This window comes from Mesorhizobium sp. W050, assembly GCF_054719535.1.
Genome location: NZ_JBTTIH010000001.1, coordinates 5,952,396 through 6,037,500 on the forward strand (window position 1 = coordinate 5,952,396; position 85,105 = coordinate 6,037,500).

Below are 85,105 nucleotides of genomic sequence, written 5' to 3' on the forward strand. Positions count from 1 at the left end.
CGACGCTGGTGCTGACCACGGCGCTGGCGGCGTGGCCTTGAGCCGGCCCGCAGAAGAGATCAAGCTTTGGTCTTTTTTGTTTTGGCGCGATTCAGGACGGAAAAAACCGCTCACACTTTTCCTGGAATTGCTTTGGCGGCCGCGGCGAGTTCGGCCAGCCGCTTGACCGCCGTCGGCGGCATTTGCGGCGGGTTAGGAGCCTGCGATGCCTCGATCAGCAGCTGGTCGCAGGCGGCTTCCGTATCGCCGATCAGCCGGTCCATGAATTCGTCCTTGCCGAGCCCGGGCGGGATCGGCGGCAGGAAGCGGGCCTTGATGGTGCCGGGAAAGCGCAAAAATTTGCGGCGAGGCCAATAGAGGCCGGCGACATGGGCGACCGGTACCACCGGGACGCCAAGCTGCGTATAGAGCTCGACAATGCCGTATTTGTAAGCCGGCTCGTCGCCTGGCGCTCGGCGCGTGCCTTCGGGGTAGATAATCAGCTGGCGCGGATTGCGCCCCATCTCCTGCTTTGTCGATGCAACGACCTGCTTCAACGCCTTGGAGCGGCTGCCGCGGTGAACCGGGATCATCCGCATCTTCAGGATGTACCAGCCGAAGAAGGGGATCCAGGTCAGCTCGCGCTTCAGGATATAAAGCGGATCGTGGAGGAAGGGAAAGAAAGCGATCGCGTCCCAAAACGACTGGTGTTTCGGCGCCAGGATGAAAGAGCCCTCCGGCAGGTTCTCGACGCCGGTGATGTCGCTCCTGGTGCCGGCGATCTTGTCGTAGAGCCACAGGCTGGTGCGCGACCAGAATTTCGGCACGAACCAGGCGCGATGGCGTGGCGAGAGGAAGTAGTAAGGGGTCCAGAGGACCATCTGGACGATCAGATTGACATAGAAGACGAAGTTGAACGCCAGCGAGCGGATATAGAGCATGCGGGGAAGGGCCCGTTGAGGAGGTGTGCGTTGGTTACACCAAGCGCGGGCAAAAAGGAAACGCCGCAATGGCCTGACATAGGCCGGCTCGCCACTGACTCAAGCCAGTCTCAACTCACCACGTCGCCTGCAATAGCCGCTGCTTCAGCCGCGGAGCGGCGAAATCGAGGAACGCCCTGAGTTTCACCGCCAGCAGGCCTTGGCCGGCATGGACGAGGCTCACCGGCCATGGCTGCGGCTCGAAGGGCCGCAAGACCGGGACGAGCACGCCGGAACGTACTGCGTCCGCGATCTGGTAGGAGAGCACCCGCGTCATCCCGGCGCCTGCAATCGCGGCATCGATTGCAGCTTCCGCCGTGTTGACGCGCAGCCGTGAGCGGATCGGCACGATCAGTTCGCCCTTGTTGCCGGCAAAGCTCCAACTGGCGAGAGCGGAAGCCCCCTCGAAACTGATGCATTCATGCGCGGCCAGATCGTCCGGCGTCCGCGGCATGCCATGCGCGGCGATATAGGCGGGGCTGGCGCACACGACGCGACGGATCGCGCCCACGCGGATGGCGGCCAGGCTCGAAGGCGCAAGCTCGCTGATGCGGATGGCGAGATCGAGATGTTCCTCCGCCAGTTGGGTTATCCGGTCGGCCAGCGTCAGGCGGATCTTGACTTGAGGATAGGCCGCTAGGAACTCGGTGACGACAGGCAGCACGTGCAGGCGACCAAAGACGACTGGCGCGGTGATGAACAGATCGCCGGTCGGCGTGCTGTATTCGCCGGCGGCGGTGCGTTCGGCTTCGCCGACCTCGCCGAGGATGCGGCGGCAGGCGGCGAGATAAGCCTGGCCGGCATCGGTCAACGTGAGCTGCCGGGTCGAACGGTTCAGCAGGCGCGCCTGAAGGTGCTTCTCGAGGTCGGAAACCTTGCGGCTGACTGTTGCTAGTGGAATGCCGAAATGGCGGCCGGCAGCGGAAAGGCTGCCCGCTTCTACCGCGACGACGAACAGCGACATGGCTTCGAGCCGATCCATAGCTTCTTCCGGAAATTGGAAGGATAGCTTACAATTATGCCATCTACATCCAAAACATGAAAGGACTTACATCTCCGCGTACAATGGCCGTGTTTCGGCCTCGCGGAGGCTTCCATGAATGCTCATACTTTCACCAGCGATGTCGCCTTCACGCCGACGGTCAAGGCGATCCAGACCCGCAAAGGTTCACGCAAGGGCTATGCCAGCGCCGAGGAGCGCGGCGGATGGCGCGCCCATATGACGCCCGACCTCGCCGACCTCATCGCGGCGCAGACCAGCGTCTTCCTGTCGACGGCAAATGGCGAGGGTCAGCCCTATATCCAGCATCGCGGCGGGCCAGCCGGCTTCCTCAAGGTGCTGGACGAGAAGACCATCGGCTTTGCCGATTTCTCCGGGAACAGGCAGTTCATCACGCAGGGGAATCTCGCCGACAACAACCAGGCATTCCTGTTCCTGATCGACTATGCGCATCGCCAGCGCGTCAAGATCTGGGGCACGGCGCGCGTCGTCGAGGACGATGCCGAGCTTCTGGCAAGGCTGATGCCGCAGGACCACAAGGCGCGCCCCGAGCAGGTCATCTTGTTCACCGTCTCGGCCTGGGATGCCAATTGCCCGCAACACATTCCGCAGCGATTCGAGGCCGCCGATGTCGCGGCCGCACTCGCCGAACGCGACAAGCGGATTGAAAGCCTCGAACAGGAGATTGCGCGGCTGCGTGGCGCGGAAGACGGCACGGCCAAGGGGTAATCGAGCGCCGTCAGAGTCGTCTGTCTGGACGCAATTCCCAAGGGAAAGCGTACGTGCTTTTCCCGGGAAAACCGCTACACACTTTTCCTGGAATTGCTTTAGTCCTTGGCGGTCGAAACCTCGGCCAGTGCGACGCTGTCGGCAGTCTGGCGGACCGGGACGACGCCGCGCGCAAGCGCCAGCAGGTATTTGCTGTATTCGGTCAGAAGCACGCGTAGTGCTTCCGGCTTGGTCAGCCAGTCGCCATTGTCCAGATTGGTGTTGACCACCGGATAGGGTTCAAGCCTGGCGCCATGCAGCAGGCGGCCCATCTCGAGCAGGCTGCGCGGCATGTGGTAATTGTTGGTGACGAGGATGACGCTGCCATAGGCGTGGCTCTCCACCCATTTAGCGCTTTCCTCGGCATTGCCGATCGTGTCGAGCGCGGCGCGGTCGATGTCGACACAGCAGGAAAACAGCGCCTTGTCGCCGCCGGTAGCAGCCTGCAATTGGCGGCGGCTGGCAGAGGGATGCACGCCTGAGATCAGCAGCCGCTCGCCCTTGCCGGAGGCAAGCAGATCGAGTGCTGCGTCGAGGCGGGCCTGACCGCCGGTCAAGACGATGATCGCATCGGCCTTGGCCGGGTTGGTCGGGGTCGTCATGTGGCTGACCTTGCTGGCGAACCAGCCGAAGCCACCGGCAAACAGGGCCACAAGCAGCAGTAGACAGAGGGAGGCGAGACGCAGGGCGGTGCGCAAACGGCCCAGCCCGGTGCGCACACGCGAACGCACCACTGGCATCTGTCCAGCCGTTCCGGTCGACTCCCGCGCGTTCATCATCCTATGGTTAATCCTGAAATGCCTTTTTGGTAAGGAAAAAAGCGCACATTGCGTTACGTCGGTTTTCGATCCGTGATCCCTTCCATTCCTGTCCTTGCCCCCGAACTGTTTTCGCTTCTGCCCTCACGGGTCACCCCGCATCCGGCTGGCGGACATCGATGTCGCTGAGATAGGCGACGACGGTGGCGTGCGAGGTCGCCGCCGTCAGTCCGCCGATCACCAGCACCATCAGGCCGACGCCGAGATAGCCTGCCGATCCGATGGCGAAATTGCCGAACAAAGCGGTGGCCTGGTCGGCCTGCGGCGTTGCCATGTTGCGCGATGACCACCAAGAAAAGACGATGAAAACCAGGATCGCGGCTGCGCCGCCGGCGGCCGCGCCCTTCATGCCGGTGACCAGGAAATGCCAGCGGAATTCGCGCGCGATGAAGCGCGCCTCGGCGCCGACGAAATGCAGCACTTCGATGATATGGCCGTTACCGGCCATGGCGCCGCGCGTCGCAAACACTACGGTCAGCACCGTCGCCGACAGCATCAGGACCAGCACGGCGATGCCGATGGTGACCGTGGTGCGGGCCATGGCGACCAGCCGGTCGACCCATGTACGGTGATCGTCGAGCGAAGCACTCGGCAGCTTGGGCGTGAGCGCCGCACGGATGGCGCTAAAGTCGGGCGGACTGGTCTCGTCGATGGTGACGATGATCAGGCGCGGCACCGGCAATTCGTCGATATTCAGGCCCGAGCCCAGCCATGGCTCCAACAGACGCGCGGTGGCGTCGCGATCGATGATCCGGGTTTCCTTCACGCCGGGGAATTCGCCGACGATCTGCGAGGCCTGGGCAAGGGCTGCCTCCATGTCGAGGCCGTCGACCGGTTTGATCTGAATCGTCGCCTCGCGCGAGATCTGGTTTTCCCAGACCGAGGCAGTGTCGCGCACCAGCGTGACGGCGCCGAAAGTCAGGCAGGACAGGAAGGTCATGATGGCGATCACCAGCACCAAGGCGCGGCCGGCAATATTCTGCGCCGGCACGATCGGCGCCATGCGGCGCTGGACACGCTGCGTCGTCGTCGCCGGTTCGGCGGCGTCTTCATGCAGCTGTTCGGCCGATACTTCAGTCATAAATATCCAGCCTTCCGCCGGCCAGGATCATGCGGCGCGCGTCGACCTGTTCCATCAGGCCGAGATCGTGAGTGGCGATCACCACCGCGGTGCCGAGCCGGTTGAGCTCGATGAACAGCCTGAGCAGCCGGCGTGCCAGTGGCGGGTCGACATTGCCGGTCGGCTCGTCGGCAAGCAGGATTTCGGGCTGTTCGATCAAGGCCCGGGCGATTGCCGCGCGCTGCTTTTCGCCACCCGAAAGGACCGGCGGCAGCACATGCATGCGCTCGCCCAGGCCAACCCATTTCAAAAGTTCGGTGACGTCGGTGCGGTAGCTCGCTTCCTCGCGGCCGCGCACGCGCAGCGGCAGAGCGACATTCTCATAGGTGGTCATGTGGTCGAGCAGGCGGAAATCCTGGAACACCACGCCGATGCGGCGCCTGAGATGCGGCAGTTCAGCGCGCGAGATGCGCGAGCGGTCCTTGCCGAAGATGGTGATCAGCCCGCGTGTCGGCTTCAGCGACATGAACAGAAGGCGCAGCAGCGTCGTCTTGCCGGCGCCGGAGGGCCCGCTCAGGAACTGGAAGGAGCTCTCCGGAATGTGCAGGGAGATGTCGCGGAGGATTTCCGGACCCATGCCATAGCGGAGGCCGACATTTTCGAAGCGGATCACGTGCGACGACCTGAGGGCGGCGGCGTGCCAGCCCTTTCTGTCCGACGACCATCGGCCGCCATGGTTAACCGTCGGTTAATTTTCGCTGTTCTTGAGTGCGTCACAAGGGTTCCGGTGGGAAGCGTTAACCATTTCCATTTACGCAAAAGAAACGAACAGGCAACAGCGGGGCCATGATGGCTGAGCAACGAACCGCGCGCCCGGTTTCCGGCGAAATCATGACCGGGACAAGTGTCGCACCGGAATCGCGTCCTGTGGCGACCGACATTGTCGATGCGGATTATGAGGTGCTGCCGCAGCCGATCCCAAGGGTAGAAGCCATGCCGACGCCGGCGCGCGACATCGCGACGCCGTCGATGGAAGGCATGGAGATGCTGCGCAAATCAGATGCGTCAGCCGGGCGGCCGGCATCGCGTGGCGGGCCGATCTTCTGGATTGCCGGCATCGGTGCGGCGCTTGCCGCCTTCTGGGTCTCGGGTGGCCACGCGCTGGTGCGCCAGACGCCGTTCTGGTCAGTCGAACAGCCGGAGGGCGCCGTACTCAGCATTGCCGGCGTCACGTCGCGTGTCGACGCCTCGGGACCCACCCCGGTGCTGTTCGTGGACGGCGAGGCCGTCAATGACGGTTTGAAGGCGGGACAATTGCCTTCGCTGGAGATACGTGTCACCGGCAATGACAGCCGCATCACCCGCTATACTCTGGGGACATCCAACCGTTCTCTGGCGCCCGGCGAAAGATTCGGCTTTTCCAGCCGCCTCGATGTGCCTAGAAACGGCGTCAAGGCCGTGGCGGTCACCTTCGCCGGCTAGTCGGTTTCTCTGGAAAGGTCGTTGATGCCAGTTGTGCGCGGCAAGGACATCGAGGTCCTGTTTTCGGCGTCCGCGATCGCGCGGCGCAATCTCGAACTCGCCAAGGAGATCGCCGAGCACGACTATCACGACCTGCTGGTGATTTCGGTGCTGAAGGGCTCGTTCATCTTCGCCGCCGATTTGATCCGCGCCATGCACGATGTCGGGCTGTCGCCGGAGGTCGAGTTCATCTTCATTTCCAGCTATGGCGCCGGCACCACTAGCGGCGAGGTGAGGGTGCTGCGCGACATCGACAATGAGGTCGCCGGCCGCGACGTGCTGCTGATCGACGATATCCTGGAGTCGGGCAAGACGCTGTCCTTCACCCGCAACCTGATGCTGTCGCGCGGCGCCAAAAGCTGCGCCATCGCGGTGCTGTTGGACAAGCGCATGCGCCGCCAGACCGAGCTGAACGCCGACTATGTCGGCTTCGACTGTCCCGATTACTTCGTCGTCGGCTACGGCATGGACGTCGCTCACGCTTTTCGCGAACTGCCGTTTGTCGGTGTCGTCAAAGGCGATGCCTGAGAAAAGGCCCCCGACGCTTCAAATTTTCAGAAAAAGTCAACTTTTGCCCGCCAAATTCCGGCCCATGGCAAAGCTTCTGATCGTCGAGGACGATGAGTCCGTCCGCACCCTCGCCGCCCGCGCGCTCGAACGCGCCGGGCACTCGATCGATATCGCCGCCGACGGCGCGCAGGGGCTGGCGATGGTCAGTGCTGCAGGCGGCGGTTACGACCTCGTCGTCTCCGATATCCGCATGCCGGAAATGGACGGCATCGAGATGGCGATCGCCGCAGCCAGGCTTTTCCCTGACATGAAGATCCTGCTGATGACCGGCTATGCCGACCAGCGCGAGCGCGCCGAGGAATTGAACGGCGTCATTATCGACGTCGTGCAAAAGCCTTTCACACTGGCCGAAATCCGCTCGCGGGTCGACCAGGCGCTCGCCTGCTTCGCCTGACACGCTTCAGGCGACATCCTGAGACGCGGCGAGGACAGGCGCAGCGCTCCGGCGCCGTTCGGTGTTGAGCGCCAGCAGACCGGCGCCGATGATCAGCGCCGCACCGATGGCAGTGGTCGAGCGCGGCACCTCGTCGAAGAACAGGAAGCCCCACAGCGGCGACCAGATGATGCCGGTGTATTCGAAGGTGGCGACGCGGTTGGCGGGCGCCAGCCTGTAGGCCTGCGACAGCAGAATCATGCCGGCCGAAGCGACGAAGCCGCAGGCCGCCATCTTGAGGAAATCCGGGGTCGTCGGCCAGACCCACGGCCGCACCAGGAATTCGAGGCTGGGGTGGACAGCATGGGTTATGCCGGCAAGCCAGAATGTGCCGGCAACCGCAGCGGCGCCGACCAGATAGGCGCCGTTCTGGTAGAAGGCCATGACGGTGGAGGATTCGGTGTCGCCGATCTTGCGCGCCATCAGCTGTGAAAAGCCGTAGAGCAAAGCCGAGCCCAACGAAAGCAGCGCCGCCCAGTCGAACAGGCCGGCGCCCGGGCGCAGCATCACGACCACGCCCAGCATGCCGATCAGCACGGTGGCGAGAGCCTGCCAGGATACCCGCTCGCCGAGATAGGGCCCGGCCATCGCCATGATGAACAGGGGCGCCATGAAATAGAGCGCCACCGCGTCGGCGAGCGGCAAGGCAGCGATGGCCAGATAGTAGACCGTATAGGAGGAGAACTGGATGAAGGCGCGTATCGTCAGCAGGCCGAACCGCTTCGAGGCGATGGCCCGCAGGCCGACGTCGGCGCGAACGAGAAAGATCAGGATCGGCAAAGCGACGATCGAGCGGATCCACATCACCTCGGTCACGGGATAGCCGGCCGACACCGCCTTGACCAGCGGGTCCTGGAGCGAGAACACCAGCACGCCAAGGCACAGGCTGATGATGCCGAGAACGATCCGGTTGCGCATGTTGTTCTGCCGGCCCTTGCCTTAACTGCCCGCAGCCGCCCGGCCATGGGGTAAAAAGAACCCGCCACCGTTTCGGGCAGCGGGTATGAGTGAGGACTCTTTGATTGGTCCGCAGCCGATTTCGCGGCGGCATATCCAATGGGCGAGCGGACTATGCTGCGGCGTTTGACATGTTGCAAACGAATTGGAATGATACCAGCGATCAAATTTGCTTATGACGGATTCGATGCGGCCAACCCTCGACAGCGATCTCCTGCGCACCTTCGTCGCCATTGCCGAAGCGGGCAATTTCACCCGGGCGGCGGAGCAGGCCGGGCGCACCCAGTCGGCGGTGTCGATGCAGATGAAGAAGCTCGAGGAGCTGGTCGGCGACAGGCTGTTCGAACGCGGCTCGCGCGGCGTGGCACTGACGCGCCGTGGCGGCGAGCTGATCGTCAATGCCCGCCGCATCGTCTCGCTGCTCGACGAGACGGCGGCGTCGATGGCGGCGGCACCGCTTGGCGGGCCGGTGCGCATCGGCATTCCCGAGGAATATGGTCACGCCATCCTGTCGCGCGCGCTCGGCGCCTTCTCGAAGCGTCACACCAAGGTCGAGGTCACCGTGCGCTATGCACATTCCGGCGCCCAGCTGGCGGCGCTAGCCGCCGGTGAACTCGACCTCGCCGTGGTGTTCGAATGGCAGGATCCTTCCGGCGGCGAGGTGCTGATGCACGATCCGACAGTGTGGGTGACATCGAGCCTGCATCACATGCATGAGGAGCGGCCGGTGCCGATCGCGCTCTACAACAGAGCCGGCTGGTGCAAGGACTTCGCCATCAAATCGCTGGAGCAGCGTGGGCTGGCCTACCGTGTCGCCTATACCAGCGACACCACCGGCGGCCTGAAGCTCGCCGTCACCTCCGGCCTGGCGATCGCGCCGATCTCGCACAGCAATATTCCGGATGGCTGTCGTGAACTCACCGCCGCTGACGGGTTCGGCCATATCGATTCCTCGAATGTGGTGATGCACCGCAGCCCAAATGCCTCAGGCGAGGCTATCGACGGCATGCAGGAGGCGATCCGCGAGGCGTTCGTCAACCGGCCGGCTTAGTCTGTTGCATCCTCGTAGAAATGCAGCCGATTGCCGAAGGGGTCGCCGACCGACACTTCACGGGTCTGCCACGACGTGGTTTCGAGGCCCGGCCGGGCGTAGCGGTATCTCTTGCCGATCAGTTCGCGGTGCAATGCCGCGATGTCCTCGACCTTGATGCGCATGGCTATACCCGGCGCGCCGTCGCCATGATGTTCGCTCAGATGCAGGACACAGCCGTCGCGGATTACACCCATGTAGAGCGGCGCATTGTCGTCGAAGCGGTGCTCGAACTCGACCTTGAAGCCGAGAAAGTCGACATAGAATTCGCGTGCCTTGGCGATGTCGAAGATGCGCAGGATGGGCGTGACGGCACCGAGTTTCGGCATGGCGCTGATACCATTCAGTTCGACGGATGTTGCCTTGGAGGCTACTTCAGCTCCAGCAGCCGCTCGAGGTAGCTGCGCTCGATGTCGGGGCTGAGCGCGTTGCCGAGCCGCTTGCGAATCGCTTCGAGAATCTGGCGGGCGCGCTGCACGTCGATCTCGTCGGGCACCTTCACCGAATCGCCGAAATCGGGTCCGCGGCTGGCGCGCGGCCGGCCCAGCGGATCGCGGCCGGCGTCCTGTTGGCGGCCACCTTCCTGGCTGCCGCCCTGGTCGCCCTGCATCGCCTGCAGCTGCTTCATCATCTCCTTGGCGCCCTTGCGCAGCGCTTCCAGCGCGCGACCCTGGTGGCCGACTGCCTGGTCGCCTTCGCCTTCGCCAAGCGACTTTTCGGCGTTGCCCATGGATTTGCCAGCGTCGCCAAACCCCTCATTGGGCTGCATGCCCATGCCTTCCAGGCCCTTCTTCAGCTTGTCGAGTTCGCTCTGCAACTGGCCCTGGCCTTCCTGCAGCTGCTTCATCGCATCGGCGAATTCCTGCGGTGTCATCGACTTCGGCCGGGCGAGAGGATCGCGATCCTTGCCGACGCCCGGCTGGTCCGGATCGTCGCCATTGCCTTCGCCGGGCTGCTGATTATCTCCGCGCTGCATCTGGTCCATGCGATAAGTGTCGTTCATCATCTCCTGCTGGCGGCGCATGATCTCGCCCAGCTTGTCCATCTGCTGGCGCATCTCGCTGTCCTGCTCGCCGCCCTGCTGCTGACGGCCGGCCTGCAGGTTGTTCATCATGTTTTCCAGCTGCGACAGCAGCTCCTGCGCCTTGTCGCGGTCGCCCGACTTCGCCAGGTTCTCGATCTGGTCCATCATGCGGTCGATATCGCTCTGGCGCAGCTCGCGTCCGTTCTGCTGCATCTGCGGCGCGTTCGGGTTCTGCTTGGCGCGCTCGGCGAATTCCTGCAGGAATTCGTTCATCGCCTCGCGCAGTTCCTTCATCGCCTTTTCGATCTCGTCGTCGCTGGCGCCGCGCTTGATGGCGTCCTGCAGCGCCTGCTGGGCCTGGCGGAGCCGCTTTTCGGCGGACGAGAGATTGCCTTCCTCGATGCCGAGCGCGATTTCCCAGAGATAGGCAATCTCGTTGCGCAACTGATCGTCGCTGTCCGACATCTTCAGCCGGCTGCGGGCGCTCATGATGGCGAGGTAATGCGACATGTTGTCGAACGTGTCCTCGGGCCGCAGGGTGATGGCGTCCATCAGGTCGAGCACGCGCGGCTTGGCATTGGCGTCGAGCGCCAGCAGGCGGCGCTGCTCGACCACCGCCCGCGCCAGCGGGTTGGCGAAGGGCCGCTCCGGCATCACAATAGTCTTGGTTTCGCTGGTCGCGGTGTGTCCGGCATCGTCGGTGGCGACAAGCGACAGCTTGATGCTGGCGCCGGCCCAGACGTGCTCGGTGAGGTCCTTGGTGGTCTTGGCGGCGTTCGCCTTGCCGCCGCGGCGCGGCAGCGCCAGCGGCAGGTCAGGCGGACCGTAGAGCGGATGCGCATCGGGCGCCGCCGGGTCGGCCAGCGCGAAAACCGCCTTTGCGGTGGCCGCGCCATAGTCGTCGTCGATCTGGTAGTTGAGCTCGAAGGCGCCGTTGACGGCGCGCTTGGGCTCGCCGACGAAGCGGATCGTCGGCGGCTTGTCGGGGATCACCGCGAAGGCCCAGCGACCGAGATCGGCTTCGCCCGACTTCAGCGTCAGCGTGCCGTCGGCGGTCAGCTTGCCGGTGAACTGGCGCAGCTTGGGGGTCGCCGGGTTGACCGCCGCTGCCTTGACGGCCGCCACCTGTGGTCCCGACGGGTCGATGGCGCGAGCATTGCCGCCCTTGTCGGCAAAGCTTAGCGTTTCCTCGCCGGAGCCGCCGGTCACGCGCAGCGAGACGTCGCTGCCTTGCGGCACGGTGAAGGTGGCAACCGCCTGCTTGGCGTTGCCATCGATGACTGGCGCGGTCAAGAAGATGGGCGGCTTGCCGGTATAGGCCGGCGGGGTCACCCAGGCATCGATGCGGGGCGGTACGATGTCGCGCGCCGCATGGGCACTGAAACCATCGGACAGCCTGCCGCCGGACGGCCCGAAGGAGAAGGCAAAAGCGGTGACCAACAGCAGCGCCGCCACGGCACGCAATGCCCACGGATCGCGCTCCGGCACGCGCGTGCGCGGCAGGTCGGCGCCAAGGCTGCCGAGCTTGTCGGCCATGCGCTTTTGGTGTTCGCGCCACAACGCCTGGGAAAAGATGCTTTCCTTGCCGCTGGGACGGTCGGTCTGCACCAGCACCGGGCTGTGCTGCAACTGGTTGGCGGCCTCGATACGGCGGTCGATTTCAGCGGCGGATGGAAGCTTGAAGAAACGCAGCGGATAGAGCGCCGCCAGCGTGGCAATACCGAACGCCGTGACCAGGATAATACGCGCAATGTCCGGCAGCCGGGGGAAAAGGCCGAGCCAGGAGAGGCTGAGAAACAGGCTGGCGACAATGAGCAGCGGCAGAAGCAGCGGCCAGCCGCGCTCGACGGTCATCGAGACCCGTGTCGCCAGCCGGCTCAGGGCAAGCCGCCCAGCCAGGCTGCGATCGCCACTGGAAATGGGGCGTTCCGTCATCGGCCCTTCCTGCCCGGGCGGGATAGCCCGGACTCAACAAGCAGAAGTTTACCAGCAAACACGGCAAAGGCGAGGCGGTTCCGGAAAACTTGAAAAGCTTTGGCGGGTTTGCGTCCCACTTCAGTCGAAGCAAGGTTTAGAATTTCGCCGGATCGGTATTCGAGCCGCAGACAAGGACGGCGATCCGCTCGCCCGGCGCCGGCGTGTAGCGGCCGGACAGCAGCGCTGCGAAGGCCGCTGCGCCGCCCGGCTCGGGGATGATCCGCACCCGCTCCCACAGCGCCTTTTGCGCGGCGATGATGGCGTCGTCGGTGACCAGGATGGAGCGTTCGACGAAGGCCTCGGCGATCGGGAACATCATCTCGCCGACGCGTTTGGGCGCCAGCGAATCGGCGGCGACGCCTTCGGCCGGCGCATCGACGGGGTGGCCGGCTTCGAAGGCGCGATGCAGCGTCGGCGCGCCTTCGGGCTCTATGGCGATGATCCTGATGCGGCCGGCAAACCAGGCGGCGATGCCGCCGATCAGGCCGCCGCCGCCGACAGCGACCAGCAGCGTGTCGATGTCTGGCAGATCGGTTTCGATTTCGAGGCCGAGCGTGCCCTGGCCGACCAATGTTTCCTCCTGGTTGAAGGCATGGATCTGCAGCGCGCCGGTCTTTTCGGCAAAAGCCTCGCTGGCGGCCAGCGCCTCGGCATAGCGGGCGCCGCCGACCATCAGTTCGGCGCCGTAGCCGCGGATGCGCTGCAGCTTGGCCGGTGGGCTGACTTCGGGAACGAAGATCGTCGCCTTGTGGCCAAGCCGCATGGCGGCATAGGCGACCGCGGCGCCATGATTGCCGCCCGAAGCCGCAACCACGCCGGCCGCAGGCACCGGCCGTTCGAGCAGATTGGTGAAGGCGCCGCGCGCCTTGAACGAACCGGAATGCTGCAGGCATTCGAGCTTGAGGTCGACCGCCAGCGGCGGCCGGTCGAAATCGGCCATGTCGACGCGGAGCACCGGCGTGTGCCTGATATAGCGGCGGATGCGTGGTTCCATCGCGGCAATGCGTTCGCGCGTGACGGTGTTGCCGTTCGTCATGACCATCTCCTTGGGATTGACAGCAATTAGTAACTTGGCAAAATGGCTAAATGCAAGAGGTTGATGTCTTCAAGGCGATCGCCAATGAACGCAGGCTGCAGATCCTCGACTGGCTGAAGGATCCGCAGGCGCATTTCCCGGCCCAGGCAGACGGCGATCTGGTCGAGGACGGCGTTTGCGCGCTGCTGATCGCGGAGAAGCTCGGCATTACGCAGGCGACGCTCTCCGAACATATGCGCGTGCTTACCCAGGCCGGCCTGCTGCGGCCCAAGCGCATCAAGCAATGGACGTTCTACCGCCGCGACGAGGACAGGATCGCCGACACAAGGATGCTCATCCAAAACCGGCTGTAGCGCAGCCGCCGTGGCGGCTCCTATGCAAGCCAGTCGGGCACCGAATCCAGGCCGATAAGCTCGTCATAGGTCTGGCGCCGGCGTACGACATGGAAACGGTCGCCGTCGACCAGAACCTCAGGCACAAGTAGGCGGGTGTTGTAGGTGCCGGATTGCACCGCGCCATAGGCGCCGGCGGTGGTGACGGCAATGAGGTCGCCAGACTTGAGCCGGGGCAGGTCACGGTCGAGGCCGAGATAGTCGCCGGTCTCGCAGACCGGGCCGACGACGTCGACCCCCATGCGCGGCGTGTCGGCCGGCGGCTGCACCACCGGCTTGATGTCGTGGAAGGCATCGTAGAGCGTCGGCCGGATCAGATCGTTCATGGCGGCGTCGACGACGAGGAAGTTCTTGGCGTCGCCTTCCTTCACGAAGATCACTTCCGAGACCAGGATGCCGGCATTGCCAACGATCAGCCGGCCCGGCTCGAACATCACCTTCACTCCAAGCTTTGTCAGATGCTTCCTGACGATCTCGGCATAGGCATCGGGCAGAGGCGGCGGGCTGTTGTCGGTGCGGTAGGGGATGCCGAGGCCGCCGCCGAGATCGACATGCTCGACGGCGTGGCCATCGGCGCGTAGCGCGCCGACCAGTTCCGCCAGAAGCGCGAAAGCATCGTCAAAGGGCTGCAACTCGATGATCTGGCTGCCGATATGGGTATCGATGCCGATGGGCTTGGTGCCCGGCAGCCCGGCCGCGCGGGCATAGACCTGGCGCGCCCGTTGCCAGGGAATGCCGAACTTGTTCTCGGCCTTGCCGGTGGAGATCTTCCTGTGCGTCCTGGCGTCGACATCCGGGTTGATGCGCAGCGAGACCGGCGCCACCTTGCCGAGCGCGGTGGCGCGGGCCGACAGCAACTCCAGCTCCGGCTCGGATTCGACATTGAAGCAGAGAATGCCGGCCTCGAGCGCAAAATCCATTTCGCGCGCGGTCTTGCCGACGCCCGAGAATACGATCTTGCTGGCCGGGATGCCGGCGGCGAGCGCGCGGCGCATTTCGCCTTCCGAGACGGTATCGGCGCCGGCGCCGAGCTTTGCCAGCGTCCGCAGCACCGCCTGGTTGGAATTCGCCTTCAAGGCGTAACAGACCAGCGTGTCGAGACCGGCAAAGGCCCCGGCGAACACCCGGTAGTGTCTGGTCAAGGTTGCCGTCGAATAACAATAGAACGGCGTGCCGACGCTTGCGGCGATGTCTGGTATCGCCACGTCCTCGGCATGGAGCACGCCGTCGCGGTAGTCGAAATGGTTCACGAGAGTGTTTCCGGAAGTTGGAGCACGAGACCTGGTTAGCACGAGACCTGGTCAGAAAGACCAAGCCGGTCTCATCGGCCCTAGATCAGCGGGTCGAGGATGAATTTCTTGTCCACGACCGGTTTTTCCGGCTCCGGCGGCACCGGCTGTTTGGCGCGCTCGGCGTCCTTGCGGGCCTGGACGGCCGCTTCATAGGGCGTGTCGAGACCAGCCTTACGGCCGCAAGCGGTCACGGCAGCCATCGCCGTCAGCAGCGTCAGCGTCACCAAAATCCTGCTTGCGGTCATCGATCCATCCGTCCGAAACTTTATGTGCTGCGCTTTTAACCGAGTTTTAGGCGCATTGCACCCCGGCATCATGCCTTGGCGATGCGCTTTTTCCAGCTGCGGATCTGCTTCCTGACCTCCGATGGCGCGGTGCCGCCGAAACTGGTGCGGCTCTTCACCGAATTCTGCACCGCCAGAACCGAGAAGATGTCTGCCGTGATGCCGGGGTTGATCGACTGCAGATCCTCCAGCGACAGCTTTTCAAGGCTCACCTTCTTCTCTTCGGCCAACGCCACCGCGCCGCCGGTGACATGGTGTGCCTCACGGAAGGGCAGGCCCAGCGTGCGCACCAGCCAGTCGGCGAGGTCGGTCGCGGTCGCGTGGCCCGAGCCGGCGGCTTTTTTCATGGCGGCGGCATTGACCGTCATGTCGCGCACCATGCCGGTCATCGCAGCCAGCATCAAATCGAGTGTTTCGGCGGCGTCGAAGACGGATTCCTTGTCTTCCTGCATGTCCTTGCCGTAGGTCAGCGGCATGCCCTTCATCACCGTCAGCAGCCCGACGAGATGACCGGTGACGCGGCCGGTCTTCCCGCGCACCAGTTCGGCGGCGTCCGGGTTCTTCTTCTGCGGCATGATTGAGGAGCCGGTGGAGAAACTGTCCGACAGCCTTACGAAGCCGAATTGCGGCGTCGACCAGATGATGATTTCTTCGGCGAGCCGCGATAGATGCGTGGCGCAGATCGCCGCCAGGCTCAAAAACTCCAGCGCGAAATCGCGGTCGGAGACGCTGTCCAGGGAATTGCGCATCGGCTCGCGGAAGCCGAGCGCCTTGGCGGTCTTGTGGCGATCTATCGGAAAACTGGTGCCGGCAAGCGCTGCCGCGCCGAGCGGGCTTTCATCCATCCGCTCGATGGCGTCGCGGACGCGCGACAGGTCGCGCGAAAACATCTCGACATAGGCCATGCAATGGTGGCCGAAGGTCACCGGCTGCGCCGCCTGCATGTGGGTGAAGCCGGGCATCACGGTCGCCGCATGCTCCTCGGCGCGGTCGAGCAAGGCTGAGATCAGCCCCTTCAGCGCCTCGGCGACGCGAAAGCACTCGTCCTTGACCCAGAGCCGGAGATCCACCGCCACCTGGTCGTTGCGTGACCGCGCCGTGTGCAGGCGGCCGGCGGCCGGGCCGATCAGATCGGCGAGGCGGGCCTCGATGTTCATGTGAATGTCTTCCAGCCGGGTCGAGAACTCGAACGTGCCGGCCTCGATCTCTTTCAGGATCGTGTTCAGCCCGTGAGCGATCTTTTCTTGATCGGCCGCCGAAATAATGCCCGTTTCAGCCAACATCTCGCTGTGGGCGACCGAACCTCTTATGTCTTGCGCATAAAGTTTGCGGTCGAACGAGATCGACGCGTTGATCGCTTCCATGATCGAGGCCGGACCCGAGGCAAAACGTCCGCCCCACATCTGGTTGCTGGCCTTCTTGTCGCTCATCGCTATAACCCGTGCTCCGGAGCAGTCTTAGAAAATGGCAGACGGTAACAGATACTTCCCGGCCCCGCGCCTGATCCTCGCCGCTTTGGTGGCGGGCGTGCTGGCCGGCGCGGTCGCGGTATATGTCAGCGAGAGCGGGTCTGGCAACAACGCAGCCACCGGCAGCGCACCTGCGGCCGGCGCGGGCAACAGCAAGGACGATGTCGCCTGCGCCGCCAAGAGCGACCGCGCCAAAAAGGTTGCCGCCGCAGCCACCGGCCAGGTGGCGGCATTGCTGCCCGCCGATCCGCCGCAATCGCTGAAAAGCCTCGCCTTCAACGGCCCAGACGGCAAGCCGATGACGATCGCCGATCATGTCGGCAAGACCGTGCTGCTCAACTTGTGGGCGACGTGGTGCGCGCCCTGCCGCGCCGAAATGCCGGCGCTCGATACGCTGCAGAAGGAAAAGGGCAGCGATGCCTTCGAAGTGGTCGCGGTCAATGTCGATGCCGGCGACGATGTGAAGCCGAAGAAGTTCCTCGCCGATATCGGCATCGGGTCGCTCGGCTACTACCGCGATTCGACGCTGGCGCTGTTCAACGACGTCAAGACGCGCGGCTTGGCGCTAGGCCTCCCCGTCACCATGCTGATCGATGGCGAAGGCTGCCTGGTCGCGCATATGAACGGACCGGCGGAATGGTCGGGACCGGATGCCAAGCGCCTGGTCGAGGCCGCACTCGCCCCTTAGGATGAGCGCAGGGCCGCCGCCGGCGGCAGCATCAAGATGCTGCCGCCGCGTTGTTTGACGCTGGCGTCCTCTTGTGCCGCCGGCGCCGCGACGCCGGTCAGTTCGCTGAACGCCTCGATCGGGCTCGGCCGGCCTAGATAGTAGCCCTGGCCGATCTCGCAGGCCTCGGCGTCGAGGAATTTCAGCTCGCCCAGCGTCTCGACGCCCTCGGCCAAAACCGGCAGGCCGAGACCGCGGCCAAGCCCCAGAACGGCGCGCACGATGGCTGCCACCTGGCCGTTGCTGTCGACTGATTTGATGAATGAGCCGTCGATCTTGATCTTGTCGAAGGGGAAGGCGCGGAGATTGGACAGCGAGGAGTAGCCGGTTCCGAAATCGTCCATCGCCACACGCACGCCAAGCGCCTTCACCTGGCGCAAGGTCGCCAGCGCGCGCGGCATGTCCTTGACCAGCGCCGTTTCGGTGATCTCGAGTTCGAGCCTGCCGGGCGTCAGGCCGGAGCCGAGCAGGACTTCATGCACCTTGCGGCTGAAATTCGGATTGTGGAGCTGCACCGCCGAGACATTGACCGCGACGGTGAGAGGGTTCTTCCAGCGCGCAGCCTCGGCGCAGGCCGTCGCCAGCACCCATTCGCCGATCTGGATGATGACGCCGCTGTCTTCGGCCACCGGGATGAAGGTCGCCGGCGACACGTCGCCGCGCTGCGGATGGCGCCAGCGGATCAGCGCTTCGAACCCGACCATCCGCCCGCTGCTGATCTCCTTTTGTGGCTGGTAGACGAGGCGAAACTCATCGCGCGCCATGGCCTGGCGCAGTTCGTGCTCCATCACGCGCCGGTCTCGCGCCTCGGCGCCCATCGAGGCCTCGAAGTAACGGTAGGTGTCCTTGCCCTCGGCCTTGGCGCGGTAGAGCGCGGTGTCGGCGTGGCTGACCAGGAGTGTCGGCTCATCGGCGTCGAGCGGATAAAGTGCAATGCCGATGCTGGCCGACACCAGCCCGCCACCGACCGACAGCCGGTTTTCCTCGCGCATGGCCGCCAGCACCGCCTCGGCGATGCGGCCGGCCGCCTGCGGATCGGGAAGGTTCGGAGCGATGATGGCGAACTCGTCGCCGCCGAGACGCGCCAGCATCTGTCCGTGGCGGAGCACGGCGGAGGCGCATAGCGCCACCTTCTGCAGCATGGCATCGCCGGCGCCGTGCCCGAACAGGTCGTTCACTTCCTTGAAGCGGTCGAGGTCTAGCAGCAGCAGCGCAAGATGCCCGCCCTTGCCGCCGCGGTCCATTGCGGCAATTTCGGCCTCGAGCCGGCCGGAGAAACTGCGGCGGTTGGGGAGCCCGGTCAGCGGGTCGAAATGGGCGAGGCGCAGTATCTCCTGCTCGGCCTTCCGGCGTTCGCGGATGTCGCGCACGGCGACCACGCTGTGCCGCTTGCCGCAATAGTCGATGCTCCTGGCGATAAGTTCGACGGGGATGGTGGCGCCGTCATGGGCTCTGAGCTCCGCTTCCTGTGCCTGTCCGCTGCAGTCGGACATGCCGGCCGCGGTGCGTTCGCCGAAGAGATCGCCAAGCAGCATCGCGTTCAGCACTTCCGGCGCCATGCCGGTTAGCGCGGCGATGCTGTCATTGGCGCTGACGATGCGGGCGCCGTCGCAGACGATCAGCCCCTCGACGGCGGCGTTGGCGAGGCCGTGCATGCGCTCTGCCTCGAGCTTGTGACGCCGGAAACGCAGGTCGATCCACAATGCTGCGGCTGAAAGCACCAGGATAGCCATGCTGACTGCAGCGGCGGCGAAGGCCTGCGACACCGGTTCAACCGTGAACTGCGATATCTGGATGGAGGAGTCCGGGAAGATCGACACCGCGCCCATGGCGATGAAGTGCAGGCTGCAGATCGCCAGCGTCAACAGGATGGCGGCGGCGATTGTGGCCTGCATGGACGGCCGTCGCAACACGACCAGCAGCGCCAGCGCGGCGAGGGTGACGCCTGTCAGCACCGAGACGCCGACCAGCAGCGGGTTCCAGACGATGCGCCCTTCGACCTCGAAGGCGGCCATGCCGATATAGTGCATGGCGGCGATACCAGCGCCGAGGACCGCGCCGCCGACCAGAGGGTAGTCGATGCCCCGGCGCAAGGTGGCGATCCACATGCCCGCGGCGGTCAGGGCGACGGAACCGGCGAGCGAAAGCGCCGACATTTCCGCATTGTAGGCGTTGGGGATTCCGGGAGAAAAGGCAAGCATTGCGATGAAATGCGTCGCCCAGATGCCGAAGCCGGTGGAAGTGGCTGCTATCATCAGCCAGGTATAGCGGTTGCGCTCGCTCGAGCGGTCGACATGGCGAAGCAGGTTGACCGCCGAGAAGGAAGAAATACCGCAAATGAGCGCTGCCAGTGCGACCAGTCTCAGATCGTGCTCATGCACGATACAATTATAGACCGTCAGCATCTCGCCCCACCTGCTCTCCCACAGCAATCAAGCCGTCCACTTGATTAGTATGTCGCGCTTGACGAAGAATCGGTTATGCGAACTACAACTACAGCGGGTTTTTCGGGTTGTACCTTGCGGCGATCCTGTCTCATTCCAGACAGGGTCACAGCAGCGCTTGGCGCGATGCCGCTCTACCGATCTCGATCTGGCCGAGCGCCGGTATGGCGGCCGCATGGTACAGGTGCGTGGCGCTGTCACGGGGGCCCTTCATGCATCGCCGGCGGTCGGCGATCGTCGCAGGCCCACCGCGCCCATGTATCGCTGAGCCGGCTTGGCATTTCTCTCTGTCCTCGTTGCAGAGCGAGGGGGCGCGAAGTTAGCCGGGTATGAAATTCACGAAACAGCAACAAATCCGTTGTCCGATTGTCATCAGCGACACATATTGCGTTCGCGGGAGCGCCCCTTTCGCCAATGACAAACGGGAGATGAAACATGAAGTTGTTCGGCTTTGCGGCCGGTGTTGCCGCCACCTTGACCCTGCTTTCCACCACCTCCGCCTTCACCGCCACCCAGATCAGTTGGTGGCATGCAATGACCGGCGCCAATGCCGAGGTGGTCGACAAGATCGCCAAGGATTTCAATGCCAGCCAGAGCGACTATGAAATTCTCCCTGTTTTCAAGGGCACCTATCCCGAAACGCTGAATGCCGGCATCGCTGCCTTTCGTGCGGGGCAAGCGCCCGACATCATCCAGGTGTTCGACGTGGGTACCGGCGTCATGATGGCCGCCGAAGGTGCGATCAAGCCGGTGGCCGATGTGCTGACCAGCGCCGGCGTGACCTTCGACAAGAGCCAGTATTTGCCCGGCATCGTCGGCTACTATTCGAAGCCGGACGGGACCATGCTGTCCTTCCCCTATAATTCCTCGTCGCCCATCCTCTACTACAACAAGGATATCTTCCAGAAGGCCGGGCTTGATGTGAACAATCCGCCAAAGACCTGGAACGAGGTGTGGGAAGCCGCCAAGAAGATCAAGGCGAGCGGCGCCGCTTCCTGCGGCTATACCTCGACCTGGTTGACCTGGATCCACCTTGAGGCCTTCGCTGCCTGGAATGACGTTTCCTATGGCACCAACCAGAACGGACTTGCCGGAACCGACGTCGAGCTCAAGATCAATGCGCCGATCTTCGTCAATCATTTCCAGGCGCTCGCCGACCTGGCCAAGGACGGCACCTTCAAATATGGCGGCCGTACATCCGAAGCCAAGCAGATCTTTCTTGCCGGAGAATGCGGCATCTTCACCGAATCGTCGGGGGGTCTCGGTGACATCGTCAAGTCGGGCATGAACTACGGCATCGGCCAGCTTCCCTATGATAGTGACGCCAAGGGCGCGCCCCAGAACACCACGCCGGGCGGCGCCAGCCTGTGGGTGTTCGGCAACAAATCGGACGAGGAATACAAGGGCGTCGCGGCGTTCTTCTCCTACCTGTCCAAGACCGAAGTGCAGGAGTATCTGCATCAGAAGTCGGGTTATCTGCCGGTGACGCTCGCTGCCTATGAGGCGACCAAGAAGTCCGGCTTCTATGACAAGAACCCGGGCCGTGAGACGCCGATCCTGCAGATGCTGGGCAAGGCGCCGACCGAGAACTCGAAGGGCGTGCGCCTCGTCAACCTGCCGCAGGTGCGCGACATCGAGAATGAGGAGTTCGAGAAGATGCTGGCCGGCCAGCAGACTGCGCAGCAGGCGCTCGACAACGCGGTCGCACGCGGCAACAAGGCGATTCAGGAAGCGATCGGAAACTGAAGCGATTGTCAGTTGAACCTCGTCCACGCGGACCCGCGTGGACGATTTCCTGAATAGTGAGGGAATCACCCTGTCTCCACGCGTCGTCTTTCCCAACAAGACCCTGCCTTACCTGCTGGTGGCGCCGCAACTCGCCATTACGCTGATCTTTTTCTACTGGCCGACCGGGCAGGCGCTCTACCAGTCGATGCTTAGGGAAGACCCGTTCGGGCTGAAGAGCAAGTTCGTCGGGCTCGCCAATTTTCGCAAGGTGCTGGCCGACCCGGCCTACCTCAACTCGATCAAAGTTACGCTGGTGTTCTCTCTGGCGACCGCGATGGTCGCCATGGGTGTGGCCCTGTTGCTTGCCGTCATGGCCGAGAAGGTGGTGCGCGGCAAAGGCCTTTATCGCACGCTGCTGATCTGGCCGTATGCGGTGGCGCCGGCGATTGCCGGCATGTTGTGGCTGTTTCTGTTCAACCCCTCGATCGGTTCGCTGGCCTACGCCTTGAGAGGTCTCGGCATCGCCTGGGATCCCTTGCTTAACGGAAACCAAGCCATGATCCTGCTGGTATCTGCGGCTGCCTGGAAGCAGATCAGCTACAATTTCCTGTTCTTCGTCGCCGGGCTGCAGGCGGTGCCGAAGACGTTGATAGAGGCGGCGGCCATGGACGGCGCCGGGGAGACGAAGCGCTTCTGGACCATCGTCTTCCCGCTGCTCGCACCGACGACCTTCTTCCTGCTGGTCGTCAACACTGTCTATGCGCTGTTCGACACTTTCGGTATCGTTCATGCCGTCACCGGCGGCGGGCCAGGCAAGGCCACCGAGACGCTGGTCTACAAGGTCTACAATGACGGTTTCGTCAATTTGATCCTCGGCGATTCGGCCGCGCAGTCGGTCATCCTGATGGTCATCGTCATCTCACTCACGGCCATCCAGTTCCGCTATGTGGAACGCAAAGTCCACTACGGTTGAGCGCGAGCGATGATTGGTCAGTCCCCGCTTCGCGCCCTCATCGCCCACGCCGTGCTCATCCTGGGCATCCTGATCGTCGCTTTCCCGATCTACTACACCTTCGTTGCCTCCACGCAGACGCTGCAGACCATCCTCAAGCCGCCATTGCCTCTTTTGCCCGGCGACCAGGTCTGGAACAATTACAGCGAGGCGCTGTTCGGCGGTGTCGGCCGCATCGGCGGCGTCAGTGTCGGCCGATTGCTGCTCAACACCACGATCATGGCGCTCGGCATCGCGGTGGGGAAGATTTTCATCTCGATCCTTTCGGCCTATGCGATCGTGTTCTTCCGTTTTCCGCTTCGGATGGTCTTCTTCTGGCTGATCTTCATCACGCTGATGCTTCCCGTCGAGGTGCGCATCCTGCCGACCTACAAGGTGATGGTCGATCTCGGCATGATCGACACCTATGCCGGCCTGATCATTCCGCTGATCGCCTCGGCCACCGCCACGCTTCTGTTTCGCCAGTTCTTCATGACCATCCCAGGTGAGTTGGTGGAAGCGGCGCGTGTCGACGGCGCCGGACCATGGCGCTTCTTTTTCGACATCCTGCTGCCGCTGTCGCGCACCAACATCGCGGCGCTGTTCGTCATCCTCTTCATTTATGGCTGGACGCAGTACCTGTGGCCGCTGCTCGTCACCAACAGCAATGACATGAACACCATCGTCATCGCACTCAGAAAGATGGTCTCCTTCGCCGATGCCGATACCCAATGGCATCTGGTCATGGTCACCGCGATGATGGCCATACTGCCGCCGATCCTGATCGTGGTGCTGATGCAACGCTGGTTCGTGCGCGGACTGGTCGATACCGAAAAGTGAGAAGCTGATGGCGACCATCGATCTGAAGGATGTGAAGAAAGTCTATCCCGGCGGCGTCGAGGCGGTGAGGGGTGTCTCGATCGCCATACCCGACAAGGAGCTTTGCGTGCTGGTTGGGCCGTCCGGCTGCGGCAAGTCCACGCTGCTGCGGATGATCGCCGGGCTTGAGACCATTTCTTCCGGCACCGTCGCCATCGACGGCAAGATCGTCAACACGATCGGTCCGACCGAGCGCGACATCGCCATGGTGTTCCAGAACTATGCGCTCTATCCACATATGAAGGTCTACGACAACATGGCCTACGGGTTGCGCAACCGGGGTACTCCCAAGGACGAGATCGACAGCAGGGTTCGCTCGACCGCCAAGGTGCTGGAGCTCACGGCGCTGCTCGACCGGCGCCCGCGCGAGCTTTCCGGCGGCCAGCGCCAGCGCGTGGCCATGGGTCGCGCAATCGTGCGCAATCCAAAAGTCTTCCTGTTCGACGAACCGCTTTCCAACCTCGACGCCAAACTGCGCGGCCAGATGCGGGTCGAAATCAAGAATTTGCAGCGCTCGCTCGGTGTCACCTCGGTCTACGTCACCCACGACCAGCTTGAGGCGATGACGCTGGCCGATATTCTCGTCGTCATGAATGGCGGGTTGGTCGAGCAGACGGGCGCGCCGCTCGACATCTACGAGAAGCCGGCATCGACCTTCGTCGCCTCCTTCATCGGAGCGCCGCCGATGAACCTTCTGCCTCTTTCGCAAGGACCGGCTGGTCCGGCGCTGACCGACGGCAAGACGGTTGACTTCGCGCCTACGAACGCCGCCACGCTTGGCTTCCGCCCTGAGGATGCCGACGTCACCTTCAGTGCCGAGGCATCATCCGGCGCGCTTATTCTGCCTGCGGCGGTCGAGGCGGTCGAACCTGTGGGAGCCGAAAGCTTTCTTCACTGTGCCGCCGGCGGCAACCGCATCGTCGTGCGTGTGGCCGGCCGCGCCACGGCCAAACCCGGCGATCAACTGCGCGTCGTGGCCAGGGCCGAGAAGCTGCATTGGTTCGACAATGCTGGGAAACGAGTCGATTGACGCAGCCGCTCGCGCCAATCCGACGCATCGGCAGTTCAGGCGAAGACATGCGCCTTGCCGGAAACTGTCAGACGCACGATCTCGCCGACGGCAGGTGCGTCGATTCCCGGCTTGCGTAAGGTCAGCGGTGTGCTGCCGATCGCCGCGGCGTCCGGCGGATCGGGGTTGTTCAACAGCCGCACGGCAATGGTGCACATCGAGCCTGCGAATTCCGAGTCCGTCACCTCGGCGAATATCGTGCCCGCAGGACCCGACATGCCTTCGCGCGACGTGCGCTTTACCTGCACCTGCTCCGGTCGCAGCATGATGCGGGCGATGTCGCGCCGCTCCTTCGAGTCGACGGCTATGCGACCAAGCGAGGAGGTGGCGAAGCCGCCTGAAATCTTTGCCGGCAAGATGATGGCGTCGCCAAGAAACTCGGCAACCATGCGGTCTTTCGGCTGCAGATAGAGTTCTCGCGGTGTGCCGATCTGAGAGAACTTTCCGTCGCGCATGACCGCCACCTGGCTGGCGAAGGACAGCGCCTCGGCCTGGTCGTGGGTGACCAGGATGGTGGTGATGCCGGCGGCTTCGAGTAGTTCGGCGACGGCCTTGCGCATCGAGGCGCGCAGACCGGTGTCGAGCGCCGAGAACGGTTCGTCGAGCAACATCAGCCTGGGCTTCATCGCCATGGCGCGGGCCAGCGCCACGCGCTGCTGCTGGCCGCCGGAGAGCTGGTGCGGGCGGCGCTTGAGGATCGCCTTGTCCAGCCCGACGGTATAGGCGAGCTCGGCGATGCGCTCGGCGCGCTGGTCCTCGCCGCGGGCCATGCCAAAGCCGATATTGTCGCCGATGCTGAGATGCGGGAACAGGGCGCCGTCCTGCGCCACCAGGCCGATGCCGCGGCGGTGCGCCGGCACCGCATGGCCGCCATTGGCCAGCACCTCGCCGTCGAGCACGACGCGGCCCTGGTCGGGCGCCTCGAAGCCGGCGATCAGCCGCAGCAACGTCGTCTTGCCGCAGCCGGACGGGCCGACGATCGCGGTGCGACTGCCGCTTGCGGCGCTGAGCTCGATGCCGGCAAGGGCTGCGACCGGGCCGTAGTGCTTGGTGAGGCCACTGATTTCGAGAAAGCTCATCGCCCGGCCATCCGTTTCGACTGGACATAGAGCAGCCAAGTCAGCGGCAGCGACATCGCCACCATGATGAAGGCGTAAGGGGCGGCGGAGGCATAGTCGATCTCGCCGCTATAGGACCAGAACGCCATGGCCAGCGTGCGCGTGCCGTTGGGCGCCAGCATCTGGGTGGCGGTCAGCTCGTTCATGATGCCGAGCGCGACCAGCGCCATGCCGGCCGCAGCCCCCGGCGCCGACAGGCGAATCGTTGTCGACCAAAGCGCCTTCAGCGGCGGCCGGCCAAGGCTGGCGGCGGCGCGTTCGAGCTCGACCGGCGCCTGTGCGATCGAGGCTCTGAGGCTGATCAAGGCGCGCGGCAGGAACATCAGGGCATAGGCGACCAGGATTGTGAACAGCGTCTGGTAGAGCGGCATGGCGATGCGCACGGTAATGGTGACCAAGGCCAGCGCGATGACCACGCCGGGCAGCGAACCGACAATGTAGTTGCAGCCTTCGAGCAGCCGCTGCAGCGGTCCCGGCGCGCGGATCGAGATCCAGGCCATCGGCATGGCGGCGATGGTCGCAAGCAAGGCGCCGGCCAGCGCCAGGAACAGTGTCTGGCCAAGCGCCAGGCCGATCTCGTCCAAACGCCAGACATCGGCGCCGCCGGCGACCAGCCAGCGGCCGATGGTGACGAAGGGCACGCCGATGGCGAGAAGCGTGGCGATGGCAGGCAGAGCCAGGCAGGGCAGGGTGGCGCGACCGAGCCTGGTGCGCTGCTGGCGGCGCGCGGCACCCGAGCCTACGCGGGCATAGCGTTCCTCGCCGCGCACCAGCACCTCCAGCGCGAGCAGCACGAAGCAGCAAGTCACCAGGACGCCGGCCAGCATGTTGGCGGCGGGACCGTTGAAGGTCGACTGGAACTGGTCGACGATCGCCGTGGTGAAAGTGTCGAAGCGGATGAAGACGTAGAGGCCGTATTCGGCCAGCAGATGCAGGCCGACCAGCAGCGCGCCGCCGCAAATGGCCAGTCTCAGCTGCGGCAGCACGACACGCCAAAACACCCGCCATGGTCCAAGGCCGAGTGCTGCGGCTGCGTCCTCCAAAGCAGGATCGAGCCGGCGCAGAGCCGCCGCCAGCGGCAGATAGAGGAACGGGAAATAGGCGAGAACCGAGACCAGCACGCCGGCCCACAGGCCGTGCAAGGTCGGCACCATGGTGATCCAGGCGTAGGAATGCACGAAGGCGGGGATGGCGAGCGGCGCCACCGACAGCCAAGCCCACAGGCGGGCGCCGGGCAGGTCGCTGCGCTCGGTCAGCCATGCCAGCGTCACCGACAGCACGGTGGCGATCGGCACGGTGAGCGCCACCAGAAGCACGGTGTTGACCAGAAGTTCGCCGACGCGCGGCCGGAAGACCAGGGCCGAAGCAGTGTCCCAGCCGATCTGCACACCGATCCAGATGATGAACGCCAGCGGCAGCAGCGACAGCAGCGAGACAATTATGGCGGCAAGCGCGATCCAGGACATGGGCTTCCGGCGGGACCGCCCGACTGTCTGGCCTGAACGTGCGAGATCGACGGCAGTTTGCATCAGCTCGACCGCGCCACTGCCGCCGGGGCGGGGGCGCCGCAGGCGCGGCCGGAAACGCAATATGTCGTCATGGACGAAGCCATCCCGAAAACAGAGCGCTCCTGCGGAAAGCCTCGCAGGAGCGCAAACGTTGCCCTTTTAGGACGAACGCGGACTAAAGCAAGCCGGCTGCCGTCATCAGGTCGGTCACCTTTTTGGAGTTCAGTGTCGCCGGATCGACCTTCGGCGCCTGCAGGTCGGCCAGCGGCACCAGCTTGGGATTGGACTGCGCGTCCTTGCCGATAGCGTATTCGAAGGACGTGCCGGTCTTCAGCACGTCCTGGCCGCCTTTGCCGGTCACCCATTTGAGGAACGCCTGGGCTTCCTTCGGGTGGTTGCTCGAGGCGAGCACGCCGCCGCCGGAGATCGAGACGAAAGCGCCGGGATCCTGGTTCTTGAAATAATGCAGTTCGACGTTCTTGCTGTTTTCGCCGGTCTTTGCCTGATCGCCGAAATAGTAATAGTGGTAGATGATTCCGCCTTCGATCTCGCCGGCATTGACCGCCTTCATCACCGTGCCGTTGCCCTTGTAGGCGGTGAAATTCTCCTTCATGGCCTTCAGCCAGTCGGCGGTTGCGGCTTCGCCCTTGAGCTCGAGCAGCGCGCTGACGATGGCCTGAAAATCGGCGCCGGAAGGCGAGGCTGCCCAGCGGCCTTTCCAGGCGGGATCGGCGAGATCGAGCATCGATTTGGGCAGCTTTTCGGCCGTGAGCTTGGTCTTGTTGTAGGCAAAGACGGTGCTGCGCGCCGCGACACCCACCCATTTGCCGGTGCTCGGCTGGAATTCGGCCGGGACTTGCGCCAGCGTGTCGGCGTCGACCGGCGCGAAAAGGCCCGCCGCTTCGACCAGAGTCATGGCCGGCGAGTTCTCGGTCAGGAACACGTCGGCCGGCGAAGAAGCGCCCTCGGCGACGATCTGGTTGGAGAAATCGCTGTCGCCGCCATTGCGCAGCGTGACCTTGATGCCGGTTTCCTTGGTGAAACCTTCGACCCATTCCTTGGCCAGGCTCTCATGCTGGGCGTTGTAGACGATGATCCCGGCATCCGCGGCCATCGCCGGCCCGGCGATCATGCTCACGGCCAGCGCTGTGGCCCCCGCTAGGGTGGAGAGCGTGTATCTCATGGCGTCATCCTCAATCTCGGTGGTTCTGGTTTCGCAGGCTGCACCTATCGATACCTGACAGCAGTAGTCAACATTGCTCGGCTGCTTCAATCGGTCGCCGCTCCCGCAAACTTTCGTGATTTTGCGGCACTTTGGCTTGGACATCATTTCGCCGGACACGTAACAAATCGGTGCCGAGGCGCGAAGATCGGGGAGTGAACTCTTGTGAGCGGCAAGGATGAGGCCGAGCTTTCCCGGCTGATGCGGGCCGCGATCGCGGGAGATGAAAGGGCCTACGCCGACTTTTTGCACCGGATCGCCGCGCTGGTTCGCGGCTTTGCGAGGCGCAAGATCGTACAGGGCGGGGTCGATCCCGAGGATGTCGTGCAGGAAACCTTGCTGGCCATTCATGTGAAACGGCATACCTGGCGCCAGGACGCGCCGGTGTTGCCATGGATCTATGCGATAGCCCGCTTCAAGCTGATCGATGCTTTCCGGCGGCGCGGACGGCGCATCGAAATCGAGATCGACGAGATCGCCGAGACCTTTGCCGAGCCGGAAACCGAGACCGTCAGCGAACGCGACATCAACCGGGCGCTGGACGGACTGCCGGCTGCGCAGCGTTCCGTCGTTTCTTCGATCTCGGTCGACGGCCGCTCCATCGGCGAGACGGCGGCCAGGCTCGGCGTCAGCGAGACGGCGGTGCGGGTGTCGCTGCATCGCGGGCTTGCCGCGATCGCCAAGCGATTTGGGCAGGGGCGCTTCGGGCGGCAGTGACATGAGGACGGAGGATCTCATCAAGGCACTCGACGCCGACACAAGCAGCAAGGCGATGCCGCTGCGCTCGGCCTGGTTGATGGCGGCGGCAGCCGCGGCGGTGATCGCGGCTCTGGTCTTCTTTCTCACCATCGGCCCGCGTCCCGACATCATGACCGCCATGCACACGATGCGGTTCCTGGCGAAGTTCGTGTTCACCATCGTGCTCGCCGTCACCGCCTTTGGCCTGGTCCGGGCGTTGTCGACGCCGGGCGCTTCGACGGCAAGAGCCGCGGCCTGGATGCTGGCGGCGCCGCTGCTGGTGGCCGTGGCGGTGGCTCTCGAACTGTTCATGGTGCCGGAGCCGATGTGGAGCACGCGCATGGTCGGCTCCAACATGATGATCTGCATGGGCTTCATCCCGCTGATCGGAATCGGCCCGCTTGCCGTCTTCCTGTGGATGCTGCGCTATGGCGCGCCGACGCGGCCGGTGTTGGCCGGGGCGGTCGCGGGACTGCTCGCCGGCGGCCTGGCGGCAACCTTCTACGCCGCGCACTGCTTCGACGATTCGCCGCTTTTCGTCGCCACCTGGTACACGCTCGCCATCGCCGTCCTCGCCGGTCTGGGCGCGCTCGGGGGACGGTTCTTCGTGCGCTGGTGACCGGGCGGTTCAAGATCGCCCAATAATCACCGATCCTTAATCATGCCGGCAATTGTTTGCGGGTTCACCGTGTTGCCGGTGGCTCCGGCGCAACCTTTCCTTAAAATCGATCATCCAGTGTTTTTTGCAGAAATGTGTTGCGCATGGGGTGGCATGCACAGTGATGCGACGAGAGCGAAAAAGCCTGCGGGCTGACAGTCACGTGGCTTTGGTGCTTGCGGCCGGAGGGCTTTGCGCTGCCGTGGTCGCGCTCCTGCTGTCGCGGCTCGATGTCAGCGCCGAAGTGCTGAAACTCTGCCTGCAGATATCGGTGCCGGTCGCCGCCGTTGCGCTGATTCTCGCCGCCCTGTTCATTTACCGGATACTGGACGACCGCCGGCAGATCGCCGAAAGCGAGCAGCGTTTCCGCCGCGCCATGGAGGATTCGGCGATCGGCATCGCCATTGTCGGCCTCGACGGCCGCATCCATGAAACCAACCCGGCCTTCGCCGCCATGCTCGGCTATAGCAAGCAGGAGATCGAGGCGCTGACCTTCTTCCAGATCACCCATCCCGACGATGTGCAGATCGGCCGTGAGACGATGGAAGGCATGCGGGCGGGCACCGTCAACGCCTTCCACTTCGAAAAGCGCTACCTCAGGAAGGACGGCACGCCGGTATGGGCCCATCTTGCCGGTTCCGTCATTCGCGACGAGAAGAGCGGGAGCCCGCTCTACCTGGTCTCCCAGATCGAGGATATCGATGCGCGCAAGCAATCCGAGGCGCGCATAGCCGAAGCCGAAACGCGCTGGAATTTTGCCTTGGCCAGCGCCGGACAAGGCGTCTGGGATCTTGATATGCGGAAGGGCGGCACCACCTACTCCGCCACCTGGGTGAAGATGCTGGGCTATGCCGATGGCGAACTGGACGGCGACCCCGACCGCTGGCTGGCGATGATCCACCCCGACGATCGCGAAAACGTCGCCGAAGCCGATCGTGCCCATCTGGAGGGCAGGACACCGTTCTTCGAAGCCGAGTTCCGGATGCGCCACAAGGATGGCCACTGGGTCTGGATCCTCGACCGCGGCAAGACGCTCGAACGCGACAAGGACGGACGGCTGGTCAGGGCCATCGGCAGCCTGACCGACATCACCCAGCGCAAGCAAACCGAGGAAAGCCTCATCGTATCGGCGGCAATGCTGGCCGACGAGAAGGAGCGGCTGAGGGTGACGCTGCAGTCGATCGGCGACGCCGTCATCTGCACCGATGCCGCCAACCGCATCACCTTCATGAACCCGGTCGCCGAAAAGCTCACCGGCGTTGTTGGCGCGGAGGCGCTCGGCAAGACGCTTGGCCATGTCTACTGGGCGGTGGACGAAGAAACCGGGCAAAGGATCGGCATGACGCGGCCGGCGCTCGGCAGCGCCAGCCCTGCCGACCAGAACAGTCGCGCCGTCCTCATCCGTCGCGACGACACGCGCTGCAGCATCCGCCAGGTGGTGTCGCCGATCATGAACGACCGCCAGGAGTTCTGCGGCCTGGTCATCGTCTTCCAGGACTTCACAGATGCGCGCGCCTTGCAGCGCCAACTCGCCTATGCCGCCGCGCATGATGCGCTGACCGGCCTTGCCAACCGTTCGAGCTTTATCCGCACCATGGAGGAACTGGTCGACCGGAGCCGCAAGGCCGGCACGGCCAGGCCGGCGGGCGAGCATCATTTCATGTTCATCGATCTAGACCATTTCAAGCTGGTCAACGACACTGGCGGGCACGCCGCCGGCGACGCCTTGCTGAAGCGGGTTGCCGAGGCCATTCGCGGTGCGCTTGGGCCGGAGGATATCGTGGCCCGCCTCGGCGGTGACGAATTCGCGGTCATCCTGAAAGCCGGGTCGAGCGCCGGCGCCAGGATTGCCGCACGCTCGGTCATCGACGCCATCCGCGGCCTGCAGTTCAGCTGGGACGGCCAGCCGCATGCGATCGATGCCAGCATCGGGCTGGCGCCGATCCACAGCAACAGCGGTGAAGTCGACGAGATCATCGCCCGGGCCGATGCTGCCTGCTATGCGGCCAAGGCCGCCGGCCGCGGCTGTGTTTCCGTGGCGCCTGACGATACCGGGTCAAGAGGCCAAGCAGAGCCGCCGCTTGCAGCGGCGTCCTGAGGTAGCACGGAACTTTCGGTCTGGTGGTTAGCGCGTCGGAACCGGATGCTCGCCGCGATAATCGTAGAAGCCGCGCCCGGTCTTGCGGCCGAGCCAGCCGGCCTCGACATATTTCACCAGCAGCGGGCAGGGGCGATATTTCGAATCCGACAGGCCGTCATGCAGCACCTGCATGATCGACAGGCAGGTGTCGAGGCCGATGAAATCGGCGAGCTGCAGCGGTCCCATCGGATGGTTGGCGCCGAGCCGCATGGCGGTGTCGATGGCATCGACCGAGCCGACCCCCTCATAGAGCGTGTAGATCGCCTCGTTGATCATCGGCAATAGAATGCGGTTGACGATGAAGGCCGGAAAATCTTCAGAGACGGTGATCGTCTTGTCGAGCTGTTTCACATAGGCCTTGGCCGCCTCGAAGGTCTGATCCTCGGTAGCGATGCCGCGCACCAGTTCGACCAGCTTCATCAGCGGCACGGGGTTCATGAAATGTATGCCGATGAAACGCTCGGGACGGTCGGTCTGCGCCGCAAGCCGGGTGATCGAAATCGACGAGGTGTTGGTCGCCAGAATGGCTTCCGGGTTGAGCTGGGGACAGAGCTGCGCGTAAATCTTGCGCTTGACCGTCTCGTCCTCGGTCGCCGCCTCGATAACCAGATCGGCACCGGCGAGATCAGCCATGGTGGGGGCTGCGGAAATGCGCGCCATCGCTTCGTTACGCAGCTTTTCCTCAAGCTTGCCGGAGCCGACCTGACGGGCCATGTTGCCGCTGACCGTGGCAATGCCCTTCTCGATACGGTCGGGCGAGACGTCGTAGATCAGCACCTTGAAACCCGAAAGTGCTGATACATGCGCGATGCCGCCGCCCATCTGGCCGGCGCCGATGATGCCGATCGTCTCGATCTTGGCCATTTGCAGCGATCCCGTCGAAAAGGCCTTTGCGGCCTGCTTTTTGTGCAGTGCAAACTAAAAGGGTGGGGTAGCTTCGTCTACCCCACCCTTTCACAATTTAATACGCTTTGGCAGAGAGCGTCAAAGCGCCTTTTGCAGTTCCGGCAGGATGACGAACAGGTCGCCGACGAGGCCATAATCGGCAACCTGGAAGATCGGCGCCTCCTCGTCCTTGTTGATGGCGACGATGACCTTCGAATCCTTCATGCCGGCAAGGTGCTGGATGGCGCCGGAAATGCCGACGGCAATATAGAGGTCCGGCGCCACGACCTTGCCGGTTTGGCCGACCTGCCAGTCATTCGGGGCGTAGCCGGCGTCGACGGCAGCGCGCGAGGCGCCGACGGCTGCACCGAGCTTGTCGGCGACCGGCAGAATGACTTCCTGGAACTTTTCCGAGGAGCCGAGCGCGCGGCCGCCCGAAATGATGATCTTGGCCGAGGTCAGTTCCGGACGGTCGGTTTCCGACAGCCTGTTCTCGACGAAGGTGGACAGGCCCGGATTGGACGCGGCCTTGACCGTCTCGACAGCTGCCGAGCCGCCCTCGGGGGCAGCCTGGAAGGAGGCGGTGCGCACGGTGATGACCTTCTTGGCGTCGCTCGACTGCACCGTCTGGATGGCGTTGCCGGCATAGATCGGCCGTTTGAACGTGTCTGGTGAAACCACTTCGATGATCTCGGAGACTTGCGCGACATCGAGCAGGGCCGCCACGCGCGGCGCGACATTCTTGCCCGACGAGGTCGCCGGCGCGATTATGGTGTCGTAGGCGCCGGCCAGCGAGACAACGAGTGCGGCGAGCGGTTCGGCGAGGCGCTCGGCCAGTTCGTCGGCCTCGGCCAGCAGCACCTTGCTCACGCCCTCGAGCTTGGCGGCGGCGTCGGCCGCGCCCTTGGCGCCTTTGCCGGCGACCAGCACATGCACGTCCGAACCGATCTGCAGCGCCGCCGAGAGCGCCTTGGCGGTCTGGTCGGAAAGAGTTGCGTTGTCGTGTTCTGCGATGAGGAGAATGGTCATTTTATCTGTTCCTTCCAGTCTCAGAGCACGCCGGCTTCGTTCTTCAGCTTGTCGACCAGTTCGGCGACGCTCTTGACCTTCACGCCCGCCTTGCGGCCGCTGGGCTCCTCGGTCTTGAGCACCTTCAGGCGCGGCTTGACGTCGGCGCCGTAATCGGCCGGGCTCTTTTCGTCGAGCGGCTTCTTCTTGGCCTTCATGATGTTGGGCAGCGAGGCATAGCGCGGCTGGTTGAGACGAAGGTCGGCGGTGATGATCGCCGGCATTTTCAGCTCTACCGTCTGCAGGCCGCCGTCGACTTCGCGCGTCACCTTGGCCTTGTCGCCGTCGATCACGACCTTGGAGGCGAAAGTGCCCTGTGCCCAGCCGAGCAGGGCGGCCAGCATCTGGCCGGTCTGGTTCGAGTCATCATCGATCGCCTGCTTGCCCAGGATCACGAGACCGGGCTGCTCGGCGTCGACGACGCCCTTCAGCACCTTGGCGACGCCGAGCGGCTCGGTCTGTTCGTCTGTCTTGACCAGGATGGCGCGGTCGGCGCCCATGGCGAGCGCGGTGCGGAGCGTTTCCTGCGCCTGCTGCGGGCCGATCGACACGACGATGATCTCTTCGGCCTTGCCGGCTTCCTTCAGCCGGAGCGCCTCTTCCACCGCGATCTCGTCGAACGGGTTCATCGCCATCTTGACGTTGGCGAGTTCAACCGCCGAACCATCAGCCTTGACGCGAACCTTGACGTTCGCATCCACAACCCGCTTCACGGGCACAAGGATCTTCATTTGCCTGTCACCTCTCCTGAGATATCCGGGCGCGCTATAGCAGCGTGCGCCTCCGCAGAGTTGTCGAAAGCCGACATTCCTGACTGAATTGCGGCCAAACGGAATTCTGGCCGGACGGAATTCTTGTCTTCTGCCGCCTAGCGGTGGCGCTCTCCGTAGTTGTGGAGACGCAACACGTCAATATGCCACGGCAGCGGCCAAACCGCTCAAATCGGTTCAGTTGTGACCGGAAGCGCCACCCCGGCCCCAACGCGTCTCAGGTTGCACGGGAGCGGGACCGGCTGGCGCCGGCCCAGTAGAAGCGGCTGGCTGATCGGCGGGTTCCGGCTCGCCGTCGTCACCGGCGAGCAGCGGCACGCCGCGGCTGCGCATGATGAGCACCAGCACGCCACCGGCAATGATGCCGCCAATATGGCAGGCCCAGGATATCTGGTTTTCGCCGCCGGCGGCAAACATCACCACTTGGAAGCCGATCCACAGGATCAGCGGGATGAAGGCCGGGATACGCAGCGGAATGCGGGCAAAGACCAGCACCCACACTTTCACCCGGGGGTAGAGGACCAGATAGGCGGCGACGACGCCGGCAATGGCGCCGGAGGCGCCGATCAGCGGCACCTCCGAACTCCAGGCGACGAGCCCTTGGAAGAAGGCGCCGGCGATGGCGCAAAGCAGGTAGAAGATAAGGTAGCGGATGTGGCCGAGTGCGTCCTCGACATTATCGCCGAACACCCACAGGAACAGCATGTTGCCGCCGAGATGAAAGATATCGGCATGCAGGAAGGCATAGGTGAGGTAACTCAGGCTCTCCGGAATGACGACGAATTGGGGCGAGAGTTCTGCCGTGTCGTGGACAACCGAAGGGATGAAGCCGAGGCCGAGCACGGCGGCGTTGTTGAAATTTTCGCCGCCGATCGTGGTGATGAGAAAGACCAACACGTTGGCCGCGATCAGGCCGATCGTCACATATTGCAGCCGGATGTGGCGCAACCTGTTGGAGTCGTAAAGCGGGATGAACATGCCCCAAGCCCTTTCCCGCCTTCGAAAATTCAGCGGTTCTTGCCGGGCACCCATAACACGTCGGCATTTCCGTTGTCATTGACCGCACGAGCGGCGACGAACAGAAAGTCCGAGACGCGGTTTATGTATTTCAGCCCCTCGCGATTGACATGTTCGGCCGGGTCCTGCGCCAGTGCCACCATGATCCGCTCGGCCCGTCGCGCCACGGTGCGGGCAAGATGAAGTGCTGCCGCCGCCGGCGTGCCGCCATTGAGCACGAAGGATTTGAGCGGCTGCAGATCCTTGTTGAGAAGGTCGATATCCTTTTCGACGCGGTCGGTCTGCGAGGCGATGATGCGCAGCGGTTCGTAGCCAAGCGGCTTGCCGTCGTCGGGCACGGCGAGATCGGCGCCGAGGTCGAACAAATCGTTCTGGATGCGGGACAGCATGGCGTCGATGGCGGGATAACTTGCCGCTGTGTGCAGGCGGGCGATGCCGATGCAGGCATTGGCTTCATCGACGGTGCCGTAGGCATCGACGCGCAGGTCGGATTTCAGCCTGCGTTCACCGGTGCCGAGGCCAGTGGTGCCGTCATCGCCGGTGCGGGTGTAGATCTTGTTGAGCTTGACCACGTCGCCTCCCGAACGGCCGTCACTTGCGGGTGAAGTACACCACCAGCAGGATCAGTGCCAACGCCAGCGCCTGCAACAGCACGCGCGCCTGCATCAGCTTGTTCGAGCTCACACCGGAGCCGCCGCGCATCATGTTGATGAGGCCGCGGACAAGCACGATCACCACGGCGACCATGACGAGGACGAGGAGGACTTTGATGACGGTTGCCATGATCTGTTCCCAGTTCTGTTGCGGTCAGGCGCGTCTGGCCAGAACGCGGTAGAGCATCGATGCCGGCAGGATGCGCTTGAGCATCACGCCGATCCTGGCCGGCACTGTTACCACATAGTGCGGGCGCGGGCGCCGCGACAGAAGTGCATGGCGCAAGGCCGCATAGACCACCTCCGGCCCTTTTTTCAGCCGTGATGAGCTGCCGCCGGCCCGAAGCCGCGCCAGCTGCGTGGCATAGGCGAGGTGGTGGACGGAATTCTCGTGGTCGATGTTTTTCAGGAACCAGAACAGCCCGTTGCTGGCGATTTTCGAGGTCACCGGCCCCGGTTCGATCAGCGAGACATGGATGCCGCTGCCCCTGAGTTCCTGCTGCATGCACAGCATCAGGCCTTCGAGCGCGTGCTTGGAGGCTGAGTAGGCGCCGCGAAAAGGCACCGGCGCTAGCCCAAGGATCGAGGAACAATGAACGAGGCGGCCATGTCCCTGGCGACGCATTACCGGTACGATGCGTCGGGTGAGGTCGTGCCAGCCGAAGAAATTGGCCTCGAACTGCTCGCGCAATGCCGCAACCGGCAGGTCTTCCACGGCGCCGGGCTGTGCATGGGCGCCGTTGTTGAACAGGGCGTCGAGGCGTCCGCCTGTCCGCTCCAGCACCGAGCCCACAAGGGCTTCGATAGAGTCCGGCTCACGGTAATCGAGGTAAAACGCCTCGATGCCGTCTGCTTCGAGTGAGGCTATGTCTTCAGGCTTGCGCGCCGTTGCAAGCACCCGCCAGCCATCCGCCTTCAGCGCACGGGCGCAGTGGGCGCCTATCCCGGACGAGGCGCCGGTGACGATGATGGTGCGCAACTCTTTGGCAGGCGGCGTCGTGGTTTGAGCAAGGGTTGCCATTTGCCACAATCCCTTCCCATATTCGCGGCGTCGAGACAATCGAAGGGAACGCGGCTCTTGATGCGGAATATCGTCGTGCTGCGCCGCGTGCTCTATGACGCGCTTGGCCATTTCAACACCGATGACGGCTGGGCCATGGCCAGCCATCTGGCGATCACTTCGCTGATGGCGCTGTTCCCGTTCCTGATCTTCGCCACCACGCTGGCGAGCTTCCTCGGCGCGCAGGCGTTCGCCGATACTGCCGTGCACCTGGTCTTCGACACCTGGCCCGAACAGATCGCGAAGCCTATCGCGCGCGAAGTGCTCAACGTGCTGACCGTGCGGCGCACCGATCTTTTGACATACGGCGTGCTGCTGGCGGCCTATTTCGCCTCCAACGGCATCGAGGCGCTGCGCACCTCGCTCAACCGCGCCTACCGCGTCGCCGAAACGCGCGGCATCATCTACCGCCGGGTGCAGAGCATTTTCTTCGTGCTGATCGCGACGGCCGGTTTCCTGGCGATCAGCGTGCTCCTGGTCTTTGCGCCCTTGCTGGCGCGGCTGGCGGAAGCTCATTTCGAGTGGATCAAACCCTATACGGGCACGATCACGCTGTGGCGTTACGTCATCGCCTCAACCGTCATCATTGGTGGCTTGTTTGCCGTCCACTATTGGCTGCCGGCGGGCAAGCGCCGCTTTGTCTCGCTGGTGCCTGGCATCATCTTCACTCTGGCTGCGTGGCTTGTCGGCTCGACGATGTTCGCGACCTACCTCGACCATTTCTCGTCCTATGTGACGACCTATGCCGGCCTCGCCTCGATCATGATCGCCGTGGTTTTCCTCTATATGCTGTCGGCGATCTTCATCCTCGGCGGCGAACTCAATGCAGCGATCAGCCGCTTTCTCGAAGCGCGCGCGCGTGTCGGCAGCTAGGTTTTGGCTGGCCGAGCCGTGGCCAGCCCGACGCCGAGCGTCGCGATTGCCATGCCGACGATCTGCACGAGGCTGAGCCGTTCGCCGAACAGCGCCCAGGCGATGACAGCGGTGACGGCCGGCACCAGGTAGAACAGCGACGCGACCTTCGACATCTCGCCGTCGCGGATCATCACCATCAGCAAGAAGATGGCGCCGATCGACAGCACCAGGACCAGCCAGGCCATGGCGAAGATCAGTTCGCCGTTGATGATCACCGTGTGGGTCTCAAGGGCCAGCGAAGCCAGGATCATCAGCGAGCCGCCGCCGATATATTGCCACATCGTCGCCGCCACCAGGTCGCCACCCGAGGCATAGCGCTTCTGCCAGATGGTCCCGGCGCTCATGCCCAGCACCGAGACCAGCGACGCCGCCAGCGTTTCGGGCGTAACGCCGCCGCCGAGAGCGCCGAGCTTTGGCCACAGCACGATGATCACCCCCACAAGGCCGACGGCAAGGCCGGCCCAGTGGCGCGGCAGGATGGCCTCGCCGAGGAACCGGCCGGCAAGCACGGCCGTGATCAGTGGCTGCAGGCCGACGATCAGCGCCGAAAGCCCGGCGGGCATGCCCCTGTGGATCGCCCAGAACACCGCGCCGAGATAGATGCCATGCATGAGGATGCCGGAGACCGTGGCGTGAAGCGCTTCTGCCCTTGTGGCTCGCTTCGAGCCAAGCACGAGCATCAGGCCGGCGAGCAGCAAGGCGGCGATGACAAAGCGGGCCGCCAGAAAGGTGAAGGGCTCGGCCCAGGGCATGGCGTAGCGCGCGCCGATGAAACCTGTCGCCCACAGGACGACAAACGAGGCGGGGATGAACCGCTTGAGACTGTGCATTTTCGGGGAAGCCGTTTCCGGTGGAGAGGTCCGATTCGGTGAAGAGACAAATACGGCAATTGCTCTAATGCGGTTCAATCCGGCAAGCAAAGCGAAACAATTGGTACATAAGCTCATCCTGATGTAGGAGGTGGCCGAATTCAAAGGGCGGCGTCAGGGCAATCGACTTCTGTCGATGGACCCGGCTACATGGCGTTTTGGCTTCGACAGGGAGCGCGCATGCTGTTGCATCTCGACACAAGCTGGCTTTTGATGACGGTGGCCAGTGTGGCCGTGTTCGGCTTCTTCTTCGGTTCAGCGCTCGACGCCATCATGCAGGAGGACGGTTTTGGGTCGACCGGCAACACATTGCTGTTCACGCTCGGCTTTTTCGCCGCGGTCATGGCCGCGAACGAACATGGCATCGTCCTGAGAGATCTGAAGCTCGCGGTTGCCTGGGGACTGGGCGGCGCCTTCGCGTTTATAGGCGCGTTGGCGCTGCTCAAGGCGGGGCTGGCCCGGCTTTAGTCAGAGCCCGACCAGCCGCCTGACATCGTCCGGCGACATGCCTGCCGGCCTCAGCGCGGCAAGGCCGGTATCAGCAAAACTCTTCGACAGTTTGCGCCCATCCGGTCCGAGTATGAGACGGTGGTGGAAATACTGCGGCTGGCCGAGGCCGAGCAGTTCCTGCAGCAGGCGCTGGATGCCGGTCGCGGAATAAAGGTCGCGGCCACGCACGACATGGCTGACGCCTTGCAGAGCGTCGTCGACGACGACGGCCAGGTGATAGCTGGTCGGGATGTCGCGGCGCGCCAGAATGACGTCGCCCCAGTCCTGCGGACGCGCCTCGACTCGCTGCGTCGCCGAAAGCGTCTCGTTGGTGAATTCGCGCCAGGACAAATCCGTGCCGACGCGCGCCAGCGCTGCATCGATGTCGAGGCGCCAGGCGAAGGGCGCATTTTCGGCGATGCGGCGGTTGCGTTCGCTGACCGGCAGCGCCTTGTCGGCGGCGGGATAAAGCGGCACGCCGTCCGGGTCGCGCGGCCAGCCGCGGCCGCGCTTTTCGCTGTCGGCGATGAAGGCCCTGATCTCGCCACGGCTCATGAAGGCAGGGTAGACGAGTTCTTCGCGGACCAGCCGGTCGAGCACGGCCTGATAGTCGGAGAAATGCTCGGCCTGGCGCCGCACCGGCTGTTCCCATTCGAGACCTAACCATTCGAGGTCGCGAAAGATGCCGGCCTCGAATTCAGGCGTGCAGCGGATCGTGTCGATGTCCTCGATGCGCAGCAGCAGGCGGCCGCCGGCCGCACGCGCCAGTTGCTGGTTGAGCAGTGCCGAATAGGCATGGCCGAGATGCAGTTCGCCATTCGGGCTCGGCGCGAAGCGGAATGTCAGGAGCGTCATCTCACAAGCGGCAATCGGGTTGTGCAGCGGTTTTGCCAATTGCTACCGTGCGGTCGGTTCAGGAACAAGAAAACATGCAACGCATCGCGACACTGGACGATATTGCGCGCGGGTTGGATGCGCTTTGCGCAATCGATCCGCGCCTGGAAAAGGTTTGCGGCATGGCTGGCGAGGTGCCGCTGCGGCTGTCGGAACCCGGTTTTCGAAGCCTGGCCTCCATTATCGTTTCGCAACAAGTATCCCGTGCGAGCGCCGATGCGATTTTCGGCCGGCTGATGAAACTGGTCGATCCGCTAACGCCGCAGGCGATCCTTGCCGCCGGCGAGGACATGTTTCGCGAGGCCGGGCTGTCGCGGCCGAAGCAGCGCGGTCTGATCGCGGTTGCGCAGGCCGTGGTTGAGGGGCTCGACCTGCATCACCTCTGTTTGCTCGACGCCGAAGAGGCGATCGCGGCTATGATCGCGGTGCCGGGCATCGGCCCGTGGACGGCGGAAGTCTATCTCCTGTTTGCCGCCGGCCACCCCGATATTTTCCCCGCGCGCGACGTCGCGCTGCAGAGCGCGGTCGGCCACGCGCTCGGTATCGAGCCGCGTCCGCCGGAGAAAACGCTGATCGCCCTGGCCGAATCATGGAGCCCGTGGCGAGGTGTCGCATCGCGGCTTTTCTGGTCCTATTATCGCGAAACCAGGGGCCGGGACGCGGCACCTCCGGCCTGAAACCGCAAAAAAGCATGAAAACCCTGCATTTTTGCCGCGTTTGGCTGATGACAATCCGCTTCACATCCCTGTCATGTCGGGCTTACAGTATCCACGCCGATCGGTTTTAAAACGAGGAGGTCAACAAGGTGACGGTTGCCGTATCTCCGGATGGGCTTCCTGCGCTGGTGCTGAATGCGGATTACCGTCCGCTCAGCTATTACCCCTTGTCGCTCTGGTCCTGGCAGGATGCCATCAAGGCGGTGTTCCTCGACCGGGTCAACATCGTCGCCGAATACGAGCATGCGGTGTCTTCGCCGACCTTTTCGATGAAGCTGCCCAGCGTCGTCAGCCTGAAGGCCTATGTGAAGCCGTCGAGGCACCCGGCATTCACCCGCTTCAACGTGTTCCTGCGCGACCGCTTCCAGTGCCAGTATTGCGGCACGCCCGAGGATCTGACCTTTGACCACGTCATCCCGCGCCATCGCGGCGGGGCGACGACGTGGGAGAATGTCGTGGCCGCCTGTTCACCCTGCAATCTGAGGAAGGGCGGCATGATGCCGGCGCACGCCAAGATGTGGCCGTTGCAGAAGCCCTACCAGCCGACCGTGCACGACCTGCACAACAATGGCCGGCTGTTCCCGCCCAACCATCTGCATGAAAGCTGGATGGATTATCTCTACTGGGATGTGGAACTCGAACCGTAGGGATCGTTCGAGAATTCGCAAGGCTGGCCGCCTGAAGCGATTTTGCGCTTCCGATGCTCACACGCCTGCCAGACCATATCGGAACAGCTCGGCTGCGCTCACTTATCGGCGGCATCGCCTTTAAGGACCGGCTTCCCCCACTCCGTCGCTGCTTCGCAGCGCCACCTCTCCCCCCTCCGGAGGGAGAGGAAGGGAGCCCCGCTGGAGGAGCGCTGGCTGTAGAGTAGCGCCGGCTGTAATAGGCTCGCGCCTTTCCTCTACCCCGTCGATCGGGGGAGAGGTGGTTCGGCGAAGCCGAGACGGAGTGGGGGTCGACCTGGCTCGGACGTCGAAAGCCGCGCCACGCGAACCAGTCTGCAGAATTTTTGCTCGAACTCTGCGTCGTGGCGCTCGATCGAATTAGCTCAATCGCGCGCCATTGCCCCGCGAAAGGCGACGGCGGCGAGGATGAAGCTGGCGATGGCGTTCCACCCGGCCAGCGACAGGCCGAGGATACGAAGGGCTGCCTTATCGCAGGATGGCGGCACGAATTTGTCGAGCGCGTCGAGCACGCCCTTGCCGCCGGTGTCGACCGGGCCGGCGCCGGCCGTGCAATCGGCCGGGCCCTGCCACCAGGCCCATTCGACGCCCGAATGATAGACGCCGAGATAGAGGCCATAGAGCATCAGCAGGCCGCCGACGGCAAGCAGGCCGCGCGTCAGCCATGCGGGCGCGCTAAGCATCGAGGCAATCACCGCCAGCAGCATCAGCGGGGCGCCGATATAATAGGGCGTGCGCTGCTCCAGGCACAGATGGCAGGGGATGTAGCCGCCTATGTGCTGGAAGGCGAGCGCGGAGCCGACCGTGGCGGCCATGGCGACGGCGAGAAACAAAGCGGTGCGCGTCCGCTGGCGTCCGGTATCGGCTGTCATCGTGGCTGTCATGTTTCGTCCGTTGAATTCGCCGTCCGCCGGCATAGTCCTGACCCACCGCCCGCCTTGGACGGTCAGAAGGCGTATTTGACGACGATATAGAGCAAAATCAGGGCAGCGGCGCCGGCGCCGACGATCAATCCCAAACGCTTCTCGATGAATTCCTTGATCTCTTCGCCATAGCGGCGCAGCAGCCAGGCAAGAAGCAGGAAACGAGCGCCACGCGCCAGGATGGCGGAGACGATGAAGACGAAAAGATTGACGTGGAGGGCGCCTGCCAGAATGGTGACCACCTTGATCGGCGGCAGGTGGGCGGCACCCGATGTGACGAGCAGCACCAGCATCAGCCCGGTGCCGGCCGACTGCCACCTCTCGAACGCGTCAAGGCCGCCAAAGTGCTCCAGCATCGGCCGTGCTATCGTGTCGTAGGCATAGTAACCGATCAGCCAGCCGGCAATGCCGCCCAGCACCGACGCGACAGTGGCGGTCAGCGCGTAGCGATAGGCGCGTTCGGGCCGCGCCAAAGCCATGGGCAGGTACAAGACGTCGGCAGGTATGAAAAACACCGAGCTTTCGACGAAAGCGATGAAGGCCAGCCACCATTCGGCGGATTTGCGGGCCGCCAGCGACAAGGTCCAGTCGTAAAGTCCGCGAAGCATCGGCTCTCCTGGATGCAGGTTGCCACACGCAACGCGCTTTGATGCGCGTCTGTCTAGAAAGATTTTCCGCGCCGCACAATGGCAGGAGCGTCACGAAACAGAAAGGCGGGCTTTTGCCGCAAGCAGGGCACGGCGGCGCATTTGGCCAGTTGACGAACAGGCCTCCAACCGTATAGTCCGCGCCCATCCAGGCCTTTGGGCCTGAGCCCCTATGGCGGAATTGGTAGACGCGCTCGACTCAAAATCGAGTTCCGCAAGGAGTGCTGGTTCGATTCCGGCTAGGGGCACCATTTTTGATCTCACGCCAGTTCGCTTCGCTCATGGGCTCCGATGGGGCGGCCTGACCGGCCGACGGGCGGTCGCCCTTGCGAAACCTCCGGGTTCGAACAGTGCCTCGAACACAGAGCCAACCGCGGCTGCTGAGGATGACAGCGATAGCGCCAATCAGCGGCGGCCGGTAGCCCCGCTCTACGTGCTCTCAGGCCGCCGCACGGTGTTCTTCACGGGCAGCTTCCCACACTTCGCGGGCCGCGTCGGCGTTCATGACCGCGATCCCCAATCCCACCGCCAAATCGGGCCACGCGGAATGCCAGAGCAAGGCCGTGACCAACCCTGCGGCAATAATGGCGATGTTGGCCAAGGCGTCGTTGCGGGCCGACAGGAAGGCCGCCTTTGTGAGGCTGCCGCCACGATGCCGGTGCGCGGCCAGCATGTAGGCACAGGACAGGTTGACGGCGAGAGCGCCAAGTCCCGCCAAGGTCAAGGCGATGGGCTGCGGCGGCACCGGCACGTTGAACTTCTCCCAAGCCGTCCAGAGCGTTGCCAGACCCGGCATGAGAAGGATGAGCGCCAATGCCATCCCCACCCGCGCACGGGAGCGCACAGACCACCCAAGTGCGAGCAGGATAAGGAGGTTCACGGAAGCATCTTCAAGAAAGTCGATGCTGTCGGCGAACAGGGACACTGATCCAATGGCGAGCGCCACAGCGAACTCGATCCCGAAATAGGCAAGATTGAGAAGCGCGACGATGAGGACGATGCGGCGAAGGTTCATCTTCTGGCAGTATCCGAAACCAGTGTGTGGAGCTACAGCTTCGCGGTTTCCAAGGAAAGCCCCTGCTCGTTCCGGGTCCCGGCCGATGGGCGGTTGCCCTTGCGACCTTTTGCGTTCGAGCCGCGCCTCGAACACGGACTTAGCGCATATTCCCCGTATGCCCTTGCGAATACCGCCCCGGCTGTGGCCACACCGTCAGGCCGTGCGGCTCTGAGCCAACCCGAAACTTGGTCACCGCGCCTGATGTCGTGTCGATCATGTAGGCGGCACTGTCGAAGCGGCCGGACAGCCATAGTTGTTTGCCGTCGGCGCTGACGTTGCCCATGTCGGGGCTGCCGCCGCCGGGGATCGGCCATTGCGTGACGACCGCGCGGTTGGCGAAGTCGATCACCGTCACGCTGCCCGGTCCCTTTGCCTGGCCCTGCTCCATCTTGTGCGAGCCCCGGTTCGAGACATAGAGCCGCTTGCCGTCGCGGCTGACGACGAAGCCATGGGCGCCGATGCCGGCCGGGATGAAGCCGATTTCCTTGAAACTGTCGCCATCGACGAGGAACACGCCGTCATTCATCATGTCGGCGACGTAAAAAACCTTGCCGTCGGGCGAGAGGCGGATGTCCTGCGGCATGCCCATTTTCGAGAAGTCGAGATGGCCAAGCACCTTCTGGTTCTTCAGGTCGATCTTTGCCAATCCGCCATTGCCGTATTCGCAGGTGAAGATCGCGTAGGCCCCGTCGACCGAGAATTCGGCGTGGTTGATGCCGGGGCAAGTGGGCGTCGGCAGGCTCGACATTAGCGCCATGGTGTGAGGATCGCGGAAATCGAGCCGCTCCAGGGCTTCGTCGACGACGATGGCCGCGCCCGGCATGAAATACAAATTGTAGGGATCGTCCACGGCGATCTGCGGGCCGGGCTTGCCGGTCATCGGGTCGATCGGCGTCAGGCTGCCGTTCTTGCCGGTGCCATTGTTGGCGACCCAGAGCGTCTTCAGGTCCCAGGACGGCACGACGTGCTGCGGTTTGCTGCCGACCGGGAACCTGTCGACTTCCTTGAGCGTCATGGTGTCGATTACCGTGACGCTGTTGGAGGAGCGGTTCGGCACATAGACGCGCGGCAGTGCACCCAGCGTGGCCGGGCTGAGATGGCCGGCGGCCGTGTGGCTGTAGATGTTGATGGACGGCGCGGGCTCGCTGCAATCCTCGGGACAGCTATCGGCCCAGGCGCGGACAGGCAGCAGTGCAAGCAGCGAAAAGGCCGCACGGGGACCGGCGTGACGCAAAAAGGTTCTGATCATCAGGATGGCTTGTCGTGAAGGCCGGCCGAAATTGCCGCGCGACCCATAGCTGGTGTCTTGCCGTTGATCCAGTGGCTATCGCCGTCCCAGCAAACTCTTCACGCGGTTGCGCAGCAGGCGGGCCATGTTGCGGGTCTCGCGGTAGAGATGCAGCTGCGAGGCGGCCTGGCGGACGAGGCGGTCGGCGTCCGGCGTCAGCCCGATGACCAGCGAGCCCATCGGCTTGCGCTCGCTCCACAGCCGGCTCATCACCGGGTGGTCGGGCACGGCGCAGGAATCGGTCATCATGATGTTGGGGTCGTCGAGATGCTGCCTGGTCACCTCGATCATCAGCAGCGTGCCCGGCGAATAGGTCGCCAGCGTCTCGTCATAGGCGGTCTTCCAGGTGTAGGCGACGCCGGCCTCGACGAAGACGACCAGGCAGGCGATCGTGCGGCCGTCCAGCGTCAGCGAATGGATGCGGCACATGTCGTGCTCGGCCAGCCGGTGCACGGCTTCGCGGGCAAAGGCGGCGCGGTAGCGGTCGATGGCCATGGCGGTGCGCTCGCGGCCCTTCCAGCCGGCCGCCTCCAGCGTCAGGAAACTTTCGATGGCGTGGCGGATTTCGTCCGGTCCCCGCGCCACGACATGTTCCAGCCTGCCGAGATCCCCTAGGCGCCGCTTCAGGCGGCGGAATTCGCGGTAGTGGTGCGCGCGCAGCGATGCTTTCAGATAGGCCTCGCCGTCGAGCGTGCTTTCGAGCACCGGCCGGTCCGCCTTGCCGGTGGTGACCATTGTCAGGCCGCGCGTCTCGGCAACGGTGGCAAGCACGCTGGCCAACGGGCCGTCGAGCCGCATGTCGGGCAGCACGAAGACCTTCGGCAGCTTGAGATGCGGCCGCGATAGCATGCCGAAGAAATCCTCGACGACGCCGATCGGGTCGTCATGGTCGACCAGCGGTGTGCCGATCGGGCCGAACGGGCTCGACCAGGTGCGCATCACCGGAACGCCGAGCGGCACGGCCGGCCTTTCGACCGAGAACGGCACCAGCAGGCGCAGCCGGTTGCGGTATTCGTCGCCGTCGCGGATCACCGCCAGCTTGACCTCGCGATCTTCCAGCCGGGGCATGGCCGGCGCCAGAAAGCGCGGGTTGAAGAAGACGTTGGGCTCGATCGTGCGGGTGCACAGATAGTCGAGTTCCTCGACCAGTTCGAAGCCGGCCGAAGCCGGATAGATCGCCAGCTTGCGCAGCGGCCGGTTGTTGGCGAGGATCTCGAGATGCGCCGGATCGGCGTCGCGCGCCAGGCCGGCAAGGCCGGACACCATGGCGCCGGCCGGACCGCCGCTGGTTTCCTCGATCAGCGGGATGGCGGCCATCAGGCGGCTCCCTCGGCAGCGGGCACGAAGATCAGCATGACGATGCCGAGCTTGCGCCAGACGGTGAAGGACAGGGCGCTGGCCTCGAAGACCATGGCGAGGCTGGTGGCGATCGCCGCGCCCCACAGGCCGAAGAACGGGATCAGCACCACGTTGAGACCGATGTTGAAGGCCAGCGTCATGGCATAGACGGCGGCGCAGATGTTCTGGTTGCCGCTCATCGTCAGAAGGCTTTCGCACGGGCCGACGGCGGCGCGCGCCACGACGCCGAACACCAGCAGGAACAACAGCGGATAGCCGGCGGTGAATTCCGGGCCGAACAGAACCAGCATCGGTTCGCCGAGCGCCAGCACCAGCAGCGCCATCAGCAGCGACGGCCAGAACGTCCATGACACGGTCTCGCGGGCGAAGGCGGCGAGCTTTTCCGGTTCGCCATGGGTGAACTGCGCATAGCGCTGGGCAACGCCGGCCTTGACGGAGAAATAGACGAAATGCACCAGCGCCAGCGTCTTGACGGTGGCGAAATAGACGGCGACGTCGTTGGGCTGAAGATAGGCGCCGACCATCAGCACATCGGCGTTGGTGAGCAGGAAGAAGAAGCTCTCGACCAGGAAGATCGGCAGCGAGACGATGAACCACTCGGCGAAATGCACCTTCATCGGCCCGGACGGGATATTCCTGCCCATGCGCGTGGTCACGCCGATGAGCTGGCCGAGCGTGGTGGCGTAGGTGGCGGCGATCGAGGCGAAGATCGCTGTCCTGGCGTCGGGCGCATAGCCCATTGCCAGCATCAGCGCCATCAGCGCCAGGATCAGCACCGGCCGCACCAGATAGGTCGGCGACAACGCAAACAACGCCCAGGAATTGGCGCGTGACTGGCCTTGCAGCAGATCGCCCATGGCGATCATCGGCAGGCAGAACAGGCCGAGGATGAAGGGCATTACATAGTAGCTCTCGATCCAGTTCGCGCACAGCCAGACGCCCAGTGCGCCAAGCCCGGCGATCGCGGTCGAGGCAATCAGCACGAACAGGCGGCTGGCGACCACGATGCCGCGCAGTTCGGCGAGCATGTTGCGTTCGCGGTATTCGGGGATGAAGCGGATCACCGAAGTGTGGAAGCCGAGGCAGGCGAGGTTGCCGACGATGACCATCGTCACCCAGACGAGGACGAAGATTCCGTATTCGAACGAGCCCATCCAGCGCGCCATCAGCACCTGGCTGATGAAGGCGATGACGGCGCTGACGATGCGGATGGCAAAGGCGATCAGCGACATGCGCCCGGCTTCGCCGCGCTCGTCGGCGGTGAACAGCACCGCATCGATCCGGCCAAGCAGCGGCCCCATGCGCAGCGCCAAGCGCTGCGGCAAGAACCGCCCGGCCGTCGTCGCCGCGGAAAACCGCACCCCGATGTCTCTCCGTTTTCCGCCTCTTTTCAAGCTTTCGATGTATCCGAAACACCTTAAGAAAGGGTGGGCAGGTGCGGGTGCGCCGAGGGGCAAGGACGGCCGCGTGTGCAAGGTGCGTCATCGTATACCGGGGCATAGTAGAAGGCGAGCGAACGCCGGGGAAGACTGGGGAGCCGGTCGGCGTTTCGCTCGCCCCTCCCCCGCCAAGGGGGATGGCCAGGCACCGGGTGTCCGATGCCAGAGGTGTCACATGGGGAAGATCACATCCCCTTCATCGCGTCGCAGGACACGTTCGGATTCATGTCGGCGAAAGCGCCGGTCGGGTTCTGTTTCCAGGCCCAGACATGCAATTCGTAGAACGGGCCGAGGCCGTAGCGGTTGGGGGCGCTGTTGAAGTTGAACAGCTGGCCTTCGAGCGAGGCCGGGCCCTTCGAGGTGATGTATTCGACCGCTATCAGCTTCAGGCTGCCGTCGGCCGTCGGCTCGTACATCACCGCTTCGGGCTTGGCCACATCGACGGCATCGTCCTTGAGATAGGCGCCGTTGACATAGTGGATGCCCATGGCGCCGCCGGTGATGCCGCTGGCGCAAGGGATGGGGGCATAGCCTTCGGCAGTGGCGGTTGCCACATTTTCGAAGCGGCTGTTGGCGGCGCGCACCTTTTCGGCCAGCGGGTTGGCGTCGTGTGCCTGCGCCGCACCCGCCGCGATCGAGATGGCGGCGAAGGCCGCGAAGCGTGTCGTCCAAAGAATTATGGTCATGGTCTTCCGTTCGTTTGTTGACGCTCGAGGCGACGGCGGCCGATCAGGCTGCCCGAAACGCTGCGGCGTTGGTTTAGGATTTGGTTTGTCCGTCCCGGTTCATGCGATGCGGCTTCCGTTGCCGGGCTTTGGCCGCAGCCCTTAAAAACCGTGCAAAATCAACGATCCCAAAAATAGTATTGCCAATACTCATGCGGGATCTCTCGCTCCGAGAGCCCGATGTCGCGCCTCAGATAGTCGCCTTCCGGCGGCAGGCGCCGCCTTTCAGACAGATACGCAGGCAGCTTCGACGCGAACCGCCATAGACGGCCGAGCACGGAGGTTGGCCGGCCGGTCTTTCCCAGGACAGGCCCGATTCCACCGAGCGGCAGGCCATCAGGCAGTTCGCCATGGCCGCGAAGGACAGTTTGATGCTCATCATCGTGGCGACCGAACGCAGGATCAGAGGTAAAAGTAAGGGTCAAGAACCCGCACCTCCGTGATCTTGTCGACCGGCAGCGAGTTTTTCTGAGCGGTGCTGCGGATCGCTTCGGGCGTCGGCGCGTCGTAGATGCAGAAGCTGTGCTTCTTGTCGGGCGTGACGAAGGACTGGATCCAGGTGACGCCCTTTTCGGCATTGCGCATGACGACGCCGCCCACCGCGCTGGCGCCGATGTCGGTCATCGGAATGTTGAGGCCGTCCGGAAATGTGCGTTCAATCAGGTAGCGAGGCATGGAAGGTTTCCTTTTCCATTGGTTCACGCTCGATCGGAGCGCTGCTGGACGTTGACCACGCCGGCCCGGCCCGCGCATCGGAACGATTCCCCATATTTGGCGGGACGATTCCCTATATTGGCGTCGTTCTTTGTGGAAAGAGGCACGGCAATGTGTGCAAAGTCACATTGCGGCGCTTTCTTCACGGGCTAATCGTGAGCGGCCCGCCATGGTGGGAAAACTCCGATCCTGTGAGACGATGACAATGATGCTTCTGGAACGGCAGATGCAGCTTCAGCAGCTGGAGACACTGCTTGGCGATGCAATACGCGGCCATGGCCGCATCGCCGTGCTGGCCGGGGAGGCCGGCGCCGGCAAGACGGCGCTTGTTGAGGCATTCGCGGCCCGTGTCGGGCAAAGCGCGGCAATGTTGCGCAGCGCTTGCGAGGACCTGTCGATCCCAGATCCGCTGGGGCCGCTCTACGATCTGGCCCGTGAGGCGCAATGGGCGCTGCCGCGCGCCATCGATGCCCGGCATGGGCAGAGACTGCCGCTGTTTTCCGATGCGCTCGACGCTTTTGCGGCCAAGGGACCGAGCCTGCTGGTGATCGAAGACCTGCACTGGGCCGACGATGCGACACTCGATTTCGTGCGCTTCCTCGGCCGGCGTATCGCCAACACCCACATCCTGCTGTTGCTCACGGCGCGCACCGACCGCAGCGAAGGACAGATGCGCGTGCGCCGCGCCCTGGGCGAAATCCCGGCCGGCAGCGTGGCGCGCATGGACGTGCCGCTGCTCAGCGAGGCGGCCGTGCTGTCGCTCGCCGATGCGGCCGGACGCGACGGCGACGCCATCTACCGGGCGACCGCCGGCAATGCCTTCTTCGTTACCGAATTGCTGTCGGCGGAAAACGAAACGGCGCTGCCGGCAAGCGTGCGCGACGCCGTGTTGGCGCGGGCTGAACGGCTGTCGCCAGGCGCCCGCGCAATGCTCGACGCGGTGTCGGTGTTTCCGCGCCGCGCCGACGTCTGGGCTCTGCAGGGCCTGTGCGGCGTCGCCAGCGCCGGCCAGCTGGCCGAGTGTGTCGCCAACGGCCTGCTCGACGATCTGGGCGACGGCTACGCCTTCCGGCACGACATCGCGCGGCGCGCCATCGAGATGATGCTGACGACGTCGCACAGGCGGCAATTCAACCAGCGTGCGCTGGCGGCACTGCTCGAAAATGGCGACGTCTCCACAGGCCGCCTGGTGCATCATGCGGTCGAGGCGCATAATCTGGCGGCGGTGCGCGAACTTGCGCCAATCGCCGCGCGCGAGGCGTCGCGCGTCGGCGCCCATCGCGATGCCGCCGGCTATTACGAGATCGCCCTGCAGCAGGCCGACAGCCTGCCGGTGATCGAGCGCGCCGCGCTCTACGAAAGTCATGCCTTCGAGTGCCATCTCATCGGCAAGATCGATGATGCGCTTGCAGCGCAGGGACAGGCGCGCCGGTTGCATCAGGCAGACGGCAACAGGCTGAAGGAGGGCGACAGCCTGAGATGGCTCTCCCGGCTGAGCGAAATGGGCGATGACCGCGAGGCGGCGGCCGCCTTCGGCGCCGAGGCTGTGGCGATGCTGGAAGCGGCTCCCGCCGGTCCCGAACTCGCCATGGCCTATTCGAACCTTTCGCATCTGGCGATGCTGTCGGAGAGGGTGGAGGACACGCTGTTCTATGGCGAGAAGGCAGCGGCGCTGGCTGCGCGGATGAACCGTCCCGACATCGCCTCGCATGCCCTCAACAATGTCGGCTGCGTCGAGCAGTGGCTCAATCCGGATGCCGGACGCCTGCGCCTCGACCAAAGCCTTGAAATTGCGCTCCAGGGCAATTTCCAGGAACATGCCGCGCGCGCCTTCACCAACCGCGCCTGTTTCGAGATCACCCAGATGAGCTACGACGCGGCACGTCCGGTGCTCGAGAGCGGCATCCACTATTGCACCGAGAACGACCTCGGCACCTGGCGCGACTATCTCAGGGGCATGCTGGCCGATGTGCAACTGCGTCAGGGCCAATGGGATGAGGCCGCCGCGACGGCAAGCGATGTCATCGATAATGATCGGACAACCACCGTGGGCCGGTTTCCGGCGCTGCTGGCACTGGCGAAACTGCGCCTGAGGCGCGGCGATCCCTCGGCCGAGCCGCTGTTCGCCGAAATGGCGCGCCTGGTCGGAAGCGGCGGCGACCTGCAGATGCTGAGCTCTTACGCGGCGCTGATGGCGGAGCAGGCATGGCTGGGCCTGGCCGACAGGCAAGAGGCGCTGGCGCTGATCACCCGCGCCGAAACGCCGGTGCGCTCGCGTGCCCATGTCGGGGAGCTGGCGCTGTGGCGAACATTGCTCTCTCCCGGTATGCCGGCCGGCGACACCGCCGACATGGCGACACCATACCGGCTGCTTCTAACCGGCGACTGGCGTTCGGCTTCGGCACTCTGGGCCGAATTGAATGCGCCATACGAGCGCGGACTGGCGCTCATCCTCGGCGACGACGAGGGGCAGCGGCTGGCATTGGATATTTTCGACGGCCTGGGGGCAAGGCCGGCAGCCCAGCGCCTGCGCGATATCATGCGCAAGAACGGCGTTGGCGGCATCGCCCGCGGCCCGCGCCGCTCGACGCGCGCCAACCTCGCCGGCCTCACCTTGCGCCAGATGCAGGTGCTGCAGCTGATCGAACGCGGCCTCTCCAACAAGCGGATCGCCGAGCAATTGACGATTTCGCCAAAGACGGTCGATCACCATGTCTCGGCGGTGCTGGGCAAGCTGGATGCGGTGTCGCGCGGCGAGGCGACAGCGACCGCGCGCGATTCGGGGTTGTTGTGAGGTTTTGACGAGGGTTGGACCGAGAGGTCGCGATCCTTCGCACCCCCCTCTGTCCTGCCGGACATCTGCCCCTCAAGGGGGGAGATTGGCTGTCGCTGTAGCTTTCGCCAATTGTCGAAATTGAAAGAAGTTACGGCGCCGAAGCTGCTGATCTCCCCCTTGAGGGGGAGATGGCCGGCACGCCAGAGGGGGGTGCTGTCCCGCCGACCTAGCCTTCGAAATCAGGCAAACGCGCCATGGCAGTGCTTGTATTTCTTGCCGGAGCCGCAGGGGCAGGCTTCGTTGCGGCCGATCTTGCCCCAGGTCGCCTGGTTGTTCGGATCGCGGTCTTCGGGAGCGACGATGGCGTTGCTCTCCTGGCGGACCAGAAGTGCGGTCTCGCCGCCCTCGAAATCGTCCTCGCCCGTGGTGCCGTCAATGTGGCTGCCGAACATTTCAGGCGCTTCGGGCGGCGGTGCTTCGGCGGCCTGGCGGACCAGTTCGACGCGCATCAATTGCGCGGTGACGGCCTGGCGCAGATTGCCGAGCAGCGCCTGGAACAGCTCGAACGCCTCGCTCTTGTATTCCTGCAGCGGGTCGCGCTGGGCGTAGCCGCGGAAGCCGACGACCGAACGCAGATGGTCGAGGTTGACGATGTGCTCGCGCCACAGATGATCGAGCGTCTGCAACACCACCGAGCGTTCGACATAGCTCATCACGTCTGGGCCGAAGCGCTCGGCGCGCTCCTTGGCGGCGGCGTCGGCGGCCTTGGTCAGGCGCTCGCGGATGTCGTCCTCGGCAATGCCTTCTTCCTTGACCCAGTCCTCGACCGGCAGGTCGAGATTGAGGAATTCGGCGACCTCGGCCTTGAGGCCGGCGACGTTCCACTGCTCGGCATAGGCGTTTTCGGGGATGTTCTTGGTGACGATCTCCTCGATGACGCCTTCGCGCATCTCGGCGATCGTCTCGGACAGGCCTTCGCCGTCCATCAATTCGATGCGCTGCTCGAACACCACCTTGCGCTGGTCGTTCGAGACGTCGTCGTATTTCAACAGGTTCTTGCGGATGTCGAAGTTGCGCGCTTCGACCTTCTTCTGCGCCTTTTCCAGCGCCTTGTTGATCCACGGATGGATGATGGCCTCGTCTTCCTTGAGGCCAAGCTTCTGCAGCATGCCGTCCATGCGCTCGGAGCCGAAGATGCGCATCAGATCGTCCTGCAGCGACAGGAAGAATTTCGAACGGCCGGGGTCGCCCTGGCGGCCGGAGCGGCCGCGGAGCTGGTTGTCGATGCGGCGCGATTCATGGCGCTCGGTGGCCAGCACGTAGAGGCCGCCGGCGGCCAGCGCCTTTTCCTTCAGGCGCTCGACATCGGCAATGATTTCCTTTTCGCGCGCCTCGCGCTCGGGACCAGCAGGCATGTCGCCCAGTTCGTCCTCGATGCGCATCTCGGCGTTGCCGCCGAGCTTGATGTCGGTGCCGCGTCCCGCCATGTTGGTGGCGATGGTGATGGCGCCGGGCTTGCCGGCCTGGGCGACGATGGCCGCTTCGCGCTCGTGATGGCGGGCGTTCAGCACTTCGAAATCCTTGAACCCTTCCTTGCGCAGGCGCTCGGCCAGTTGCTCGGATTTTTCAATGGAGGTGGTGCCGACCAGCGTCGGCTGGCCCTTGGCGCGCGCTTCCTTGATCTCCTTGACGATCGCCTTGTACTTCTCCTCGACCGTCCGGTAGACCTCGTCGTCCTCGTCCTTGCGGATGACCGGCAGATTGGTCGGGATCTCGGTGACTTCGAGGCCGTAAATGTTGCCGAACTCCTCGGCCTCGGTCAGCGCCGTGCCGGTCATGCCGGACAGCTTCTTGTAGAGGCGGAAATAGTTCTGGAAGGTGACGGAGGCCAGCGTCTGGTTTTCCGGCTGGATCGCCACATGCTCCTTGGCTTCGAGCGCCTGGTGCAGGCCTTCCGAATAGCGGCGTCCCGGCATCATGCGGCCGGTGAATTCGTCGATGATGACGATCTCGTCGTTGCGGACGATGTAGTCCTTGTCCTTCTGGAACAGCCGGTGCGCCTTCAGCGCGTTGTTGACGTGGTGGACGATGGCGACGTTCTCGACGTCATAGAGCGACTCGCCCTTGAGCAGGCCGGCCGCGCGCAGCAGGTTTTCCAGCTTCTCGGTGCCTTCCTCGGTGAAGATCGAGGTCTTCTGCTTCTCGTCGATCTCGTAGTCGGCCGGGCCGAGCTGCAGCATGAAGGCGTCGATGGTGTTGTACATTTCCGAACGGTCCTCGAGCGGACCGGAAATGATCAGCGGCGTGCGCGCCTCGTCGACCAGGATGGAATCGACTTCGTCGACGATCGCGTAATTGTGGCCGCGCTGCACCATCTGCGCGCGCTCATACTTCATGTTGTCGCGCAGATAGTCGAAGCCGAGCTCGTTGTTGGTGGCATAGGTAACGTCGGACGCATAGGCGACGCGGCGTTCCTCGTCGGACAGGCCATGGACGATGACGCCGACCGAAAGGCCGAGGAATTTGTAGACGCGGCCCATCCATTCGGAGTCGCGGGTGGCGAGATAGTCGTTGACGGTGACGACATGGACGCCCTTGCCGGCAAGCGCGTTGAGATAAACGGGCAGGGTGGCGACCAGGGTCTTGCCCTCGCCCGTGCGCATTTCGGCGATGCCGCCATTGTGCAGCACCATGCCGCCGATCAGCTGCACATCGAAGGGGCGCATGCCGAGCACGCGGCGGGATGCCTCGCGGACGGTGGCGAAGGCCGGCACCAGCAGGTCATCAAGCGTAGCGCCGTTGGCGATATCCTGGCGGAATTTTTCCGTGCGGGCCTGAAGCTCGGCGTCGGACAGCGCCCGCATCTCGTTTTCCATGGCGTTGATCGCCTCGACACGCGGCCGGGTCGATTTTACGCGACGATCGTTGGAGGAACCGAAAACCTTACGGGCGAGACCGCCGAGACTGACCATCCGATGGTCCTTTCGATAGAATTCTCAATTTTGAGATGAGCGCCGGCCGGCCCCATCAATTCCGCGTGAAACGCGGACAAACACAAAAAGCGCCCGGAAAACGGTTCTGGACGCAAAGTCGTTGGACAGATAAGAGGGGGCTCAACTGATGTCAACGCCGCGTTAGCCCTATGGGCAGCGCCAAATTCCGCCACAATCCGGCTGATCTGCAAGCCCTACCAATCCCCCCTTGGAGTTAATCTTGATGTCCTTACTGTTTCGCCGTGCGTCGCTCGCCAGCCTTGGCTTGGCTTTCGGCCTGTCGGCCCTGTCGCTGTCTCCGCTGATGGCCCAGGAAGCCGCTCCCGCCCCGGCCGATGCCGCAGCAGCACCGGCGGCAGCCCCCGTCGATCCGAACGCCGTCATCGCTACCGTCAATGGCCAGAAGCTGACCGAGGCGGACCTTGGGCTTGCCGAGGGCGAGCTGTCGCAGCAGTTCTCGCAGTTGCCACCCGAGCAGCGCCGCGCCGCCGCCCTTTCGGCGGCCATCGAAATCCGCGTCATGGCCGCCCAGGCGGTCGCTACCGGGCTCGACAAGGATCCCGAATTCCAGCGCCGCATGGCGTTCCTGCAGCAGCGCGCGCTGCATGGCGAGATGGTCGAGAAGGGCGTCGTCGACAAGGTTACCGATGCCGAGGTGCGCGCCCGCTACGACCAGGAAATCGCCAGCACGCCGCCGGTCAATGAGATTCATGCCCGTCACATCCTCGTGAAGACGAAGGAAGAGGCCGAGGCGATCATCAAGCAGCTCGATGGCGGTGCAGACTTCCAGAAGCTCGCCAACGAGCATACCAGCGATCCCTCGGGCAAGACCAATGGCGGTGATCTCGGCTGGTTCGGCCCGGGGCAGATGGTGCCGGAATTCGACAAGGCGGCAGTTGCGCTCGAAATCGGCAAATACACCAAGGAGCCGGTGCAAACGCAATTCGGCTGGCATGTCATCAAGCTCGAGGACAAGCGCACCAAACAGCCGCCGGCCTTCGACGACGTCAAGGACCAGGCCAAGCAGGCGGTGATCCGCGACAAGTATTTCGCACTGGTCAAGCAGCTGCGCGGCGCCGCCAAGGTCGAAATCCCCGACGCCAATCTGAAGAAGGCCGTCGACACGATGGAAGCCGGCAAGTAAGGCCGGCACCGAAAAAACATGCAAAGGGCGCCGTTCGGCGCCCTTTTCAATTGCGGGAGATGCCTGACATCACATAGCGGACAGTGGCACGGATTGTCGCCTCATCTTCGTCCAGCCGGTTGGTCAAAAGGTGTTTCCAGGCATAGGAAGCGATGAGGTCGGCGACCAGCGCTGCGTCGACATCGGCCGCAACCTCGCCGCGCGCCTTGGCGCGCTCGATGATCCGAGCGGTGTGGGACACGCGCCCATCGGCATAGCCAGTCAGGGCCGCGGCCGCCGCTTCGTCCGACTGGGCCTCGGCGATCAGCGAGCGGAATACGCTGCCCGAGGATGTGTCGCGCCAATGCGCGAAGAGGTTCCTCAGGAAACCGACGAGGTCGTCTTCGAGACTGCCGGTATCGGGGACGTCGACACGCTTTTGCCGCTTGTAGACCTCTAACAGCAGGGCCGCCTTGCTCGGCCACCAGCGATAGATCGTGGGTTTGCCGGCGCGCGCCCGCCGCGCCACGGCCTCTATGGAGAAGCCGGCATAGCCGGCCTCGACCAGCACCGCCTCCGCGGCCTCGAGAATGGCCTCGGCGCTGTCTGGGTTGCGCCGCGCCCCGATCGATCTGCGCGCCGGATCCTCGCCCATGTCTGTCCTCGCCAACAATCTCGCCGGCAATCCTGGCCAACAATCTCGCCGACAATATAGGTGAGCTGGCAGGCAAACGAAACGGCCCGTTTCCAGCGCTTGTAGAAGCGGGTCTCACATTCGCCCTTCGCGGGGATTTTCAGTTCATCACTTGCGAGGTTTCCGAGTCGATCCGCCACTGGCCGTCGCTCTTCACCAGCCCAAGCGCGACTCGTGCCTTGCCGGTCATGCGCGCCGCCGATTTGTCTTTCGACATATAGTCGTAGCTCATCGCGAACACGGCTTCGGCGCGGTTCTCGCCCTGCGGCGTCACATTGAGGCTGCCGGGCTCGAGACTGAACGACCAGGATGCAAATTGCGCGAACCAGTCCGTCTTGAGCTTGACGACGGCGTCGCTGTCATAGCGCGTGCCGAAGATGGTGGCGGAAGGCGCATAGAGCCGCTTGACGGTCTCGCCGATCGCCGCGGCATCGGGCGCAAGATAGTCGTCGCGCAGGAATTTCTCGATTGCGGTCTTGTCGTCGCCTACAGACCGTTCGAGTGCCGCAACCGTTGTTTCGGGCGCCGGGGGGACGGCGGGCTTCGGCTGTGCAACCGTTTCGCCGCCGGGCACAAACTCAAACCGTTCGAGCAGCGAACCCTGTTCCCATGGGCGCTGTCCCTCGCGCGTTTCGGAGACCACGTCGCGGCGCACCGCGATCATCATGTCGTTGATGCTCTGGCCGGGCTCGGCCATGTGTCGCAGCAGGGCGGCGGCGAACGGCGAATTGCGCCCGGTGCCGTCCATGGCGACAGCGCCCGGCGCCGTCGAGAAGGCGATGAAGGAGCCACGCGTCGAATCGAACTGGGCCAGACCGGCAAGCGCCGTTGCCGAGCGCGTGGTGGCGGTGCGGCTCAGGCTGCGGGCAAAGGGATTGTTGCGGCAGGCATCGAGGAACACCAGGCTGACCTTGGTCTGCTGCTCCATGATGTCGAGGACTTCGTCGATCGGCACGGCTTCGAGCTGCAGCTTGACCGGCATGTCGAGCCGGGCGTCGACCGGGACGATGTAGTTGCGCCCTTCGACCTGCAGGCCGTGGCCGGCATAATAGAACAGCCCGACCCCGGCGCCTTCCAGCGCATCGGAAAATTCGCCGATCCTGCGCTCGAGTTCGCGCTTGCCGAGATCGTTGCCCTCGATGACGTCGAAGCCGATCGAGCGCAGCTTGCCGGCAATATCGAGGGCATCGTTGACCGGATTGGTGAGCGTGCCGGCTTCGGCATAGGTGCCATTGCCGATGACCAGCGCCACGCGCCGTTCCGGCTGCGCATCGGCGCTCAGGAGCAAAAGCCCCATAAACGCCACCGCCAAGATCACCAGCCTGTCCATGGCCGATATCATAACGCCAGAGGCCCCGGTGACGCCAACGGATTTGAAATGCAAGCTTAATCCCTGGTGGCTTGCCGACAGCGGCGGCCAAGAAAACGCCCTTGCGCCGGGCCGTGCTATCGGGCAAACCGGCCTTCGCCTAGCGTTTTTCCGTCGCCCGAGGTCCCCAATGTCCGCAACGATTTCGCCGCTCGCGCCGAAGAAATATCCCAAAATGCCTGCCATTGAGGGCGTGCGCATCGCCACCGCAGAGGCCGGGATCAAGTACAAGAACCGTGCCGACCTCTTGGCCATGGTCTTCGATGCCGGCACAGCGGTTGCCGGCGTGTTCACGAAGTCGAAATGCCCCTCGGCGCCGGTCGACTTCTGCCGCGAGAACCTTGGCGCCGGCAAGGCGCGAGTGCTGGTGGTCAATTCCGGCAACGCCAACGCGTTCACCGGCAAGAAGGGCCGCGCCTCCACCCAACTGACCGGCGAGGCCGCGGCCAAGGCCGCAGGCTGCACGCCAGGCGAAGTGTTCCTCGCTTCTACCGGGGTAATCGGCGAGCCGCTCGACACCACCAAATTCAGCCATTTGCTGGCCGGACTGGTCAAGGACGGCAAGCCGGATCTGTGGACCGAGGCGGCAAAGGCCATCATGACAACCGACACCTATCCGAAAGTGGCGACAGCGACGGTCAAGCTCGGCGACACCGACGTCATCATCAATGGAATCTCCAAGGGCGCCGGCATGATCGCGCCCGATATGGCGACTATGCTGTCCTTCATCGCCACCGATGCGCCGATCGCCGCCCCCGTGCTGCAGGACTTGTTGTCGCGCGGCACCGCCAAGACCTTCAACGCCGTCACCGTCGACAGCGACACCTCGACCAGCGACACGCTGCTGTTGTTCGCCACCGGAGCCGCTGCCAAGCGCGGCGCGCCCGCCATCAGCGATCCCAAGGATGCGCGTCTCGGCGCGTTCCGCCGGGCGCTGGGCAAGGTGCTCAAATCGCTGGCGCTGCAGGTGGTGCGCGACGGCGAGGGCGCCCGCAAGCAGGTCGAAGTCACCGTTACCGGCGCCAAATCGGCGCGCTCGGCCAAGCGCATCGCGCTGTCCATCGCCAATTCGCCGCTGGTCAAGACGGCGGTTGCCGGCGAGGACGCCAATTGGGGCCGCGTCGTCATGGCCGTCGGCAAGGCCGGCGAGCCGGCCGATCGCGACCGGCTGTCGATCTGGTTCGGCGACAACCGTCTGGCGCATGAGGGCGAACGCGACCCGGGCTACTCCGAGGAAGCGACCTCGGCCTATATGAAGCGCGACGACATTCGCATCCGCGCCGATATCGGTATCGGCCGCGGCAAGGCGACGGTGTGGACCTGCGACCTCACCAAGGAATATGTCGCCATCAATGGCGATTACCGGAGCTGATGGAGTTGGCTTCCAGGCATCCGGCAAGCATGCTGGCCATCGTGCGCCGCTACGAGGCGGCGGGTTTTCGCGCCTGGCCGGCGGCGGCCGTGCATTATGACGGCACCTGGGTGGTGCGGCTGACAGCCGGCCATCCGGCCAAGCGGCTGAACTCGGTCAACCCGCTCGATCCCGGCGACACCCAGCACATTGCCGAGCGCATCGGCCGCGCCAGCCGGCGCTTCGACGCCTATGGCAGGCCGCTGACCTTCCGCATCTCGCCGCTGTCGGGGCCGGACCTGGCCAAGCATCTCGACAATGAGGGCTGGAGCACATTCGACGAATCCCTGGTGATGCGGCTGCCGCTGGCGGACGCGCAACTGGCGCCGGCCATGGACCAGATTCCGCTGAAGGATATCAGCCGCTTTCTCGGCGCGTCGCTCAAGGTCAGCGGCTCGGATGCATCGCTGCGGCCCGGTCTTTCGGAAATCATCGGCGCTATCCAACCCGAAGTCGGGCTGTTTGCGCTGGAGGAAGGGGCCGACCCTCTGGCGGTGCTGATCTGCGTCCATGACGGCGATCTTGCCGGTCTGTTCGAGATCGCCACCGCCAAGTCGGCGCGCAATCAGGGCCATGGCCGCAACCTGATCCTGTCGGCGCTGAAGTGGGCGAGGCTGCGTGGCGCTCGCGAAGCCTGGCTGCAGGTCGAGGCCGGCAATGCGCCGGCGCTGGCGCTCTATCGCTCGCTGGGCTTCGACGAAGTCTATCGCTACCACTATCGCCGGCCGCCGGGCGCATGAGCGAGATCACCGGCAAACGCCTGCTGCTGGTCGCCGCGTGCGCGCTGGTCGATACCGATGGGCGGGTGCTTCTGGCGCAGCGGCCCGAGGGCAAACAGCTTGCCGGCCTGTGGGAATTTCCCGGCGGCAAGGTAGAGCCAGGCGAGACGCCGGAACAATGCCTGATCCGCGAACTGCAGGAAGAAATCGGCATCGAGACTGACATTCCTTGCCTGGCGCCGCTCACCTTCGCCAGCCATTCCTATGATGATTTCCATCTCCTGATGCCCCTGTTCGTCTGCCGCCGCTTCCGCGGCATCGCGCAGCCCAGGGAAGGGCAGGCGTTGAAATGGGTGCGGCCAAAGCAGATGCGCGACTATCCCATGCCGCCGGCCGACGCGCCGCTGATCCAGTTCCTCATCGACCTGTTGTGATACAAAGCCATTTCGCGGTCTGATCTAGCCAGCGTTAATGGAAGATTTATCTCGTCGTGAAAAATTGCGGCAAAGCGGGTTCGCGGGGAGCGATTGCATGAGCCTCGACAGGGAATGGGACTCGATCCGGCCAGATCGCAGCTTTCGCGCCGCCGGCGTCGGCTTATTGCGCGTCACGCTGTTGTTCGGCTCGGCCGCAGTGGCGCTGGCGCTGATCGCGGTCCCCGTGCTGGACAACCAGACGCGATCATCCAGCCGCGATGCTCTTGCAGGCGGTCTCGACCCGATGAGCACGGGTTCGATCGGCTCGCGGGCCACCTATACGCTGCGCAGAAGCGTGCTGCAGCCCTCACCGAGCTCAGTCTGCATCATCCGCGCCGACGGCCAACGGAGCGGCGACTGCTGACCAACAAGGTCGACACCAGCTTGAGAACTTCCTCAACGCAGGCCCATTTCACAGCCTGTTAAGCTTGTGCCGTTAACCTTTCTTAACAGGTGGGCGATATGGTCGGGGATGAGAGGGATCGACGATCATGAAGCCATTGCTGCGCCGATTTTTGCAGGACGAAACAGGCGCCACGGCCATTGAATATGGCCTGATCGTTGCGGTGCTGTCGCTTGCCATCGTCGGGGGTGTCGGCAAGGCCAGCAATGCGATCCAGTTTCTGTTCAGCGACAACAACAGCAGGCTCGCAAACGCCTTCGCCGAGCACTGATCCGGAGCGCCGTCACCGCCCGCCGGGGTTTTCCAGTATCGTCTTCAGCGAGACCTTCGCCGAACCCGGTTTCAAGGGCTTTTGCTGCGAGGCATCGGGCGCCCAGCCCGACATCCAGACGATGGAAAAGCTTGCCCTGATGCGGCCATCAGCGTCCGAAAAGCGTTCGGCATAGATTTCGGCGGCACGGGTAAAAAGCTTTCGCGCTCCCGGTCGCCGGCTGCGATCAGTCAGCGCGCTGGTTTCGCCCATCGCCCTGAGATCGGCAATGAGGTCGAAGAGGGTATCGTAGCGGACGGTCACCGTTTCGACGTCGGCCACCGGCAGCGCCAGTCCGGCGCGCTGCAGCAGTGCGCCGGCGTCGCGAACATCGGTGAAGGGGATGACACGCGGGCTGGCGCCGCCATAGAGTTCGGTCTCGGCGGCGAGCAGGCTTTCGCGCAATTCGGAAAGAGTGCCGGCGCCGGCAAAGGCGCCGAGGAAAAGCCCGTCGGGCCGCAGAGCGCGGCGGATCTGCACCAGCATGCCGGGAATGTCGTTCATCGCCTGCAACGACAGAAGTGAAACGACGAGGTCGAGGCTTTCCGGCTGGAACGGCACTGTTTCCAGCGGTGCTATCAGCCCTGGCCGGCCGTCCAGAAACGCTGGATCTGCCTCGACGCGCACGATCTCCGCTGCCTTGCCGCTTGCAGCGACCACGTCCGTTGCGTCCGGCGTCTGGCAAAACAGCACCGCGGCCTTGCCGAATTTCCGCTCGACCGCGCCGAGCCGGTCGGCAAGGTCTTCCGCCGCCCGCCGCATCAGAAAATCCGCGCCGGCTACGGGGTGGGCCAGCGCCCTGCGCTTGCGCACCAGCCAAAGTTCAGTATCGATGATCGGCTGCAACGGTAGACATCCCTGTTTGTCCGTCTAGTGATATCCTGGCGCGGACGACAAAACCACGTGGCCGATCCGGTGATGGAGATCAAGAGCCTCGCTCAAACCATGTTGAAACTGGCCATGTTGGACTGGCCGGCGCGGATGCTGTTCCCGCCGGTCTGTGCCGGCTGTCGCAGGCACGTCTCGCAACCCGGCGTTTTGTGCGGTGCCTGCTGGCCGAAACTCAGGCTGCTGGAGCGGCCATGGTGCGCGGTGATGGGCACGCCATTCACGCACGATATGGGCGAGGGATTCCTGTCGGCCGAGGCGATCGCCGATCCGCCGCCGTTCGAGCGGGCGCGGGCGGCCGTGGCCTATTCAGGTGTCGCCCGCCAGATGGTGCAAGGTCTGAAATACCAGGATCGCACCGATCTGGCGCCGTGGATGGCGCGCTGGATGCTGCGCGCCGGCGCTGAGCTAATTGCAGACGCCGATGTCGTCGTACCGGTGCCGCTGCACTGGCGGCGCTTCTTTCGCCGGCAGTTCAACCAGTCGGCGGAGTTGGCAAGGGCGGTTGCGCAGCTTAGCGGGCTGCCTTTCTCGCCCTCGGCGGTCCGGCGCGTCAAGCTCACGCGCCAGCAGGTCGGGCTGGAGCGGCAGGAGCGCGAGGCCAATGTCCGCGCCGCCTTCCGTGTGCCTGCGGAAGCCGAAATCGAGATCACTGGGCGCCGCGTGCTTCTGGTCGACGATGTCTACACCACCGGCGCCACCGTGCGCTCGGTCGCCAGGGCGCTGAAGAAGGGCGGCGCCGGAGCGGTCGATGTGCTGACCTTCGCGCGTGTCCTGCCGGGGGACTTTCGGGCCGACGAGTCCGCGACTATATAAGGTCGAGGAAAGGCACGGACCGATGCTCGATGTGACGATTTACACCCGTATGATGTGCGGCTATTGCGCGGCGGCCAAGCGGCTGCTCGACCGCAAGGGCGTCGCCTACACCGAGCATGACGCTTCGTTTTCGCCGGAATTGCGCCAGGAAATGATTTCGCGGGCGCATGGCCGCTCGACCTTTCCGCAGATTTTCATTGGCGACACGCATGTCGGCGGCTCCGACGACCTCCACGAGTTGGAGGCACGGGGGCAGCTGGATAGGCTGCTTGCCAACGGCTCGACGACAAAGAGCGGTTCGTAGCGCCGCTCTATGTCTTTGTTTTTACGCAATTCCGGACGGAAAACCGTTACATACTTTTCCTGGAATTGCTCAAAGAGGACGTGACGATGGGTATTTTCAAGGCGGCGGCGATCCAGATGCGTTCGGGCGAGAGCCCCGAGCGCAACGCGGTCGATCTCGAACGGCTGGTGCGCGAAGCGGCAGGCCTCGGTGCAACCTACATCCAGACCCCGGAAATGACCGGTGCGCTGATCCGCGACAAGGAAGCCAGGGCTGCTTCCTTCACCTTGGAAGACAAGGACATCGTCGTGGCGGCCGCGCGCAAGCTCGCCAGCGAACTCGGCGTCTTCCTGCACATCGGCTCGACCGCCATCCTGCGCACCGACGGCAAGCTCGCCAACCGGGCGCTGCTGTTTGGGCCGGACGGCGCCACCCTTGCCACCTACGACAAGATCCACATGTTCGATGTCGACCTCGACAATGGCGAGAGCTGGCGCGAATCCGCCGCCTATGAGCCGGGCACCGAGGCCGTCGTCACCGAGATCGACGGCGCTAGTCTCGGCTTTGCCGTCTGCTACGATCTACGCTTTCCACAGCTGTTCCGCGCCGAGGCGATGGCCGGCGCCGACCTCTTGTCGGTGCCTGCCGCCTTCACCCGCCAGACCGGCGAGGCGCACTGGCATGTGCTGCTGCGAGCCCGTGCCATCGAGAACGGCGCCTATGTGGTTGCTGCAGCACAAGGTGGCCTGCATGAGGATGGCCGCGAAACCTATGGCCATTCGCTGATCGTCGACCCATGGGGTCGAATTCTCGCCGAGGCCGACCATGACGATCCGGAGGTGATCATCGCCGAGATCGACACGGCGCAGTCGTCGGCCGCGCGTAAGAAAATCCCCAATCTCAAGAACGCGCGTGATTTTGCCGTCAATGCCGGCGCAGTGGAAGCGCCGCGGCTCAGGGGCGCGGCTTCGTGATCCGCTTTGCCCTGATCTGCGAGCACGAGCACGAATTCGAGGGCTGGTTTCGCAGCAATGACGATTTCGACACGCAGAAGAAGCGCGGCTTCGTCGATTGCCCGAGCTGCGGCTCGCACAAGGTGCAAAAGGCGCTGATGGCGCCAGCCGTCTCCACAGCGCGGAAGCAGGAAACAATTGCGCTGGCCATGGGCGAAACCCAGAAGCAGGCGCTGGCGCAGCTGAAGGCGATGGCCGAGAAGGTGCGCGAGAATGCCGACTATGTCGGCGACAAGTTTGCCGAAGAAGCGCGCAAGATCCATTTCGGCGAGAGCGATGCGCGCGGCATCTATGGCGAGGCGACGTTGGACGAAGCCAAGAGCTTGGCCGAGGATGGCATCGATTTCATGCCGATCCCGAGTTTTCCAGAGGAGCGCAACTGAGCGATCAGCTGGCGCTATCGATCAATTTGCCAAGCAACTGAGCCAGTGCTCCCCGCTCCGTGCCGGTGAGCCCGGCAAGGATTTCATGCTCGTTGGCGACGTGGGCGGTCACGGCCTCATCGATCAAGGCCAGACCTTTTTCGGTCAGTTGCACGACAATGCCACGCCGGTCGTTGGGGTGCGGGCCGCGCAGGATCAGTCCGGCCTTCTCAAGCCGGTCGAGCCGGTTGGTCATGGCCCCAGAGGTCACCATCGTCGCCTCGTATAGAGCGGTCGGTGTCAGCGCGTAGGGCTGGCCGGAGCGGCGCAGCGTCGCCAGCACATCGAATTCGCCGGCCTGCAGTCCGAAACGGGCAAACAGCGGGGCGAGGCGCTCGCGGGCGATTAGCGACGAGGCTTCGTTCAGCCGCCCAAGCACCAGCATTGGCGACACCTCCAGGTCCGGCCGTTCCCGCTTCCATTGCTCCACCGCCTTTGCCGCGCGATCCATTTGTCTCACCGCTAAGTATCTTGACGTTAAGAATCTTTGTGGTATGCTACCTCAAGATACAGTTTCGACCCAGTGCCGCAAGTGAGTGACGGGACCATCCGATGAAATTTCTCTGGGAATCGGCGCTTGGCCTGCTGGTCGTCACCGGCGGCCTGCTCGGCCTGACCCTGCCGTTCGGCAAGCTGGCGACGGCTGCCGGCGTTCCGGCCATGGTCTGGGCCTTCGTCATCTCGTTCGGCGCCGGGGGCGTGCTGCTGTGCGCGTTGCTCGCGAACGGCGAGCGCATGCGGCTCACCTCGCACAGACTGCGCTATTTCTTCATCACCGCCGCCGTGTCCTACGCCGTGCCCAATCTGCTGATGTTTTCGGCTATCCCGCATCTCGGCGCCGGCTATACCGGCATCATGTTCACGCTGTCGCCGGTCATCACACTGGTGTTTTCGATCCTGCTCGGCGTTCGACGGCCAAATACGCTCGGCAGTATTGGTATCGCCGTCGGCTTCATCGGCGCCGTCATGGTGGCGGTGACGCGCGGCGAGGCCGGCCAGCCGGCCGATGTCTACTGGGTGCTGGTCGGACTTTTGATCCCGGTCAGCCTTGCCGCCGGCAATATCTATCGCACCGTCGACTGGCCCGAAGGCACCGGTCCGATCGAACTGGCCGTCGGCAGCCACCTGGCCTCGGCGACGCTGCTGCTGATCGGCATTCTCGCGCTGTTCGGCGTCGGCGCTTTCGCCCCGCTCAGGGCCGTGCCGCTGGTTGTCGTGGCGCAAGTCGCTTCGGCCTCGGCGATGTTTGCCTTCTTCTTCCGGCTGCAGGCCGTGGGCGGTCCGGTCTATCTCAGCCAGATCGGCTATGTGGCGGCGGCCGTCGGCCTGTTTGCCGGAACCATCTTCCTCGGCGAGCACTACCAGTTGCTGACTTGGGCCGGCGCGGTGATCATCACCATCGGCGTGATCATCACCACCAAGGCGCAGAGCCAGAAGGCATAGGGTCTTTGGTTTACGCAATTCCCTAGGCAAAGCGCTATGCGCTTTTCCCGGGAAAACCGCTTCACACTTTGCTCGAACTGCTCAAGCTCAAATTTGGCTCGCGTCGAGGCGCTTCCGTAGCGCCGGCGGGGCGACGTTTCGCCAGGCCGTCCGAACTGCGCTGCGGAATGTCTGTTCGTCGCAGGCTTCGAGCATGATCGACGTCCATCCCTTTTGGCCCCAGCCGCCTGTCACGGGCCTGAAAACCGATGGCTCAGCCGCGGCCATCATCTCTTGCTGGTCGCGGTCGAGCTTGACGACAGCACGGTCGGCTTCGGGCAGCGAGACGAAGATACGGTTGCGGACGCGGAAGTCAGCCTTGCCGAAATGCGATTGCTCGACCGTTTCGGGCAGATCGAGCGCCAGCTCTCGGGCCCTCATAGTGTCCACGGCCGCCCCTTCGTTCAGACCGATCGTTTTTCCGCCAGCACCATATAGTTGACGTCCATGTCCTTGGAGCGTGCCCAGCGGTCGGCGAGAGGATTGTAGGTCACGCCGGTACGGTCGATGATGGTCATGGCGGCGCTGCCGAGCGCCTTTTCAAGCTCTTCGGGCCGCACCAGCTTGCCGAACTGGTGGGTGCCGCGCGGCAGCCACCGCAGCACATATTCGGCGCCGATGATGGCCAGGCCCAGTGCCTTCAGCGTGCGGTTGATGGTAGCCACGAACATGATGCCGCCGGGCTTGACCATCTCGCCGCACTTGCCGATGAACAGGTCGACATCGGCAACATGCTCGACAACTTCCATGTTGAGGACGACGTCGAATTTCTCGCCGGAATCGGCCAAATCCTCAGCGGTCGTAGCGCGATAATCCACCGTCACGCCGCCTTCGGCCGCGTGCAGCTTCGCCACCTCGATGTTGGTTGCCGAGGCGTCGGCGCCGACCACTTCGGCGCCAAGCCTTGCCATCGGCTCGCACAATAACCCACCGCCGCAGCCGATATCGAGGAAACGCAGGCCTTCGAACGGCCGCGCCGCCCGCGGATCGCGGCCAAAGCGCGCCGCCACCTGGTCCCGGATATAGGCAAGCCGGACCGGGTTGAATTTGTGCAGCGGACGGAATTTGCCGTTCGGGTTCCACCATTCGGCGGCAAGCGCGGAAAAGCGTTCCACTTCTCCGGCATCGATTGTCGATCGTCGGGCCTCTGGCATGGGGCGGGTCTCCTCGGACGCTAGGAAGTCGGGTGCCGGGGCAAGAAAGTCAAGGACGGTTTTTGCGACTGCTGGCTAGTCGACCTATGGCCTCGAGATCACAATTGCCGAATGTTCCATCGCAACACTTGCGGGATCGATGGCCCGCATCGCTTCGCAATCGCCGATCTCGGCCATGATGCGGCCCGCGGCGGCGAGAGCCTGCTCGCGACTTCGCCAGCGCACCACATCGACCCATCCGCCATCGTCCCGCCGCGCCAGGCAGCGGTTTACGAAACCAGGTTGCCGCGCCAGCCAGTCGGCGACCAGGTTGTTGGCGGCGGCAAAGGCCGCTTCCGCTCCAGGCTTGAGGCGAAAGGTGACGATTTCCAGGGTCTCGGTCATCTTGCGTCCAGCACGTCGCGCAATTTCGCCGCCAGCTGCTCGATGGTGAAGGGCTTGGCCAGGAAATGCACGTCATGGTCGAGCACGCCATTGTGGACGACGGCGTTCCTGGTGAAGCCGGTGGTGAAGATCACCTTCAGCTTCGGCATGCGCGCCAGCGCCTCCTCGGCGAGCTTGCGCCCATTCATCACCGGCATGACGATATCGGTGAACATGAGCGCCACACCAGGGTTGTCGCCCAGCTTTTCCAGCGCTTCCTGGCCGCTTGCGGCATGAATGACGGTGTAGCCGAGTTCGCGCATGGCATCCGTGGTGGAAGCCCGCACGCGTGGATCGTCCTCCACGACAAGGATGGTTTCGGTGACCGGCACGGCAGGATTTCCGGCTCGTTCCGAAGATATGGCGGCCTCTTCCGGGCCGAAGAAGCGCGGCAGGTAGATCCTGATCGTGGTGCCTTGGCCGGGTTCCGAGTAGATCTTGACGTGTCCGCCGGACTGTTTGACGAAGCCGAACACTTGGCTCAGCCCGAGGCCGGTGCCCTTGTCGACCGGCTTGGTGGTGAAAAATGGCTCGAAAGCCCGCTCCATGACGTCCGCCGGCATGCCGGGGCCGGTGTCGCTGACCGCGATCATCACATACTGGCCGGCTTTGACCTCGGCATGGGTGGCGGCGTAGCCCTCGTCGAGGTGGCTGTTGGCGGTCTCGATGGTCATCTTGCCGTCCTCGCCCATGGCGTCGCGCGCATTGACCGCCAGGTTGAGAATGGCATTTTCGAGCTGGCTCGGATCGGCATGGGTCTTCCACAGGCCGCCAGCCAGCACGGTTTCTATGCGGATGGTTTCGCCGAGCGCCCGCCGAAGCAGGTCCGACATGCCGGTGACCAGACGATTGGCGTCTACAACCTGAGGCGCGAGCGGCTGCTGGCGCGAGAAGGCAAGCAGCCGTGACGTCAAGTTTGCGGCCCGGGTCGCCGCATCGGTCGCCGCTTCGATGAATTTCATGATGTCGTGCTCGCCCCGCGCCAGCTTGCGCTGGGCAAGGTTCATGGCGCTGATGATCACCGCCAGCATGTTGTTGAAATCGTGGGCGATACCGCCGGTCAGCTGGCCCACAGCCTCCATCTTCTGCATCTGGCGGATCTGCGATTCGGCCTTTTCACGCGTCTGGATTTCGTTGCCGAGCTCGATGTTCTTGCGCATCAGCTCTTCCTGGGCGATCGCCACTGCGCGGAACCGGCGGCGCGAAAGGCGAACCGTGTAGGCGCCAAGCAGGAAGATCGCCAGCAGCGCCGCTATCGAGCCGATGCGCAGCCAGTTTTCGACCCGGTCGGTGTGGGCGTCGCGCGCCGCGATGGCTGCGCCGCCAATGCGCCGGATCGTGTCCATGCTGGCCCGGATCTGGTCCATGGCGGCCTTGCCCTGGCCGCTGCGGACCAGTTCCAGAGCTTTTGCCGCATCGCCGCGATCGTAGAGTGCAATCGTCTCAGCCAATTCGGCCTGGTTTTGTGAAAGCGCGTCCTTGACGTGGTTGATCTGCTGTACGAGTTCGTCGTCCGGGGCGGTCATGCCGTCGATGCGGGCAAGCTGGCCCGGAATGGCGTCGACCGCCTGCCGATAAGGCTGGAGGTAGGATTTCTCGCCGGTCAGGAGATAGCCGCGCTGGCTGGTCTCGGCCTCCTGAGCCATCGCAAGCAAACCGGAAAGCAATTCCTGATACTCGACCGCCTCGCGCGCGGCCTCACGATTGGCTCTCTGGGTCTCGACCAGCACGGCGCGTGTGCCGACGATCAACGCCAGCACGGCGAAGCCGATGAACAGCGGCAGCGATTGCCACCGCATGGCGCGTCGAAGGCGAACAATCATTCGATATGCCGGACCAAAAGGAGTTTCCCGCGGGCAGCATTTGGTAAGCGGCGGCGGGGCCGAACGCAATATGCCTCGATCCTGAAGCCGGCATCCGCCGCCAGCCTTGCGAAACCGTGATCATTTGGCTAAGGAGGCGCGCATTCAGCGGCCGGCTTCTGTCGAGCGCTTACTTCCCCTTTCGGTCCTGGGCCGGCTTCAGTCAAAGGCATTTCGCTTCCATGGCGCGCATCGTGATGAAATTCGGCGGAACCTCCGTCGCCGACATCGCCCGCATCCGCAATGTGGCGCGTCACGTCAAACGCGAGGTCGACGCCGGCCATGAGGTCGCTGTCGTGGTTTCGGCGATGGCGGGCAAGACCAATGAACTGGTTGGCTGGACGCGCGAAGCCTCGCCCATGCACGACGCGCGCGAGTATGACGCCGTGGTCGCCTCGGGCGAGCAGGTGACTGCCGGCCTGCTGGCGATCACACTGCAGAATATGGGCGTCCATGCCCGCTCCTGGCAGGGCTGGCAGATCCCGATCAAGACCGACAACGCGCATGGCGCGGCGCGCATCCTCGACATTGACGGCGCGTTCCTGATCAAGCGCTTCGGCGAGGGCCAGGTGGCTGTCGTCGCCGGCTTCCAGGGCATCGGCCCGGACAACCGCATCGCCACGCTCGGCCGCGGCGGCTCCGACACAAGCGCGGTGGCCATTGCCGCGGCGGTCAAGGCCGACCGCTGCGACATCTACACCGATGTCGACGGCGTCTACACCACCGATCCGCGCATCGAGCCGAAGGCGCGGCGGCTCAACAAGATTTCGTTCGAGGAAATGCTCGAAATGGCCTCGCTCGGCGCCAAGGTCTTGCAGGTGCGCTCGGTCGAGCTTGCCATGGTGCACAGGGTGCGTACGTTCGTGCGGTCGTCCTTCGACGATCCCGATGCGCCCGGAATGGGGGATTTGCTCAATCCTCCGGGAACGCTCATTTGCGACGAGGAAGAGATCGTGGAACAGCAGGTCGTCACCGGAATTGCCTACGCCAAGGACGAAGCGCAGATTTCTCTGCGCCGCGTCGGCGACCGCCCGGGCGTTGCCGCCGGCATTTTCGGCCCGCTGGCCGAGGCCAACATCAATGTCGACATGATCGTCCAGAACATCTCAGAGGACGGCAAGTTCACCGACATGACCTTCACCGTGCCCTCCGGCGACGTGGACAAGGCGCTGGCCGTGCTGGAGCGTCTGAAGGCTTCGATCGGCTATGACGTGGTGCAGTCGGAAGCCGGCATGTCGAAGGTTTCGGTCATCGGCATCGGCATGCGCAGCCATGCCGGTGTGGCCGCCACCGCTTTCAAGGCGCTGGCCGACAAGGCGATCAACATCCGCGCCATCACCACCTCCGAGATCAAGATTTCGATACTGATCGACGGTCCCTACACGGAACTCGCGGTTCGCACTTTGCATTCCGTGTACGGTCTGGATAAGCAGTAGCGAGAGCGATTTGAGTTGTTGCGTGTGCGCCGGTGGCAGTGGAAACTGCGGCGGGCAAAATGCCCATTGGAGAAGAAGCCGCGATGCGTGATACGGCCAGTGGCCCGCGCGTTCTGCTGAAACGGCTGCGCGAGCTCATGCAGGAGCCGCTGGAGCCGCAGGAGCGGCTCGACCGGATCGTGCGCGACATCGCCTCCAACATGGTCGCCGAGGTCTGCTCGCTCTATGTGCTGCGCGCCGATTCGGTGCTCGAACTCTATGCCACCGAAGGTCTGAACCCGAACGCCGTCCATTTGGCGCAGCTGCGGCTGGGGCAGGGCCTCGTCGGCACCATTGCCGCCAGCGCGCGGCCGCTCAACCTCTCCAATGCGCAGGAACATCCGGCCTTCGCCTACCTGCCGGAGACCGGCGAAGAGATCTACAATTCCTTCCTCGGCGTGCCGGTACTAAGGGCAGGGCGCACGCTCGGCGTGCTGGTGGTGCAGAACAAGACCATGCGCCACTACCGCGACGACGAGGTCGAGGCGCTGGAAACGACCGCCATGGTGATCGCCGAGATGATCGCCACCGGCGATCTCGCGCGCCTGACCCGGCCCGGCCTCGAACTCGACCTGCGCCGTCCCGTCAGCTTTACCGGCCTGTCCTTCAACGAGGGTGTCGGCCTCGGCCATGTCGTGCTGCATGAGCCACGCATCGTCGTCACCAATCTGTTCAACGAGGACAGTGAGGAAGAGGTGCGCCGGCTGGAGACGTCGCTCGGTTCGCTCAGGCTTTCCATCGACGACATGCTGGAGCGGCGCGATGTCGCCTTCGAGGGAGAACATCGCGAGGTGCTCGAGGCGTATCGCATGTTTGCCAACGACCGCGGCTGGGTGCGCCGGCTGGAAGAGGCGATCCGCAACGGCCTGACGGCGGAAGCGGCGGTGGAAAAGGTGCAGAGCGACATGCGCGCCCGCATGCTGCACATGACCGATCCTTATTTGCGCGAGAGGATGAGCGACTTCGACGATCTCGCCAACCGGCTGCTGCGCCAGCTGATGGGGCGCGGGCCTGACGACGTCGCGGCGTCACTGCCGAAGGATGCCATCCTGGTCGCGCGCTCGATGGGCGCGGCCGAACTGCTTGATTATCCCAGGGACAAGCTGCGCGGCGTGGTGCTGGAAGACGGCGCTGCCACCAGCCATGTCGTCATCGTAGCGCGCGCCATGGGCATTCCGGTCGCCGGCCAGATGAAGGGCGCCGTTTCCATGGCGGAAAACGGCGATGCCATCATCGTCGACGGCGAGGAAGGCACCATCCATCTGCGGCCGCAGCCCGACCTCGAAGCTGCCTATGCCGAAAAAGTGCGCTTCCGGGCGCGCCGGCAGGAAGTCTACCGGGAACTGCGCAAGAAGCCGTCGGTGACCAAGGACGGCGTCCAGGTCGACCTGCTGATGAATGCGGGCCTGGCCGTCGACCTGCCGCAGCTGGCCGAGGCGGGTGCGGCCGGCATCGGCCTGTTCCGCACCGAATTGCAGTTCATGGTCGCCTCGACCTTCCCGCGCGCCGAGGCGCAGGAGCGGCTCTACCGCGACGTGCTGGACGCGGCGCGTGGCAAGCCGGTCACCTTCCGCACCATCGACATCGGCGGCGACAAGGTGCTGCCCTACTTCAAGGGCGCTGTCCAGGAAGAAAACCCTGCGCTCGGCTGGCGCGCGATCCGGCTGACGCTCGACCGGCCGGGTCTGCTCAGGACCCAGATCCGCGCTCTGCTGAAGGCCTGCGGCGGGCGCGAACTGAAGCTGATGCTGCCGATGGTGACCGAGCTCGGCGAAATCGCCCAGGCGCGCGAGATCATCGACCGCGAAGTGCGACATCTCTCCCGCTTTGCCCACCATCTGCCGACCAGCCTCAAGGTGGGCGCCATGCTGGAAGTGCCGTCGCTGCTGTTCCAGCTCGACGAGTTGATGAAGGCGGTCGATTTCGTCTCGGTCGGCTCCAACGACCTGTTCCAGTTCGTCATGGCGGTCGATCGGGGGAACACGCAGCTCTCCGACCGCTTCGACACGCTGTCGACGCCGTTCCTGCGGGTTCTGAAGCAGATCGCCGACGCCGGGGTTCGCAACCACACGCCGGTGACGCTGTGCGGCGAGCTTGCCGGAAAACCCATTTCCGCCATGGCGCTGATCGGCCTCGGCTACCGCTCGATCTCGATGTCTCCAGCCTCGATCGGCCCGGTCAAGGCGATGTTGACCGAACTGCCACTGGAGGAATTGGAGGCTTTCTTTGCCGACAATCTGATGGCGCCAGCTCAAGGGCTGCCGATGCGGGCGCTGCTGCAGGCCTTCGCCGACGACCGCTCCATCCCGCTATAGCATTAGCCATGGTCAATCTTCCCCGCGAGCGTATGGATCAGGTCGTCAAGCGTTTCGAGATGCTCGAAGCGCAGATGTCGGCCGGCCCGGCGGCCGATGCCTATGTGAAGATGGCTTCCGAATATGCCGAGCTGCAGGACATGGTGGCCAAGGTCAGGGAACTGCGCTCAGTCGAGCGCGAGCAAGCCGACCTCGAGGCGATGCTTGCCGACAAGGGCACCGACGCAGAGATGCGGGCCCTGGCGGAGGCAGATTTGCCGGGCGTCGAAGCGCGAATCGAAGAGCTGCAGAAGGACATCCAGATCCTGCTGTTGCCCAAGGACGCGGCCGACGACAAGAACGCCATCCTTGAAATCCGCGCCGGCACCGGCGGCGATGAGGCGGCATTGTTCGCTGGCGACCTGTTTCGCATGTATGAGCGCTATGCCGCCGAACGCGGCTGGCGCTTCGAGACGGTGTCGGCCAGCGACGGCGATGCCGGCGGCTTCAAGGAAATCATCGCCACCATTTCCGGTAGGGGCGTCTTTGCCCATCTGAAATTCGAATCCGGCGTGCACCGCGTGCAGCGCGTGCCGGCGACCGAGGCCAGCGGGCGCATCCACACCTCGGCGGCGACGGTGGCCGTTCTGCCGGAAGCCGAAGAGGTCGACATCGACGTCCGCGCCGAAGACATCCGCATCGACACGATGCGCGCCTCGGGTTCGGGTGGCCAGCACGTCAACACCACCGATTCGGCCGTGCGCATCACCCATTTGCCGACCGGTATCATGGTGGTGCAGGCGGAGAAGTCGCAGCATCAGAACCGGGCGAAAGCCATGCAGATTCTGCGTGCGCGGCTTTACGACCTCGAGCGCAGCAAGGCGGACGAGGAGCGCTCGGAGTCACGCAAATCGCAGGTTGGTTCGGGCGACCGTTCGGAGCGCATCCGCACCTACAATTTCCCGCAGGGCCGCCTTACCGACCATCGTATCAACCTGACGCTCTACAAGCTCGACCGGGTGATGATGGGCGAGCTCGATGAGGTCATCAATGCGCTGATTGCCGACCATCAGTCGAAGCTGCTCGCCGATATTGGCCTCGATGGCTGACATGTTGCCCGGCGCGCTCGGGCCGTTGTTGCGGGTGGCGCGGGAGCGGCTTGCCGCGGCCGGCCTTTCCGACTCGGCGCTGGATGCCAGGCTGATCGTCGAACATTTTTCCGGCACGGACCGTACGCAGGCGATCGCCGACCCGCAACGGACGGTCGATGCGGGTGCGGTTGCCGCAATCGGCGCTGCTCTGCAGCGCCGCATGGCCGGCGAACCGGTGCACCGCATCCTCGGGTTTCGCGAGTTTTACGGCCTGCGGCTGTCGCTGTCGCCGGAAACGCTGGAGCCGCGGCCGGACACCGAAACGCTGGTCGAGGCGATCCTCCCTTTTGCCGGCGCGACGGCCGAAAGGCTAGGGCTATGCCGTATCCTCGATCTCGGCACCGGTACCGGCGCGATTGCGCTGGCGCTGCTCAGCGCGGTTCCGGCCGCGACCGCCACCGGGGTCGATGTTTCACAAGACGCGCTGGCAACCGCGATACGCAATGCCGAGCAACTCGGACTCGCCGGCCGGTTCGTGGGGCTGCAGTCCGACTGGTTCGAAAAAGTTTCGGGCCGATACCATGTAATTGCCGCAAACCCTCCCTATATACCGTCTGGAGACATTGGAAATCTGCAGGACGAGGTCCGCGATTTCGATCCACACAGAGCCCTTGATGGCGGTGTGGACGGTCTTGGCCCTTACAGGATCATCGCCGCCGAGGCGGCAAAGTTTCTGGAAGCAGAAGGCAAGATAGCGGTCGAGATCGGCCACACGCAGCGCAATGAGGTCAAAGACATATTCGCGGCAGCCGGCTACAGGCTGGCCGGGGCATTTGTCGATCTTGGCGGAAACGACAGGGTTCTTATGTTTGAACAGGGAAAGCCTTGACGCAGTGCAAAAAAGCGCTTGGCAATGCCGGGGAATGCGGCTAGGGTCCGCCCTAACCGGATGAGACGAAGCAGGCAGTGCTCTTAGCGATTCGGTTTTCCTTGGAAATAGCTGCCTTCTTGCGCAAACGACGCCCAAGCTTCGTGCGGGAATCGTCCGGCAAGTGATGTAACCGGAACAGGATGACACGTGGCGCCAACGCAATTGATGCGGGCGAACGCCGGTGAAGAAACGAAACGGCTGGCTCCATGAGCGCCTCCGTTCGTGAAACGTTTTTCGAAAATTTCAAGATGAAGAGAGTCTTATGAGGCCACAACAGCAGAACAGGCGCATGCGCGGTCGCAACAACAATGGCGGCGGCGGTGGCAACAACAATAACAACAACAACAACCGCAAGGGCCCAAATCCCCTGACGCGCAACTACGAGAGCAACGGCCCGGACGTGAAAATCCGTGGATCGGCTCAGCAGATCGCCGAAAAATACGCCATTCTGGCCCGTGATGCGCAAAGCTCCGGCGACCGGGTTATGGCGGAAAATTACCTCCAGCACGCCGAGCACTACAACCGCATCATTGCCGCCGCACAGGCGCAGATGCCGATCCAGAATGCCCCGCAGAACCGCGACGAATTCGACGACGATGAAGATCGCGACGATTTTGACAATGCCGGCAGCGGCAATGGCGGCGAGACTCAAGCGCCGATGGCGAACCACGGCAACGGTCCGCAGCCGACGATTGAGGGCACGCCGGCCGAACTCGCATACGGCCAGGAAAACGGCCGCGAGAACAACAGTGGCCGTGACAATAATGGCCGCAACAACAACGGCCGCGACAACAATGGCCGCAACCGTGACCGCCGCCCCAATGGCGGCTATGGCCAGAACGACCAGCGTGGCGAGCAGAACGGCCAGCGCGGCGACCAGCAGCGCTTCACCGAAACCCCGGCACAGGCGGAAACCGTTTCCGCGGTTGAGCCCGAAGCCGAGAGCGGTTTCTCCGAGCGGGCGCCGCTGTACGAAAACCTGTCGCCGGCGGCTCTTGCCGCCCGGGCCGAACTCAATGAGGCAGCCGCCGAGAGCGGCGCTGCCCGTCGCCCGCGGCGTCCGCGCCGCCCGCGCAACAATGCCGATCAGGTCGGTGACGAACAGTCTGGTGGTGGCCAGGTGGTGGATGGCGCCGGCGAGACCGCTGCCGCTATTGACGTGGTGGATGCGGCGCCGGCCGAAAGCCCGGCCGGCGACCCGTTCGCCGTCGACGCCAACAACTGACCCACAAGACATAAGTCGGTGAAACGGCGGAGAGAAATCTCCGCCGTTTTCGTTTGCTCGGCCATGCAATATCATCAGCCGGACGTCTTGAGCGGCAATGGCTTGCGCCCCATATCTGGCGTGAACTGGACCCGGCTCGGATGAGCGGGTCCGTCACCGCAATCTGATCCGGTGCCGCAAAGCGGGCCGGTGATGGAAGGAGACAGATATGAACCTCGAGAAATACTCCGAGCGCGTCCGCGGATTCATTCAGTCCGCCCAGACCATGGCGCTCTCGCGCAATCACCAGCAATTCACTCCCGAACATATGCTGAAGGTCCTCGTCGATGACGATGAGGGGCTGGCCGCCTCGCTGATAGAGCGCGCCGGCGGCAACGTGCGCGACGTCAAGCTCGGCGTCGAGACCGCCCTTGAGGCCATGCCCAAGGTGGAAGGCGGCAACGGCCAGCTTTATCTGGCGCAGCCGCTGGCCAAGGTGTTTTCGACCGCCGAGGAATTGGCCAAGAAAGCCGGCGACAGTTTTGTCACGGTCGAGCGACTGCTGCAGGCGTTGGCGATGGAGAAGTCGGCCAAGACGGCCGATATCCTGTCCAAGGCCGGCGTCACAGCGCAGGCGCTGAACCAGGTGATCAACGACGTCCGCAAGGGCCGTACCGCCGATTCGGCGAGCGCCGAGCAGGGCTATGACGCGCTGAAGAAATACGCGCGCGACCTCACCGCCGATGCCCGCGCCGGCAAGCTCGACCCTGTGATTGGCCGTGACGATGAGATCCGCCGCACCATCCAGGTGCTGTCGCGGCGTACCAAGAACAACCCGGTGCTGATCGGCGAGCCGGGCGTCGGCAAGACGGCGATCGCCGAAGGCCTGGCGCTGCGCATCGTCAATGGCGACGTGCCGGAATCGCTGAAGGACAAGCAGTTGATGGCGCTCGACATGGGCGCGCTGATTGCCGGCGCCAAATATCGCGGCGAGTTCGAGGAGCGGCTGAAGGCCGTGCTCAACGAAGTCACCTCGGCGGCCGGCGGCATCATCCTGTTCATCGACGAGATGCACACGCTGGTCGGCGCCGGCAAGGCCGATGGCGCCATGGACGCTTCGAACCTGTTGAAGCCGGCGCTGGCGCGCGGCGAACTGCACTGCGTCGGCGCGACCACGCTCGATGAATACAGGAAGCATGTCGAGAAGGACGCGGCCCTTGCCCGCCGGTTCCAGCCGGTCTTCGTCAACGAGCCGTCGGTGGAAGATACCGTGTCGATCCTGCGTGGCCTGAAGGAGAAGTACGAGCAGCACCACAAGGTGCGCATCTCGGATTCGGCGCTGGTCGCGGCGGCGACCTTGTCCAACCGCTACATCGCCGACCGTTTCCTGCCGGACAAGGCGATCGACCTTGTCGACGAAGCCGCGTCGCGGCTGAGGATGCAGGTCGATTCCAAGCCCGAGGCGCTGGACGAAATCGATCGCCGCATCATGCAGCTCAAGATCGAGCGCGAGGCACTGAAGGTCGAGAAGGACGAGGCGTCAAAGGACCGGCTCGCGCGTCTCGAAAAGGAACTCGTCGGCCTCGAGGAGGAATCGACCGAGATCACCGCCAAATGGCAGTCGGAGAAGCAGAAGCTTGGCCTCGCCGCTGACCTCAAGAAGCAGCTCGACGCGGCCCGCAACGACCTCGCCATTGCCCAGCGCAAGGGTGAATTCCAGCGCGCCGGCGAGCTTGCCTATGGCAAGATCCCGGAACTGGAAAAGAAGCTGAAGGAAGCCGAAGCCCAGGACGGCAAGGCCGGCATGGTCGAAGAGGTGGTCACGCCCGACCACGTCGCCCATATCGTGTCGCGCTGGACCGGCATTCCGGTCGACAAGATGCTGCAGGGCGAGCGCGACAAGCTGCTGCGCATGGAAGACGAGATCGGCAAGCGAGTCGTCGGCCAGGGCGAAGCGGTACAGGCGGTGTCCAAGGCCGTGCGTCGTGCCCGGGCCGGGCTGCAGGATCCGAACCGGCCGATCGGCTCGTTCATGTTCCTCGGACCGACCGGCGTCGGCAAGACCGAACTGACCAAGGCGCTGGCCAATTTCCTGTTCGACGACGAGAGCGCCATGGTGCGAATCGATATGTCGGAATACATGGAGAAGCACTCGGTCGCCCGGCTGATTGGCGCGCCTCCCGGCTATGTCGGCTATGAGGAAGGCGGCGCGCTGACCGAAGCGGTGCGGCGCCGGCCCTATCAGGTCGTGCTGTTCGACGAGATCGAGAAGGCGCATCCGGATGTCTTCAACGTGCTGTTGCAGGTGCTCGACGACGGGCGGCTGACCGACGGGCAGGGCCGCACGGTCGACTTCCGCAACACGCTGATCGTCATGACGTCGAACCTCGGCGCCGAATATCTGGTCAATCTCGGCGAAGAGCAGGATGTCGATGCCGTGCGCGGCGAGGTTATGAGCGTGGTGAGAGCCTCGTTCAGGCCGGAGTTCCTCAACCGCGTCGACGAGGTGATCCTGTTCCACCGGCTGCGCCGGCAGGATATGGGTCGCATCGTCGAGATCCAGCTCAAGCGGCTGGAAAATCTGCTCGTCGACCGCAAGATCACACTGTCGCTCGACCAGGAATCGATCGACTGGCTGGCGGCGAAGGGCTACGACCCGGCCTATGGCGCTCGGCCGCTGAAGCGGGTGATGCAGAAGGACCTGCAAGATCCGCTGGCGGAAAAAATCCTGCTTGGCGAGATCCTCGACGGCTCGACCGTCAAGGTCACCGCCGGCTCCGACCGGTTGAATTTTCGGTCCAGGCCCACTGTGGTGCCGACCGACGCGGCAGCCTGATCCAACGCCGCGCGTCCGACCGGACGCGCGGCATTTTCTTGTGAAACAACAATCCTTTGACAGGGTGCAGATGACGCTGGACGACTACAACAGCTTCTGCGCCTCGCTGCCGCAGACGACGCACGTCGTGCAGTGGGGCGGCGCCGATGTCTGGAAAGTCGGTGGCAAGGTCTTCACCATCGCCGGCCATGACCGGGAGGGTGGCGTCTTCGTCACCTTTAAATGCTCTGAAATGGCTTTCGACGTGCTGAAGGATCAGCCCGGCTGCCGGCCGGCGCCCTATCTCGCCTCGCGCGGCATGAAATGGATCCAGCGTCAGACAAGCCAGAGCATGGATGATGATGCGCTGAAGGACTATCTCGGCGAAAGCCACCGCCTCGTCGTCCTCAAGCTGACGAAGCAGACGCGCAAGGAATTGGGCCTGTAGCAACCAGTAATCCGCCATCTTCATGCCCGGTTCATGTTGGAAAGCTTATGTTGTGGTTTGCTGGCGAAGGGGTTTGCCTGCAGGCTTTTGACGACCAGGGCGTTCCTTGCGCATCCAAACGGTGGCGAGAACGTTCTGGTGGGAACACTGCCGGGCGGCGGAAATTACGCATGACCCCGAAAATCGAAATTCGATTTTCGGAAAGGATCATGCGCAGACATGAAGTGTTACAGCGTCCTTTGCGCGTCCAAACGGACGCGCGGCGCTGTAAGTAACGGAGAGTTTGACCACCATGTTCCGCACGATCCTTGCCTTTTCGGTGCTCGCCGCCGGGCTGCTCACGTCCAGCGCCATGGCATCGCCGACTATGGACAACGCACTGCCGGCGGTCCGCGCCGCCGATAGCGGCGGCATTGTGCTTGCCCAGGACGGCAATCTCGACATCTATTACGACGCCAGGGGCAACCGCGTCATCGTCGATGCCGAGACCGGCAAGGTCATCGCCATCCAGCCGCCGCAGACCAGGCTCGACCGCCGCGCGCTGCGCCGGGAAATGCGGGCACGTGAGCTTGGACGCGCACCGGTCGAAGACGACGACCGCTACTATCTCGACGATCCCGAAGACATGGCGCGTTTCCGCCGCAGGCAACTGGACGATCAGGGACGAATCCCCGGCCCGCCGATTGATGAATACGATCCTGAAAGCGACAGATTCCTGGGGGCCGCTCCGCAGGATGATGCCAATGACAGAGACACCTATCCGGAAGCGCCGAAATCCGCTGAACCGCGGCCCGTCAAGCGCCAGCCGCTGAACGAAGCCTCTATCGATCCCGCCGAACCGGCGGCGCCCGCCGGCCAGGCCGCGCTGCCGCCGAAAGCCGGTGGCAAGACCGTGGTCGATCCCTCGCTTTCACTCGGCGCACGCCAGGATGTAGCCGCCTTGCAGGTGCTGCTTGACCGCGCCGGCGCTTCACCCGGCGTCGTCGACGGGCGCTTCGGCTCCAATGTCGACAAGGCGCTTGCCGCCTACAACCAGATCACCGGCAGCAATCTGCGCTCGACCGACGCCGTCGGCATCCAGGCTGCGCTGGCGCAAACCGGTGGCGATGCTTTCGCCAATTATACGATCACGCCCGAAGACGCGGCCGGCCCTTACGTCGCCTCGATACCGGAAGATTACAGCCAGAAGGCACAGCTCGACCGCATGGCTTACACCTCCGTCACCGAAGCCTTGGCCGAACGCTTCCACATGGACGAGAACTACCTGAAGGGGCTCAATCCCGAGGCCGACTTCAGCCGTCCCGGCACCATCATCAAGGTCGCGAATTTCGGCAGGCTGGTGGCGACGCCGGTTGCCCGCATCGTCGCCGACAAGGACAAGAAGCAGGTGTTCGCCTATGACGCCGGTGGCAAGCTGGTCGCGGCCTATCCGGCCACCATCGGTTCAGCCGACACGCCCTCGCCGACCGGCACCCATACGGTGTCGCGCGTCGCGCTCGATCCTAACTACACCTACAACCCCAGCATCAATTTCAAGCAGGGCCAGAACGACAAGATCCTGACCATCCCGCCGGGTCCGAACGGCCCGGTCGGCTCGGTGTGGATTGCGCTGGACAAGCCGACCTATGGCATTCACGGCACGCCCGATCCCTCCAAGATCGGCAAGACCGAAAGCCATGGCTGCGTGCGCCTGACCAACTGGGATGCGCGTGAACTGGCCAAGCTGGTGTCGCCGGGCGTCACCGTCGAGTTCGTCGGCGGTCCCTCGGCCGATGATGTTGCGGAGCAAGTGAGCGCTCCAGCGCAGTGATGTCGGCCTGCCCATAAGGCAGACCGATATCCAAAGCTGGATTCATGAGCGCAGGGCGCTGGCTGGTTGTTGCCGGCCCGCAACAAGTCTAAGCAGACGCTCATGAAGTCTCCGAGCGAAGCCGCAGCCGTTCCCCTGACCAGGTCTCTTTCCAACGGTACATTTTGCCCGCAGTCGCAGCGCAAGTTCGTGCTGGTTGCGGCGATCCTTGCGTCAGCGCTCGGCTTCATCGACGGGTCGATCCTGGCCATTGCCATGCCGGCAATGCGCGTCGACCTCGGCGCCAGCCTGGCCGAGGTCCAGTGGATTTCCAACGCCTATGCGCTGACGCTGTCGGCGCTGATTCTGGCCGGCGGCGCCGCCGGCGACCGGTTTGGCCTCAGGCGCGCCTTCGTTGCCGGCATTGCGTTGTTCATCGTCGCTTCGCTGGCCTGCGCGGTGGCGCCGAATGCGCTGGTGCTCATCGCCTTTCGCGCCATTCAGGGCCTTGGTGCAGCGATCATGGTGCCGGGCAGCCTCGCCATCATCGCCAAGGCCTATCCGAAGAAGGAGCGCGGCCGGGCGATCGGCATCTGGGCCGCCGCCTCGGCGCTGACGACGGCGCTCGGTCCAGTGCTCGGTGGCTTCGTCCTGTCGGCCTTTGGCGGCGGTATCTGGCGGGCGATCTTCGCCGTCAACCTGCCGCTCGGGCTGATCTCGATCTATCTCCTGCTGGCCAAGATTCCCGCCGACGCGCCGACGGAGAAGCGAAGCCTCGATCTCGGCGGCGCCGCTCTCGCCACGCTTGCCTTCGGGGCGCTTGCCTACGGACTGACCTCGATGAGCGCCGAAGGCAGCGGGCTGATGTCGGGGCCGAGCATCGCCGCAGGCGCCGTGCTGCTTATCATCTTCATCGTCTTCGAGCTTCGGCAGCGCGAGCCGATGATCGATCTTAAGCTGTTTCGGATCGGCGCCTTCGCCGGCGCCAACCTCGCCACCTTCTTCCTGTATTTCGCGTTGTCGGCCAATCTGTTCTACCTGCCGATGCTGTTGATCGCCGGATGGGGGCTGAGCACCAAAGAGGTCGGTTTCATCTTCCTGCCGTTGTCGGCGTCGATCGCGCTGCTGTCGGGTCTCGTCGGCCAGTGGTCGGATCGCATCGGTCCGCGTTTTCCGATCGCCAGCGGCTGCCTGGTGGTCGCCATCGCCTTTGCCGGGCTGGCTTTGCTCACTCATGCCGGCATGCACAATTTCTGGACCGGTATCTTTCCGATGATGGCGGTGATGGGGCTCGGCATGGCGCTGGTTGTGTCGCCGCTGTCGACGGCGGTCATGACCGCGGTTGAGGACAAGGATACCGGCGCCGCTTCCGGCATCAACAATGCAGTTTCGCGCATTGGCGGGCTGATTGCTGTGGCGGCGATGGGCTCGCTCGCGGCCTGGGTCTATTCGACGATGCTCGATACCAGCGTCAGGCCGGGCATCCCGGGATTCGGCGAACCGGCATTGGCCGGCCTGGCGCCAGACCTTGATGCAACACGGCTCGCCGCCAGCGATGCGGCGTTCGCGGCCGTGTCGACAGTGACGGCCGTGCTTTGCCTCCTTGCCGCTGTTATCGCCTGGGCCACCGTTTCGGGGCAAAAGCTGCCTTGGTCACGAGCCGAAGAGGAGCAGTCGACCTGATTCGGAGCCGACCCGATTCGGAATGCTCTGATGGGGCGATTATGATTCGCCGGCGTCGAGTGTGACGGCTTAAAGCGCGTCGCGCTGAAACGGATTCATACGACGCGCTTTAGTCTTTGTTTTGACGCATGTCCTTGTCCCAGAGCCGCGGCACACTTCTGGGCGACATGCATTAGCCTTCGATCTTGGCGCTCGCGACCTTCAGCGGATTGCTGTCTTCCTGCTTGAGCAGTTCATCGATGCGCTCGCGCTCGCGCTGGAAAGCGACCAGGTCGTCGCCCTTCAGCACCTTGCCGACCGGCAGGCGCACGCGCATCGGGTCGACCTTGGTGCCGTTGACGATCAGCTCGTAGTGAAGATGCGGACCGGTGGAGAGGCCGGTCTGACCGAGGAAGCCGATGGTCTGGCCCTGGCGGACATGAACGCCCGGTTCGATGCCTTTGGCAAAGGCGCTCTGGTGATTGTAGGAGGTCTCGTAGCCATTGGCATGGCGGATGATGATCTGTTTGCCGTAGCCGCCGGCCCAGCCGGCCTTTTCGATGGTGCCGTTGCCGGCGGCGATGATCGGCGTTCCGATCGGCGCCGCCCAGTCGACGCCGGTATGCATGCGGACATAACCGAGGATCGGATGCCGGCGGGCGCCGAAGCCGGAGCGGAATTTCCCGGCGGGCAGGGGATTGCGCAGCAGGAACTGCTCGGCGCTCGAACCATC

Annotated in this window: 84 protein-coding genes and 1 tRNA gene (2 of these 85 only partly in view); 41 read left to right on the forward strand and 44 right to left on the reverse strand. The window is 64.0% G+C overall.

From position 1 onward, the window contains the following. A protein-coding gene (locus tag ACYG9Y_RS28830; RefSeq protein ID WP_023685346.1) for a LysE family translocator crosses the window boundary here: on the forward strand, positions 1–41 show its end. It extends 574 nt beyond the left edge of the window; only the last 41 of its 615 coding nucleotides appear in the window; its start codon lies off the left edge, out of view; the stop codon is at positions 39–41. 69 nt (positions 42–110) lie between these two features. On the opposite strand, the gene ACYG9Y_RS28835 is transcribed toward ACYG9Y_RS28830, so the two are convergent. Both ACYG9Y_RS28835 and ACYG9Y_RS28840 read right to left on the reverse strand, forming a co-directional pair. Then, positions 111–920, reverse strand: coding sequence for a lysophospholipid acyltransferase family protein (locus ACYG9Y_RS28835; protein WP_023673308.1), 810 nt, complete (start codon positions 918–920; stop codon positions 111–113). 115 nt (positions 921–1,035) lie between these two features. Beyond that, a complete protein-coding gene (locus ACYG9Y_RS28840) occupies positions 1,036–1,941 on the reverse strand; it encodes a LysR family transcriptional regulator (RefSeq protein ID WP_023737442.1) in 906 nt (301 codons plus the stop codon). A 114-nt stretch (positions 1,942–2,055) separates the two neighbouring features. Here ACYG9Y_RS28840 and ACYG9Y_RS28845 point away from each other — a divergent pair, with 114 nt between their 5' ends. Then, entirely contained in the window at positions 2,056–2,688 is a 633-nt protein-coding gene (locus tag ACYG9Y_RS28845) for a pyridoxamine 5'-phosphate oxidase family protein (protein WP_023737443.1), read from the forward strand. Between the two features lie 98 nt (positions 2,689–2,786). On the opposite strand, the gene ACYG9Y_RS28850 is transcribed toward ACYG9Y_RS28845, so the two are convergent. From ACYG9Y_RS28850 to ftsE, 3 genes are all read right to left on the reverse strand, one after another. Then, complete coding sequence (locus ACYG9Y_RS28850; RefSeq protein WP_023737444.1) at positions 2,787–3,506, reverse strand: YdcF family protein; 720 nt, start codon at positions 3,504–3,506, stop codon at positions 2,787–2,789. Between the two features lie 130 nt (positions 3,507–3,636). Next, complete coding sequence (locus tag ACYG9Y_RS28855) at positions 3,637–4,626, reverse strand: cell division protein FtsX (protein WP_023701396.1); 990 nt, start codon at positions 4,624–4,626, stop codon at positions 3,637–3,639. After that, a complete protein-coding gene (gene ftsE / locus ACYG9Y_RS28860) occupies positions 4,619–5,278 on the reverse strand; it encodes a cell division ATP-binding protein FtsE (RefSeq protein WP_023685344.1) in 660 nt (219 codons plus the stop codon). Before ftsE ends, ACYG9Y_RS28855 begins: the two co-directional genes overlap by 8 nt. A 173-nt stretch (positions 5,279–5,451) precedes the next feature. Between ftsE and ACYG9Y_RS28865 the strand changes: the two genes are divergently transcribed. From ACYG9Y_RS28865 to ACYG9Y_RS28875, 3 genes are all read left to right on the forward strand, one after another. Then, entirely contained in the window at positions 5,452–6,087 is a 636-nt protein-coding gene (locus tag ACYG9Y_RS28865) for a hypothetical protein (protein WP_023735188.1), read from the forward strand. Between the two features lie 24 nt (positions 6,088–6,111). Then, the gene (gene hpt / locus ACYG9Y_RS28870; RefSeq protein WP_023673315.1) at positions 6,112–6,654 is read left to right on the forward strand and encodes a hypoxanthine phosphoribosyltransferase; all 543 of its coding nucleotides are present in this window, start codon (positions 6,112–6,114) and stop codon (positions 6,652–6,654) included. Between the two features lie 64 nt (positions 6,655–6,718). Continuing rightward, positions 6,719–7,090, forward strand: a complete 372-nt coding sequence (locus ACYG9Y_RS28875; protein ID WP_023694030.1) for a response regulator — start codon at positions 6,719–6,721, stop codon at positions 7,088–7,090. Positions 7,091–7,096: 6 nt separating this feature from the next. Here ACYG9Y_RS28875 and ACYG9Y_RS28880 read toward each other — a convergent pair whose 3' ends face one another. Continuing rightward, positions 7,097–8,047 (reverse strand): DMT family transporter, encoded by a 951-nt coding sequence (locus tag ACYG9Y_RS28880; RefSeq protein WP_023737445.1) that lies wholly within the window; start codon positions 8,045–8,047, stop codon positions 7,097–7,099. A 226-nt stretch (positions 8,048–8,273) separates the two neighbouring features. On the opposite strand from ACYG9Y_RS28880, the gene ACYG9Y_RS28885 reads away from it, so the two are divergent. Continuing rightward, positions 8,274–9,137 (forward strand): LysR family transcriptional regulator, encoded by an 864-nt coding sequence (locus ACYG9Y_RS28885; RefSeq protein WP_023737446.1) that lies wholly within the window; start codon positions 8,274–8,276, stop codon positions 9,135–9,137. Here ACYG9Y_RS28885 and ACYG9Y_RS28890 read toward each other — a convergent pair. The 3 genes from ACYG9Y_RS28890 to ACYG9Y_RS28900 all read right to left on the reverse strand — a co-directional run bounded on the left by ACYG9Y_RS28890 (position 9,134) and on the right by ACYG9Y_RS28900 (position 13,213). Continuing rightward, on the reverse strand, positions 9,134–9,505 hold the full coding sequence (locus ACYG9Y_RS28890) for a glyoxalase superfamily protein (RefSeq protein WP_023685340.1): 372 nt from the start codon (positions 9,503–9,505) through the stop codon (positions 9,134–9,136). The genes ACYG9Y_RS28885 and ACYG9Y_RS28890 overlap by 4 nt on opposite strands. 41 nt (positions 9,506–9,546) lie before the next feature. Then, a complete protein-coding gene (locus tag ACYG9Y_RS28895; RefSeq protein WP_023737447.1) occupies positions 9,547–12,135 on the reverse strand; it encodes a TIGR02302 family protein in 2,589 nt (862 codons plus the stop codon). A gap of 136 nt (positions 12,136–12,271) precedes the next feature. Continuing rightward, a complete protein-coding gene (locus tag ACYG9Y_RS28900) occupies positions 12,272–13,213 on the reverse strand; it encodes a threonine/serine dehydratase (RefSeq protein WP_023737448.1) in 942 nt (313 codons plus the stop codon). Positions 13,214–13,263: 50 nt separating this feature from the next. On the opposite strand from ACYG9Y_RS28900, the gene ACYG9Y_RS28905 reads away from it, so the two are divergent. Beyond that, positions 13,264–13,566 carry an ArsR/SmtB family transcription factor gene (locus tag ACYG9Y_RS28905; RefSeq protein ID WP_023694025.1) on the forward strand — a complete coding sequence of 101 codons (303 nt, stop codon included), beginning with the start codon at positions 13,264–13,266 and terminating at the stop codon, positions 13,564–13,566. 20 nt (positions 13,567–13,586) lie between these two features. Here the strand turns inward: ACYG9Y_RS28905 and lysA are convergent, their stop codons facing one another. The 3 genes from lysA to argH form a co-directional block, all read right to left on the reverse strand. Further along, entirely contained in the window at positions 13,587–14,855 is a 1,269-nt protein-coding gene (lysA, locus tag ACYG9Y_RS28910; RefSeq protein ID WP_023737449.1) for a diaminopimelate decarboxylase, read from the reverse strand. Between the two features lie 80 nt (positions 14,856–14,935). Further along, complete coding sequence (locus ACYG9Y_RS28915) at positions 14,936–15,142, reverse strand: hypothetical protein (RefSeq protein WP_023673325.1); 207 nt, start codon at positions 15,140–15,142, stop codon at positions 14,936–14,938. A gap of 68 nt (positions 15,143–15,210) precedes the next feature. Further along, a complete protein-coding gene (gene argH, locus ACYG9Y_RS28920; protein WP_023737450.1) occupies positions 15,211–16,611 on the reverse strand; it encodes an argininosuccinate lyase in 1,401 nt (466 codons plus the stop codon). 34 nt (positions 16,612–16,645) lie between these two features. On the opposite strand from argH, the gene tlpA reads away from it, so the two are divergent. Next, positions 16,646–17,338 carry a thiol:disulfide interchange protein TlpA gene (tlpA, locus tag ACYG9Y_RS28925; protein WP_023737451.1) on the forward strand — a complete coding sequence of 231 codons (693 nt, stop codon included), beginning with the start codon at positions 16,646–16,648 and terminating at the stop codon, positions 17,336–17,338. Here the strand turns inward: tlpA and ACYG9Y_RS28930 are convergent. Beyond that, positions 17,335–19,782 carry a bifunctional diguanylate cyclase/phosphodiesterase gene (locus tag ACYG9Y_RS28930; RefSeq protein ID WP_023737452.1) on the reverse strand — a complete coding sequence of 816 codons (2,448 nt, stop codon included), beginning with the start codon at positions 19,780–19,782 and terminating at the stop codon, positions 17,335–17,337. The genes tlpA and ACYG9Y_RS28930 overlap by 4 nt on opposite strands. A gap of 474 nt (positions 19,783–20,256) precedes the next feature. Between ACYG9Y_RS28930 and ugpB the strand changes: the two genes are divergently transcribed. From ugpB to ACYG9Y_RS28950, 4 genes are all read left to right on the forward strand, one after another. Next, complete coding sequence (gene ugpB / locus ACYG9Y_RS28935) at positions 20,257–21,567, forward strand: sn-glycerol-3-phosphate ABC transporter substrate-binding protein UgpB (RefSeq protein ID WP_023726977.1); 1,311 nt, start codon at positions 20,257–20,259, stop codon at positions 21,565–21,567. Positions 21,568–21,637: 70 nt separating this feature from the next. Beyond that, positions 21,638–22,522, forward strand: a complete 885-nt coding sequence (ugpA, locus tag ACYG9Y_RS28940; RefSeq protein ID WP_023685330.1) for a sn-glycerol-3-phosphate ABC transporter permease UgpA — start codon at positions 21,638–21,640, stop codon at positions 22,520–22,522. Positions 22,523–22,531: 9 nt separating this feature from the next. Beyond that, positions 22,532–23,380, forward strand: a complete 849-nt coding sequence (ugpE, locus tag ACYG9Y_RS28945; RefSeq protein ID WP_023737453.1) for a sn-glycerol-3-phosphate ABC transporter permease UgpE — start codon at positions 22,532–22,534, stop codon at positions 23,378–23,380. A 7-nt stretch (positions 23,381–23,387) separates the two neighbouring features. Further along, positions 23,388–24,449, forward strand: a complete 1,062-nt coding sequence (locus ACYG9Y_RS28950; protein WP_023673333.1) for a sn-glycerol-3-phosphate import ATP-binding protein UgpC — start codon at positions 23,388–23,390, stop codon at positions 24,447–24,449. A 35-nt stretch (positions 24,450–24,484) separates the two neighbouring features. On the opposite strand, the gene ACYG9Y_RS28955 is transcribed toward ACYG9Y_RS28950, so the two are convergent. The 3 genes from ACYG9Y_RS28955 to ACYG9Y_RS28965 form a co-directional block, all read right to left on the reverse strand. Further along, a complete protein-coding gene (locus tag ACYG9Y_RS28955; RefSeq protein WP_023686694.1) occupies positions 24,485–25,567 on the reverse strand; it encodes an ABC transporter ATP-binding protein in 1,083 nt (360 codons plus the stop codon). Continuing rightward, complete coding sequence (locus ACYG9Y_RS28960) at positions 25,564–27,135, reverse strand: ABC transporter permease (protein WP_023737454.1); 1,572 nt, start codon at positions 27,133–27,135, stop codon at positions 25,564–25,566. The genes ACYG9Y_RS28955 and ACYG9Y_RS28960 overlap by 4 nt, the downstream gene beginning before the upstream one ends. A gap of 154 nt (positions 27,136–27,289) precedes the next feature. Then, positions 27,290–28,297 carry an iron ABC transporter substrate-binding protein gene (locus tag ACYG9Y_RS28965; RefSeq protein ID WP_023737455.1) on the reverse strand — a complete coding sequence of 336 codons (1,008 nt, stop codon included), beginning with the start codon at positions 28,295–28,297 and terminating at the stop codon, positions 27,290–27,292. 204 nt (positions 28,298–28,501) lie between these two features. On the opposite strand from ACYG9Y_RS28965, the gene ACYG9Y_RS28970 reads away from it, so the two are divergent. The 3 genes from ACYG9Y_RS28970 to ACYG9Y_RS28980 all read left to right on the forward strand — a co-directional run bounded on the left by ACYG9Y_RS28970 (position 28,502) and on the right by ACYG9Y_RS28980 (position 31,830). Next, positions 28,502–29,053: a sigma-70 family RNA polymerase sigma factor gene (locus ACYG9Y_RS28970; RefSeq protein WP_023671665.1), complete on the forward strand. Its 552-nt coding sequence runs from the start codon at positions 28,502–28,504 to the stop codon at positions 29,051–29,053. 1 nt (position 29,054) lies between these two features. Next, on the forward strand, positions 29,055–29,693 hold the full coding sequence (locus ACYG9Y_RS28975; protein WP_023671666.1) for an NrsF family protein: 639 nt from the start codon (positions 29,055–29,057) through the stop codon (positions 29,691–29,693). Positions 29,694–29,895: 202 nt separating this feature from the next. Continuing rightward, complete coding sequence (locus ACYG9Y_RS28980; RefSeq protein ID WP_050593091.1) at positions 29,896–31,830, forward strand: PAS domain S-box protein; 1,935 nt, start codon at positions 29,896–29,898, stop codon at positions 31,828–31,830. Between the two features lie 27 nt (positions 31,831–31,857). On the opposite strand, the gene ACYG9Y_RS28985 is transcribed toward ACYG9Y_RS28980, so the two are convergent. The 7 genes from ACYG9Y_RS28985 to ACYG9Y_RS29015 form a co-directional block, all read right to left on the reverse strand. Continuing rightward, positions 31,858–32,736, reverse strand: coding sequence for a 3-hydroxybutyryl-CoA dehydrogenase (locus tag ACYG9Y_RS28985; RefSeq protein ID WP_023671668.1), 879 nt, complete (start codon positions 32,734–32,736; stop codon positions 31,858–31,860). 120 nt (positions 32,737–32,856) lie between these two features. Next, positions 32,857–33,786, reverse strand: coding sequence for an electron transfer flavoprotein subunit alpha/FixB family protein (locus ACYG9Y_RS28990; RefSeq protein ID WP_023737457.1), 930 nt, complete (start codon positions 33,784–33,786; stop codon positions 32,857–32,859). A gap of 20 nt (positions 33,787–33,806) precedes the next feature. After that, entirely contained in the window at positions 33,807–34,556 is a 750-nt protein-coding gene (locus ACYG9Y_RS28995; RefSeq protein WP_023737458.1) for an electron transfer flavoprotein subunit beta/FixA family protein, read from the reverse strand. A 216-nt stretch (positions 34,557–34,772) separates the two neighbouring features. Continuing rightward, on the reverse strand, positions 34,773–35,573 hold the full coding sequence (locus tag ACYG9Y_RS29000; protein WP_023737459.1) for a rhomboid family intramembrane serine protease: 801 nt from the start codon (positions 35,571–35,573) through the stop codon (positions 34,773–34,775). 29 nt (positions 35,574–35,602) lie between these two features. Then, the gene (locus ACYG9Y_RS29005) at positions 35,603–36,184 is read right to left on the reverse strand and encodes a cob(I)yrinic acid a,c-diamide adenosyltransferase (protein WP_023671672.1); all 582 of its coding nucleotides are present in this window, start codon (positions 36,182–36,184) and stop codon (positions 35,603–35,605) included. A 19-nt stretch (positions 36,185–36,203) separates the two neighbouring features. Beyond that, complete coding sequence (locus ACYG9Y_RS29010) at positions 36,204–36,395, reverse strand: twin transmembrane helix small protein (RefSeq protein WP_023671673.1); 192 nt, start codon at positions 36,393–36,395, stop codon at positions 36,204–36,206. 24 nt (positions 36,396–36,419) lie between these two features. Then, on the reverse strand, positions 36,420–37,286 hold the full coding sequence (locus tag ACYG9Y_RS29015) for an SDR family oxidoreductase (RefSeq protein WP_023671674.1): 867 nt from the start codon (positions 37,284–37,286) through the stop codon (positions 36,420–36,422). 60 nt (positions 37,287–37,346) lie between these two features. Here ACYG9Y_RS29015 and ACYG9Y_RS29020 point away from each other — a divergent pair, with 60 nt between their 5' ends. Next, positions 37,347–38,198, forward strand: coding sequence for a YihY/virulence factor BrkB family protein (locus ACYG9Y_RS29020; RefSeq protein ID WP_023671675.1), 852 nt, complete (start codon positions 37,347–37,349; stop codon positions 38,196–38,198). Here ACYG9Y_RS29020 and ACYG9Y_RS29025 read toward each other — a convergent pair. Further along, on the reverse strand, positions 38,195–39,070 hold the full coding sequence (locus ACYG9Y_RS29025) for a DMT family transporter (RefSeq protein ID WP_023671676.1): 876 nt from the start codon (positions 39,068–39,070) through the stop codon (positions 38,195–38,197). The genes ACYG9Y_RS29020 and ACYG9Y_RS29025 overlap by 4 nt on opposite strands. Positions 39,071–39,289: 219 nt before the next feature. Here ACYG9Y_RS29025 and ACYG9Y_RS29030 point away from each other — a divergent pair, with 219 nt between their 5' ends. Further along, positions 39,290–39,577 (forward strand): hypothetical protein, encoded by a 288-nt coding sequence (locus ACYG9Y_RS29030; protein ID WP_023671677.1) that lies wholly within the window; start codon positions 39,290–39,292, stop codon positions 39,575–39,577. Here the strand turns inward: ACYG9Y_RS29030 and gluQRS are convergent, their stop codons facing one another. After that, positions 39,578–40,453 carry a tRNA glutamyl-Q(34) synthetase GluQRS gene (gluQRS, locus tag ACYG9Y_RS29035; RefSeq protein ID WP_023671678.1) on the reverse strand — a complete coding sequence of 292 codons (876 nt, stop codon included), beginning with the start codon at positions 40,451–40,453 and terminating at the stop codon, positions 39,578–39,580. A 74-nt stretch (positions 40,454–40,527) separates the two neighbouring features. Between gluQRS and ACYG9Y_RS29040 the strand changes: the two genes are divergently transcribed. Next, positions 40,528–41,169, forward strand: a complete 642-nt coding sequence (locus ACYG9Y_RS29040; protein ID WP_023737461.1) for a DNA-3-methyladenine glycosylase family protein — start codon at positions 40,528–40,530, stop codon at positions 41,167–41,169. Between the two features lie 128 nt (positions 41,170–41,297). Beyond that, positions 41,298–41,855, forward strand: coding sequence for an HNH endonuclease (locus tag ACYG9Y_RS29045; RefSeq protein WP_008874122.1), 558 nt, complete (start codon positions 41,298–41,300; stop codon positions 41,853–41,855). Positions 41,856–42,259: 404 nt separating this feature from the next. On the opposite strand, the gene ACYG9Y_RS29050 is transcribed toward ACYG9Y_RS29045, so the two are convergent. Then, entirely contained in the window at positions 42,260–42,778 is a 519-nt protein-coding gene (locus tag ACYG9Y_RS29050; RefSeq protein ID WP_023737462.1) for a disulfide bond formation protein B, read from the reverse strand. A 62-nt stretch (positions 42,779–42,840) separates the two neighbouring features. Next, the gene (locus ACYG9Y_RS29055) at positions 42,841–43,425 is read right to left on the reverse strand and encodes a YqaA family protein (protein WP_023673756.1); all 585 of its coding nucleotides are present in this window, start codon (positions 43,423–43,425) and stop codon (positions 42,841–42,843) included. Positions 43,426–43,630: 205 nt separating this feature from the next. Here ACYG9Y_RS29055 and ACYG9Y_RS29060 point away from each other — a divergent pair. After that, positions 43,631–43,715, forward strand: a tRNA-Leu gene (locus ACYG9Y_RS29060). Between the two features lie 188 nt (positions 43,716–43,903). On the opposite strand, the gene ACYG9Y_RS29065 is transcribed toward ACYG9Y_RS29060, so the two are convergent. The 7 genes from ACYG9Y_RS29065 to ACYG9Y_RS29095 all read right to left on the reverse strand — a co-directional run bounded on the left by ACYG9Y_RS29065 (position 43,904) and on the right by ACYG9Y_RS29095 (position 50,007). Continuing rightward, positions 43,904–44,479 (reverse strand): cation transporter, encoded by a 576-nt coding sequence (locus tag ACYG9Y_RS29065; RefSeq protein WP_023673757.1) that lies wholly within the window; start codon positions 44,477–44,479, stop codon positions 43,904–43,906. 139 nt (positions 44,480–44,618) lie between these two features. Next, positions 44,619–45,770: a YncE family protein gene (locus ACYG9Y_RS29070; RefSeq protein WP_023737463.1), complete on the reverse strand. Its 1,152-nt coding sequence runs from the start codon at positions 45,768–45,770 to the stop codon at positions 44,619–44,621. A 75-nt stretch (positions 45,771–45,845) separates the two neighbouring features. Continuing rightward, a complete protein-coding gene (locus ACYG9Y_RS29075; RefSeq protein ID WP_023737464.1) occupies positions 45,846–47,126 on the reverse strand; it encodes a GNAT family N-acetyltransferase in 1,281 nt (426 codons plus the stop codon). Continuing rightward, positions 47,126–48,529: a lipopolysaccharide biosynthesis protein gene (locus tag ACYG9Y_RS29080; RefSeq protein ID WP_023737465.1), complete on the reverse strand. Its 1,404-nt coding sequence runs from the start codon at positions 48,527–48,529 to the stop codon at positions 47,126–47,128. The genes ACYG9Y_RS29075 and ACYG9Y_RS29080 overlap by 1 nt, the downstream gene beginning before the upstream one ends. A 263-nt stretch (positions 48,530–48,792) precedes the next feature. Then, positions 48,793–49,293 (reverse strand): hypothetical protein, encoded by a 501-nt coding sequence (locus ACYG9Y_RS29085; protein WP_023737466.1) that lies wholly within the window; start codon positions 49,291–49,293, stop codon positions 48,793–48,795. A gap of 158 nt (positions 49,294–49,451) precedes the next feature. Further along, positions 49,452–49,757, reverse strand: coding sequence for a hypothetical protein (locus tag ACYG9Y_RS29090; protein ID WP_081725564.1), 306 nt, complete (start codon positions 49,755–49,757; stop codon positions 49,452–49,454). Further along, positions 49,735–50,007 carry a DUF4242 domain-containing protein gene (locus ACYG9Y_RS29095; RefSeq protein WP_023673765.1) on the reverse strand — a complete coding sequence of 91 codons (273 nt, stop codon included), beginning with the start codon at positions 50,005–50,007 and terminating at the stop codon, positions 49,735–49,737. The genes ACYG9Y_RS29090 and ACYG9Y_RS29095 overlap by 23 nt, the downstream gene beginning before the upstream one ends. Positions 50,008–50,272: 265 nt before the next feature. On the opposite strand from ACYG9Y_RS29095, the gene ACYG9Y_RS29100 reads away from it, so the two are divergent. Then, positions 50,273–52,840: a helix-turn-helix transcriptional regulator gene (locus tag ACYG9Y_RS29100; RefSeq protein ID WP_460223146.1), complete on the forward strand. Its 2,568-nt coding sequence runs from the start codon at positions 50,273–50,275 to the stop codon at positions 52,838–52,840. A gap of 221 nt (positions 52,841–53,061) precedes the next feature. Here the strand turns inward: ACYG9Y_RS29100 and secA are convergent, their stop codons facing one another. Further along, entirely contained in the window at positions 53,062–55,794 is a 2,733-nt protein-coding gene (gene secA, locus ACYG9Y_RS29105; RefSeq protein ID WP_023672992.1) for a preprotein translocase subunit SecA, read from the reverse strand. A 244-nt stretch (positions 55,795–56,038) separates the two neighbouring features. On the opposite strand from secA, the gene ACYG9Y_RS29110 reads away from it, so the two are divergent. After that, positions 56,039–56,959 carry a peptidylprolyl isomerase gene (locus tag ACYG9Y_RS29110; RefSeq protein WP_023686683.1) on the forward strand — a complete coding sequence of 307 codons (921 nt, stop codon included), beginning with the start codon at positions 56,039–56,041 and terminating at the stop codon, positions 56,957–56,959. A gap of 46 nt (positions 56,960–57,005) precedes the next feature. Here the strand turns inward: ACYG9Y_RS29110 and ACYG9Y_RS29115 are convergent, their stop codons facing one another. Together ACYG9Y_RS29115 and ACYG9Y_RS29120 are read right to left on the reverse strand one after the other, a co-directional pair. Further along, on the reverse strand, positions 57,006–57,593 hold the full coding sequence (locus ACYG9Y_RS29115) for a TetR/AcrR family transcriptional regulator (protein ID WP_023704295.1): 588 nt from the start codon (positions 57,591–57,593) through the stop codon (positions 57,006–57,008). A gap of 139 nt (positions 57,594–57,732) precedes the next feature. Beyond that, positions 57,733–58,962 carry a caspase family protein gene (locus ACYG9Y_RS29120; protein WP_023733659.1) on the reverse strand — a complete coding sequence of 410 codons (1,230 nt, stop codon included), beginning with the start codon at positions 58,960–58,962 and terminating at the stop codon, positions 57,733–57,735. A 169-nt stretch (positions 58,963–59,131) separates the two neighbouring features. On the opposite strand from ACYG9Y_RS29120, the gene argJ reads away from it, so the two are divergent. From argJ to ACYG9Y_RS29145, 5 genes are all read left to right on the forward strand, one after another. After that, positions 59,132–60,373, forward strand: coding sequence for a bifunctional glutamate N-acetyltransferase/amino-acid acetyltransferase ArgJ (gene argJ, locus ACYG9Y_RS29125; RefSeq protein ID WP_023733658.1), 1,242 nt, complete (start codon positions 59,132–59,134; stop codon positions 60,371–60,373). A gap of 29 nt (positions 60,374–60,402) precedes the next feature. Then, positions 60,403–61,152, forward strand: a complete 750-nt coding sequence (locus ACYG9Y_RS29130) for a GNAT family N-acetyltransferase (protein ID WP_023713717.1) — start codon at positions 60,403–60,405, stop codon at positions 61,150–61,152. Further along, complete coding sequence (gene mutT, locus ACYG9Y_RS29135; protein WP_023685791.1) at positions 61,149–61,565, forward strand: 8-oxo-dGTP diphosphatase MutT; 417 nt, start codon at positions 61,149–61,151, stop codon at positions 61,563–61,565. Before ACYG9Y_RS29130 ends, mutT begins: the two co-directional genes overlap by 4 nt. Positions 61,566–61,662: 97 nt before the next feature. Then, positions 61,663–61,971 (forward strand): hypothetical protein, encoded by a 309-nt coding sequence (locus ACYG9Y_RS29140; protein WP_023694000.1) that lies wholly within the window; start codon positions 61,663–61,665, stop codon positions 61,969–61,971. 127 nt (positions 61,972–62,098) lie between these two features. After that, positions 62,099–62,281, forward strand: a complete 183-nt coding sequence (locus tag ACYG9Y_RS29145) for a Flp family type IVb pilin (protein ID WP_023672984.1) — start codon at positions 62,099–62,101, stop codon at positions 62,279–62,281. Between the two features lie 12 nt (positions 62,282–62,293). On the opposite strand, the gene ACYG9Y_RS29150 is transcribed toward ACYG9Y_RS29145, so the two are convergent. Beyond that, on the reverse strand, positions 62,294–63,166 hold the full coding sequence (locus ACYG9Y_RS29150; protein ID WP_023733657.1) for a methyltransferase domain-containing protein: 873 nt from the start codon (positions 63,164–63,166) through the stop codon (positions 62,294–62,296). Positions 63,167–63,238: 72 nt separating this feature from the next. Between ACYG9Y_RS29150 and ACYG9Y_RS29155 the strand changes: the two genes are divergently transcribed. The 4 genes from ACYG9Y_RS29155 to ACYG9Y_RS29170 all read left to right on the forward strand — a co-directional run bounded on the left by ACYG9Y_RS29155 (position 63,239) and on the right by ACYG9Y_RS29170 (position 65,703). Continuing rightward, positions 63,239–64,024 carry a ComF family protein gene (locus tag ACYG9Y_RS29155; RefSeq protein WP_196814971.1) on the forward strand — a complete coding sequence of 262 codons (786 nt, stop codon included), beginning with the start codon at positions 63,239–63,241 and terminating at the stop codon, positions 64,022–64,024. Positions 64,025–64,046: 22 nt separating this feature from the next. Further along, entirely contained in the window at positions 64,047–64,328 is a 282-nt protein-coding gene (gene grxC / locus ACYG9Y_RS29160; protein ID WP_023672982.1) for a glutaredoxin 3, read from the forward strand. An 86-nt stretch (positions 64,329–64,414) separates the two neighbouring features. Next, complete coding sequence (locus ACYG9Y_RS29165; RefSeq protein WP_023672981.1) at positions 64,415–65,281, forward strand: carbon-nitrogen hydrolase family protein; 867 nt, start codon at positions 64,415–64,417, stop codon at positions 65,279–65,281. Beyond that, a complete protein-coding gene (locus ACYG9Y_RS29170) occupies positions 65,278–65,703 on the forward strand; it encodes a DUF1178 family protein (protein ID WP_023672980.1) in 426 nt (141 codons plus the stop codon). The genes ACYG9Y_RS29165 and ACYG9Y_RS29170 overlap by 4 nt, the downstream gene beginning before the upstream one ends. Positions 65,704–65,707: 4 nt before the next feature. Here ACYG9Y_RS29170 and ACYG9Y_RS29175 read toward each other — a convergent pair whose 3' ends face one another. Further along, positions 65,708–66,193: a MarR family winged helix-turn-helix transcriptional regulator gene (locus ACYG9Y_RS29175; RefSeq protein WP_023701431.1), complete on the reverse strand. Its 486-nt coding sequence runs from the start codon at positions 66,191–66,193 to the stop codon at positions 65,708–65,710. Positions 66,194–66,294: 101 nt separating this feature from the next. Here ACYG9Y_RS29175 and ACYG9Y_RS29180 point away from each other — a divergent pair, with 101 nt between their 5' ends. After that, positions 66,295–67,185: a DMT family transporter gene (locus ACYG9Y_RS29180; protein WP_023693996.1), complete on the forward strand. Its 891-nt coding sequence runs from the start codon at positions 66,295–66,297 to the stop codon at positions 67,183–67,185. Between the two features lie 87 nt (positions 67,186–67,272). On the opposite strand, the gene ACYG9Y_RS29185 is transcribed toward ACYG9Y_RS29180, so the two are convergent. From ACYG9Y_RS29185 to ACYG9Y_RS29200, 4 genes are all read right to left on the reverse strand, one after another. After that, entirely contained in the window at positions 67,273–67,605 is a 333-nt protein-coding gene (locus ACYG9Y_RS29185; RefSeq protein ID WP_023685781.1) for an MmcQ/YjbR family DNA-binding protein, read from the reverse strand. Between the two features lie 23 nt (positions 67,606–67,628). Beyond that, complete coding sequence (ubiG, locus tag ACYG9Y_RS29190; RefSeq protein WP_023672976.1) at positions 67,629–68,378, reverse strand: bifunctional 2-polyprenyl-6-hydroxyphenol methylase/3-demethylubiquinol 3-O-methyltransferase UbiG; 750 nt, start codon at positions 68,376–68,378, stop codon at positions 67,629–67,631. Between the two features lie 84 nt (positions 68,379–68,462). After that, complete coding sequence (locus ACYG9Y_RS29195; RefSeq protein WP_023685779.1) at positions 68,463–68,762, reverse strand: antibiotic biosynthesis monooxygenase; 300 nt, start codon at positions 68,760–68,762, stop codon at positions 68,463–68,465. Next, on the reverse strand, positions 68,759–70,600 hold the full coding sequence (locus tag ACYG9Y_RS29200; protein WP_023737468.1) for a CHASE3 domain-containing protein: 1,842 nt from the start codon (positions 70,598–70,600) through the stop codon (positions 68,759–68,761). The genes ACYG9Y_RS29195 and ACYG9Y_RS29200 overlap by 4 nt, the downstream gene beginning before the upstream one ends. 245 nt (positions 70,601–70,845) lie before the next feature. Here ACYG9Y_RS29200 and ACYG9Y_RS29205 point away from each other — a divergent pair, with 245 nt between their 5' ends. The 9 genes from ACYG9Y_RS29205 (at position 70,846) to ACYG9Y_RS29245 (ending at position 84,393) form a co-directional block, all read left to right on the forward strand. After that, positions 70,846–72,099 (forward strand): aspartate kinase, encoded by a 1,254-nt coding sequence (locus ACYG9Y_RS29205; protein WP_023685777.1) that lies wholly within the window; start codon positions 70,846–70,848, stop codon positions 72,097–72,099. Positions 72,100–72,182: 83 nt separating this feature from the next. Continuing rightward, the gene (ptsP, locus tag ACYG9Y_RS29210; RefSeq protein WP_023672972.1) at positions 72,183–74,453 is read left to right on the forward strand and encodes a phosphoenolpyruvate--protein phosphotransferase; all 2,271 of its coding nucleotides are present in this window, start codon (positions 72,183–72,185) and stop codon (positions 74,451–74,453) included. 8 nt (positions 74,454–74,461) lie between these two features. Then, positions 74,462–75,541, forward strand: coding sequence for a peptide chain release factor 1 (prfA, locus tag ACYG9Y_RS29215; protein WP_023737469.1), 1,080 nt, complete (start codon positions 74,462–74,464; stop codon positions 75,539–75,541). Then, positions 75,534–76,412 carry a peptide chain release factor N(5)-glutamine methyltransferase gene (gene prmC, locus ACYG9Y_RS29220; RefSeq protein ID WP_023737470.1) on the forward strand — a complete coding sequence of 293 codons (879 nt, stop codon included), beginning with the start codon at positions 75,534–75,536 and terminating at the stop codon, positions 76,410–76,412. Before prfA ends, prmC begins: the two co-directional genes overlap by 8 nt. A 304-nt stretch (positions 76,413–76,716) precedes the next feature. Beyond that, on the forward strand, positions 76,717–77,679 hold the full coding sequence (locus ACYG9Y_RS29225) for a DUF4167 domain-containing protein (RefSeq protein ID WP_023737471.1): 963 nt from the start codon (positions 76,717–76,719) through the stop codon (positions 77,677–77,679). Between the two features lie 208 nt (positions 77,680–77,887). Next, positions 77,888–80,494, forward strand: coding sequence for an ATP-dependent chaperone ClpB (gene clpB / locus ACYG9Y_RS29230; RefSeq protein ID WP_023737472.1), 2,607 nt, complete (start codon positions 77,888–77,890; stop codon positions 80,492–80,494). 70 nt (positions 80,495–80,564) lie between these two features. Next, entirely contained in the window at positions 80,565–80,921 is a 357-nt protein-coding gene (locus ACYG9Y_RS29235; protein ID WP_023737473.1) for an MmcQ/YjbR family DNA-binding protein, read from the forward strand. A gap of 292 nt (positions 80,922–81,213) precedes the next feature. After that, on the forward strand, positions 81,214–82,731 hold the full coding sequence (locus tag ACYG9Y_RS29240; protein ID WP_023737474.1) for a L,D-transpeptidase family protein: 1,518 nt from the start codon (positions 81,214–81,216) through the stop codon (positions 82,729–82,731). Positions 82,732–82,833: 102 nt separating this feature from the next. After that, positions 82,834–84,393 (forward strand): MFS transporter, encoded by a 1,560-nt coding sequence (locus ACYG9Y_RS29245; RefSeq protein WP_023737475.1) that lies wholly within the window; start codon positions 82,834–82,836, stop codon positions 84,391–84,393. Between the two features lie 172 nt (positions 84,394–84,565). Here the strand turns inward: ACYG9Y_RS29245 and ACYG9Y_RS29250 are convergent, their stop codons facing one another. After that, a protein-coding gene (locus tag ACYG9Y_RS29250; protein WP_023737476.1) for a M23 family metallopeptidase crosses the window boundary here: on the reverse strand, positions 84,566–85,105 show its final stretch. Its footprint extends 1,431 nt past the window's final position; 540 of the gene's 1,971 nt are visible here — the last part of the coding sequence; its start codon lies off the right edge, out of view; its stop codon occupies positions 84,566–84,568.

Excerpts from the sequence above, each read along its gene's own strand:
- ACYG9Y_RS29120 (WP_023733659.1), bottom strand. The coding sequence starts at position 58,962 with ATGGACAGGCTGGTGATCTTGGCGGTGGCGTTTATGGGGCTTTTGCTC.
- ACYG9Y_RS29055 (WP_023673756.1), bottom strand. The coding sequence starts at position 43,425 with ATGCTTCGCGGACTTTACGACTGGACCTTGTCGCTGGCGGCCCGCAAA.
- ACYG9Y_RS28880 (WP_023737445.1), bottom strand. The coding sequence starts at position 8,047 with ATGCGCAACCGGATCGTTCTCGGCATCATCAGCCTGTGCCTTGGCGTG.
- ACYG9Y_RS29180 (WP_023693996.1), top strand. The coding sequence starts at position 66,295 with ATGAAATTTCTCTGGGAATCGGCGCTTGGCCTGCTGGTCGTCACCGGC.
- ACYG9Y_RS29020 (WP_023671675.1), top strand. The coding sequence starts at position 37,347 with ATGCGGAATATCGTCGTGCTGCGCCGCGTGCTCTATGACGCGCTTGGC.
- prfA (WP_023737469.1), top strand. The coding sequence starts at position 74,462 with ATGGTCAATCTTCCCCGCGAGCGTATGGATCAGGTCGTCAAGCGTTTC.
- ACYG9Y_RS28950 (WP_023673333.1), top strand. The coding sequence starts at position 23,388 with ATGGCGACCATCGATCTGAAGGATGTGAAGAAAGTCTATCCCGGCGGC.
- ACYG9Y_RS29070 (WP_023737463.1), bottom strand. The coding sequence starts at position 45,770 with ATGATCAGAACCTTTTTGCGTCACGCCGGTCCCCGTGCGGCCTTTTCG.
- ACYG9Y_RS29165 (WP_023672981.1), top strand. The coding sequence starts at position 64,415 with ATGGGTATTTTCAAGGCGGCGGCGATCCAGATGCGTTCGGGCGAGAGC.
- grxC (WP_023672982.1), top strand. The coding sequence starts at position 64,047 with ATGCTCGATGTGACGATTTACACCCGTATGATGTGCGGCTATTGCGCG.
- ACYG9Y_RS28835 (WP_023673308.1), bottom strand. The coding sequence starts at position 920 with ATGCTCTATATCCGCTCGCTGGCGTTCAACTTCGTCTTCTATGTCAAT.
- ACYG9Y_RS29065 (WP_023673757.1), bottom strand. The coding sequence starts at position 44,479 with ATGAACCTTCGCCGCATCGTCCTCATCGTCGCGCTTCTCAATCTTGCC.
- hpt (WP_023673315.1), top strand. The coding sequence starts at position 6,112 with ATGCCAGTTGTGCGCGGCAAGGACATCGAGGTCCTGTTTTCGGCGTCC.
- ACYG9Y_RS29010 (WP_023671673.1), bottom strand. The coding sequence starts at position 36,395 with ATGGCAACCGTCATCAAAGTCCTCCTCGTCCTCGTCATGGTCGCCGTG.
- clpB (WP_023737472.1), top strand. The coding sequence starts at position 77,888 with ATGAACCTCGAGAAATACTCCGAGCGCGTCCGCGGATTCATTCAGTCC.
- ACYG9Y_RS29155 (WP_196814971.1), top strand. The coding sequence starts at position 63,239 with ATGGAGATCAAGAGCCTCGCTCAAACCATGTTGAAACTGGCCATGTTG.
- ACYG9Y_RS28875 (WP_023694030.1), top strand. The coding sequence starts at position 6,719 with ATGGCAAAGCTTCTGATCGTCGAGGACGATGAGTCCGTCCGCACCCTC.
- ACYG9Y_RS28960 (WP_023737454.1), bottom strand. The coding sequence starts at position 27,135 with ATGCAAACTGCCGTCGATCTCGCACGTTCAGGCCAGACAGTCGGGCGG.
- prmC (WP_023737470.1), top strand. The coding sequence starts at position 75,534 with ATGGCTGACATGTTGCCCGGCGCGCTCGGGCCGTTGTTGCGGGTGGCG.
- tlpA (WP_023737451.1), top strand. The coding sequence starts at position 16,646 with ATGGCAGACGGTAACAGATACTTCCCGGCCCCGCGCCTGATCCTCGCC.
- ACYG9Y_RS29235 (WP_023737473.1), top strand. The coding sequence starts at position 80,565 with ATGACGCTGGACGACTACAACAGCTTCTGCGCCTCGCTGCCGCAGACG.
- ACYG9Y_RS28895 (WP_023737447.1), bottom strand. The coding sequence starts at position 12,135 with ATGACGGAACGCCCCATTTCCAGTGGCGATCGCAGCCTGGCTGGGCGG.
- ACYG9Y_RS29140 (WP_023694000.1), top strand. The coding sequence starts at position 61,663 with ATGAGCCTCGACAGGGAATGGGACTCGATCCGGCCAGATCGCAGCTTT.
- ACYG9Y_RS28890 (WP_023685340.1), bottom strand. The coding sequence starts at position 9,505 with ATGCCGAAACTCGGTGCCGTCACGCCCATCCTGCGCATCTTCGACATC.
- ACYG9Y_RS29050 (WP_023737462.1), bottom strand. The coding sequence starts at position 42,778 with ATGACAGCCACGATGACAGCCGATACCGGACGCCAGCGGACGCGCACC.
- ACYG9Y_RS29040 (WP_023737461.1), top strand. The coding sequence starts at position 40,528 with ATGCAACGCATCGCGACACTGGACGATATTGCGCGCGGGTTGGATGCG.
- mutT (WP_023685791.1), top strand. The coding sequence starts at position 61,149 with ATGAGCGAGATCACCGGCAAACGCCTGCTGCTGGTCGCCGCGTGCGCG.
- ACYG9Y_RS29200 (WP_023737468.1), bottom strand. The coding sequence starts at position 70,600 with ATGCGGTGGCAATCGCTGCCGCTGTTCATCGGCTTCGCCGTGCTGGCG.
- ACYG9Y_RS28855 (WP_023701396.1), bottom strand. The coding sequence starts at position 4,626 with ATGACTGAAGTATCGGCCGAACAGCTGCATGAAGACGCCGCCGAACCG.
- ACYG9Y_RS28965 (WP_023737455.1), bottom strand. The coding sequence starts at position 28,297 with ATGAGATACACGCTCTCCACCCTAGCGGGGGCCACAGCGCTGGCCGTG.
- ACYG9Y_RS28955 (WP_023686694.1), bottom strand. The coding sequence starts at position 25,567 with ATGAGCTTTCTCGAAATCAGTGGCCTCACCAAGCACTACGGCCCGGTC.
- ACYG9Y_RS29110 (WP_023686683.1), top strand. The coding sequence starts at position 56,039 with ATGTCCTTACTGTTTCGCCGTGCGTCGCTCGCCAGCCTTGGCTTGGCT.
- ACYG9Y_RS28975 (WP_023671666.1), top strand. The coding sequence starts at position 29,055 with ATGAGGACGGAGGATCTCATCAAGGCACTCGACGCCGACACAAGCAGC.
- argH (WP_023737450.1), bottom strand. The coding sequence starts at position 16,611 with ATGAGCGACAAGAAGGCCAGCAACCAGATGTGGGGCGGACGTTTTGCC.
- ACYG9Y_RS28915 (WP_023673325.1), bottom strand. The coding sequence starts at position 15,142 with ATGACCGCAAGCAGGATTTTGGTGACGCTGACGCTGCTGACGGCGATG.
- ACYG9Y_RS29185 (WP_023685781.1), bottom strand. The coding sequence starts at position 67,605 with ATGAGGGCCCGAGAGCTGGCGCTCGATCTGCCCGAAACGGTCGAGCAA.
- ACYG9Y_RS28840 (WP_023737442.1), bottom strand. The coding sequence starts at position 1,941 with ATGGATCGGCTCGAAGCCATGTCGCTGTTCGTCGTCGCGGTAGAAGCG.
- ACYG9Y_RS28850 (WP_023737444.1), bottom strand. The coding sequence starts at position 3,506 with ATGATGAACGCGCGGGAGTCGACCGGAACGGCTGGACAGATGCCAGTG.
- ACYG9Y_RS29245 (WP_023737475.1), top strand. The coding sequence starts at position 82,834 with ATGAAGTCTCCGAGCGAAGCCGCAGCCGTTCCCCTGACCAGGTCTCTT.
- ACYG9Y_RS28885 (WP_023737446.1), top strand. The coding sequence starts at position 8,274 with ATGCGGCCAACCCTCGACAGCGATCTCCTGCGCACCTTCGTCGCCATT.
- ACYG9Y_RS29175 (WP_023701431.1), bottom strand. The coding sequence starts at position 66,193 with ATGGATCGCGCGGCAAAGGCGGTGGAGCAATGGAAGCGGGAACGGCCG.
- ACYG9Y_RS29000 (WP_023737459.1), bottom strand. The coding sequence starts at position 35,573 with ATGTTCATCCCGCTTTACGACTCCAACAGGTTGCGCCACATCCGGCTG.
- secA (WP_023672992.1), bottom strand. The coding sequence starts at position 55,794 with ATGGTCAGTCTCGGCGGTCTCGCCCGTAAGGTTTTCGGTTCCTCCAAC.
- ACYG9Y_RS29225 (WP_023737471.1), top strand. The coding sequence starts at position 76,717 with ATGAGGCCACAACAGCAGAACAGGCGCATGCGCGGTCGCAACAACAAT.
- ugpB (WP_023726977.1), top strand. The coding sequence starts at position 20,257 with ATGAAGTTGTTCGGCTTTGCGGCCGGTGTTGCCGCCACCTTGACCCTG.
- ACYG9Y_RS29030 (WP_023671677.1), top strand. The coding sequence starts at position 39,290 with ATGCTGTTGCATCTCGACACAAGCTGGCTTTTGATGACGGTGGCCAGT.
- ACYG9Y_RS28865 (WP_023735188.1), top strand. The coding sequence starts at position 5,452 with ATGATGGCTGAGCAACGAACCGCGCGCCCGGTTTCCGGCGAAATCATG.
- ACYG9Y_RS28900 (WP_023737448.1), bottom strand. The coding sequence starts at position 13,213 with ATGACGAACGGCAACACCGTCACGCGCGAACGCATTGCCGCGATGGAA.
- ACYG9Y_RS29240 (WP_023737474.1), top strand. The coding sequence starts at position 81,214 with ATGTTCCGCACGATCCTTGCCTTTTCGGTGCTCGCCGCCGGGCTGCTC.
- ACYG9Y_RS29145 (WP_023672984.1), top strand. The coding sequence starts at position 62,099 with ATGAAGCCATTGCTGCGCCGATTTTTGCAGGACGAAACAGGCGCCACG.
- ACYG9Y_RS29025 (WP_023671676.1), bottom strand. The coding sequence starts at position 39,070 with ATGCACAGTCTCAAGCGGTTCATCCCCGCCTCGTTTGTCGTCCTGTGG.
- ACYG9Y_RS29115 (WP_023704295.1), bottom strand. The coding sequence starts at position 57,593 with ATGGGCGAGGATCCGGCGCGCAGATCGATCGGGGCGCGGCGCAACCCA.
- ACYG9Y_RS28930 (WP_023737452.1), bottom strand. The coding sequence starts at position 19,782 with ATGCTGACGGTCTATAATTGTATCGTGCATGAGCACGATCTGAGACTG.
- ACYG9Y_RS29100 (WP_460223146.1), top strand. The coding sequence starts at position 50,273 with ATGCAGCTTCAGCAGCTGGAGACACTGCTTGGCGATGCAATACGCGGC.
- ubiG (WP_023672976.1), bottom strand. The coding sequence starts at position 68,378 with ATGCCAGAGGCCCGACGATCGACAATCGATGCCGGAGAAGTGGAACGC.
- ptsP (WP_023672972.1), top strand. The coding sequence starts at position 72,183 with ATGCGTGATACGGCCAGTGGCCCGCGCGTTCTGCTGAAACGGCTGCGC.
- ACYG9Y_RS29195 (WP_023685779.1), bottom strand. The coding sequence starts at position 68,762 with ATGACCGAGACCCTGGAAATCGTCACCTTTCGCCTCAAGCCTGGAGCG.
- ACYG9Y_RS29130 (WP_023713717.1), top strand. The coding sequence starts at position 60,403 with ATGCTGGCCATCGTGCGCCGCTACGAGGCGGCGGGTTTTCGCGCCTGG.
- ACYG9Y_RS29085 (WP_023737466.1), bottom strand. The coding sequence starts at position 49,293 with ATGACCATAATTCTTTGGACGACACGCTTCGCGGCCTTCGCCGCCATC.
- ACYG9Y_RS28995 (WP_023737458.1), bottom strand. The coding sequence starts at position 34,556 with ATGAAGATCCTTGTGCCCGTGAAGCGGGTTGTGGATGCGAACGTCAAG.
- ACYG9Y_RS29095 (WP_023673765.1), bottom strand. The coding sequence starts at position 50,007 with ATGCCTCGCTACCTGATTGAACGCACATTTCCGGACGGCCTCAACATT.
- gluQRS (WP_023671678.1), bottom strand. The coding sequence starts at position 40,453 with ATGACGCTCCTGACATTCCGCTTCGCGCCGAGCCCGAATGGCGAACTG.
- ACYG9Y_RS29075 (WP_023737464.1), bottom strand. The coding sequence starts at position 47,126 with ATGGCCGCCATCCCGCTGATCGAGGAAACCAGCGGCGGTCCGGCCGGC.
- ACYG9Y_RS28990 (WP_023737457.1), bottom strand. The coding sequence starts at position 33,786 with ATGACCATTCTCCTCATCGCAGAACACGACAACGCAACTCTTTCCGAC.
- ACYG9Y_RS29015 (WP_023671674.1), bottom strand. The coding sequence starts at position 37,286 with ATGGCAACCCTTGCTCAAACCACGACGCCGCCTGCCAAAGAGTTGCGC.
- ACYG9Y_RS29205 (WP_023685777.1), top strand. The coding sequence starts at position 70,846 with ATGGCGCGCATCGTGATGAAATTCGGCGGAACCTCCGTCGCCGACATC.
- ACYG9Y_RS28905 (WP_023694025.1), top strand. The coding sequence starts at position 13,264 with ATGCAAGAGGTTGATGTCTTCAAGGCGATCGCCAATGAACGCAGGCTG.
- ACYG9Y_RS28985 (WP_023671668.1), bottom strand. The coding sequence starts at position 32,736 with ATGGCCAAGATCGAGACGATCGGCATCATCGGCGCCGGCCAGATGGGC.
- ugpE (WP_023737453.1), top strand. The coding sequence starts at position 22,532 with ATGATTGGTCAGTCCCCGCTTCGCGCCCTCATCGCCCACGCCGTGCTC.
- ACYG9Y_RS28845 (WP_023737443.1), top strand. The coding sequence starts at position 2,056 with ATGAATGCTCATACTTTCACCAGCGATGTCGCCTTCACGCCGACGGTC.
- argJ (WP_023733658.1), top strand. The coding sequence starts at position 59,132 with ATGTCCGCAACGATTTCGCCGCTCGCGCCGAAGAAATATCCCAAAATG.